Source organism: Bradyrhizobium sp. Ce-3, assembly GCF_022835695.1.
Taxonomy (GTDB): domain Bacteria; phylum Pseudomonadota; class Alphaproteobacteria; order Rhizobiales; family Xanthobacteraceae; genus Bradyrhizobium.
This window is the reverse complement of the sequence record NZ_BQUV01000001.1, coordinates 273166-386416: the sequence shown is the minus strand read 5'-3', so window position 1 is coordinate 386416 and position 113251 is coordinate 273166. Positions and strand designations below refer to the sequence as shown.

Below are 113251 nucleotides of genomic sequence, written 5' to 3'. Positions count from 1 at the left end.
AACGCCGCGTCGCCGCGCTCAAGGGCTCGGGCTTCGATATCGGCTGGATCGAAGGTGATATGGGGCAGGGACCGGCATTCCGCTGCCGCGATCCCGACGGCCACGTCATCGAGCTCTATTACGAGACCGAGTGGTACGAGGCGCCGGTTGGGCTGAAGCCGGCGTTGAAGAACCAGGCGCAGCGTTTTCCGGCGCGCGGCGCCAATGTCCGCCGGCTCGACCATCTCAACTGCCTCGCGGTCGACATCAAGGCCAACCGCCTGTTCTTCGAGAGCTACCTGGGCTGCCGCACCACCGAGCAGATCGTGCTCAACGACGGCACCGAAGCCGCGATGTGGATGACGATGTCGAACAAGAGCTACGACTTCGCCTATACGCGCGACCATTACGGCAAGCAGGGCCGGTTTCACCACGTCACCTACGCGCTCGACAGCCGCGAGGAGATCCTGCGCGCCGCGGACATCTTCCTCGAGCACGGCGTGCATATCGAGACCGGGCCGCACAAGCACGCGATCCAGCAGACCTTCTTCCTTTATGTCTACGAACCCGGCGGCAACCGCGTCGAGGTCGCCAATGCCGGCGCGCGCCTGATCCTGGCGCCGGACTGGAAGCCGATCGTGTGGACCGAGGAGGAGCGCAAGAAAGGCCAGGCCTGGGGGTTGAAGACGATCGAGTCGTTCCACACCCATGGTACGCCGCCGGTGAAAGATTGAGGCGCGGCTTTCGCGTCTCTGTCGCGCGCAGCAGTTGATGCAGCCCTGCGCGCTGGATCATTGCCCCGCCTCGGGCGTTTGGTGTTAGGCTGCATTGCCTAACGTCAGAGGAAAACGTCGATGAGCGAAAACACGACGGACAAGCGCGTGCGAGAGGCGTCTCGCAGGCGATTTCTTCAGGCGGGTGCGGCACTGGCCTCCGGCTCTGCGATCGCAGAGCTGGTTGGTTCTCCCGCGCTCGCCGAACAGGGGAATAATCTTCCGCCCAGCGTGCCGGAGTGGATGAAAGCGCCCGGCGATCCGATGGGAAGCCAGCCCTACGGCACGCCATCGGTTCACGAGAAGGGCGTCGTCAAGAACATCTCGAAGACGCTGCCGCAATATATCTCCGCGTCGGGCCGCACGCCGTTGCAGGAGCTCGACGGCATCATCACCCCGAACGGCTTGTTCTACGAGCGCCACCATGGCGGCGTGCCGACCATCGATCCGGCCGAGCACCGGCTGATGCTGCACGGCATGGTCGATCGCCCGCTGCTGTTCACGATGGAGGACATCCGCCGCTTTCCGTCGCAGTCGCGCATCCACTTCATCGAGTGCTCCGGCAATCCGGTCTACACCAAGCCCTACGGCAAGACCGCCTCCGACCTCGTCGGCCTCTTGAGCTGCGCGGAATGGACCGGCGTGCCGCTCAAGACGGTGCTGGACGAAGCTGGCCTGCAGGCCGGCGCCAAATGGATCGTGGCCGAAGGCGCCGATGCCGCCGCGTTGACGCGCTCGATCCCGATCGAGAAATGCCTCGACGACGCCATGCTGGTCTACAGCCAGAACGGCGAGCGGCTGCGTCCGCAGCAGGGTTATCCGCTGCGCCTGCTGCTGCCGGGCTTCGAAGGCAACATGAACGTGAAATGGCTGCGCCGCCTCAAGGTCACAGCCGAACCGGCCTATTCGCGCGAAGAGACCTCGAAATACACCGACCCGATGCCGGACGGCACGTCGCGCGAATTCACCTTCTACATGGAGGCCAAGTCGATCATCACGCGGCCGTCCGGCGGGCAGAAGCTGACGGCGAAAGGTTTTCACGAGATCACCGGGGTCGCCTGGAGTGGCCACGGCAAGATCAAGAGCGTCGAGGTCTCGCTCGACGAGGGCAAGAGCTGGCAACAGGCTGAGTTGCAGGAGCCGGTGCTGACCCGCGCGCTCACGCGCTTCCGTCTGCCCTGGCACTGGGACGGCAGCCCCGCGATGATCCAGAGCCGCGCCATCGACGAGACCGGCTACATCCAGCCGACGCTGGCGGAATTGGTCGCGGTGCGCGGTCTCAACTCGTTCTACCACAACAACGCAATCTGGCCCTGGCGCATCGATGCGAATGGTGAGGTGACCAATGGCCAGGCTTAGCCTCAAGGCGGCGCTTCTCGTCGGTGCGATCGCGTTGCTCGCCGCTGCGGCGCAGGCGGAGGATCGGTTTGGCATCGGGCGTCCGGCAACGCCTGCCGAGGTTGCGGGCTGGAACATCGACATCGGTCGCGATGGCTCCAACCTGCCGCCCGGCAGTGGCAGTGTCGAACGTGGCCGCACCGTGTTCGCCGAACAGTGCGCGGCGTGCCACGGCGACAGCGGGCAGGGCGCCGTCGGCGATCGTCTGGTCGGCGGGCAGGGCACGCTGGCGAGCCCAAAGCCGATCCGCACCGTCGGCAGTTACTGGCCCTATGCGTCCACCTTGTTCGACTACATCCGTCGCGCGATGCCGCAGAACGCGCCGCAATCGCTGAGCAATGAGGATGTCTACGCGGTGTCCGCCTATATCCTCAGCCTCAACGGCATCGTCCCCGCCAATGCCGTGCTCGACGCCAAGTCGCTCGCCGCCGTCAAGATGCCGAACCGCGACGGCTTCGTCTCCGACCCGCGGCCTGACGTGCGTAATCGGTGAACGCGGGCCGCCTCGCGGCAATGTGACTTCCGTGCCCCTGTGCCGGAGTCTGCTCGTGACCACATCAGTTGCGGGTACAGGGGCGGCGCCGCCGTGCCTGGCAGGCTCGACAACTTTCAATTGATCTATCGGAGAGATCCTATGGCCGGATACAGGGCCGTTGCAGCCGCTGTGCTGCTGGTGGGAATGACGTTCACGCCGGTCTTGGCCCAGATATCGGAGCCGGCACTTTTCGACGCGCAGAATCCAGGGCGCAGTGCGATCAGTGGCGGCGCCCTGACGCCGTGGGGTGAGGCGCAGGAGGCGGCGCGACACAGCGGCAACCCGGCGAACGCCTATGGCGCCATGACCCCGGCGCCGCCATCCTCTTGCGCACGCTACCGTTCCTTCGATCCAGCGTCCGGCACCTACCTTGGCCGCGACGGCCGGCGCCATCCCTGCCAATAAGGCCTCCACCGCGCTTGGCGGTGGATAAGAGCGTCGGCAGTTGCCCGGCGCTCGAACGGTTGGATGTCAAGCGCGCTATAGTCCACCGATCGCATGGGGCCTGATGGGTCCGAGCGGCGGAGGGCAGCGGCGTGACGGACATCCTGGCCGGTTTCTGGGATCGAAAGTCGACCTCCGAACTGTTGCGCGAGGCGGCGCGGGCCGACGGCGACGCCGAGACGCCGGTCTTCAAGCGCTCGCTGTCGGTATTGCAACTGGTCACGCTCGGCATCGGCGGCATCATCGGCGCCGGCATCTTCGTGCTGACGGGCCATGCGGCGGCCGCCAACGCCGGACCCGCCGTCACGCTCTCCTTCATGCTCGGTGCCGTCGCCTGCGCTTTCGCCGGCCTGTGCTACGCCGAAATGGCGTCGACGGTGCCGATCTGCGGCAGCGCCTACACCTATGCCTACGCGACCCTTGGCGAACTGATCGCCTGGATCATCGGCTGGGACCTGATCCTCGAATACGCGGTGGGCGCAATCGCGGTTTCGGTCGGATGGTCCGGCTATTTCGTCAGCTTCATGCGCGATTTCGGCATCAACCTGCCGCCGCAATTCACCTCGGCGCCGCTCGCCTACGACGTCAACGCCGGCACATGGTCGTCGACCGGTGCGGTGATCAACATCCCGGCGATGGCGATCATCGCCTTCGTCACCACGTTGCTGGTGGTCGGGATTCGCGAGTCCGCGCGCTTCACCGGCTTCGTCGTCGTGGTCAAGCTGGTCGTCATCGCATTGTTTCTCGCGGCCGCGGCGTCCTCGGTGTCGTTGGCGAACTGGGTGACGGCGAGCAATCCGGAGGGCGCGCTAATCCCGCCGAATGCAGGTCCCGGCGTGTTCGGCTGGTCCGGCGTGATCCGCGGCGCGGCCGTGGTGTTCTTCGCCTATATCGGCTTCGACGCGGTCTCCACCGCAGCGCAGGAGGCCAAGGTGCCGGAGCGCGACATGCCGATCGGCATACTCGGCTCGCTGGTGATCTGCGCCGCGCTCTATGTCGCGGTCGGCTTCGTGCTGACCGGTATCGTGCCATATGACCGGCTCAGCGTGCCCGATCCGATCGCAGTCGGTATCGATGCGATCGGAATCGGCTGGCTCGGCCCGTTCATCAAGCTCGGCATCCTGTTCGGGCTGACATCGGTGATCCTGATCATGCTGCTGGCGCAGCCCCGGATTTTTCGCGCGATGGCGCATGACGGACTGCTGCCGGGCCTTGCCGCAAAAATCCATCCGCGGTTCCGGACCCCTTACGTCTCGACCATTTTCTCAGGCACTGTCGCTGCGATCCTGGCGGGCCTACTGCCGATCGGGCTGGTCGGCGAACTCGTGTCGATCGGCACGCTGTTCGCATTCACCGTCGTCTCGATCGGCACGCTGGTGCTGCGGGTGCGCGATCCGGACTTGCCGCGGCCGTTCAGGGCGCCGGCGATCTGGCTGGTCGCGCCGGGGGCCGCTGCAACCTCGTTGTTCCTGATGTTCGGCCTGCCGCTCGACACCTGGATCAGGCTCGCGGTTTGGCTCGTGATCGGTCTCGTGATCTATGCGGCCTACGGCCGGCACCACAGCCGGCTGCGGGCGAGGGGTGCGGGGTAGATTAAGCGCAACGAGGATTCGCCTCGTTTGCGATATTGCCTCCGCCAAAAGACTGTCGTCCCTGCTTTCGCAGGGACGACACCGAATATGTTGCGGCATCGAGAGCCAGACGTCTGCGGCGGCGCTCGATCTGTGGTCAAAGGTTTTCGGCTGCGCTCACTCGATCGCGTTCAGCGCACGCCGGATTGCCACGAAGATCGCCTCGATCTGCTCCTCGGTGATGATCAAGGGCGGCGAGATCATCAATGTATCGGCGGCGGCGCGGATCAGGATGCCGTCTTCCTCGTAGCATCGCCTGGCGCATTCGGGGCCGCGCACCGCGGGTGCGCCGTCGCGCGGCTTCAGATCGATCGCGGCCAGCAGGCCGATGTTCCTGATATCGATGACATGGGGCGCGTCTTTCAAGGCATGCGCGGCCGCCTCCCATACCGGGGCGATGCGCTTGGCGCGCTCGAACAGGCCGAGATCCTGATAGACGTCGAGCGCGGCGAGCCCGGCCGCGCAGGCGAGCGGATGCGCCGAGTAGGTGTAGCCGTGGAACAACTCGACGGTGTTCTCCGGGCCGTTCATCAGCGCGGAATAGACCTTGTCGGTAACGATGACGCCGCCCATCGGCACGGCGGCATTGGTCATGCCCTTGGCGCAAGTGATGAGATCGGGCGTCACGCCGAGCGCATTGGCCGCGAACGGCGCGCCGAGCCGGCCGAAGCCTGTGATCACCTCGTCGAAGATCAAGAGGATGCCGTGCTGGTCGCAGGTCTTGCGCAGCCGCTCGAGATAGCCGACCGGCGGCGGGTAGACGCCGCCTGAGCCGGTCACGGGCTCGACGATCACGGCCGCGATGGTCGAGGGATCGTGGATCAGCAGGAGCCTGTCCAACTCGTCGGCGAAATGCGCACCCCATGCCGGCTGCCCGCGCGAGAACGCGGTGTGCTCGGGATCGTGCGGCAGCGACAGATGGTCGACCTCGGGCAGCAGCGGTCCGAAATCGCGGCGGTGACGGGACAGGCCGCTGACCGACAATCCGCCCCAGCCCATGCCGTGATAGGCCTTGATGCGCGAGATGAAACGGATGCGGCTGGCTTCCCCGCGGGCGCGGTGATAGCCGCGCGCGATCTTGAGCGCGGTATCGACCGACTCCGAACCCGAATTGGTGAAGAACACATGGTCGAGACCTTCAGGCGTGATCTCGGTGATGCGCCCGGCAAGCTCGAATGCGGCCGGGTGGCTCATCTGGAACGAGGACACGAAGTCGAGCTTCGCCGCCTGTGCCTGGATCGCCTCCACGATCCGCTTCTGACCGTGGCCTGCGTTGACGCACCAGAGCCCGGCCATGCCGTCGAGAATGCGCCGGCCGTCGTGGGTGATGTAGTGCATGCCCTCGGCGCCGGTGAACAGCCGCGGGTTGGATTTGAACTGGCGATTGGGCGTCATCGGCATCCAGAACGGCTCCATCGCCTCGCGGGTGAGGGGCGTGTTGGTTGCCGCGGCGTGCGGGGAATGCATGGAGACCTCCTGTTACTTGCTGTTGCGGATGCGGACCTCGGCCGCCTTGTCGGTGACGCGTTTGACCCTTGATGCGCCTTCGAGATGGCTGCGCATCAGCGCGGCCGCGGTCTCGCGCTCGCCGGCCTCGAGCCGGTCGAGGATCGCAAGATGCTCGCGGCAGTTCACCAGCACGCGCTCATAGCCGAAGGTCCAGTCGTAGTTCGCAAAGCTGCGCAGCCGGTTCTGCTGCTGCACGGCGACCAGCAGGAAGCGGTTGCCGGAGGCCGCCGCCAGTCCCTCGTGGAACGCGGCGTTCATTTCGAAGAAGGCGATGCTCGCGGTCTCGCTCCAGGTCTGCTTGGTCGCGTCCTGATGACGCCGCCGCATCTCGGCGGCCCAGACCGGGTCGAGCCGAAAGCCAGGCTCCAGCAGGGCGGCCGGCTCGATCAGCATCCGGTAGCGGTAGCTTTCTTCGCGCGCCTTGGCGTCGGCGATGATCGGCTGAAATCGCCAGCCGTGTCCGGGCTTGCGCTGCACCGCCGCGACCTCCGCAAGCTTGGCCAGCACGCGCTGCACCACCGGACGCGAGGCGCCGTAGCGCTGCATCAGGTCGCGTTCGGAGACGTCGACCGGAAGGCGGCCGCTGCGCCGGTCACGCGCGATCGCGACGAACAGCCGGTCGGTATCCGCAGGCGCGGGCTTGCCTGGTGTCTTCGGCGCCGGCGGAACCGTGTCGGTCACGAAGTAGCCGCGGCTCGCGCCGACCCGTACGAGGCGGCGGCCTGCCAATAATTTCAGCGCCGCGCGCACCGGCGTGCGCGACACCTGCAGCCGTTCCGCCAGCGCGACCTCCGCAAGTCGCGTGCCGGGCGCGAGTTTTTCCGCCCGGATCAGTTCCAGGATGCCCGCGGACAGTTCGCGTTGCAGGCGGCTCGGGGCTGCCTTCGCAATGGGCGCAGATTTTTGTTTCATGTACTTACAAAATACATTAGCTTCCGCGGAAACGCAAAAGGAAGTTGGCGCAAACGATGGTCGAACCCTTTCCCCTGATCGAAATCTCCGGCCCGCCGCACGAGCGCGGCAAGCAGTATGGCCGCCAGGCGGCCGATCGTATCCGCAAGGGCACCTCGCACTACTTCGCTCAGCTCAAGGAGCTGTCGCTCGATGCCGCCGGCGTCGCCGAATTGGTGCGCGATTATCTTCCTGTGATCGAGGCGTTCGAGCCGACCTATATCGAAGAGATGCACGGCATTGCCGAGGGCGCCGGCGTTCCGTTCGAGGATATCGTGCTGCTCAATGCCCGCACCGAGATCCTCAAGCTCGCCGAGCCGTCGGTGCGGGCGCGGCTGAAGACGCCCGACGAGCCCGACGGCTGCACCGGCGTCGTCGTGCTGCCGCAGGCGAGCGCGTCGGGGCGGCTGATCCACGCCCAGAACTGGGACTGGAAGCGGGAATGTGCCGAGACGGCGGTGGTGCTCAAGGTGCGCCGCGACGATGGTCCCGATCTCATGACCTTCACCGAAGCCGGCGCGCTCGGCCGCTGCGGTTTCAACGCGGTCGGCATCGCGATCACGGCGAATTATCTGCAGTGCGATCGTGACTATCGTCAGATCGGCGCACCGCTGGCGCTGATCCGGCGCAAGGTGCTGGAGAGCGATCACGTCGCGCTGGCGATGCGCACGGTCTATTGCACCAAGAAGTCCGCCGCCAACAACATGATCGTCAGCCATCGCGACGGCGTCGCGATCGACTTCGAATGCGCGCCGGACGAGACCTTCCAGGTGCATCCCGATCGCGGGCTTTTGGTGCACGCCAACCATTTTGTCAGCCCGGTTGCGCTCGGCAAGCTGAAGGACACCGGCATCGCCAGCACGCCCGACAGTCTCTATCGCGACATCCGGGTCCGCGATTTGTTGCAGCCGCATCTCGGCGCCATCGGCTTCGAGACGGTGAAATCGGCGCTGTTCGACGATTTCGCCTATCCTTGGTCGGTGTGCCGGCCGCCGCGGCGCAACCTCAGCAACAATCTCAGCGCCACCGTCGCGATGATCGTGATGGAGCCGGCCAGCGGGCTGATGGAAGTCGCGCCGCTGCCGGCGCTGAACCGGCAATTCACCTCCTACCGGCTCGACGTCGCGGTCAGCCCGCGCAACGAGGCCGCGCCGTCGGCGACCGCGAGGGCGTCCTGATGCTCCTGTGGCGGCCATCGCGTGCGATGATGGTCGGCCTGCTGGCGCTGTCGGCGATGCTGACAGCGGAGCCGCTGCGCGCGGATGCCGAGACGCTGCTGCGGACGCGGCTCAATGCCGATATCCGTTCCACCGATCCCGGCACCAACCGCGACGCCAACACCGACGGCGTGATGGCGCATATCGTCGAGGGCCTGGTCGCGTTCCGCGACGATACCTCGATCGGGCCGATGCTGGCGGACAGCTGGACCGTTTCGAACGACGGCAGGACCTACACCTTCCACCTCCGGCAAGGCGTCAAGTTCCACAACGGCGCCGCGATGACCGCGGACGACGTCATCTGGTCGCTGAAGCGCTGGCTCGATCCCGCCACCCAATGGCGCTGCCTGTCCGAATTCAGTGTCACCGGCATCGCCCGGATCCAGACCATTGAGGCGCCGGACCCGCAGACCGTCGCGATCACGCTGGACCGGCCGACCGCCTTGTTCCTCTCGACACTGGCGCGGCCCGATTGCGGGCAGACCGCGATCATCCACCGCGACTCGGTCGGGCCCGACGGCAAGTGGATCGCGCCGGTCGGAACCGGACCGTTCAAGCTCGGCGAATGGAAGCGCGGCCAATACGTCGACCTGGTGCGCTTCGACGGTTACGCCGCGCGCAGCGAGCCGCGCACCGGCTATACCGGCGCCAAGATCGCGCAGGTCGATCGCATCAGGTTCAACGTCGTTCCCGACAGTTCGGCGGCCAAGGCGGGCCTGTTGTCCGGTTCGCTCGATGCGATCAGCAACCTTGCGATCCCCGATGTCGAGGATCTCAAGGCACGGCCCGATGTGCGGCTCAACATCACGCCCGCGCTCGGTCTCACCGGCATCCTGTTTCAGACCCGCGATCCCTTGCTCAAGGACGTGCGGATCCGGCGGGCGATCGCGCTCAGCCTCGATACACCGCAGATCATCGACGCGGTCATGGAGGGCATCGCGCGGCCGAACAACTCGGCGCTGCCGATCGGAAGCCCGTTCTACGGTGAGGTCGAGGCCCACGGCTACACCCAGAACGTCGCGGAAGCCAAGAAGCTGCTGGCGCAGGCCGGCTATCACGGCCAGCCGATCAAGATGATCGCCAACAAGCGCTACAGCTATGTGTTCGATTCCGCGGTGCTGGTGCAGGCGATGGCGCAGGCCGTCGGCATCAATATCGAGATCGAGGTGCTGGACTGGGCCGCCCAGCTCGATCGCTACAACCGCGGCGATTACCAGTCGATGGCCTTCGTCTACTCGCCGCGGCTCGACCCGTCGCTCTCTTTCGAGATGCTGATGGGACCGAAGGCGACGCAGCCGCGCAAGGTCTGGGACGATCCGGAGGCGCAGCGGATGCTGCAGGAATCGATGATGATCGACGACAAGGCGAAGCGGCAACAGCTGTTCGACGAACTGCACCGCCGCTTCATCGACGATGTGCCGATGATCGTGCTGTTCAACGGCGCCGAGATCGCCGGCCTGCGCAACAACGTCAAGGGATTTGCCGGCTGGCTGTTCGGACAACCGCGCTACTGGGGCGTGAGCGTGCAGTAGAGGAGGGACCGCGGCGATGCTGAGCTATCTCGCGCGACGGCTGGCCATGACGATCCCGACGCTGCTGCTGGTGGCGGTCGCGGTGTTCACGCTGGTGCGCCTGATCCCGGGGGATCCGGTTCAGGTGATGCTGGGCGACAGCGCCGACGCCGCGCAGGCCGCGCAACTGCGCGCGCAGCTCGGGCTCGATCAGCCGGTGCCGCTGCAATTCCTGTACTGGCTAGGTAAGCTTGCCACCGGCGACCTCGGCCATTCCATCACCAACAACTTGCCGGTGCTGCCGTTGATCCTGGAGCGCTTCCAGGTCTCTGCCGTGATCGTGCTGGTGGCCGTCGGCATTGCCGCCTGCATCGCGGTCGTGGCGGGCCTGATCGCGGCGTGGAAGCAGAACAGCGCGCTCGATCTTGCGATCGTCGGCGGCGCCACGCTGCTGCTGTCGATCCCGAGCTTCTGGCTCGGCCTGTTGCTGCTTCTGCTGTTCGGCCTGAAGCTGAAATGGCTGCCGGTGATCGGCTACGTGCCGTTCTCGGAGAATGTCTGGCAGGCGGCGATGTTCATGGTACTGCCGATCGTGACGCTGACAGCGGTCGAGATCGGCGTGCTGACGCGGATGGCGCGTGCGTCCTCGATCGAGGTGCTGCGGCTCGAATATGTCACGCATGCGCGCGCCAAGGGCGTGCCGGAATGGCTGGTGCTCGGCCGCCACGTGCTGCCCAACGCCTTTGCGCCGACCTGGACGCTGATTGGCCTCTTGCTCGGCCATCTGCTCGGCGGCATCGCCGTGATCGAGACCGTGTTTACGCTGCCGGGGCTCGGCCGGCTGCTGGTCGATTCGATCTTTGCGCGCGACTATCCGGTGGTGCAGGGCTGCCTGCTGTTCACCGCTATGATCTACGTCGTCGTCAATCTGATCGTCGACCTCTGTTATCCGCTGTTCGATCCAAGGGTCGCAGTGGCATGAAAAGGGTGGCCGCTGCATGAAATGGCGCATCAACACCGTGATTGGCGGCGCGCTGATCGTCCTGCTGCTCGGCACCGCGGTAACAGCTGCACTGTGGACGCCGTTCGATCCGCTGCGCATCAACCTGAAGGCGCGGCTGCAGGCGCCGTCCGCGCTGCACTGGTTCGGCACCGATGAATTCGGCCGCGACGTGCTGAGCCGGCTGATGGCGGGCGCGTCCGCCAGCGTGGTGGTGGCGTTCGCCACCGTCCTGATTGCCATCAGCGTCGGTGTGCTGGTCGGCGGCGTCGCAGGCTATCTGCGCGGCTGGACCGACCGCATCATCATGGCCGTCAACGACGCGCTGCTGGCCTTTCCCGGCATCCTGCTGGCGCTGGCGGTGATGATCGTGATCGGCGCCAACAAGTCCGGCCTCGTGCTGGCGCTGGGGCTCGCCTACATCCCCTCGGTCGCGCGGGTGGTGCGCGGCACCGTGCTCTCGATCCGCGAGAAGGAGTATATCGAGGCCTCACGGGTGATCGGCAACTCCGAGACCTATTCGATGCTCCGCCACGTGCTGCCCAATGCGATCGCGCCGGTAGCGGTGCTCGCCACAAGCATGTTCGGCTGGGTGCTGCTGGCCGAGAGCGCGCTGAGCTTCCTCGGCCTCGGTGTGCCGCCGCCGGCGCCGACCTGGGGCAACATGCTGGCGGCGAGCCGGCCCTATATGGAGACCGCGGCCTGGCTCAGCATCGCGCCCGGGCTGTGCATCGCGCTGACGCTGCTCGGTATCAATCTGCTCGGCGATTCACTGCGCGATCGCCTCGATCCCAGGATGGCACACGGATGACCGCGCCGCTGCTCACGGTCGATCACCTGCGCATCGAGGCCGCCAGGACCGGCGCCGTTGTCGTCGACGATGTGTCGTTTGCGATCGAGCGCGGCGAATTCCTCGCCGTGGTCGGCGAGTCCGGCAGCGGCAAGACCGCCGCGGCACGCGCCATTCTCGGCCTGCTGCCGGCGGGCCTGCGGCGGGCCGGCGGCGCGATCCGGCTCGACGGCGAGGATCTCGCCGCGATCACGCCGCAGCGCATGCGCGCGCTGCGCGGCCGCTCGGTCGGCATGGTGTTCCAGGAACCGATGGTGTCGCTCAATCCGGCGATCGGCGTCGGCGCCCAGATGGCCGAAGGCCTTGCGCTGCACGAGAAGCTCACGCGGGGCGAGATCAGGCAGCGCTGCCTGGAGATGCTGGCGCGAGTGCAGATCCGCGATCCCGAGCACACCTTCGATGCCTATCCGCATGAATTCTCCGGCGGCATGCGCCAGCGCATCATGCTGGCCTCGGTGATGCTGCTGAGGCCGAAGCTGCTGCTGGCCGACGAGCCGACCACCGCGCTCGACACGCTGAGCCAGCGCGAGGTGCTCGACCTGATGGTCGAACTGGCGCGTGATCACGGTACCTCGGTGATGCTGATCACCCACAATCTCGGTCTGGTGTCGCGCTATGCGCAGCGCGCGGTCGTGCTGCGGCAAGGCAAGATGGTGGAGGCCGGCAGCGTTCAGCAGATCCTCTCAGCGCCGCGCGAAGCGTACACGCGTCAACTGGTCGATGCGCTGCCGCGGCGGCGCGCCGCGACCGGGCGCCGCGCCGGCGGCGCGCCGCTGATCAGCGTGCGCGGCCTGAAGGTCGCATTCGGCGGGCGGCAGCGCCTGTTCCGCCGGGATGCCGATGTCGCCGCGGTCAATGGCGTCGATCTCGAGATCGGCGCGGGCGAGACCGTCGCCGTGGTCGGCGGCAGCGGCTCGGGCAAGTCCACGCTCGGCCGCGCCATGTTGCGGCTGATCCCGGCGGCCGCAGGCGAGATCCGCTTTCAGGGCAGGGACGTGATCGCATCGCGCGACCGCGCGTTTCGGCTGGCCTCGCAGCTCGTGTTTCAGGATCCCTATTCGTCGCTCGACCCGCGGATGCGGGTCGGCGAGATCGTCGCCGAGCCGCTGTGCCACGTCCCGGAGCTGTCGTCCGGCGAGCGCGACCGGCGTGTTGTCGGCATGCTCGACGAGGTGGGGCTTGCCGGGTTCGCCGAACGCTGGCCGCATGAGCTCTCGGGCGGTCAACGCCAGCGTATCGCGATCGCGCGCGCGATCGTGCGGCATCCGTCCTTCGTGGTCGCCGACGAGCCGGTCTCGGCGCTCGACATGACGATCCAGGCCCAGGTGCTGAGACTGTTCGAGCGGCTGCAGGCGCAATACGGCTTTGCCTGTCTGTTCATCAGCCATGACCTCGCCGCGGTCGAGCAGGTCGCCGACCGCGTGGTGGTGATGCAGGGCGGCCGCATCGTCGAGCAGGGATCGCGCGACGATGTGTTCGACCGCCCGCAGCATGAGTACACGAGGGCGTTGCTCGCGGCGACGCCGGTGCTGGATTTTGCCGGGCAGGCCGCGGCGCGCGCGTCCGGCTGAGGGAAGTCAAGGCTGACGCGGCTATAGTGTGCGGGCACGCAGCCTGCTACACTTGCTCGCTCCGATAGAAGCAACATACGCCGCACCCAAACGGCGGCAATCGGGGGAACTCCAATGAAAAATCCACAAACCGGCGAGCGATGGATGGTCGCGGCCATTGTCGCGATCGGCGTCACAGCGTCAGCTCCTGGCCGCGCCGCGTCGGTGGCGCCGGTCGCCGCCGAGAACGGCATGGTGGTTTCCGCGCAGCATCTCGCGACGCAGGTCGGCGTCGAGGTGCTGAAGCGGGGCGGCAATGCGGTCGATGCGGCGGTTGCGGTCGGTTACGCGCTCGCGGTGGCCTATCCCGCCGCCGGCAATCTCGGCGGCGGCGGGTTCATGACCATCCAGCTCGCCGATGGCCGCAAGACCTTCCTGGATTTCCGCGAGACCGCGCCGAAGGGCGCCACCGCCAACATGTATCTCGACAAGGACGGCAACGTCATACCCGGCCTGTCGACCAAGGGGCATCTCGCGGTCGGCGTGCCGGGCTCGGTCGCCGGCATGGAATATGCGCGCGAGAAATACGGCACGATGAAGCGCGCCGACGTGATCGCGCCGGCGCTGCAACTCGCCGAGGACGGCTTCGTGCTGGATCAGGGCGACGTCAGCATGCTGCAGACCTCGACCAAGGATTTTCAGGAGGATCCGGCCTCGGGCGCGATCTTCCTCAACAACGGCAAGCCGTTCGAGGTCGGCGAGCGGCTGACGCAGCACGAGCTTGCCGAGACGCTGCGCGAGATCAGCAAGCGCGGCACCGACGGCTTCTACAAGGGCTGGGTGGGAGCGGCGATCGTCGCCTCGAGCCAGGCCGGCAAGGGCCTGCTGACCCAGGAGGACCTCGACAATTACAAGGTTCGCGAGCTCGCACCGGTCGAATGCGACTATCGCGGCTATCACGTGGTCTCGGCGCCGCCGCCGAGCTCGGGCGGCGTGGTGATCTGCGAGATGCTGAACATCCTCGAGGGCTATCCGCTGAAGGAGCTCGGCTATCATTCCGCGCAGGCGGTGCATTACCAGATCGAGGCGATGCGCCATGCCTATGTCGATCGCAACAGCTATCTCGGCGATCCTGATTTCGTGAAGAATCCGCTCGAGCGCCTGCTCGACAAGAACTACGCCGCGAAGATCCGCGCCGCGATCGACCCGGCCAAGGCCGGCGTGTCGAAGGACATCAAGCCCGGCGTTCCGCCGCACGAGGGCAGCAACACCACGCACTATTCGATCGCCGACAAGGACGGCAACGCGGTGTCAGTCACCTACACGCTGAACGACTGGTTCGGTGCCAAGGTGACCGCGGCCAAGACCGGCGTGCTGCTCAACGACGAGATGGACGACTTCACCGCCAAGGTCGGCGTGCCGAACCTCTATGGCCTGGTGCAGGGGGAGGCCAATTCGATCGTCCCCGGCAAGCGCCCGCTGTCCTCGATGAGCCCGACCATCGTGACCAAAGACGGCAAGCCGGTCATGGTGGTGGGGACGCCGGGCGGCAGCCGCATCATCACCGCCGTGCTGCTGACGATGATCAACGCCATCGACTACGGCATGAATGCACAGGAGGCCGTCGACATGCCGCGCTTCCACCAGCAATGGCTGCCGGAGGCGACCAACCTCGAGGACTTCACGCTGTCGCCGGACACGCGGAAGATCCTGGAAGGCATGGGGCAAAAGTTCGGTCCGCCGCAGCCGGCCAATCACCTCGCGGTCATCATCATCGGCGCGCCGTCGCTCGGCGGCAAACCGGTCGGCAACAATCGCTTCTATGGTGCCAACGATCCGCGCCGCAATTCGGGGCTTGCCGGCGGCTATTGATTGAGACGGAGCGGTAGCCCGTATGAGCGAAGCGACATGCGGGCTACGAAATCTGCCAATCGGGTGCGCGTCAGGCGACGGCGGTCGACCTGCCGTCCTCATGTCCGCTGGTCAGCAGCAGGCGCCGGCGGATCGCATCCTCGACCAGGGCCAGCGATTGCTTGGCTTCGCGCGCCTCAGCTTCGGCGGCCTGGGCGCGGTACTCGGCCGCATCGAGCTGCTCCTGCTGGGACTCGATGCGGCGCCGGGCTTCCTCGAGCGCTCGCGACGCGTCCCGCAGTTTGCGCTCGGTGGCGGCGATGATTTCGAGCTGCGCCTGTTCGGCGGCCTCGGCGCGGGCTTCGCCGGCGCGGGCCCTGTCCTCGATGCTGCGGAACAAATCCGCCGCCTGATAGACGAGATCCAAGGCCTCGGTGCCCATCGCCGATGTGGGGGGCCTTGGAAATCCAAGGACATTCGGGTCGGCCACAAAGGGCCGTCTAAATCCGCGCAGTGCCATGCCAATCAGCCCGTCGCGAGTCGCGTGTATGACAACAACTTGCGGTAGTTATAGTTAACGGATGGTTAATTCGGCCCGGCCGCCGGCACTGTCCACCGGTTTCTGACGTCGCAGCGGCCGGGACGGCAGCCGGGTAGTGCACGCCGCGCGTCTGCCCTGCGTTTTTCTTTCGTGACGCGGCCTGTGCGCAAGCACGGCGATTGAGGCCAGGCGGGATTCGGCACGCCGTGCTGCGAATCGCGTCGCGCCGTAGCGCAAGCTCGATGCAGCCTCCGGCGGCGGCACCGGGCAGGCGGGGCCGCTGATTTGGCGGTGCGCGCGAGCCGCCCTCTATGGCATAAGTTTGACGCCTGGCTTGCTTAAATTCTCCGGTGTCGAATTGCAGGTCCCAAGGCCGACCGATATACCGGGCGGCCTAAGTGGCACGCAGCGCGCTCAGAACGAGCGACGTACTCGCCACGGAAATCTGGTCGATGAAATTTCTGTTGCGGTTCTTCGGGTTCCTGTTCACCGCAGGAACCATCCTGTTCCTGGCTGGTCTCGCCGCGGTGGCAGGGCTGTTCTGGCATTTTTCCAAGGACCTGCCCGACTATTCGCAGCTCCAGAACTACGAGCCGCCGGTGATGACCCGCGTCCACGCGGCGGACGGCTCGCTGCTCGGTGAGTTCGCCAAGGAGCGCCGGCTCTATCTGCCGATCCAGGCGGTGCCGAAGCTCGTGATCAACGCCTTCCTCGCCGCCGAGGACAAGAATTTCTACGAGCACGGCGGCATCGACTATACCGGCATGGCGCGTGCCGGCGTCTCCTACGTCCAGAACTTCGGTTCCAATCGCCGTCCGCAGGGTGCTTCCACGATCACCCAGCAGGTCGCCAAGAACTTCCTTCTGACCAACGAGGTGTCGTTCACCCGCAAGATCAAGGAAGCCTTGCTGGCGATGCGCATCGAGCGGGCCTATTCCAAGGACAAGATCCTCGAGCTCTATCTCAACGAGATCTATCTCGGCCTCGGCGCCTACGGCATCGCGGCGGCCTCGCTGGTGTATTTCGACAAGTCGGTCAATGAACTGACGGTCGCCGAAGCCGCCTATCTGGCAGCGCTGCCGAAGATGCCGGCGAGCCTGCATCCGGTGCGCAACCGCGCGCGCGCCATCGAGCGGCGCAACTACGTGATCGACCGCCTGCAGGAGAACGGCTGGATCACCGCCGCTGACGCCGACAAGGCGCGCAAGGACCCGCTGGCCGTCACCAACCGCAGCAACGGCGCCCACACCTTCGCCGGCGAATACTTCTCGGAAGAAGTCCGCCGCGACATCTTCGAGCGCTACGGCGAGAAGAAGCTCTATGAGGGCGGCCTGTCGGTGCGCACCACGCTCGACCCGAAGGTCCAGGTGATGGCGCGCAAGGCCATGGTGGCGGGGCTCGTGAACTATGACGAGGCGCAGGGCTATCGCGGCGCGATCCAGAAGCTCGACCTGACCAGCGACTGGGGTGTACCGCTCGCCGAGATCAAGTCGCTGTCCGACATCTCGCCGTGGCGGATGGCGGTGGTGCTGGAGAGCAACGACCAGTCGGCGCGGATCGGTTTCCAGCCGGGCCGCGAGCTCGGCGGCGCCGTCAGCAAGCAGCGCGAGACCGGCATCGTCACGATGGACGGCGTACGCTGGGCCAGGATCAAGGGCAGGGCGCCGACCGCAGTTTCGCAGGTGCTGCAGCCCGGCGACGTGATCTACGCCGATCCGCTCTACAAGGACGGCAAGGCGATCGAAGGCCAGTACCGGCTGCGCCAGATCCCCGAACTGTCGGGCGCGATGGTGGCGATGGATCCGCACACCGGCCGCGTGCTGGCGATGGTCGGCGGCTTCTCGTTCGACCAGAGCCAGTTCAACCGCGCCACTCAGGCCTATCGGCAGCCCGGCTCGACCTTCAAGCCGATCGTCTATTCGACGGCGCTCGACAATGGCTATACCGGCTCGACCGTGATGATCGACGGGCCGATCGAAATCGACCAGGGCCAGGGCAACATCTGGCGTCCGGAGAACTTCTCCACCGGCAAGTATCAGGGCCAGGTCACGCTGCGCAACGCGCTACGGCTGTCGCTCAACACCGTGACGGTGCGGCTGGCGCAGGAGATCGGCATGCCTGTCATCGGCGAGTATGCCAAGCGCTTCGGCGTCTATGACGAGCTGCCGAACTATCTCGCTTACGCGCTCGGCGCCGGCGAGACCACGGTGATGCGGATGGCCACGGCCTATTCGATGATCGCCAATGGCGGTGTCCGCGTGAAGCCGACCTTGATCGACCGCATCCAGGACCGCTACGGCCACACGATTTTCAAGCACGACCAGCGTGAATGCCGCGGCTGCGACGCGCCGGAGGGCTGGAAGAACCAGCCGGAGCCACAACTGATCGACCACCGCGAGCGGGTGCTGGATTCGATGACCGCCTACCAGATCACCTCGCTGATGGAGGGCGTGATCCAGGCCGGCACCGGCACCGCGCTGAAGGAGGTCGGCAAGCCGCTCGCCGGCAAGACCGGCACCTCGAACGAGGCCAAGGACCTCTGGTTCGTCGGCTTCTCGCCGGATCTTGTGGTCGGTCTCTATGTCGGCTACGACAAGCCGCGCTCGCTCGGCCGCAACGCGCAGGCCGGCCACACCGCAGCGCCGATCGCGCGCGACTTCCTGAAGCTCGCGCTGGCCGACAAGCCCGCCACCCCGTTCAAGCAGCCGGTCGGCATCCGCCTGGTGCTGGTCGATGCCAAGACCGGCCTGCGCGCCGCGCAGGGGCAGAACCGGGGCGTAGTGCTCGAAGCCTTCAAGCCGGGCCAGGCGCCGCCGTTCTACGATCCGACCCTGGTCGCCGGCACCGACGTGATCGACGGTACCCAGCAGCAAGGCATCTCGCCGGACGCGGATCGCGCCGTGATGCGGTCAGGGACCGGCGGGCTGTACTAAGCCCAACGGCAGGGCATGCGCGGTTGGGGGTTGGGGTGGTGCGGCGCTTTGTCAGGGCGCATCACGCGGCCGTGGTTGAACGGGCCGCGAGCGGGCATAGACCCAAACTAGAAGTCCTCGACCGAGACCGCTGAGGCGCGACGTTCCTTTCGCGTCGAGGAGGTCGCGCGTGTCGAGCCGTGGATCGCGATGTTCAAGACGCTGGTTCTCGTCATACGGGTCATTTGGACCGTTGTCGTGGTTGGAACGGCAACCGTGATCGGCGCGCTGCTCGGATTTGGGAGCCATGGCTGGATCGGCGCGATCGGGTTCGGCACCGCCGGATTTGGTGTTGGAGCTTTGTTTGCGGCCTGCCCCGAACTGCTGGTGGAAGTACTCGCCGGACTTTGAACCGTGTGGCTCCCCCTGGCGGATCAGTGGCGTACCGGATCCGCGATTTTCACGCCGGTCCCACGCCGACAACGCTTGCCAAGCGTGGGACCAAGCGGGTAGAAGGTCGCTCTCGCGCGGGCGCTGATTTGGCAGGCGAACCCGCTGTACCGAGATGTCCAGTCATCCAGCTAAGCTGTTGATACCACGGACTATTCTTGGGGAATGGTGTAACGGTAGCACAACAGACTCTGACTCTGTTTGTCTTGGTTCGAATCCAGGTTCCCCAGCCAATCCGCCTCGGTGGCGCGATCATCCTCTGAAATCCTGACGAGATTGCCGGGCGCAACCTGCGTGTGACGCGCTGGATGCCATTACGGCGTGAGGGTGGATTAGCCCGGCATAATCCACCATGGTCCCGCCCGTGTGACCCGGGGTGTTGCGACAGAGGTTTAAGTTGATGGACGAAATTCTCTATGCCCGCGAAGCGTCGATCGGCGTCGACGAGTTCATCGAGGTGCTGCGGCAATCGGGCCTCGGCGAGCGGCGGCCGCTTGCGGATACCGATCGGATGGCGCGCATGATCGCCAATGCCAATTTGATCGTGACGGCGCGCAAGGCGAGCAAGCTCGTCGGCGTCTCGCGCGCGCTCACCGATTTCGCCTATTGCTGCTATCTGTCCGACCTCGCGGTCGATCGGGAGTTTCAGGGCCACGGCATCGGCAAGCGCCTGATCGCGGAAACGCGGCGTTACGCCGGGCCTGAATCGATGTGCCTGCTGCTGTCGGCGCCTGACTCGATGAGCTTCTACAAGTCGATCGGCATGCCGCAGCCGGACAACGCGTTTCTCTACAAGCGGGAGCGGTAGCGCGGGCTGCGTGCGCCGAGTTACTTGATCTTGTCGTAGACCGTCGCGAAGTCGGCGAGCGGCATCGGGATCGAGATGGTTTCCTTGCCGAGATTCTGGAACGAGACCTTGAGCTGCTTGCCCGATTTCAGTTGGGCGAGGACATCGGCGGCGATCGGCGCATTGATGTAGCAGCCGCGCGCCTCGCAGGTCTGGATCGGCACGTCGACGGCCTTGCCGTCATCGACCTGCAGCTTGGCGCCGACCGGCAGGTTCAGCCCGAGCGGAAGCTGGATCAACGCCACCGGGGTGCGGGTGTCGCCGGGAACGCGGATGTTGACCAGCACGATCAGCTGGCCGGTCTTGGTGAGCACCGCGGTCTGCTCCATCGCGCATTCGAGCGGCGCGTCGCGGCTCGCGCTGGTGCAGCGCGCGACCCAGCCGGAATTGTTGGGGGCTGCGGCGTCACCTTGAGGCGCGGCGGGAGCAGCGGCCGGAACCGGCGCGTTCCTGCCCTTGGGGGTCTGGGCGTGGCCAGGACCAATGCCAAGACCAATGCCAAGACCAATGCCAGGACCAATGCCGGCCGTGCCGAACACGGTGAACAGGATGACGAGCGACTTTCCGACAATCTTCACGGTACCGGCTCCGAAATGAACATCTTTCGGATGCGCCGGTATGCCGACCAAAGTCAAGTCACTCGGCCGCCTGCTTGACCGATCCGTCCTCGCCGTCGTCAGCGTCGTGGTCGGCGCGCGACGAGCGGCCCCAGTTTGCAAACGCGTTGGAGAGCCGGTCGAGATAGAGATAGACCACGGGCGTCGTGAACAACGTCAGCGCCTGGCTGACGATCAGACCGCCGACCATCGCGTAGCCGAGCGGCTGGCGGATTTCCGAGCCGGTGCCGGTGCCCAACATCAGCGGCACGCCGCCGAGCATCGCGGCCATCGTCGTCATCATGATCGGGCGGAAGCGCAGCAGGGCGGCCTGGCGGATCGCCGCCACCGGCTCCATGTGCTGATCGCGCTCGGCGGCGATCGCGAAGTCGACCATCATGATGCCGTTCTTCTTCACGATGCCGATCAAGAGGATGATCCCGATCAGCGCGATCAGCGAGAAGTCGAAGCCGGCCGCCATCAGGATCGCCAGCGCGCCGACGCCGGCCGAGGGCAGGGTCGACAGAATGGTGATCGGGTGGATGTAGCTCTCGTAGAGAATACCGAGGATCAGATAGACAACCACGAGCGCCGCCAGGATCAGCAGCGGCACGGTCGACAGCGATTGCTGGAACGCCTGCGCGGTGCCCTGGAAGCTCGAGCTCAGGGTCGGCGGCGCGCCGAGGTCGACCATCGCCTTCTGCACCGCCTCCGTGGCCTGGCCGAGCGCGACACCCTGCGCCAGGTTGAAGGAGATCGTGATCGCCGGGAACTGGCCCTGGTGGCTGATTGACAGCGGCCGCACCGGCGCGCTGGTCCATTTCGCGAAGGTCGACAGCGGCACCTGTTCGCCGGTCAGCGGCGACTTGATGTAGATGTTGTTCAGCGTGTCGATCGAGCCCTGCAGTTCAGGCAGCACCTCGAGGATGACGTGGTAGCTGTTGAGCTGGGTGAAGTACTGCGTCACCTGGCGCTGGCCGAAGGCGTCATACAGCGTATCGTCGATCAGCTGCGGCTGAATGCCGTAGCGCGAGGCGGTGTCGCGGTTGATCTTCAGCTCGACCGTGGTGCCGTTGGTCTGCTGGTCGGTCGCGACGTCGCGCAGCTGCGGCAGCGTCTGCATCTTCGAGAGGATCTTCGGCGCCCACTGGTTCAGTTCGGAGAGGTCGGCATCCTGCAGCGTGAACTCGAACTGGGTGCGGGTCGGGCGGCCGCCGAGGCGGACGTCCTGCGCGGCCTGCATGAACAGCCGGGCACCGAGCACTTTCTCCAGCTTCGGCCGCAGCCGGGCGATGATCTGCTGCGCGTTGGCATCGCGCTCGTTCAGCGGCTTGAGCGTGATGAACATGTTGCCGTTGTTGCCGGCCCGGCCGCTGCCGCCGATCGCCATCGCCACCGTCGCCACGCCGGGATCCTGCATGACGATCTTGCTGAGCTCCTCCTGCTTGCCCTTCATCTCAGCGAACGAAATGTCCTGGCTGGCCTCGGAGGTCGCGGTGATCAGGCCGACGTCCTGCTGCGGGAAGAAGCCCTTCGGGATGATGACGAACATGTAGACCGACAGCGCCAGCGTCGCGAAGAAGATCATCAGGGTCGCGAACTTCCAGCGCAGGGCAAGGTCGAGCCCGCTCTGATAGCCGCGCAGCATCGCGTCGAAGCCGCGCTCGCTGAGCTTGTACAGACGACCGTGCCGTTCCTCGTTGTGGGCGCGCAGGAACCGCGAGGCCATCATCGGCGTCAGCGTCAGCGACACGAACATCGAGACGAAGATGGTCATCGCCAGCACGACCGCGAATTCGCGGAACAGGCGGCCGATGATGCCGCCCATCAGCAGCAGCGGGATCAGCACCGCGACCAGCGAGATGCTGATCGAGACGATGGTGAAGCCGATTTCCTTGGAACCCTTGAAGGCGGCGGCCATCGGCCGCTCGCCTTCCTCGATGTAGCGGCTGATGTTCTCCAGCATCACGATGGCGTCGTCGACCACGAAGCCGACCGCGATCGTCAGTGCCATCAGCGACAAATTGTCGAGCGTATAGCCGAAGATCCACATCAGCGCGCAGGCGCCGAGCAACGCGAGCGGCACGGTCACCGCCGGGATGACGGTGGCCCAGAAGCTGCGCAGGAAGGCGAAGATCACCATCACGACCAGGAAGATGGTCAGGAGCAGGGTGAACTGGACGTCCTCCACCGCGGCGCGGATCGTCGTGGTGCGGTCGCTGATGACCTCGATCTTGACCGCCGGCGGAATTGCCGCGACCAGCCGGGGCAGCGCCGCCTTGATCTTGTCGACGGTGTCGATGACGTTGGCGCCAGGCTGCTTGAACACGACGAGGAACACGCCGCGCTTGCCGTTGGCCCAGGCCGCCTGTTTGGCGTCCTCCGGTCCGGTAACGGCCCGGCCGATGTCGCGGATGCGCAGCGGCCCGCCGTTGCGGTAGGCGATGATGACGTCGTTCCACGGATCCGCAGTGAGCAGCTGGTCGTTGGCATAAATGGTGTAGGCGCGGGTGGCGCCGTCGATATTGCCCTTCGGGCTGTCGACGGTTGCGATGTTGATCGCGGCACGGACGTCCTCCAGCGACAGGCCTTTGGCGACCAGCTTGGCCGGGTCGATCTGGACGCGGACCGACGGCTTCTGCTGGCCGCCGATGATGACCTGCGCGACGCCGGAAATCTGGCTGATCTGCTGGGCAAGCTGGGCGTCGACGGAATCGCTGACCGTGGTCAGCGGCAGCGTGTCCGATGTCGCCGACAGCAGCATGATCGGCGCGTCCGCCGGATTGACCTTGCGATAGGTCGGCGGCGAGGGAAGGTTCTTCGGCAACTGGCCGCTGGCGGCGTTGATGGCGGCCTGCACGTCGTTGGCGGCGCCGTCGATCGAGCGGTTGAGGTCGAACTGGATCGTGACCGACGCTGTGCCCAGATAGCTCGTCGAGGTCATCTGGGCGATGCCGGGAATCTGCGCGAACTGGCGCTCCAGCGGCTGGGCGACCGAACTCGCCATGGTCTCGGGGCTGCCGCCCGGCAGCGTCGCGGTGATCTGAATGGTGGGGAAGTCGACCTGCGGCAGCGGCGCGACCGGGAGCAACGGATAGGCGACCAGGCCGACGAACAGGATGCCGGCCATCAGCAGCGAGGTGCCGATGGGGAAGCGAATGAATGGTGCGGAAATCCCGGCGCCGTCGCTCATTCCTGCGTAACCTTCGACTGGGATGGATCCGAGCTCGCCACCGCCGTCGTCACCAGGGTTCCCGGCGAGACCTTGTACTGGCCCGCGGTGATCACCTGCTGGCCCGGCGACAGGCCTTCGTCGATCACCGACCTGCCGTCGATTGACTGGCTGACCTTGAGTTTGCGAAGCTCGGCCTTGTTCTCCTGATTGACTGAATACGCGTAGAGGCCTTCGGTGCCATGCTGCACCGCGTCATCCGGAACGACGGTGGCGTCCTTCAAGGTTCTGACCAGGAGCCGGGTCGAGACCGACTGGCCCGGCCACAGCGCGTGGTCCTTGTTATCAAACACCGCCTTGAGCCGGACAGTCCCGCTGGTGGTATCGACCTGATTGTTGATCAGCGCCAGGGTTCCCGTGGACAGCACCCGCTTGCCGTCGGTGGTCAGGGCAACGGTCTTGGGCGGCGCCATGGCCAGCGCCGCCTTGATATCGGGCAGCTGGTCTTCCGGAGCGGTGAAGATCACCGTGATCGGCTCGATCTGCGTGATCGTCACGATGCCGGTCTGGGCCGAGGCGTTGACGATGTTGCCGGTATCGACGAGCCGCAGGCCGACGATGCCGTCGATCGGGGACTTCACGGTGGTGTAGTCGACCTGGGTCTGGGCGTTGAAGATCGCGGCGTCGTCGGCCGCGATCTGGGCCGTGAGCTGGGCCACGGTGGAGCGCTGGGTGTCGAGCTGCTGGCGCGTGGCGAACTCGCCGAGCTTGGTGTAGCGCTGCAGGTCGAGATTGGCGTTGGCGAGATTGGCTTCGTCCTGGGCCTTCTTGGCCTTGGCCTGGTCGAGCGTCGCCTGGTAGGGCCGCGGATCGATCTCGACCAGCGTGTCGCCGGCCTTGACGAACTGGCCTTCCTTGAAGGCGATCTTGGTGATCTGGCCGTCGACCCGGGTGCGGACCTGGACGGTGTTGAACGCCTGCACGGTGCCGAGACCGGTCAGGTAGACCGGGAAGTCGGCCTTCTCGACCGGTGAGATCTTGACCGGAACCGCCGGGCGCTGGGCCGACCGCTTCTGCGCGGCCGCAACCGCCTGCTGGCTGTCCGTGTATTTCTGCCAGCCGAAATAACCGGCGGCACCAACCGCAGCGATCACTAAAACCCAACCGATGGTGCGTGACTTGGACATGCGGACTCTTGGGTTCAACGTAACAATAAAGGGTGATCGAAACGGTTCACAGAGCTTGCGGATATAATATGCGTGCACTTAATGTGTAAACACACCAAGGCTTGAGAATCCTAAACATTTGGAAAGGTTTAGGTCAGAAACGAGCAGAAACATTCCGGCTGGGAAACGCACCGAGGACCCCTAATGTCGCTCGATCTCAAACGCCAGTTTATCGCGCAACTCGTCGAGAGTTCGAGGCTGCTGCGCAACTATATCGATCATCGCGCCAAGGCGCGAGGCACCACGCGCGCCCAGTGGATCGTGCTGTTCCGTCTGCGCGAGCAGGAGGGCCTGTCCCAGGTCGATCTTGCCGACGTCCTCGAGCTGCAGCCGATCTCGCTGGTGCGGCTGCTTGACCGCCTCGTCGAGCATGGCCTGCTCGAACGCCGTCCCGATCCCAGGGACCGCCGCGCCAATCGCCTGTTCCTGACCAAGAGCGGACGTCGCCTCGTCGACGATCTCGACAGTCTGCGCGATGCGATCGCCGGCGACGTGCTCCGCGACGTCTCGGACAAGCATGTCGAAAGCGGTCTCGCCACGCTTCGTGAGGTCAAGGATCGCATCAAGGCGCTCGGCGAGGGTGCCGAGCACATCGCCGCCAAATAGCGCGCGTCTCGTCGCATCGAGACCGGCTCGCCATCCGTTCATCCGATTGAGCTTGCGCGACGCAGTTGAAACGCCGCGGGATGTCGTCCATATCGCGCACGACGATGCGAGAGGATGAGGGCTGCGATGGACGAGTTGAACGGGCGCATGATGGCATGCCAGATCCTGGTCACCGGATTGATCGCGCGCGTCGCCAACGAGCAGCGCGACCCGCTGCGCTTCCTGAGCGACTTTCGCGACGAGATCAAAGCGGTGGTCAACGGCGTCAATATCGCCGGCCTCGACAACAGCGACCGTGTGCGGCAGGTCGCGCAGCGGACCATCGACGAGCTGTTTTCGCTGATGAAGCCGCCGAGCGCGGAGTGATGCGCCCGGAGCCGCATCAGTTTAGAACGCTTAAAAATTCCAGTTTAGAACGATTTCAAACCACAGATTAGAATCGCTTTGAATTGGGGCGATTCAAGCTGACTGTGGCGCTGATCGCATTGATAAAAAAAGTCACGCTCGATAACCGATGCAGACAGTTCGTCGCACCATGATTTCGCGAGCGAACTGACTTTTCTGGGGGCGTGCAAGACATGAGCAAGGTGAAGGCGCCGAGATCGCTGCGCTTCGATGCAGCGATCGGTTCGGCTGATGATACGGGTTATTCCGCCACGAAGGTCTCCGCGGTCGCGAGCCTGATCGCGGTGGCGTCGTTTTCGGGGGCCGAAGCGCAGCAATCCAACCTGCCGCCGGTGAACGTCGATGCCCCAGTCGCGCGCCCGCGGCCCGTCACCTCGAAGCCCACGTCGGACCAGGTCCGTGCCCGCAACGCGCTGCGCCGCGCCGCGCGCCGCGCCAACCAGCAGGCTCAGCAGGCGCCGGTGCCGTTCCCCAACGCCGGCGGTCTTCCCGCCGATCGCGACCGCTATGCGGATCCGGCCGCGCCTTACAAGGGCGACCGCCTGCAGGCCTCCGGGAAATATCCCGAGCCGATCCTGAACACGCCGAAGTCGGTCACGGTGCTGACCAAGGACGTGCTCGAGGACAAGAACGCCACCTCGCTGAAATCGGCGATCCTGTCGACGGCCGGCGTCACGCTCGGCACGGGCGAGGGCGGCAATGCGTTCGGCGACCGCTTCTTCATCCGCGGCTTCGACGCCCGCAACGACATCTTCATCGACGGCGTGCGCGACGCCGGCGTCAGCGTCCGCGAGAACTTCTTCACCGAGCAGGTCGAGATCCTGCGCGGGCCGGGTTCGTCCTTTGCCGGCCGCGGCACCACCGGCGGCGCGATCAACATCGTCACCAAGCAGGCGACGACGGAGAACAGCTTCTACAACATGGACACCACGTTCGGCACCGATCGCACCAAGCGGGTGACGCTCGATGTCAACCAGGTGATCAGCCCGACGCTGGCGATCCGCGCCGGCGGCCTGTTCCAGGATGCCGGCGTCGCCGGCCGCAGCTACGTCACCGACAACCGCGACGGCGCGTTCGTGGCCGGCACGTGGAAGCCCGTCGACGCGGTGAAGATCACCGGCAACTACATCCACACCGAGCTGACCGGCATCCCGGACTTCGGCGTGCCGTACTACCGGCCGAGCACCGCGACCACGGCCGGCGGCCCGTTCACGGACTTCGGCGTCAACCGCAACAATTTCTACGGCTTCGTCAATCGCGACTTCTTCAGGACCGGACAGGATATCGGCACCATCAACGCGGAGGTGCAGATCACGCCGGACCTCGTGATCAGCAACAAGATCCGGGAATCGCGGTCGACCCAGAACTACATCGGCACGCTGCCGGAATCGCCGGCGCTGACCGATCCGCTCTCGGCCTCGACGCTCAGTCTCAATCCGCAGAGCCGCTACCAGGTCACCGACGTGTTCGCCAACCAGACCGAGGCGACCTACAAGTCGGTCGACGGGCTCGGCTTCAAGCACACGACGACGGCCGGCGTCGAATACGACAACGAGCGGTCGTCGATCGACAGCTACACCGGCCTGGCCTCCGAAGTTACGACCGGTACGTCGTCTTTCACGGGGAGCGGCTCGCTCAAGGGTGTCAGCGTGTTCGATCCGCAGTACACCAATATCCCGTTCCCGATCCCGTCGGGCCTCACCGGGCGGCCGACCAAGATCGGGATCGATACGGTCAGCGGCTACGTCATGGACACTGCCAACTGGAACGACTTCGTCATCCTCAACGGCGGCGTTCGCTACGACGACTACAAGATCAACACGTCGGCATTCGCGACCAACGGTACGCTCGGCACGCAGTCGGCCGAGTTCGGGATGCCGAACTACAACGTCGGTCTCACGTTGAAGCCATTGCCGAACGGCAGCGTCTATGCGGCCTATGCGACCTCGTCCAACCCGGTCGGCGCCGAGTTCGACGGCACCAGCACCGCCTATGGCGGCATCAATCCCAACCTTGCCGGTGGCAACACCCAGATCTTCGGGCCGGAAAAGAACAAGGCCATCGAGGTCGGCACCAAGTGGGAGCTGTTCGACCGTCATCTGCTGGTGACGGCGGCGTTGTTCCAGACCGAGAAGGAGAACGCGCGCGAAGCGCAGAACGTCGGCAGCAGCACTGCTGCAGCCGCGCTTGGCTGTACCTACGTTCCGCCGGCCGGATCGACCACGGTGTCCTGCATCACCGCAGGCGCCGCCTATCGCATCCGCGGCATCGATCTTGGCGTCGGCGGCAAGATCACCGACAAGTGGAGCGTGTTCGGCGGCCTTGTGCTGATGCAGTCGGAGGTGACGAAGTCGCTGGCGCCGCCGGCCAACACCACGCTGTATTCCAGCAATGTCGGACTGCCGCTCGCCAACGTCGCGCATCAGTCGTTCAGCATGCTGACCAAGTACCAGCTCACCGACATGTGGGAGCTTGGCGGGCAGGCGGTGTATCGCTCGAAGGTCTATGGCGGCACGCTGCTCGCGGCCAACCAGGGCACCTCGATCCCGAGCTATTGGCGCTTCGACGCCTTTGCCGAGGCCAAGATCGACAAGCACTGGACCATGAAGCTGTTCGTCAACAACATCTTCGACAAGCGCTACTACGACGCGCTGTACCAGAGCGCGGCGCCGTTCGTGCTCGAAGCACCGGGACGCGCTGCGTATCTGGTTGTGTCTGCGCGTTACTGACGGAGGCCTCGCGGCACACGATGCTGGTCTGTGTTCCCGACGTATTGAGCAAGGCTGATGTGGCGGACTTCCGCCGCATCATGGAGCAAGCCGAATGGGAGGACGGCCGCTCGACCGCGGGTGCCGCATCCGCGATGGTCAAGCGCAACGAGCAGCTGCCGCCCGACAGCGAGGTCGCGCGACAGCTCGGCAACCGGATCCTGTCGGCGCTGTCGGCGAGCCCGCAGTTCATCTCGGCGGCGATCCCACTTAGAATCTTTCCACCCTTGTTCAACCGCTATGCGGCAAGCGACGGCCACCATTTCGGCCTGCACGTCGACAATGCGGTGCGCGGCGACAGACTGACCGGCCTGCGGATCCGCACCGACCTCTCGGTCACGCTGTTTTTATCGGAGCCCGAGGAGTACGATGGCGGCGAGCTGGTCATCGAAGACCTCTACGGATCGCATGAAATCAAGCTGCCGGCAGGCGATCTCGTACTTTATCCTGCGTCCAGCTTGCATCTGGTCACGCCGGTCACGCGAGGAGCGCGGGTAGCGTCTTTTTTCTGGCTGCAGAGCATGGTACGGGATGCTCACGCGCGCAGCCTGATCTTTGATCTCGATACTGCGATCCAGGCTCTGGTGGAGCGGCTGGGGCGCGATGACCCTGAAACGGTCAAATTGACCGGGATTTATCACAACCTGATCCGTCACTGGGCTGAAGTGTAACTGATGAAGACATTCAAGTTCCCCGCTGCATCCGCCATGATCGCCTCGCTGGCGATGCTGATGCTGGCCGCGCCGTCTTCGGCGCAGCAGCAAACGGCGCCTGCCGCGCAGCCCGCTCCCGTGACCCGGCCGCAGCCCGCGGCCCAGGCGCCCGCGGCCCAATCTGCACCGGCGGCCCAGTCTGCGCCGGTGGCCCAGCCTGCGGCACCCGCGGCGCCGCAAGCGCAGTCCGCACCGGCGCCTGCCGCGGCGGCTCCGGCACCGACGGCCCTCGATGCGTCGCCGGCTGCGAGCGGCGACGGCAAGTCGCTGAAGTCGAGCGCCACCGGCCTGCACGAATTGTCGCCGTGGAATATGTTCCTGAACGCCGACATCATCGTGAAGGCGGTGATGCTCGGTCTGGCTTTCGCCTCGCTCGTCACCTGGACGGTGTTCATCGCCAAGATGGTCGAGCTGACGGTGGCGCAGAGCAAGCTGCGCGGCGCGCTCGCCAAGATTGCTGAATCGCGGTCGCTCGCGGAAGCGCAGTTCGCGCTCGGCGCCAAGGGCAGCGTGCTGTCGTCATTCATCGCCGCCGCGATGCGCGAGGGACGTCTGTCGGCCGGTATCTCGAGCGATGCCGGCATCAAGGAGCGCGCGGCATCGAGCTTCGCCGAGATCGTGCGCGCCGAGGCCCGCAAGATCCGCGTCGGCATGGGTCTGCTCGCGACCATCGGCGCGACGTCGCCCTTCGTCGGCCTGTTCGGCACCGTCTGGGGCATCATGAACAGCTTCATCGGCATCTCGAAGTCGCAGACCACGAACCTTGCCGTGGTGGCGCCGGGCATCGCCGAAGCGCTGCTCGCAACCGCGATCGGCCTCGTCGCGGCAATCCCCGCGGTCATCATCTACAACCACTTCTCGCGCGTCACGAAGGTCTATCTCGAGCTCGTCAGTCGCGCCTCGGGCGCGGCCGGACGGCTGTTGTCGCGCGATCTCGACCGCACCCATGGCGGTATTCCCGGCGACGTTCCGCGCAGCGCGCATCCGCGCGCCGCGGCGGCGGAGTAGGCGATGGCAGTCTCGATCTCCGAGAACGATGGCGACGACGATTTCGCGGAATCCCACGAGATCAACGTCACGCCGTTCATCGACGTCATGCTGGTGCTGCTGATCATCTTCATGGTGGCGGCGCCGCTCTCGACCGTCGACCTGCCGATCGATCTGCCGACCTCGAGCGCAACGCCGCAGAAGAAGCCGGACAAGCCGACCTATCTCAGCATCAAGCCGGACCTGACGCTGGCGATCGGCGAGAACGCCGTGAAGCGCGCCGACCTGGTCAGCTCGCTCGACGCGGTGCCCGACATGACCAGGGACAAGTACGTCTTCCTGCGTGCCGATCGGATGGTGCCCTATGGCGAGCTGATGGGTGTGATGGAGCTCTTGCGCTCCGGCGGATACACGCATGTCAAGCTGGTCACGCTCGAGGGCGTTCCGGGCTCGCCCGCTGCTCCGCAGGCCGAGCCGGCCAAACCCTGACGGCGAAGCGCGATGTCCACCAACCCCGATCTTGACTTACGGACGTCGAAGCGGCTCTGGGTGATCGCCGCGGTGACGGCGGTCGCGCTGCATCTCGGCGGCGCGGCGCTGGCGCTGACCAATTTGCGCGGCGATGACGGCGACGAGGGCCTCGGCGCTGCCGGTGCGGAATACGCCGTCGAGCTCGCTTCGCCGGATGTGCCCGATGATGCGGCGCCGCCCGGCGCGCCGGCCGACGAGCAGCAGGCCGTGCAGGAAATGGCGCAGCAGAAGGCGGAGGTGAAGGACACCGACCTGCCTCAGGAAAAGCCTGTCGAGTCCGACGACCCCGACCGCATCGTGACGGAAGACACCGCCAAGAAGCAGAAGGAGGAGGAGGCCAAGGTCGCCAAGGTCGAGACCAGCGCGCAGGAAGCGGTGCAGGCCTCGGAGGCAGCCGCGCCGACCAAGCTGGACGACGCGCGTCAGTCCGAGACCACCAAGGCGCCCAACCCCGGCATCGGCAAGGACAAGCTCGCGCTGACCGCGAAGTGGGGCAAGAAGCTCAGCGCCTATTTCGACTTGCACAAGAAATTCCCGGAGAACAAGTTCAAGGACGCTAAGGTGAAGGTGGCCCTTGTGATCAACCGGGTCGGCAAGATCTTGTCGGTCGCCGTGTTGGAATCGTCAGGTGATGCCGCCTTCGACGAGGCGGCGCTCTCGACCGTGCACCGTTCCGATCCGGTGCCACCGCCCCCGGCCAGTCTGACCGACGATCAGTTCTCCTTCAGCCTCGACTTCAATTTCAACAAGCCGAAGAAGAAGTGAGCCAGGCTCGCTGCGATTGATGGCCGTTGTCATTCCGGGGCGCGACGACGTCGCGAGCCCCGGAACGGCTGCATCTCAGCTCTTCTTCACCAGCGGGCAGACGCTCTTCTCGAGCGGCAGGAAGGCTTCGTCCGCCGGGATGGTGGCGATCAGCTTGTAATAGTCCCACGGATATTTCGACTCCGACGGCTTCTTCACCTCGAACAGATAGGCGGGGTGGATCTTGCGGCCGTCGACGCGGATCGAGCCCTTGCCGAACAGTGGATCGTCGGTCGGCATCTCCTTCATCTTGGCGACGACGGCGCGGCCGTCATGCGAATTGCCGCCGAGCGCCTCCAGCGCCTTGAAATAGTGGATCAGCGACGAATAGACGCCGGCCTGCACCATGGTCGGCGGGTTCTTCTTGAAGCGCTCCATGAAGCGCTTGGTGAAGGCGCGGGTCTGGTCGTTCATGTCCCAGTAGAACGTCTCGGTGAAGTTCAGGCCCTGCGCGACGTTGAGGCCGAGCGCGTTGATGTCGGTGATGAACAGCAGCATGCCGGCCAGCCGCTGGCCGCCCGAGACGATGCCGAATTCGGCCGCCTGCTTGATCGCGTTGGTGGTGTCGCCGCCGGCATTGGCGAGGCCGACGATCTTGGCCTTCGAGCTTTGCGCCTGCAGCAGGAAGGACGAGAAGTCGGCGTTGTTGAGCGGATGCTTGACGCTGCCGAGCACCTTGCCGCCGTTCGCGGTGACCACCGCCGAGGTGTCGCGCTCGAGGGCCTGGCCGAACGCGTAGTCGGCGGTGAGGAAGAACCAGCTGTCGCCGCCGGATTTCACCAGCGCCTTGCCGGTGCCGTTGGCGAGCATGTAGGTGTCGTAGACCCAGTGCACCGTGTTCGGCGAGCACTGCGAACCGGTGAGATCGGACGAGGCCGAGCCCGAGTTGAGGTTGACGACGTTCTTCTCCTTGGCGAGGTTGGCGATCGCGAGCCCGACATTGGAGGCCGCGAGATCGACGAACACGTCGACCTTCTCGACATCGATCCACTGCTTGCCGATGTTGACCGCGACGTCGGGCTTGTTCTGGTGATCGGCCGAGACCAGGTCGATCTTCCAGCCCTTCGCCAGCAACCCGGAATCCTCGATCGCCATCTGCGCCGCCACCGTCGAGCCGGGACCGCCGATATCCTGATAGAGACCGGACTGATCGCCGAGCGCGCCGACCTTGGCGACCTTGTCCATCGTCTGCGCCGATGCGCTGCCGGCGAACACGAGACCAGTGGTCATGATCAGGGCTGCAATGGAACGCTTCATCTTCCCTCCAATATGATTTTGTTTTTTGAGCTCAGCATTATGCCCGGCATCGGGCGCAGCGCCTAGGGCGCCGGCTCGATCGCGTGCGCGCGATATTCCACGCGGCGGCGATTGTGCAGCCGATGACGCGCGACGCGATGCCGCGGCGGCTGTGCAACGATCAGGAAAGTCGAAGAGGTGAAGCGCCGGCGGCGCTATTTCCAGTAATAGCGGATCGCAACGTAGACCACGACGAGGCAGGCGAAGATCAGCGCCACCGGCATCGGGCGCTTGGCGTTCGGATCGGACACGCCAGCCTTCTTGGCAGGCAGGCGGCGGAACGCGGTGACGTTGCCGCTGTCGGCGACCGGTTCGCGCGAGCGGGCCGGGACCTCGGGCGCCTTGCCGGCACCGCCCATCTCCGCATAGTAGGTGCGGTACATCTCCTGGATCGTCGCCTCGCTGGCGTCGGCGTCGCTCATCTGCTCGAGCAGCCTCTTGTAGATCGCCAGGAAATTCTGCGCCTCGGGCGGCAACGCGGAGGCGCCGTTTAGCTTGGCCATCATCTTCCAGGTTGCAAAGTCCGCCCGCGCACGGGTGTCGGCGCGTCGCGCAATCAGCATATCGGCAGCTTTGATCACCATGGCCTCGAAGCGTTCCCGTCCTTGCGCATGACCCGGAAGATCGGGTTCCGCCTTCCGATCGGTTCGCGCGCGAATGAAAGCTATGTGTTTCCGGTAATGAGGAGAAGGGCGTTGATTACATAGCCGGTCAGAGTTCGCAGTATCATTGAAATAACATCAAGATTTAGGCCGACTTGCCTGCCAATCACCGGCAGCAGGATCAGCAGCCCGATCAGGATCAGCATGCCGTAGGGCTCCAGCCGGGCGAGCGGGATCGCCAGCGGCCGCGGCAGCAGCCCGACCGCGACCCGGCCGCCATCCAGCGGCGGGATCGGCATCATGTTGAAGATCGCGAGCACGATGTTGATCAGGAACGCGTTTTTCAGATTGTCCGCGGTCCATTTTGCCGCATCCGCCGGAACGTATGGCAGGGCGTGGAATGCCAGCGCTGCCGCGGTCGCCAAAATGATGTTGGTGACCGGGCCGGCCAGCGCCACCCACACCATGTCGAGCCTGGGATGGTTGAGCTTGCGGAAGTTCACCGGCACCGGCTTGGCGTAGCCGAACAGGAATGGCGAATGCGCGAACAGCAGCAGCCCGGGCAGGAGCAGCGTGCCGAACGGATCGATGTGCTTCAGCGGGTTGAAGCTGACGCGGCCGAGCTGCCAGGCAGTGTCGTCGCCGAGCCGGTGCGCGACGAAGCCGTGCGCCGCCTCGTGGAAGGTGATGGCGATGATGACCGGCAGCACCCAGACGGAGAGGTCATAGAGGGAGATGTTCAATGCCTGCCGCCTCGGGTTCGCTGGGACCTGAGGTCAGGCTAGCACGGATTCGCTCACGGCTTTGCCGGCGAGCGGCCGCGGGTCAGCGTGCATCCGGCGCGACGACGCGGGCCTGGTGGGGCTGGGTGGTCGCGATCCAGATTCCGACGAACACGGTGACGATGCCGGCCATCAAATTCCAGCTCAACGGCTCGCCGAGCAGGGCAGCGCCGACCAGCGATGCCGCGATCGGATTGACGGTGACCGAGATCGCGACCCGGGTCGGCGTCGTCCGCTCCAGCGCGAAGGCCCAGAGGTAGAAGGTGAGGGCCGCGCCGAAGGCGCCGAGATAGGTGACGCCGAACCATTGCGGTGCACCGAACTCCGCAACCGGCGCGAAACTGCCGCGCAACAGCGAGGCGGCAATGAGCACCACGGCGCCTGCGGCCATGGCGAGCGTGGTGAAGGGGATCGGGCCGGAGCGGCGGATATAAGGTTTCGACCAGATGCTGTAGAGCGCCATGCACAGCGCGGCCGCGACCATCAACAGATCGCCGCGCCAGGCGCCCGCCGGCGCCGTGGCGAGGCCGGACAGCAGCGCGATCGAGACCCCCAGGATGGTGACCAGCACGCCGGTGGTCTTTCGCGCGGTCAGCGGCTCGGCACCGAGCGCCGCGCCGACCAGCAAGGTCAGCAGCGGCAGCGTCGAGAGCGCCAGCGCGCCGCGCGCCGCGGTGGTTGATATCAGCGAAGCGTTGAACAGGATCGGAAACGCCGCGAAGAACAGCAGGCCGAGGCCGGCCACGCCGGGCCAGTCGCGCCGCGGCGGCCAGCTCCGGCGCTGCAGCAGGCCCAGCGGCAGCAGCAGCAACACGCCGATGCCGAAGCGGAACGCGCCGATCGCCAGCGGATCGATGGCGCCGACCAGAAACCGCGTTGCCCCGATCGAGGTTCCGCCGAGCGCGCTCGACACGACCGCTGCCAACACCCCCCAAATCTCGCCCATCCGCCCCGATTCCTCTGTCTTGCTTGCGCAATCTAGGAAAGGGCGGATAATCATGGAATGGAATAGATTTGATCAATCAAATCACGGATCGTTATGAGCTCGCCCGTCCTCGACCCGGATCTGCTGCAAGCCTTTGTCGCGGTCGCCGAGCATCGCTCCTTCACCCGCGCGGCTTCGGCGCTGAACCGGACCCAGTCGGCCATCAGCATGCAGGTGAAGCGGCTGGAGGAGCGGCTGCAGGCCGAGCTGTTTCACCGCAGCACGACCAGTGTCGATCTGAGCGCGGCCGGCGAAGGGTTGCTCGGCTACGCCCGCCGCATCCTCAGCCTCAACGCCGAGGCGGTCGGCCGGGTGCGTGCGCACGGCACCGACGGGCGGGTTCGCTTGGGCGTGATGGACGATTACGGGACCTTGATCGTGCCGCCGCTGCTCAAGGATTTCATCGCCAACTATCCGCTGATCCGTGTCGAGATGGAGACCGGGCTGACGTCGGGGATGACCGACCGGCTCGGCGAAGCCTATGACCTCGTGATCGCGATGCATCCCGAAGGGCGCGGCGAGGGCGAGCTGCTGCGCACCGAGCAGGCGGTGTGGGCCGCAAGCGCATCGCATCGAGTCGAGGAGTTCGATCCGTTGCCGGTCGCGCTCTATCCGCAGGGCTGCCTGTTCCGGAGCTGGGCGATGCAGGCGCTGGATCAAGCGAGCCGGCCGTGGCGGCTCGCCTTTGTCAGCCACAGCCTGTCCGCGGTCGAGGCGATCGCAGCGCAGGGGCTCGCCGTGACCGTGGTCAAGTCCGGCACCTTTCCGCCGACCCTGCGGCGCCTGACCGCACGCGACGGCATGCCGCCACTGCCGCGCGCGGAGATCCGCCTGCACCGCGCGCCAAATCTGTCGCACGCGGCGTCACTGCTCGCCGATCATCTCGTCACGGCGCTTCGGCAACCGGCAAGGCGAGGCGCGGCCTAATACGTCGCCCGTCCGCCGGAGATGTCGAACACTGCGCCGGTCGAGAACGCGCAATCCTCCGAGGCCAGCCACGCCACCATCGCAGCGAGCTCCTCGACCTGCACGAAGCGGGCCTTCGGGATCTTCGACAGCATGAAGTCGATGTGCGCTTGCGTCATCTGGTCGAAAATCGCGGTCTTCGCCGCGGCCGGCGTCACCGCGTTGACCAGGATGTCGTGCTGCGCGAGCTCCTTGCCGAGCGATTTGGTCAGCGCGATCAGGCCGGCCTTCGACGACGAATAATGCGCCGCGTTCGGGTTGCCTTCCTTGCCGGCGATCGAGGCGATGTTGACGATGCGGCCGTATTTCTGGCCGATCATGGTCGGCACGATCGCCTTGCAGCAGATGAAGGGACCCTCGAGATTGAGGCGTATCACCCGGCGCCAGTCGTCGAGATCGGTTTCCCACACCGGCTTGTTGGCACCGGTGATGCCGGCGTTGTTGACGAGAACGTCGATCTTGCCGAATGCCCTGAGCGTCTGATCGCGCGCGACGTCGACCGCGTCGGGATCGGTGACGTCGGTCTTGATCGCGATCACGTTCTCGCCGAGCGCCCTGGCGGTCTTCTCGGCCAGCGGCTGGTCGAAATCCCAGATCGCGACCTTGGCGCCGGAGGCGACGAAGCGCTCGGTGATGGCGCGGCCGAAGCCTTGCGCGCCGCCGGTGACGACGGCCGAGCGGCCGTTGAGATCGATCTTGTTCATTGGTGTTATCCTTTGACGTTTCCTCGGTGCGGCCGCACGGACGTTCTGCTCCCTCGCCCCGCACTTGCGGGGTCGAGACGAGCGAAGCTCGCTCTTAGAGGGTTGGGGTGAGGGGTTGTCTCCGCATACTGGTGCGGAAGTATAGTGCCTCACCCCTCACCCGGAAGGTTCGAAGGTCAGAGCATGAAGCCGCCGTCGACGACCATGTCGACGCCGGTGGTGAATGCGGCCTCGTCGCTCGCGAGATAGACCGCCATCGCCGCGATCTCCTCGGCGGTGCCGAGCCGGCCCATCTTCTGGCGGGCGACGAATTTCTCGCGCCCGTCGGGGCCTGCGGCGGCTGCGCGTTCCAGCATCGAGGGCGTCTCGACCGTGCCGGGGCAGATCGCGTTGCAGCGGATACCCTGGTTGATGAAGTCGAGTGCGACCGCACGCGTCAGCAGCGAGACCGCCGCCTTCGAGGCGCTGTAGACATAACGGTTGGCCGGCGGCCGCAACGCCGCGCAGGACGAGATGTTGACGATGCTGCCGCCGCCGCCCGCCAGCATCGCCGGCAGGAACGCCTTGATGGTCCGGTGCATCGATTTGACGTTGAGGTCGAACGAGAAGTCGAAGTCCTCGTCGGAGCACTCCAGGATGGTGCCGTGATGCACGAAGCCCGCCGCATTGAGCAGGATGTCGATCTTGCCGACGCGCTTGGCGAAGCTGTTGACGTCGTTGGTGCTGCGAACGTCGAGCCGCGCGGTCTCGGCGATGCCGTCCTTGCTCAGGGATGCGATGCCGCTCTCATTGATGTCGGTGGCGATCACGGTGGCGCCTTCACGCGCGAAAGCGATCGCGCATGCGCGCCCGATGCCGGCCGCCGCGGCGGTGACGACGGCGCGCTTTCCCTTCAGTCGATTGGACATTGATGCTCATCTCCCATTTTTTGGTCATTCCGGGACGCGCGCGGCGCGGGCCCGGAATCCATACGCCCGATCGTGGTTATGGATTCCGGGCTCGGCCCTGCGGGCCGCCCCGGAATGACGGTGACGGTTAGTCTAGTGATTATCGCGCGCCACGCCGACCTTGCCGGCGATGTCGTGGTAGCGCGTCGCGAGCTCGAGGCAGGCGCCGGTGGCGTGCTGGCCGACGGTCTGGCGATAGAGCTCCTGCCACGGCGTCTGGTTGGCCGGGTGCGGGAAGCCGCCCTTGGCCTTCAGCTCGGCGCGGCGGGTCCGCAGCTCGTCCTCCGAGATCAAGATGTTGGCGCTGCCCTTGTTGAGGTCGATGCGCACCTTGTCGCCGGTCTTCAGGATCGCAAGTCCGCCATCGGCGGCCGCCTCCGGCGAGGCGTTGAGGATCGACGGCGAGCCCGAGGTGCCGGACTGCCGTCCGTCGCCGATGCAGGGCAGGGACAGGATGCCGCGCTTGATCAGCGCCGCCGGCGGCTGCATGTTCACGACCTCGGCGCCGCCGGGATAGCCGATCGGGCCGGTGCCGCGCACGAACAGGACGCAGTGCTCGTCGATGTCGAGCGCGGGGTCCTCGATCCGCGCGTGATAGTCCTCCGGGCCCTCGAACACGATGGCGCGGCCCTCGAAGGCGTTGAGGTCCTTCGGGTTGGACAGATAGCGGTCGCGGAATTCCTTGGAGATCACGCTGGTCTTCATGATCGCGGAATCAAACAGATTGCCGCGCAAGACCAGGAAGCCGGCGTCCTTCACCAGCGGCTTGTCGTAGCCCCAGATCACGTCGCCGTCGGGAGCGGGCGCTTCCTTGCAGTTCTCGCCCATGGTGCGGCCGTTGACGGTGAGGGCGCCCTCATGGATGCGCTTGTGCTTGATCAGCTCGCGCACCACCGAAGGCACGCCGCCGGCGCGGTGATATTCCTCGCCGAGATAGAAGCCGGCCGGCTGCATGTTCACCAGCAGCGGCACGTCGTGGCCGTATTTCTGCCAGTCGTCGATCGACAGCTCGACGCCGACATGGCGCGCCAGCGCATTGATGTGGATCGGCGCATTGGTCGAGCCGCCGATCGCGGAGTTGACCACGACGCAGTTCTCGAACGCCTCGCGGGTCAGGAAGTCCGACGGCTTCAGATCTTCCCAGACCATGTCTACGATGCGCTTGCCGGTCTCGTAGGCGATCTGGCCGCGCTCGCGATAGGGCGCCGGGATCGCCGCGCAGCCCGGCAGCGAGAAGCCGAGCGCTTCCGCCAGCGAGTTCATCGTGGAGGCGGTGCCCATCGTGTTGCAATGGCCGACCGAGGGCGCCGAGGAGGCCACGATCTCGATGAACTGCTCATAGTCGATCTCGCCGGCGGCGAGCCGCTCGCGCGCCTTCCACACCACGGTGCCGGAGCCGGTGCGCTGGCCTTCGTGCCAGCCGTTCAGCATCGGCCCGCCCGACAGCACGATCGCCGGCAGATTGACGGTCGCCGCCGCCATCATGCAGGCCGGCGTGGTCTTGTCGCAGCCAGTGGTCAGCACCACGCCGTCGAGCGGATAGCCGAACAGCACCTCGACGAGGCCGAGATAAGCGAGGTTGCGGTCGAGCGCCGCGGTCGGGCGCTTGCCGGTCTCCTGGATCGGGTGGGTCGGAAACTCCATCGCGATGCCGCCGGCGGCGCGGATGCCCTCACGGACGCGGTGGGCGAGCTCGAGGTGATGCCGGTTGCACGGCGACAGGTCGTTGCCGGTCTGGGCGATGCCGATGATCGGCTTGCCCGACTGCAATTCCTCGCGGGTCAGGCCGTAGTTGAGATAGCGCTCGAGATAGAGCGCGGTCATGCCCGGATTGTGCGGGTTGTCGAACCATTCCTGGGAGCGGAGCCTGCGGCCCTTGCCCTTGCTGGTCTCGCCTGCGGCGCTGTGCCCGTTGGTGTGGGGTTTTGTCATTGGTTTCTCCCGCAATGCAGATTCTTGATGGGCCCGTCCAAGGGCGCTGGTTCAACGCTGTTCTACCTTGCGCCAATCGTCGCGCATTACAAACCCGACCGATCACGCACAGGTGTTTCACTGGATGGATTGGACCTTAGTTGAAGGGACTTGGTTGCGCTATCATTTTGTCATTTTTCTTCCTTGTGACTGGCACGTGTCAGGCGGGTGTCAGCTGCGTCGCGCCGAGCTCTGCCGTTCCATGACGCTGAAGCCCAGATCGACGACGGGGTCGGTGGGCCGGCGGCCTTCCAGCGTCTCGATCACCATCGCGGCGGCGTTCCTGCCCATCTCGTAGCGATTGGTGCGGACGCTGCTCAGCGTCGGCTCGCTCGACGCCATGAATTCGAGGTCGTTGAAGCCGACGATCGCCATCTGCCCGGGCACCGCCATGTGTCGGCGCTTGCATTCGAACAGCGCGCCGAGCGCAAGGTCGTCATTGACGCAGAACACCGCGTCGATGTCCGGCGCCTTGGCGAGCAGGTCGGCAAATAGCGTCCCGCCCAACGTCACCGAGGTCGGAATCGCGGTGGTGACGATGAGCTGCGGGTCGAGCAGGGCGGCGTCCGCCATTGCGGCGCGATAGCCGTCGAGCCGGCGCTGCACCCGCGGATCCATCCGCGCGCCAAGGAAGCCGATCCGGCGGTAACCTTGCGCGAGAAGGTGGCCGATCGCGGCTTTTGCCGCATCAAAATGCGAGAATCCGATCATCATGTCGATCGGAGAGGGGCCGAGCTCCATGATCTGGACGATCGGGCAATCGACGGTCTCCATGATCGCCCGTGAATCGGGGGTCTGATTGATCCCGGTGATAATCAGGCCTGCCGGCTTCTGTGCCAGAAAAAGACGCAACAGGCGCTCTTCCTGCAGGATGCTGTAGCGGGTGTTGGCGAGCTGGATGCTGTAGCGGCTGCCGTCGAGCGCGTCATAGATGCCGCGCAGCACGTCGGAGAACACGTTGTTGGTCAGCGACGGGATCAGGACACCGATCACCTCGGTGCGCTGCGACGCAAGCGCGCGTGCCGCGAGATTGGGCACGTACCCGAGTTCTTTTGCCGCACTCTCGACCCGTGCGCGTTTGCCGGCCGAGAGCGCTTCCGGATTCCTGAAGAAGCGTGAGGCCGTAATCGGGCTGACACCGGCGTGCTTCGCGACTTCGGCGAGCCGGATCTTGCCTGGCGTGATGCGCTTTCGGGCCATTTGCCGCTCATATCACGACCATCGTCGCAGACAAACCGATATTGACAGCGCTACCAAGCGATTGCTAATCGAACGATTGCCAAAACCGGATAAACTGCGGACAATAAGTTGGGTCCGATAGTGCCGCGCACCCAGCGCGGCCGGAACAAAACAGAGCGGTGGCGGCACTCGTCGTACGTCGTCGGGAATTTGAGGAGGGAAGTGGATGTCGTCGGTCCAGATTCGCGACGTGCGGAAGTCGTTCGGCAATTTTGAGGTCCTGCACGGCGTGTCGATCCCGATCGAGGACGGCGAGTTCGTCGTTCTGGTCGGCCCTTCCGGCTGCGGCAAATCGACCTTGCTGCGCATGCTGGCGGGGCTCGAGAACATCACCTCGGGCACGATCTCGATCGGCGACCGCGTCGTCAACAATGTCCAGCCGAAAGAGCGCGACATTGCGATGGTGTTCCAGAACTACGCGCTCTATCCCCACATGACGGTCGCCGACAACATGGGCTTCTCGCTCAAGCTGCGCGGTGCCAAGCCCGAGGAGATCTCGACCGGCGTCAAGCGCGCCGCGGAAATCCTCGCGCTGACGCCGCTGCTCGACCGCTACCCGCGCCAGCTCTCCGGCGGCCAGCGCCAGCGCGTCGCGATGGGCCGCGCCATCGTGCGCGATCCGCAGGTGTTCCTGTTCGACGAGCCGCTGTCGAACCTCGACGCCAAGCTGCGCGTCGCGATGCGCACCGAGATCAAGGAGCTGCACCAGCGGCTGCGCACCACGACGGTCTACGTCACCCACGACCAGATCGAAGCCATGACCATGGCCGACAAGATCGTCGTGATGCATGACGGCATCGTCGAGCAGATGGGCTCGCCGCTCGAGCTCTACGACACGCCGGCGAACCAGTTCGTGGCCGGCTTCATCGGCTCGCCCGCGATGAATTTCCTTAGAGGCGCGGTGAAGGTGAACGGCGCCGCCTATTTCGAAGGGCCGAACGGCGTCAAGCTGCCGCTGAAGTCGGCGCCGGCCAATTCCGATGGCAAGCCCGCCGTCTACGGCGTGCGGCCGGAGCATTTCACCATCGCCGATGACGGTGCCGAGGCCGAGATCGTGGTGGTCGAGCCGACCGGCTCGGAGACCCAGGTGTTCGCCAAGCTCGGCGGCGAGCAGGTCGTCGCCGTGTTCCGCGAACGCCATCTGTTCAACCCGGGCGACAAGGTTCGGCTCAAGCCGGACCCGGCGCTGGTCCATCTGTTCGACGATTCGACGGGGAAGCGATTGAATAGCTGACCGCAGCCCGCACGTCTCGTCAGTGCATCATTTCGACCGGGATTTCGGCCGTCACGCAAACGGCAGGGATCATTTCAAAGCAACAACCAAAAATCGGGAGAGAATTGCCAATGTCCATGTTCAACACTGACCGCCGTTCGCTGCTCAAGGGCGGTGCCACGATGCTGGCCGCCGCGGCAACGATGTCCAGCGATCAGCTGCTCGGTTATGCCAAGGCCTGGGCCCAGACCTCGCAATGGAAGCCGGAGCCGGGCGCCAAGATCAACCTGCTGCGCTGGAAGCGCTTCGTGGAGGCCGAAGACGTCGCCTTCATGAAGATCGTCGATGCCTTCCAGAAGGCCAACAACGTCACCATCAACGTCTCCAACGAATCCTACGACGACATTCAGCCGAAGGCCTCGGTCGCCGCCAATACGGGGCAGGGCCTCGACATGGTGTGGGGCCTCTATTCGCTGCCCTTCCTGTTCCCGAGCAAGTGCGTCGACGTCACCGACGTCGCCGATTACCTCGGCAAGAAGTGCGGTGGCTGGTCGGATTCCGGCAAGGCCTACGGCATGCTGAACGGCAAGTGGATCGGCATTCCGGTCGCCGCCACCGGCGGCCTCGTCAACTACCGCGTCGCCGCCGCCGAGAAGGCCGGCCACAAGGAGTTTCCGAAGGACCTCGGCGGTTTCGCCGATCTCGTGAAGGGCATGAACAAGAACGGCACCCCGGCCGGCATGGCGCTCGGCCACGCCTCGGGCGATGCCAACGGCTGGCTGCATTGGGCGCTGTGGGCGCATGGCGGCAAGCTGATCGACAAGGACAACAAGGTCGTCGTCAACTCGCCGGAGACCGCGAAGTCGCTCGAATACGTCAAGGGCCTGTACGACAATTTCGTGCCGGGCACCGCGTCGTGGAACGACAGCTCCAACAACAAGGCGTTCCTTGCCGGGCAGCTTCATCTCACCGTGAACGGAATTTCGATCTACGTCACGGCGAAGAAGGAAAATCCGCAGATCGCCGAAGACATGAACCATGCCCACCTGCCGGCCGGTCTCGACGGCAAGACGCGAGAGATGCATCTCGGCTTCCCGATCCTGATCTTCAGCTTCTCGAAGTATCCGCAGACCTGCAAGGCGTTCACCGCCTTCATGCTGGAGCCGGATCAGTTCAATCCGTGGATCGAGGCGGCGCAGGGCTACCTGTCGCACTTCCTGCTCGACTACGACAAGAACCCGGTCTGGACCGCGGATCCCAAGACGACGCCGTATCGCAGCGTGGCGCAGACGGCGTCGACCCCGGCCGGCGAAGCGCAGATGAGCGAGAACGCCGCCGCCGCGATCGCCGACTTCGTCGTCGTCGACATGTACGCGAACTACTGCACCGGGCGTGAAGACGTGAAGACCGCGATGGCTTCGGCCGAACGCGCGGCCAAGCGCATCTTCCGCTAGCTGACGGCCGGCGCGGCAAGCCGTGCCGGCTCTGGTCCATGAGCGAACTGAGGTGACGCACGATCCAGACTGGTCGCGCGTCACCATCTGATTCGGAGTTGAGAGCGAATGAGCACTGTCCAGACATCGATGCCGGCGCAGGCTGCCGCGGCAGGCGAGCCGTCATTTTGGTCCCGGCTCAGCGGCAACCGCAACTGGGCCGCGTTCTGGTTCATGCTGCCGACGGCCGCGTTCCTGATCCTGTTCCTGGCCTATCCGCTCGGCCTCGGCGTCTGGATGAGCTTCACCGACGAGCGGATCGGGCGCGCCGGCGCCTTCGTCGGCATCGAGAACTACCAATGGCTGTGGGACGATTCGATCTTCTGGCTGTCGGTGTTCAACACCTTGCTCTACACGCTGATCGCAAGCGCCATCAAATTCGCGATCGGGCTCTATCTCGCGCTGCTGCTGAACCGGCACATGCCGTTCAAGGCGGTGATCCGCTCGATCGTGCTGATCCCGTTCATCGTGCCGACCGTGCTGTCGGCGATCGCGTTCTGGTGGATCTACGATTCGCAGTTCTCGATCATCTCGTGGTCGCTGATCAAGCTCGGCGTGATCCACAGCAACATCAATTTCCTCGGCGACAGTACGTGGGCGAGGGCGAGCGTGATCTTCGCCAATGTCTGGCGCGGCGTTCCGTTCGTGGCGATCACGCTGCTGGCCGGCCTGCAGACCGTGTCGCCGTCGCTCTATGAAGCGGCCACGCTCGACGGCGCCACCAACTGGCAGCGCTTCCGCTTCATCACCTATCCGCTGCTGACGCCGATCATCGCCGTGGTGATGACGTTCTCGGTGCTGTTCACCTTCACCGACTTCCAGCTGATCTGGGCGCTGACCCGCGGCGGCCCGGTCAACGCCACCCATCTGATGGCGACGTTGAGCTATCAGCGCGGCATCATCAGCGGGCGGCTCGGCGAGGGCGCCGCGATCGCCACCGCGATGATTCCCTTCCTGGTGGCGGCGATCGCCATCTCCTGGTTCGGAATGCAGCGCCGCAAGTGGCAGCAAGGATCGAACAATGACTGATTCAACCTTGCAATCGAAAGCCGTGGCCGCCAAGGCCGGTGGTGATGATAGCGAAGGCATGAGCTATCTGGAGTCGCTGCCGCGGCGCCTGGTCACGCTCTATCTGCCGCTGTTCATCATCCTCGTGGTGCTGCTGTTCCCGTTCTACTGGATGGTGCTGACCTCCATCAAGCCGGACGAGCAGCTCATCGACATGGAGAAGTTCAACCCGTTCTGGGTGATTCATCCGACCTTCAAGCACATCAGCAAGCTCTTGTTCGAGACCCAGTATCCGCGCTGGCTCTGGAACACGATGTATGTCGCGGTCGGCGCCACCTTCCTGTCGATCGTCGCCAGCGTGCTGTCGGCCTATGCGATCACGCGGCTGCGCTTCAAGGGCGCGGAAGCGGTCGGCGTGCTGATCTTCTTCGCCTATCTGGTGCCGCCGTCGATCCTGTTCATCCCGCTGGCATCGGTGATCCAGGCCTATGGGCTGTTCGACTCGCCGCTGTCGCTGATCCTGGTCTATCCGACGCTGCTGATCCCGTTCTCGACCTGGCTCTTGATGGGCTATTTCAAGACCATCCCCTATGAGCTCGAGGAGTGCGCGCTGATCGACGGCGCGTCGCGCTGGCAGATCCTGGTCAAGATCATCGTGCCGCTGGCGGTGCCCGGCCTGATCTCCGCCTTTATCTTCTCGTTCACTCTGTGCTGGAACGAGTTCATCTATGCGCTGACGTTCCTGCAGTCGACGCCGAACAAGACGGTGCCGGTTGCGATCGTCAACGAATTCGTCGACGGCGATATCTACAAATGGGGATCGCTGATGGCGGGCGCGCTGGTCGGCTCGCTGCCGCTGGTCATTCTTTACGCCTTCTTCGTTGAGCATTATGTCTCGGCGATGACGGGCGCCGTGAAGGAATGAGCGCGCAGGGCCCGCAGGCGAATTCGCAGAACAAGACAAGAAAAGGAGCACGGTCGTGCACATTCTGATTCTGGGCGCTGCCGGCATGGTCGGCCGCAAGTTGACCGAGCGTTTGCTGCGCGAGGGCCGCCTCGGCAAGCAGGACATCAGCAAGATGACCCTGCAGGACGTGGTCGCGCCGCAGAAGCCCGCGAATGCCTCGATCCCGGTCAATGTCGTCGCGTCCGATTTTGCCGATGCCGGTGCTGCCGCGCCCCTGATCGCGGAGCGTCCGGACGTGATCTTCCACCTCGCCGCGATCGTGTCGGGCGAGGCGGAGGCCGAGTTCGACAAGGGCTACCGGATCAATCTCGACGGCACCCGTCATCTGATCGACGCGATCCGCGCCACAGGCGGCGGCTACAAGCCGCGGCTGGTGTTCACGTCCTCGATCGCGGTGTTCGGCGCGCCGTTCCCCGAGAAGATCGGCGACGAGTTCTTCCATACGCCGCTGACCAGCTACGGCACCCAGAAGTCGATCTGCGAGCTCCTGATCAACGACTACACCCGCAAGGGCCTGCTCGACGGAATCTCGATCCGCCTGCCGACGATCTGCGTGCGTCCGGGCAAGCCGAACAAGGCGGCGTCCGGCTTCTTCTCCAACATCATCCGCGAGCCGCTGGCGGGCGAGGAGGCGATCCTGCCGGTCGCCGAGGACGTGCGGCACTGGCACGCTTCGCCGAAATCGGCGGTCGGCTTCCTGGTCCATGCCGGCACCATGGATCTCAACGCGATGGGACCGCGGCGCAATCTCAGCATGCCCGGGATGTGCGTCAGCGTCGGCGAGCAGATCGCAGCGCTCGAGCGCGTTGCCGGCAAGAACGTCACCGCGCGGATCAAGCGGGTGCCCGATCCGACCATCATCGGCATCGTCTCGGGCTGGCCGCGCGATTTCGCCACCGACCGCGCGCTGAAGCTCGGCTTCACCACGGCCGAGAAGACCTTCGACGACATCATCCAGATCCACATCGAGGACGAGCTCGGCGGCAAGTTCGCCGCCTAAGCTCCGCTCAGGCACACGGGTCTTGCGATGACCAGGGTTGCCAGCATCGGCGAATGCATGATCGAGCTGCGGCAGGCGCCGGGCGGCCAGGTCGGCGGCCTGTATTCGCGCTTCTATGGCGGCGACACGCTCAACACCGCGGTCTATCTGTCGCGGCTCGGCGTCCACATCGACTACATCACGGCGCTCGGCGACGATGCGCTCAGCGATGAGATGATCGCGGGCTGGGCGGCGGAAGGCATCGGCACCAAGCATGTCGCGCGGCTGGCCGGCAAGCTGCCCGGGCTCTATCTGATCCAGACCGACGACAAGGGCGAGCGGCGCTTCTTCCACTGGCGCGACAGCGCCGCCGCGCGCGTGCTGATGGATCTGCCCGAGACCGACGACCTCCTCAATTCGCTCGCGACGTATGACGTCGTCTATCTCTCGGCGATCACGCTCTCGATCCTGCGCGAGGAGGGCCGGGAGCGGTTGATGGCGGCGCTGAAACGCGCGCGGCTGCTCGGCACACGCTTTGCGTTCGACACCAATTTCCGTGCCCGCGGCTGGCCGGACCTCGCCGTCGCGCGAAACGTCTTCAGCGGCGCGTTCGAGGCCGCCGATATCGTGCTGGCCTCGACCGAGGATCTGGCGCCGCTTTATCCCGGCGAGAGCAACACCGCGCTGCTTGCCGGAATCTCGAGCCCCGAGGTGGTGCTGAAGCTCGCCGAGCCCGCCTGCATCGTGCGCTCCGCCGGCGGAACGCACGAGGTGAGGGCGGAGCCGCTGCCGAAGCCCGTGGTCGACACCACGGCCGCCGGCGACAGCTTTGCCGCGGCCTATCTCGCCGCACGGCTCTCTGGCGCCGAGCCCGAGGAGGCGGCACGCGCCGGCCATCGTCTCGCCGGCGTCGTGGTGTGCTATCCGGGTGCGATCATCCCGCGCTACGCCATGCCGCCGAAGAAGGCGCCTCGTCCCCCACCATCACGCAAGGCCTCGCAATGACGACACCATCAAAGCAGGACCAGATCGCCGAGCTGATCCGGCAGGCCACCGTGATCCCGGTGCTGACCATCGAGCGGCTCGAGGACGCGGTGCCGCTTGCCAAAGCGCTGGTCGCCGGCGGCGTGCGCACGCTCGAGGTGACGCTGCGCACGGCGGTCGCAGCCGATGCGGCCAAGGCCATCATATCAGAGGTGCCCGATGCGGTGGTCGGGATCGGCACCATCCTCAATGCCGACGATCTGGCGCGCGCCGAGGCGCTCGGCGCCAAATTCGGCATCAGCCCAGGCGCGACGCCCGAGCTGTCGAAGGCGGTAGCTGCCAGCCGGCTGCCGTTCGCGCCGGGGATCGCGACCGCCTCCGAGCTGATGCAGGCGCTGGCGCATGGCTTCGACGTCGTCAAATTCTTCCCGGCCGAGCAGGCTGGCGGTATCAAAGCACTGCGGGCTCTCGCCGGTCCATTCCCGCATGTCCGGGTCTGCCCGACCGGCGGCATCGGCGAGGCCAATGCGGCGACCTGGCTCGCCGAGCCGAATGTGCTGGCCGTCGGCGGTTCCTGGCTTTGCCCGGCCTCGGACATCCGCGCCGGCAACTGGGCCGGCATAACCGCCATGTGCGCCAAGGCGATGAAAACGCTGAAAGCCGCCTAGAACCGCGCTCCGATGGTATCGGAGCGCGGTTCTAGATTCTGGTTTGACGCGTTTTCTTCACGCGAACCGGTATCCACTTCGCTCGAAAACGCTCTCAAGATACGTTACATAACTCCCTGAACAGGAACCGGGAGAAACGGCCATGACTGCAGCCAGCATTGTGGGTTGGGCGCACACGCCATTCGGAAAATTCGACGCCGAGACCGTCGAGGGTCTCGTGGTCAAGGTCGCCAACGAGGCGCTGGCGGATGCCGGCATTGCCGCCTCCGACGTCGACGAGATCATGCTCGGCCATTTCAACGCCGGTTTCTCGCCGCAGGATTTCACGGCCTCGCTGGTGCTGCAGGCCAACCCGGCGCTGCGCTTCAAGCCGACGACCCGCGTCGAGAACGCCTGCGCCACCGGCTCGGCCGCGGTGCACCAGGGCATCCGCGCCATCGAGGCGGGTGCGGCGAAGATCGTGCTGGTGGTCGGCGTCGAGCAGATGACGAAGACGCCAGGCCCGGAGATCGGCAAGAACCTGTTGAAGGCGTCGTATCTGCCCGAGGACGGCGACACGGTCGGCGGCTTCGCCGGCGTGTTCGGCAAGATCGCGCAGGCCTATTTCCAGAAATACGGCGACCAGTCCGATGCGCTGGCGATGATCGCCGCCAAGAACCACAAGAACGGCGTCGCCAATCCCTATGCGCAGATGCGCAAGGACTTTGGCTTCGAGTTCTGCCGCGCCGAGAGCGACAAGAACCCGTTCGTCGCCGGCCCCTTGAAGCGCACCGATTGCTCGCTGGTGTCGGACGGCGCCGCCGCGCTGGTGCTGACCGGCGCCGAGACCGCCAGGACCATGGGCAAGGCGGTGAACATCCGCGCCACCGCCCATGCGCAGGATTTCCTGCCGATGTCCAAGCGCGACATCCTGCAGTTCGAAGGCTGCACCACCGCCTGGCAGCGCGCGCTGCAGAAGGCCGGGCTGCAGCTCTCCGATCTGTCCTTCGTCGAGACCCATGACTGCTTCACGGTCGCCGAGCTGATCGAATATGAAGCGATGGGCCTGACGCCGAAGGGGCAGGGCGCGCGCGCCATCATGGAAGGCTGGACCCAGAAGGACGGCAAGCTGCCGGTCAATCCGTCCGGCGGCCTCAAGGCCAAGGGCCATCCGATCGGCGCCACCGGCGTCTCGATGCATGTGATGAGCGCGATGCAGCTCGCAGGGCGAGCGCCCGAGGGCATGCAGCTCAAGAGCCCGCAGATCGGCGGCATCTTCAACATGGGTGGTGCGGCGGTCGCCAACTACGTCTCGATCCTCGAGCCGGCCAAGTAACTTGAACATTGCCGAATGGCTGGCAGCGACGGCGCGGGCACGACCCGATGCGCCGGCGCTGCTGACCGGCTTCGACCTCGACGCCGACTACGCAACCTTCGCCCGCCGCGCCGCCTCGATCGGGGCGGCGCTGGCACGCGATCACGGCGTTGTCGCCGGCGACCGCATCGCGCTGTTTGCATCGAACTGCACGCAATATCTCGAATGCCTCTACGGCATCTGGTGGATCGGCGCCGCCGCGATCCCGATCAATGCCAAGCTGCACGGCCGCGAGGCCGCGTGGATCTGCGGCAATGGCGGCGCGAAACTGGCCTTCGTGTCCGATGACACGGTCGGCGCGCTGCTTGAGGCGAAGGACGATTGTCCCGCCGGCATGACCATGCTGTCGGTCGACAGCGGCGCGTTCAAGACGATGCGAAGCGGCGAGGGGCCGCCCGCGCCGCTGCCGCGCGAAACCAACGATCTCGCCTGGCTGTTCTATACATCGGGCACGACCGGCCGTCCCAAGGGCGTGATGCTCAGCCACGGCAATCTGCTGGCGATGTCGCTGTGCTATCTCGCCGACGTCGATCCCGCGACGCCGAACGATGCCTCGCTCTATGCCGCGCCGATCTCGCATGGCGCCGGGCTGTACAATTTCCCGCACGTCCGGATGGGCGGCCGCCACGTGGTTCCTGAAACCGGCGGCTTCGATCCGGACGAGGTGCTCAACCTCGGCCGCCAGCTCGACAATGTCGTGATGTTCGCGGCGCCCACCATGGTGCGCCGGCTGGTCGAGGCAGCCAGGAAGCGCGGCGAGAACGGCGAGGGGCTGCGCACCATCATCTATGGCGGCGGGTCGATGTACACCGCAGATATCATCGATGCGATGGCGACGATGGGCCAGCGTTTCGTGCAGATCTACGGCCAGGGCGAGTCGCCGATGACGATCACGGCGCTGTCGCGCGACTGGCACCGCGCGAGCGATCATCCGCGCTATCTTGAGCGGCTGGCCTCGGTCGGGACCGCGCAGAGCCTCGTCACCGTGCGCATCACCGGAAAGGACGGCACGCCGCTGCCTGCCGGCGAGACCGGCGAGATCGAGGTCAAGGGTGCGACCGTGATGCTCGGCTACTGGAACAATCCGAAGGCCAATGCCGAGACGCTGAAGGACGGCTGGCTGCGCACCGGCGATGTCGGCCGGCTCGATGCCGACGGGTTCCTGACGCTGTCGGATCGTTCCAAGGACGTCATCATCTCCGGCGGTACCAACATCTATCCGCGCGAGGTCGAGGAAGCGCTGCTAACCCATCCCGATGTCAGCGAGGTCTCGGCCATCGGCGTGCCTGATCCGGAATGGGGCGAGGTCGTCGTCGCCTGCGTCGTGCTCGCGGACGGCGCCACCGCCGACGACGGCAAGCTCGACGCGCATTGCCTCGCCTCGATCGCCCGCTTCAAGCGGCCGAAGCGCTATGTCTATCTCGATGCCCTGCCGAAGAACAATTATGGCAAGGTGCTGAAGACCGCGTTGCGGGAAATGATGGCCAAAGGAATAGGCCAAGGAACGGGCTAAGGGACCGGCTAAGGGATAGGCCGCCGCCTTCCGTCGCGCTAAGCTGCCTGCGCCTGTCACCGGGAGAACGGACCATGGGAATCGAGACGTCTCTGTCGCTGTCGGAAGTGAACGATCGCATCGCGATCCTCCGGGACAACATCAGGCAGCTGATCGAGCAGGCCGCGGGCGCTGCGGGCGCCGAAGTCGAGGAGCGCATCGCCGAGCGGCTTGAGCAGCAGAATGCGGAACTGGAGAAGCTGCTGAAGGCGCGTGAGAAGATGACCGGGCAGTAGCCGGCATCGGGCCGGCGCTGGGTAGGCGTCGCGTGCCCGCCCGGCGTTCCGTCGCGCGGAAACGCGCCTCGCCGCCCCCGCGCATACGCCCATACGCCCGGCGCAGCTTGATCTCGGCAAAGACCTCCCGTTACTAGGATTCAATCCAGAACATCCGGGAGCGAACAGCACGATGGGACCACTGCAGGGTATCAAGGTCGTCGACATGACGACCGTGCTGATGGGACCCTATGCCACGCAGATGCTTGGCGACTACGGCGCCGACGTCATCAAGGTGGAATCCCCCGATGGCGACGTGACGCGGCAGATCGGTCCGACGCGGCATCCCGGGATGGGGCCGGTGTTCCTCAACACCAACCGCAGCAAGCGTTCGATCTGTCTCGATCTGAAGAAGCCGGCGGGCCGCGAGGCCGTGCTGCGGCTGATCGCGAAGGCCGACGTGCTGGTCTACAATGTCCGCCCGCAGGCAATGGCGCGGCTGCAACTCGGCTACGACGTCGTCGCCAAGGTCAATCCAAAGCTGATCTATGCCGGCGTGTTCGGCTTCGGCCAGGACGGGCCCTATGCCGCCAAGCCCGCCTATGACGATCTGATCCAGGGCGCGACCGCGCTGCCGGCGCTGATGGCGCAGACCTCGGACGGCGTGCCGCGCTATGTGCCGAATGCGCTGGTCGACCGCATCGTCGGCCTCACCGCGGTCGGCGCGATCTGCGCCAGCCTCGTGCATCGCGACCGCACCGGGCAGGGCCAGCGCGTCGACATTCCGATGTTCGAGACCATGGCCGGCTTCGTCATGGGCGACCACATGGGCGGGCTGACCTACGATCCGCCGCTCGACAAGGGCGGCTATGCGCGGCATCTGTCGCCGGACCGACGGCCGTACAAGACACTGGACGGCTATATCTGCGTGATCGTCTACAACGACAAGCAGTGGGAGAATTTCTTCAAGGCGACCGGCCGCGACGATCTGCGCAGCGATCCGAAATTCGCGACCTTCGCCGGCCGCGCCAACAACATCGACGTCGTCTACGCCGAGCTCGCACGCACCCTGCAGACCAGGACCACGGCCGAGTGGAACGCGATCCTCGAGAAGGCCGACGTGCCCGTGATGCCGATGCACGATCTGGAGAGCCTGCTGCAGGACCCGCACATGGTCGCGACCGGCGTGTTCCCGGTGATCGATCACCCGACCGAAGGCCGGATCCGCAGCATGACGCCGTCGGCGCGCTGGTCGGAGACCAAGGTCGAACCGAGCCGGCTGGCGCCGCGGCTCGGCGAGCACAGCGAGGAAATCCTGCGCGCGGCAGGTTTCTCCACCGACGAGATCGCGGCGATGCTGCGCGACGGCGCCGTCAAAGCGGCGCAGGCATAGGAGCACGACCGATGGATTTCGCACTCTCCGCCAATCAGGAATCGATCCGCGACGCGGTGGCAAAAATCTGCTCGCGCTTTGATGAAGCCTACTGGCTGAAGAAGGACAAGGAGGGCGGCTATCCGGCCGACTTCCACCGCGCGCTGGCCGATGCCGGCTGGCTCGGCATCTGCATCCCCGAGGAATATGGCGGCTCCGGCCTCGGCATCACCGATGCCGCGATCATGATGCGCACGATCTCCGAATCCGGCGCCGGCATGTCCGGCGCGTCGGCCGTGCACATGAACGTGTTCGGCCTCAATCCGGTGGTGGTGTTCGGCACCAAAGAGCAGTGCCGGCGCATGCTGCCGCCGATCATCGACGGCCGCGACAAATCCTGCTTCGCGGTAACCGAACCCAACACCGGCCTCAACACCACGCAGCTCAAGACCCGCGCCGTGCGCCAGGGCGACAAATACATCGTCAACGGCCAGAAGGTGTGGATCTCGACCGCGCAGGTCGCCAACAAGATCCTGCTTCTGGCGCGCACCACGCCGCTGGAGGAGGTGAAGAGCCCGACCCACGGCCTCAGCTTGTTCTATACCGATTTCGACCGCAAGCGCGTCACCGTGCACGAGATCGAGAAGATGGGCCGCAAGCCGGTCGACTCCAACGAGCTGTTCTTCGAGAACTTCGAGATACCGGTCGAGGATCGGATCGGTGAGGAGGGCCGTGGCTTCGAATACATCCTGCACGGCATGAACCCCGAGCGCATCCTGATTGCAGCCGAAGCCGTCGGCCTCGGCCAGATCGCGCTGAAGCGGGCGTCGGACTACGCCAAGGGCCGCATCGTGTTCAACCGTCCGATCGGCATGAACCAGGCGATCCAGCATCCGCTGGCGAAGTGCTGGATGGAGCTCGAAGCCGCCTGGCTGATGGTGCTGCGCGCCGGCTGGCAATACGACCAGGACCTGCCGTGCGGCCCCGCGGCGAACGCGGCGAAATATCTCGCCGCGGAAGCCGGCTTCCACGCCTGCGAGCAGGCGGTGATGACCCATGGCGGCTTCGGCTACGCCAAGGAATATCACGTCGAGCGTTACTTGCGGGAATCCCTGATCCCGCGCATCGCACCGATCAGCCCGCAGCTCATCCTCAGCTTCATCGGCGAGAAGGTGCTCGGCCTTCCGAAGTCGTATTGATGGTGACGGAAAATGTCTCCACCCGTCATTCCGGGGCGGCGCGCAGCGACGAGCCCGGAATCCATAACCACGATCGTGAGTATGGATTCCGGGCTCGCGCTACGCGCGCCCCGGAATGACGAAGAGAGGGATGTAACACCATGAGCTTCGTCACCGGCGTCGGCCTCACGTCCTACGGCAAGCACGAGGGCCTGTCCTCGCTCGACCTGATGAGCAAGGCGGCCGAGCTCGCCATCTCCGATGCCGGGCTGAAGCGTGCCGACATCGATGGCATCCTCTGCGGCTACTCCACGGTCTCGCCGCACATCATGCTGGCCACCGTGTTCGCCGAGCACTTCGGCATTCGCCCGGCCTATGCCCACGCCGTGCAGGTCGGTGGCGCCACCGGACTTGCGATGACCATGCTGGCGCATCACCTCGTCGATGCCGGGGTTGTAAAACACGTGCTGGTGGTCGGCGGCGAGAACCGGCTGACCGGACAGAGCCGCGACGCCTCGATCCAGGCGCTGGCCCAGGTCGGCCACCCCGACTACGAAGTGACGCTGGGCCCGACGATCCCTGCCTATTACGGCCTGGTCGCGACACGCTACATGCACGAGTACGGGCTGACCGAGGTGGACCTCGCCGAGTTCGCGGTGCTGATGCGCAAGCACGCGCTGATGCATCCCGGCGCGCAATTCCACGAGCCGATCACGGTTGCCGACGTGATGGCCTCGAAGCCGGTGGCGATGCCGCTCAAGCTGCTCGACTGCTGCCCGGTGTCCGATGGCGGCGCGGCGTACGTGATCAGCCGTGAGCCGACCGGCGACAAGCGCGTGCGTGTCCGCGGCTGTGCCCAGGCGCACACCCATCAGCACATCACCGCTGCGCCCGCGCTGAGCGAGCTCGGCGCCGAGATCTCGATCGCGAAGGCGAAGCAGGCCGCGGGCGTCGCGATCTCGGACGTGCGCTACGCCGCGGTCTACGACAGCTTCACGATCACGCTCGCGATGCTGCTGGAGGACCTCGGCCTCGCCAGGCGCGGTGAGGCGGCAGCGCGGGTGCGCGCCGGCTATTTCAATCAGGACGGCGAGCTGCCGCTCAACACCCATGGTGGCCTGCTCAGCTATGGGCATTGCGGCGTCGGCGGTGCGATGGCGCATCTGGTCGAGACCCATCTGCAGATGACCGGCCGCGCCGAAAACCGTCAGGTGCGCGACGCCTCGGTCGCGCTGCTGCACGGCGACGGCGGCGTGCTGTCGTCGCATGTCAGCATGTTCCTGGAGCGCGTGCGATGAGCGGACCGATCGCCGACTGGACCAAGGGCAGTGAGGCCATCGTCTATCAGAGCTGCAACGCCTGCGGCGCGCGGCAATATTTCCGCCGCAGCTTCTGCGCCGCCTGCGGCTCGCCTGACCTCGCCGAGCATCGCGCGAGCGGGGCAGGCACGGTGTATGCAACCTCGCTGGTCTGCCGCGCCGCGACGCCGGAGACGAGGGCGCATGTGCCCTACAACATCGTGCTGGTCGATGCCGACGAGGGCTTTCGCATGATGGCCCATGGCGACAACGATCTCGCCATCGGCGACAAGGTGTTGGCAGGCTTCACGCAATTTGCGGGACGGCTGGTTCCGTACTTCGCAAAGGCGAAATGAGGGGCTGAGCGATCAGGTCAGAACGCGCGACCAGGCTGAACCGGTTCGCTCCTGCCCCTCATAGTTTTGCGGATACTAGTGCCAATAAAACACAAAGCTGGCGATGACGAGCATCGCCGTCACCGCCAGCATTTGCGCAAGCGCTTCCGAGGCCGCCCTCCTTGTGGCTTCCTTCATGCGTTTCCCCTCAGACCTGGGCGTGACTCATCGTTGCGCAAATTGCGCGAACGACGGCCAGATTTTGTACTCGGAACACCCCGCGTCGAGCATTCGCTTTTGACGAGTCCCCACTCAGCGAATATCGACTGTGTCAGGGTTGTCTGGGAATGCGGCGGCAATTTGACTCGCGCGTGTTGCTCCTGCGACAGCAGGCGGATACTGTTTCGGAACCGAGAGAAACGACAGCAAGATCAAGGTTAGGAAATGGCCCGCATCGACTACTCCGATCCCGCGAAGGCAAGCCCGCGCACCCGCGAGATCCTCGACAAGAACCGCAACGCCAACATCTTCCGCATGATGGCGCATTCGCCGAGCTACTTCGAACAATATTGCCGGCTCGGCGGCGCGATCCGTCACAAGGGCGAGCTCGATCCCATCGTGCGCGAGCTTGCGATCACGCGCACCGGCATTCTCTGCGAGGCGCCGTACGAAATCGTCGCGCACAAGCGCATCGGCAAGAATGTCGGCGTCACCGACGAGCAGAACGCCGCGCTGGAGAACTGGCAGCAAGCTGCCTGCTTCAACGAGGTGCAGCGTGCGGCGCTGACCTTCACCGACGAGATCGTCAAGCTGAAGAAGCCGACGGATGCGACCTTCAAGGCGATCGCGGCGCTGCTGACACCGGCCGCGCTGATCGAGCTGCAGCTTTCGGTCGGCTTCTACATCATGACGTCGAAGTTTCTCGAGACGTTCGAGATCGACATGCAGCCGGTGACGGAAGTGGTGAGCTAGACGTCGAGCCGCGCGGCTCCTTGCCTCGCCCCGTGAGGGCGGGGTCAAGGGGCGCTCGCACAATTTCGGAATAATGGAAAAATACCCCTGAGTTGCCCGGCGTGTCAAGTGGCCATATCGCACGCTGGCCACCGCCGGCTACTGTGCATGGGGTTGTTTTCGATATTTTGGCCGGGCGCCCTGCGACGGCCGGCCATGGCTAGCCCGACGTCAGCAGATCCACCTTGGCATTTGCCACGATCAGGCGGTCGGCGAGGATCTGCGCCAGGTTGCGCATGATCCGCTCGCCGGCGCGCGGGTGCTGCTCGCGGAAGCGCTCGAAGTCGGCGATCGTCACCTCATAGGCGGCGGCCGACATGTCGGCGAGCACGTCCGCCGAGCGGTTGGGCTCCAGCAGCGCCATCTCGCCGAATGCCATGCCGGCAGTCAGGGTCGCGAGCCGGATGCCGTCGGGCAGGGTGACGTGGACCACGCCGCTGCGCAGGAAGAACAGCGAGGCCGCCGCGCTGCCGGCGGCGATGATCTTCTCGTTCGGCTGGTAGGTCCTGACAGTACAGAGCGCGGTGAGCTCGGCGATCTCTTGCTCGCTCAGTCCGGTGAGCAGCGGCTGCTCGGACAGCTCCGTGGTCTCGAGGAAGTCGATCGAGCCGCCGTAGCGGTAGACGATCTGGTCCTCGGCCCATTCGATCGCGGTGTCGAGTAGATAGAAGTCCCTGATATTGCCGAGCCGGTTGGTCCACTCGCTGATCGTGGTCCATTCGCGCGAGGTCCGCTTGATGCCGGACAGGATCACGGTGACGCCGAGCTCGGCCAGTTCCTGGAACGCCTCCGACACCAATCGCGCGCCGGCACGGGTCGTCGCAGTGACGCGGCGCAGGTCGAAGATCACGAATTCCGGCCGCGGGCTGCCGGCGAGGCGGCGCGAGACGTAGTCGACATTGGAGAGCGACAGCGTGCCGACCAGCTCGATCACGCGCACCTCCTGGAAGTGCTTGGCCAGGATCTCCTGCTCCTGCGGCCGGCGCACCCGCCGCGACGGGTTCTTGCCGATATTGTAGTCGGCGATGATGCTGTGGCGGGCGTCGTCGCTGCGGTTCAGCATGTGCAGGTCGTAATGCGCCGACAGCGCCTCGCAGACCTTGATGCCGCGCACGCTGTTGCCGTGCTTGTCGAGCTTCGGCGAGTAGCTGCCGAGCCCGAGCCGTGCCGGCAGCGCCGCCAGGATGCCGCCGCCGACGCCGCTCTTGGCGGGAATGCCGACGCGGTAGATCCATTCGCCGGCGTAATCGTACATCCCCGACGAGGTCATCACCGACAGCGTGCGGGCGATCGCGTAGGGCGTCACCACCTGCTCGCCGGTCACGGGATTGATGCCGCGGTTGGCCAGCGTCGCGGCCATGACCGCGGTGTCGCGCGCGGTGACCAGGATGGCGCATTGCCGGAAATAGACGTCGAGCACCGCAGGCACGTTCTCGGTGATCACGCTGTTGGTGCGCAGCAGGTAACCGATCGCCCGGTTGCGGTCGCCGGTGGCGCTCTCGGAGGCGTAGACCGCCTCGTCGACATCGAGCTCGCGGCCGGCGAAGCGGCCGAGCGCATGGCGGATATAGTCGAACGCGCTGTCGCCCTTGTCGGCATGCAGCAGGCCGGAGCAGGCGATCGCGCCGGCATTGACCATCGCGTTGAACGGGTGGTTGTCGGCGTTGAGCCGGATCGAATTGAAGGGGTCGCCGGACGGCTCGACGCCGATCACGCTCTCCACCCGCTCGGCGCCCAGCGTGTCCAGCGCCAGCGCGAACACGAACGGCTTTGACATCGACTGGATGGTGAAGGGCGCCCTGGTGTCGCCGACCTCGTAGACGTGGCCGTCGAGCGTCGCCAGGCTGATGCCGAAATGGGCAGGGTCGGCCTTGCCGAGCTCGGGGATGTAATCGGCCACCGCTCCGCCGGCTTCCGGGAGGAAGTCTGCGTAACACGTGTGCAGAAACCGCAGCAGCGGCGGTTTCGAGCTGGACCAGGCCGTGGTGGTGGCGGTGACGGGAGGAGGCGATCGTTTCATCGCCTCCTGTTGTGCAACGCAATCAGGGCGCGCGCAACTGGTTCGGAACCAGCGCCTGGCGGCGGACCAGCATCAGCGCGGTCAGGATGGTCGGGGCCAGGATCGCAAGCCCCAGCAGCGTCACCTGCAATTGCGACAGCGGGTTGATGCCGCCGCCCGGCGTCGCGAGCACGAAGCCGCCGATCACCAGCAGCACCCGCAGCGGCCATTCCAGCGCACCTGCGCCGCGGAGGTCGCCGACGAAGGCCTGATAGCCCTGGATGCCGCCGCAGATGAACAGCGTGCCGCACGCCGCGAGCGCCATCAGGCCGAGGCCGGCGAAATAGGGGCTATCTCCCTGCAGCACCAGCGCCGGGTTCAATACGAAGAAGAACGGGATGAAATAGATGATGCTGCCGACCCACATCGATTCCCATCCGGTCTTCATCGCCGGCGAGCCGGCGATGCCGGCCGCGGCGAACGAGGCGATCGCGACCGGCGGCGTGATCGAGGACAGCATGCCCCAGTAGAAGATGAACATATGCACGGCCATCCGGTTCAACCCGAGCTTCTCCAGCGCGGGCGCAACGAGGATGGCAAGGAAGATGTAGCAGGCGGTCGTGGTCAACCCGAGGCCGAGGATCAGGCTGGTGAAGGCGCACATCAGGAGCAGCAGGAAGGCGTTGTCGCCGGCGAGCGTCAGGAGATCGTTGGCGAGGCTCGAGACCACGCCGGTCATCGAGAATGCGCCGATCAGGAGACCGCAGCCGGCGAGAATGCCGACCAGCTCGACGAAGGTGCGACCGTTGACCTCGAGGAATTTGGCGATGGTCCCGAGCGTCCAGCGGCTGTCTTTGGAGAACATCTGGTTGAGCACCAGCAGCAGCGCGGTTGCGTAGAACGGTGCGTGGCTCTCGCGCTTGAAGTACAGCAGCATCACGACCAACAGCGCGATCACGAAGACGTAGTACCAGCCGTCCCTGATCGTATCCATCACCCGCGGCAGCTCGGCGCGCGGAATGCCCTTCAGCCCGTGACGGGCGGCGTAGGAATCGACCTGCATGAACAGGCCGACGTAATAGAGCGCGGCCGGGATGATCGCGGCGACCGCGACCTCGGCATAGCTGACATTGAGGAACTGGGCGATCACGAACGCGGTTGCGCCCATCACCGGTGGCGCCAGCACCGCGCCGGTCGAGGCGCAGGCCTCGATCGCGCCGGCATAGGAGGCGCGGAAGCCGCTCTTCTTCATGACCGGGATCGTCATGGTGCCGGCGGTCAGCACGTTGGAGACGATCGAGCCCGACATCATGCCGAGCAGGCCGGAGGCGAAGATGCAGACCTTGGCGGCGCCGCCGCGGAACGTGCCGCACAGCGCGAAGGCGAGGTTGATGAAGAATTTTCCGGCGCCGGTCATCATCAGCGCGGTGCCGAACACCAGGAAGCCGATCACGGTATCGGCGAAGGCCTGGATCGGAATGCCGAGCAGGCTTTCACCGGAGAGCACGTGATACGCCGTGGCCTGGTCCAGCGTGAGCTGCGAGCCGCGGAACGGGCCGAGCCAGCCTGCCTCCGCGAACAGCGGATAGACCGTGAAGGGGAAGACGCTGAGCAGCAGGCTCCAGCCGCCGGTCCGGCGCAGCGCCTCCATCAGCATCGCCCACATCACGAGCCCGGCGATGATGACGTTCTGCGGCGCGCCGTCGGACTCCCAGCCATATTGCGCGGCCTTGCGCACGTTGAGCATCAGCCAGATCGAGGCGGCGAAGGTCGCGACGGCGAGGGCGAGGTCATACCACGGGATGCGGTTGAGCGGCGCGCGCTCCGATCCCGGGAAGATCAGGAACGTGAACGGCAGCATCAGCGCGATCAGGAGATAGAAATATTCGGTGTTGAGCTGGGTGTAGTCGATGAAGAAGCGCAGCGAGAATTGCTGGTTGATGCAGAGCAGGATGGTGGCGGCGGTCGCCACCACCAGCGCCCAGCGCCACGGTCCGCCCAGAGTGCGCACGCGCGTGACCTCGGCCTCCTGCAGGTTGTCGAGACCGGCATGCGGATCTTCAAACTCAATTCGTTTCGCAGGCGCAGCCGCGACATTGTCCGCCATCACGCATCCCCAGTCTTGTCGGTTCTGGCCGCAGTCTCGGCAGGTTTCACTCGAAGCCGTTGGGCATGTCGGCCTTGGCGAGCGCTGCGGCGCGCGCCTTCATCCAGCCGTCGAGGAAGGCTTTCTCGTCCGAGGGCGGGCTGGACTTGCCATAGTCCGTCCAGGCGGCGGCGAGCACCTCCTGGCGCTTGTAAAGCGCATTGTTGTGCGTTTCCTGCGCATCGCTCCAGTGGCCGGCCTCCTTGAGCGCCTTCACCGCGCCGGGATGCACGGGGACGACCCAGTTCTTGGTCTGCCGGTCGGCGGCGAGACCGGCGGCACCGGGCGCCGAATCCTTGTAGGCGTCGTAGTTGACGATCATCGCCTTGGTGATCGGATAGATCTGGTCGGCCGGCTGCGCCGCATAGGCGACGAAGATCGGGTACGGGTAATTGCCGAGCTGGATCGGCTTGTCCGGCGAGATGCCGGCGCCGCAGGTCGCGGTTTGCGGGAAGAAGAACGAGCCGACCTTCTTCACCCGCGCCCAGCCTTCCTTGTCGTCGGCGGGCAGCGGCGGCCACATCAATCCGCGCGGCGAGGTCTCGGCTTCCTTGGCGGGGCCGGTGATCGTGGTGCCGAAGGCGGCGTCGGTGTCGTTGTTGACCAGGCCCTTCCACATCGCGCCGTAGCTCGCGAACTCGACGATCTTGACGTCCTTCTGGGTGAGGCCGCCGAAGGCGAGCATCGCGAGCGAGTTCTGGTTCAGCGCCGGCGAGCCGACCACGAAGCCGACGCGCTTGCCGCGCAGATCCTTGATGTCCTTGACCCCGGCATCCGCGGCGACGCCGAGCGCGCCGCAATTGCAGTCGACCGACGACAGCAGCAGTTGCAGCTGCTGCGGTCCCCATTCCTTGGCGCCGAACTCGAACACGCCTTCCTGCGCGAAATAGGTGCCCGATCCCATCGCCGAGGAGATCGCGCGCTTGGCGCGCAGCGGCGCGAGCCGCGCGACGTCATTGCCGGCCGGCAGCACGCGGACGTCGGTGCCGTATTTGTCCTTCATCATCTTGCCGACGCCGACCGCGATGTTGAAGCCGGCAGTGCCGGTGTCGTAGGCGGTCACCGCCATGGTCGGCGGCAGCTTGATGTCCTCGGCCGAGGCGGGCCGGGCAGCGACGATGGAAAAGCCGGCAAGAGCGGCAGGCGCGAGCGCCATCAGCCGAAGAAGCATAATTCCTCCCATTGTTTCGTTGTGCGAAACTTTTCTTGAGAGAAATGATTGCATCACGAACTTGCGATGGCAACGCCACCACGTGCGCAAGCCGGCGATTTATGCCCGTGCATCACCGGACAGATTGTCGCGGGTGAGATTTGAGCGGCGGCCGTCAGGTCTCGACGATCGCGACGGCCTGGCCTTCAGCGATGACATCGTCCATTCTGACCAGAATCGACTTGATTTTGCCTGCTGCCGTCGATGTGACCGGGATCTCCATCTTCATCGCCTCGACGAACGCGATCTCGTCGCCGTCGCCGATGCTGCTGCCGGCTTCAACGGGAAGCGCGCAAACGCGCCCGGCAACTTCGGTCACAACCTTGATCTCTGGCATTCCACTCTCCGATACCGTCTTGCGGAAATTTCGTCCGGCGAACGGCTTTTTGTTGTGGCGGCAGATTGCCTGAGGTAGCTTCTTCTGCAAGTGGAATTTTATTCCGCAGGACGGAATGGAGCCAGACAAATGGGACGGCGCTCGGAACGGCTTAGCAGGCAGGGAATGCTCGCCAGCGAGACAGGCGATGGCGATGTGATCCAGGTTGTGTCGCGCGCCTTCGATGTGTTGCGGTGCTTCGAGGGACACGAGGCGCGGCTCGGCAATCTCGAAATCTCGAACCGCTGCGGCCTGCCGCGTTCGACGGTGTCGCGCTTGACGCACACGCTGACGCGGATGGGACAGCTGGTCTATCTGCCGCGCGATCAGAAATATCGGATCGGCCCGAGCGCGGTCGCGATGAGCACCTCGATGATGAAGGGGCTGCAGCTGCGCAACCTGATCCGGCTGCGACTGCAGGATGTCGCCGATCAGTTGCCCGGCACGGTGGGCTTCGTGATCCCCGACCGCTTTCATCTGGTCTATCTGGAGTTCGCCCGCGCGGCGAACGCGCTCGGCCTGCACGAAGCCACCGGCAGCCGCATCTCGATGGCGACCACCGCCGCCGGCCACGCCTACACCGCCGCGCTCGATCCCGCGGTCGGCGACGCGTTGATCGCGGAGATGGAAGGCGAGTTGCCCGAGGGCGCCAAGATGCTGACGCCGCGTATCGACGCCAACCGCCGGCATTTGCAGGAGCACGGCTATGTCGTCGCCTGCGGCCTGTGGAGCCCGCACATCAACGGGGTCGCGGTGCCGCTGTGGTCGCCGCAATATCAAACCTATGTGGTCACCACGATCGGCCTGCTCTCGGCGATGTATGACGAGCAGCGGCTGCACCGCGAGGTCGCGCCGCAGATGGTCGAACTCGCCGCCGCGCTCGGCAGCCTGCTCGAAGGCGCCGACGGCGACATCTTCAGCAATCGGATCGAGCGCAAGTCGCTGCCGGTGACCACCCATAACAACAACAAAATCATCAAGACGGGAGCAGTGAATGAACTGGAAGCCGGAACTCGACGACCTCGCCCGGCGCGAAGCGTTCGCGCGGGAGATGGGAGGCGTTGACAAGGTCAAGCGGCAACGCGACCAGGGCCGGCTCACGGTTCGTGAGCGCATCGACAAGCTCGTCGACCAGAACAGTTTCCACGAGGTCGGTGCCATCTCCGGCATCGCAGAATACGACGAGAGCAACGAACTCAAGCATCTGACGCCGGCGAACTGCGTGTTCGGCCGCGCCAGGGTCGACGGCCGCACCGTGGTGGTGGTCGGCGACGATTTCACCGTGCGCGGCGGCTCGGCCGATGCATCGATTTCCGCCAAGCCGTTGATGGCGGAGGAGATGGCGCATGACTTCCGGCTGCCGATCGTTCGCGTGATCGAAGGCTCCGGCGGCGGCGGCTCGGTGAAGACGATCGAGACCAGGGGCGCGGCCAATCTGCCAGGTGGTGTCGGCGGCACGCGCTGGTACTGGTACACGACCGCCAATCTGGCGCGCGTGCCGGTGGTCGGCCTCGGGCTCGGCTCGGTCGCGGGCCTTGGCGCCGCGCGGCTGGCGGCCACGCATTACTCGGTCATGACCAAGAGCTCCGCGATGTTCGTCGCCGGCCCGCCGGTGGTGAAGCGGCTCGGTCAGGATCTGACCAAGCAGGAGCTCGGCGGCGCCGACATCCAGACTCGTGCCGGCGCGATCGATCAGGCGGTCGAGACCGAAGAGGAGGCGTTCGACTACGCGCGGCGCTTCCTGTCCTACCTGCCGGCGTCGGTCTACGATCTGCCGCCGACCATTCCCTGCACCGACGATCCGGAACGTGCCGAGGAGTCGCTGCTGAAGGCCGTGCCGCGCAATCGCAAGCAGGTCTACAAGATGCGGCCGATCATCGAGGCCGTGGTCGACAAGGGCTCGTTCTTCGAGGTCGCCAGCAATTTCGGCCGGCCGGTGATCACCGGCCTGGCGCGGATCGAGGGCAGGGCGGTGCTGCTGCTGGCCAGCGATCCCTTCCACTATGGCGGCTCGTGGACCGCGGATGCCTGCGCCAAGGTGGTGCGCTGGGTCGACTTCGCCGAGACCTTCCATCTGCCGGTGGTCTACCTGATGGATTGCCCCGGCTTCATGATCGGGCTCGAGGCGGAGAAGTCGGCGACCATCCGTCACGGCGTGCGGGCGATGGCGGCGGTCAACCAGAGCACAGTGCCGTGGTGCACCATCATCATCCGCAACGCCTTCGGTGTCGCCGGTGTGGTACATCAGCCGGCCAACCGCTTTTCGATGCGCTATGCCTGGCCGTCGGCCTATTGGGGCTCGCTGCCGCTCGAGGGCGGCATCGAGGCGGCCTATCGCGCCGAGATCGATGCGGCGAGTGATCCCGCCGCCAAGCTGCGCGAGATCGAGGACCGCCTCAACAAGCTGCGCTCGCCGTTCCGCTCGGCCGAGAAGTTCTGGGTCGAGGAAGTGATCGACCCGCGCAAGACGCGCGCGCTGCTCTGCGAGTTCGCACGTCTGGCAGAGCCGATCCGCAAGGCCGGCCCGCCGAGCAACATGTCGACGCGGCCGTAAACCGATTCCTCAATCGTCATTGCGAGGAGCCCGCGACAAAGTTGCAAAGCAACTTTGCGCTGAAGCGACGAAGCAATCGACGTCTCCGCAGGCGGCAGCATGGATTGCTTCGCGGAGCCTGTCATCCGGCGGCGCTTCGCGCCGACCGGGTGGCTCGCAATGACGGCGGAACGGGCGAGGCTTTCTACTCCGCTTCGCGATGCACGTCGTGGATCACGATGCCCATGCCGCTTTCGGGCATCTTGATCCATTCGCGCCGCTTCAGCGAGCGCTTGGTGTCCTCGTGTCCGCTGGCCCAGTGCTCGCGCATCGAGGTGCCGGAGAATTCGTGGTCCTTGGCGTCGCCCTCATAGGCCTTCTGCTGATAGATCAGCTGCAGCAGCGTGATCCCGGGCAGCCGGCTGTTCGCCTTCTTGAGCTGGCGCTCCTCGTCCGACAGCTGGTCGTCTGGGATTTTCCCCAGCGCGTTGTGCAGGGCGGTGCGCAGATTGTAGGTCTTGCGGTAGACGTCGGTGTTGTAGCGGGTGCGCGACGAATACATGATGTCCTTGTGGCGGGCCATCACGTCCTGGATATCGCGCGGCAGCACGCCGCGCGCCGAGAACAGGTCGACCTGGAACACCAGCGAGTTGGCGTTGTCCTCCTGGTCGAGCAAATGCTGCAGCGGCGTATTTGACACGATGCCGCCGTCCCAGAAATGGTCGGTGCCGACCTTCACCATCGGCAGCGCCGGCGGCAACGCGCCGCTCGCCATGATGTGCTCGGGGATGATCTCGTCATGGGCATTGTCGAAATAGATGAAGTTGCCGGACAGCACGTTCACCGCGCCGACCGCAAAGCGCATCTTCTTGGAATTGATGCGATCGAAATCGACCAGCTCGAGCAGCGAGTCGCGCAGCGGCGTGGTGTCGTAATAGCTGGTGGCGGTGCGCGCGCCGGCCGGGCTGAGCCACGGATTGGTCTGGTGCGGTGTGAAGAAGCCGGGCTGCCCCAGCGTCGTCGTCAGCCATGAACTGGTGAGATTGCGCGCCTTGCGGAAGATGTCGCCGTCCGGCGTGTAGTGCCAGATCTTGCGGCTGGTGATGCGATCCCAGAACGTATGCAGCCGCTCCAGCCGCTTCGAAGGCGGATTGCCGGCGATGATCGCCGAGTTGATCGCGCCGATCGAGACGCCGCAGACCCAGTCGGGTTCGATATTGGATTCATGCAGCGCCTGATAGACGCCGGCCTGATAGGCGCCGAGCGCGCCGCCGCCCTGCAGGACCAGGGCCACGCGATCGCATCCTTCGGGACGCCAGCCGGGCGTCGCGTGATCGATATCGTCGGAATAATGAGGGGTACGCGCGTCCATATCAGACACTCCAGAAATTCGCGGCGAGAATTCAGGGCGCCGATGACGCCGTGATGACAATTGCGCCGCCCGCGCGCGGTGCATCCGGCATGGCTGCCTGCATGGTTAGCATTGGCCTCACCAGTGAAACGCGGTTCACGCGGCTGAAGGAAATTCCTCATCTCGCTGTCAATTTTGGCCGGTAGCTTCCGCGCAAACTTTTCAAACAGGGGGTTATTGCGATGCGCAGGGAAGATCTGCTCAAGCTTCCGTCCATGCCGGCCGCCGGTCCGAGCTATCCCGCCGGCCCGTACCGCTTCATCGATCGCGAATTCCTCGTCATCACCTATGAGACCGATCCGGAGCTGATCCGCGCCGGCCTGCCTGAGCCGCTGGAGCCGATCGAGCAGGCGATCGTTCACTACGAATGGATCAAGATGCCCGACAGCTCGGGCTTCGGCAGCTACACCGAATCCGGTCTCGTGATCCCGGCGCGGCTGCACGGTGAGGAGGTCAACTTCGTCTGCCAGATGTATCTCGACGATGATCCGCCGATCGCGGCCGGCCGCGAGATCTGGGGCTTCCCGAAGAAGTACGCCCATCCCAAGCTCGAGATCGTCAAGGACACGCTGACCGGTACGCTGGAATATGCCGGCCAACTCGTTGCGATGGGCACGATGGGCTACAAGCACGAGAGCATGGCGGGCAACGGCGACGTCACCCGCGCCACGCTGTCGAAGACCCAGATCAATTTGAAGATGATCCCCGGCGTCGACGGCCATCTCGAGATCTGCCAGCTGGTCGCGATCAATCTGACCGACATCAACGTCAAGGGCTCCTGGATCGGGCCCGGCCGGTTGCACCTGGTGCCGCACGTCAACGCGCCGGTCGCGGACTTCCCGGTCAAGCGCGTCGTCGGCGCGCATCACTACATCGCCGACCTGACCCTGCCGTTCGGCCGCGTCGTGCATGACTACAACAAGGAAGCGGCCGAAGCCGACGCACCGACCGGCCTGGCCGCGGAGTAGGGCTTGGCGCTGACATAAAACTGTAACGGGCGCGTCCTCCAATGTTGTGACGAAGGACGCGCTTGCTCGGTTTTGCGCGTGGGCGAGGGTTTGGGCATGTCATTTCACGCGGTTGCTTTGGAGGCCGGCGATGCTGGCTGATCCGCCTCCCGCTCCGGTTGGGTCGCTGCTGACCCGCGAGGCGGTTCCCGGCCTGGTCTGGGCGTTTCGCCTGCACCATGACGGCCGCGCCGAGGCGCTCCCGATCGATGCGCCGATCGAGCCGAGCCATGACGGACGGCTGTGGCTGCACTTCAACCTGACCGACGTCCGCACCCGGACATGGCTCGCCAACATGCACATCGCGCAGCTCGCGCGGGACCTCTTGCTCTCGAACGACAACTTCCAGCAGATCCACGTGGTCGACAATTGCGTCTACGGCGTGTTCTCCGATCTGGTGCGGGATGTCGAGGCGGCGACCCGCGAGACTGGCTTTCTCCGCTTTGCGATGACCGAACGCCTGCTGGTCAGCGGCCGCCACCAGGCGCTCTGCTCGGCCGATGCGACCCGCCGCGTGCTCGAAGGCGGCCATCGGGTCGGCAGTGTCGCCGCGCTGCTGGAAAAGATCGTCGACGAGATTGCCGACACCATGGACCGCATGGCGGACAAGATCGGCTCCGATATCGATGCGATCGAGGAGCGGGTGCTCGCCGAAGACACCGGACCTGAGCTGCGCAAGAATCTCAGCCGGATGCGTCGCACCTGCGTACGCTTGCATCGCCAGCTCGCGGGCCTGCGCGTGCTGTTCCATCGGCTCGAGCAGAAGAACACCGACGAACTTAACCCGGCACTGCGGCTGCAAGCCGGTAAACTGGCGCAGCGGCTCGACGGCCTCGACCACGATATCGTCGAACTGCACGAGCGCAGTCGCCTGCTTGAGGAGGAACTGCGCTTCAAGCTCGAGGAGGAGAGCAACAAGCATCTGCACGCGCTCTCCGTCGTCACCATGATGCTGCTACCGCCGACGCTCGTCACCGGCATCTTCGGCATGAACACCAAGGGACTGCCGCTGACTGACACTGACAGCGGGTTCCTGGTCGCGGCGGGCCTGCTGATCGGATCGGCGGTGCTGGCCTATCTGCTGATGCGGCGGCTCGGCATCGTCAAATAGCGCGATCGCACCGCGGCGTTCCCATGGGCAGAGCTTTTTCCCGCGCGACACTGCTGGCCGCGGCCCTCGCGCTCGGCGCGCCGGCGGCGCGTGCCGAGGACAAGCCGGTCGCCGACCGGATCGCCGACACCCGCGCGGCGCTGGAGGAAGCCGGCTACCAGTTCAGCCTGACCTATATCGGCGAGGGCTTTGCCAACGTCTCCGGCGGCGTGAGCAACGGCGCGGCCTATACCGGCCGTCTCGATCTCGGCACCACCATCGACCTCGAGAAGGTGACGGGCTGGACCGGCGCGACCTTCCACGCCAACATGTACCAGATTCACGGCGACGGCCTGTCGCGCAGCTATGTCGGCAATCTGTTCCTGGTGTCGGGCGTCGAGTCGCTGCCGGCGACACGGCTGTACGAGTTCTGGATCGAGCAGAAGCTGCTCGACGGCAAGCTCTCGGTGCGGGTCGGCCAGCAGGGCTCGGACGTCGAGTTCATCGACAGCCAGTACGACGACATCTTCATCAATTCGGCGTTGGGCTGGCCCGGCATCGTCGGCACCATTCTGCCGGCCGGCGGACCGTCGCCGCCGCTGGCGGTGCCCGGCATCCGGATCAAGGCCAATCTGTCCGACCGCATCACCGCCTATCTGGCGCTGTTCGATGGCTCGGCCTCGCCGCCGCAAGGGACGGACGACCCGCAGGTCCTGAACTCCCACGGGCTCAATTTCCGCGTCAACGATCCACCGTGGTGGATCGGCCAGCTCAAATACAAGTTCGAGATCGGCGAGAGCAAATTGCCGGCGACCATCACCGGCGGCGCCTGGTATCACATGGGCTCGTTCGCGGATCAGCGCTTCGGGGCCGATGGGCTGTCGCTGTCCGATCCCAACAGCTCCGGCGACACGCGCTGGCTGCGGCGCGACAACGGCATCTTCATGGTCTATGAGCAGCTGCTCGCTCGCGTCGCGCCTGACTCCGACAAGGGCGTCGCATTCTTCATGCGCGCTTCGGTCAGTCCATCCGACCGCAACCTGATCAGCACCTATCTCGACGGCGGCCTGCTGTTCACCGGCCTCAGCGACAAGTACCCGGACGACCGGCTCGGCATCGCCGCGATCTATGCCAAGATCTCCGACGCGGCCCGCGCGCTCGATCGTGACACCCAGATCTTCACCGGCACGCCGTATCCGATCCGCGACTATGAGGCGATCCTCGAGATCACCTACCAGCACGTGGTCAACGCCAATCTGACGCTGCAGCCGATGTTTCAATACATCGCGCATCCCGGTGGCGGCGCCGTTGATCCCAACGATCCGACGCAGACGCGTCGGATCAAGGACAGTGTGGTGTTCGGGATGCGCACCATCCTGTCGTATTGAGCTCAGGCCGCGGCCGGCTTGACCTCCAGTCTCGGCTGCGGCCGCGCGATTGCCAGCGTCAGCGCGGCGGCCATCACGCAGAGCGCGCCGGCGATGAAGAAGGCCGGCAGATAGCTCGCATAGATCGTGCGCGACAGGCCGGCACCGAACGCCGCGGCGCCGGCGCCGAGCTGATGGCCGGCAAAGATCCAGCCGAACACCAGATTGGCGCGCTCGGCGCCGAAGCGCTGCGCGGTCAGGCGCACCGTCGGCGGTACGGTTGCGATCCAGTCGAGCCCGTAGAACATCGCAAACACCGACAGGCCGTAGAACGTGAAGTCGGAGTAAGGCAGATACAGCAGCGACAGGCCGCGCAGGCCGTAATACCAGAACAGCAGATAGCGGTTGTCGTAACGGTCCGACAGCCAGCCCGAAATGATGGTGCCGAAGAAATCGAAGATGCCCATCGCGGCAAGCAGGCTCGCGGCCTGCACCTGCGGGATGCCGTAATCGAGGCACATCGGAATCAGATGGACCTGGACCAGGCCGTTGGTCGAGGCGCCGCAGACGAAGAAGGTCGCGAACAGGATCCAGAACACCGACGATTTCGCGGAGTCGCGCAGCGTGCCGAGCGCGACCGCCATGATCGGCGCATTGGCCGGCGGCGGCGCCGGCAGCGGCGCTGTGCCCTCATCGCCGAACGGACGCAGGCCGAGATCGCTCGGCCGGTCCCGCATCAGCATCAGCACGGCGAAGGCGGCGAGGCCGAGCATCACGCAGACCAGCCCGAGCGCGACGCGCCAGCCATAGCGCTCGGTCAAGGTCGCGAGCAGCGGCAGGAAGGCGAGCTGCCCGGTCGCGACGCTCGCGGTGAGCATCCCGATCACGAGGCCGCGCCGCGCCACGAACCAGCGTGCGGCGATGGTCGCACCGAGTACCAGCGCGGTCATGCCGGTGCCGATTCCGATCACGACGCCCCACAGCAGCACGAGCTGCCAGACCTTGGTCATCGCCAGCGAGGCGACGAGGCCGGAGACCACGATGAGCTGGGCTGCGAGCGTCACGTTGCGCAGGCCGTAGCGGTTCATCAGCGCCGCGGCGAACGGCGCCATCAGCCCGAACAGGATGAAGCGGATCGACAGCGCCGAGGAGATCTCGGCGGTGGACCAGCCGAACTCCTTCTGCAGCGGCACGATGAAGACGCCGGGCGCACCGACGGTGCCGGCCGAGATCAGCGCGGCCAGGAAGGTGACGGCGACCATCACCCAGCCGTAATGGATGTTGCGACGGGCGAGGGCGGAAGCAAGCCAGTTCGAGATCATAGGGCCCCGGATGAAATACGATGAGGGTTCTATTCGTGATGCACAATATGCCACGAGGGAGCTATGGCTAAAATGCCAAAGTTCCCTCGTTTTCGGACTCGGGCGTGAGCCGTCGTCATCGCGCGGAGCCTGTCATCCGGCGGCGCTTTGCGCCGACCGGTGTGCCATCTCAGTGCGTGACCCGCTCGACGGCGATCGCGGTGGCTTCGCCGCCGCCGATGCACAGCGCGGCGACGCCGCGCTTCAGATTCTGCGCCTCCAGCGCATGCAGCAGCGTCACGATCAGCCGTGCGCCGGTGGCGCCGATCGGATGGCCGAGCGCGCAGGCGCCGCCGTTGATGTTGAGCCGGTCTCTGGGAATGCCGAGATCGCGCTGCGCCGCCATCGCGACCACCGCGAACGCCTCGTTGATCTCGAACAAATCGACATCGCCGACGCTCCAGCCGACCTTGTCGAGCAGCTTTCTGATCGCCGGGATCGGCGCGGTGGTGAACCACTGCGGCTCCTGGCTGTGGGTGGCGTGGCCCTTGATCTCGGCCAGAACAGGCAGCCCGTCGCGATCGGCAAGCGAGCGCCGCGCCAGGATCAGCGCGGCGGCGCCGTCGGCATTGGCCGAGGAGGCGGCCGGCGTGATGGTGCCGCCCGCGCGGAACGCCGGCTTCAGGCCGGGGATTTTTGCCGGATCGACCTTCAGCGGGTGCTCGTCATTGGCGACGATGCGGGGACCTGCCTTCTCGGCAAGCGTGATCGGCGCGATCTCGGCCTTGAAGGCGCCGCTCTCGACCGCCTTGCGGGCGCGGCTCAGCGTCTCCATCGCGAACGCGTCCTGGTCGGCGCGGGTGAATTGATAGGCCTCCGCGGTCGCCTCGCCGAAATCGCCCATCGAGCGGCCGGTCTCGTAGGCGTCCTCGAGCCCGTCCATCATCATGTGGTCGATGATGCGGTCGTGGCCGGCGCGATAGCCGCCGCGCGCCTTCTGCAAGAGGTAGGGCGCGTTGCTCATGCTCTCCATGCCGCCGGACAGCACGATCTCGGCCGAGCCGGCCTTGATGATGTCGTGCGCCAGCATGGTCGCCTTCATGCCGGAGCCGCAGACCTTGTTGACGGTGGTGGCGCCGGTGGCATCAGGCAATTTGGCACCGCGCGCGGCCTGGCGGGCAGGGGCCTGGCCCTGACCGGCGGGCAGCACGTTGCCCATGAACACCTCGTCGATGCGCTCGGGCGCGAGCTTTGCGCGCTCCAGCGCCGCGCCGATCACATGCGAGCCGAGCTTGTGGGCCGGGAGCGGCGCAAGTTCGCCCATGAAACGTCCGAGCGGGGTGCGGGCGGCGGAGAGGATGACGACGGGATCGGCGCTGGTTGCCATGGCAGGATTCCCTTCAATGCCGGAGATTTGATTGAATTATTCTCATCATATGATGCGATGCAAAAAATGCAACTCCGCGCGGCATGACAAAATGTCGTGTTCGCATGAGTTAGGGACGGGACAGTTCCGTAGTCACCGCCGTCGTTCTGGCGCACGCGGGGACGATGGTTCTCGATTCAAGCTGCCACACTACGCGGTGTCATCACCCGCGAAAGCGGGTGATCCAGTATTCCAGAGGCGCCTGTGCTTGAACCGAGAGGCCGCGGCGTACTGGATCGCCCGGTCGAGCCGGGCGATGACAGCTCCGCCGCGGCGACGCATTCGAGACTGCCTGCGTGCCGGCCTAGTCCTGCCGCCAGGCCCCGAGCAAGAACCGTCGCTTCGGAGCGGCGCCGGCCTGCTTCTGCACGTCGGGCAGGTCGACGGCGTAACGCTTCATCAGGAGCTTGACGGCGATCCCGATGATCACAAAGGGCGTCACATAGATCGCGAAAACTTCGAAGGCTGTCATGTCGTCCTCCGCGGTCTCTGACAGGCATCGTAGCACAATCTCCCGCAAGGCGGCGCGGCACCGGCGATCCGGCGGCTGCGCGGCGGGTGGGCGGTGCAGCACGCCGCCGCCGATGCCGTCGCGCATGGCGGCATGCGGCGGCTTCAATTGACACCGACCGGCTCGGCGCTAGGCTGCCGAAGCAGGGACGTTTTTCCCAAGAGAATCAATATCCGCAATCGAGACCCAGAAGAACCAAGAAAAGGGCAGGACACGCCGTGACACGCGTCATCGCGTCGTGAGCGGGACCACGCGGACCTCCGCACTCGCGCCATTCCGCATCCGCAGCTATCGCTTTCAATGGCCGTCCGACCTGCTCACCTCCTGGGCGTTTGAGGTCGAGACGCTGGTGCTCGGCTGGTACATCATGGTCGAGACCGGCTCGGTGCTGCTGCTGACCGTGCTCGCCTCGCTGCAATATGTCGGCACGCTGGTCGCGCCCGTGGTCGGCATGATCGGCGACCGGATGGGGCATCGCGATCTCTTGGCCGTGATGCGCTTTGCCTATACGGCGCTGTCGGGGACCATCATGACGCTGGCGCTGACCGGACACCTGGCGCCTTTCAACGTCATGATCATCGTCGCGATCATGGGGGTGATCCGCCCGTCCGACCTCGGCGTACGCGGCGCGCTGCTCGCCGACATCATGCCGCCGGAGCGGCTGGTCGGCGCCATCAGCCTGGCGCGCACGACGCAGGACTCGGCGCGCATCGCCGGCGCGCTGACCGGGGCCGGATTGTTCGCCGCGCTCGGCATCGGCTACGTCTATGTCGGCATCGCCAGCTTCTATTTCATCGCCGCCATCCTGATGCTCTGCATGAGTCGTCCGAAGTCGCACGGCGCGGTGGATCAGGCGGCGATCGACCTGCCGGGCTCAAAACTGCTGCGCGACCTCAAGGAGGGCATCGTCTATGCCTGGAGCGGCCCGGGCATGCGCGCCGCGCTGTGCGTCGCGTTCCTCGCCAACTTAACCGCGTTCCCGCTGACCAACGGCCTGTTGCCTTACGTCGCGCGCGACATCTTCCATACCGACCAGACCGGCCTCGGCTATCTCTCCGCAAGCTTTGCATTTGGCTCGCTGATCGGCTCGATCACGCTGAGCATGGCCGGCGGCGTGCGCATCGCGCGGCTTTTGATCGGCGCGACACTCGCCTGGTATGCGATGCTGCTGGTGTTCGTCGAACTGCGGACCATGCCGGTGGCGATGGCCTGCCTGGTGCTGGCCGGCATCGCGCAGAGCATGTCGATGATCTCGGCCGCGGTGATGCTGATGCGCAACGCCAGCGCGCATCTGCGCGGCCGGGTGATGGGCGTGCGCATGATGGTGATCTACGGCCTGCCGCTCGGCCTGCTCGCGGCCGGCAGCCTGATCGACCTGATCGGCTACACCGCGACCGGCACGCTGCTCGCCGCCGCCGGCTTCATCGCGATGCTGGCGATCGCGCTGCACTGGCGTGCCGATCTGTGGCCGACCCACGCGCCGGCCAATGCAAGGTGAGATTCCCGCAGCCCGGATGAGCGAAGCGATATCCGGGACAGACCTATCCGCGGATGAAGCGTCCCCGGATTTCGCTCCGCTCCATCCGGGCTACGACAGCCGTTACGCCGCTTGGGTCGCCCGCCGAACATGCACCGGCACCGATTTGTACGACGGGGTGCCGCTTTCCTTGTCCTGATAGTCGAGCGGCACCAGGCCGTTGGCTTCGGGATAATAGGCGGCGACCGAGCCGCGGGCGATGTCGTAGACGATGGCCGTGAGCGTGAGGCGGCGCGGCGCGCCCGAGGGCAGCGCGGTCTCGATCTCGACGAGATCGCCATGGGCAAGGCCGCGCGCGGTGAGGTCCGCTTCGTTGGCGAACAGCACGTCGCGACGTCCGAACACGCCGCGATAGCGGTCGTTCAACCCGTAGATCGTGGTGTTGTACTGATCGTGGCTGCGGATCGTCGCGAGCTTGAGGACTGACTTGTCCGTCAGCACCGGATCCTCGTCGAGGCCGTCGAAGATCAGGAATTCGGCCTTGCCCGACGGCGTGGTCCATTTGCGCTCGGTTGGCGGCAGTGGCAGGCGGAAGCCGCCGGGAATCCGGATCCGCGCGTTGTAATCCCTGAAGTCGGGGAACACGCCCTCGATGGCGTCGCGGATGCGGTCGTAATCGGCGATCAGATCGGTCCACGGCACCTTGCTCGCGGGCAAGGTCGCCATTGCCATGCCGGCAACGATCGCCGATTCCGAAAGCAGGTTCTCGGAGGCCGGGGTCAGCTTGCCGCGCGAGGCGTGCACCATCGACATCGAATCCTCGACGGTGACGACCTGCGGCCCGGAGGCCTGGATGTCGCGCTCGGTGCGGCCCAGCACCGGCAGGATGATCGACTGCTTGCCGACCAACAGATGGGAGCGGTTCAACTTGGTGCCGAGATGCACCGCAAGCTCGAGCTTGCGCATCGCGGCCGTGCAACGTTCGGGGTCGGGCAAGGCGATGGCGAAATTGCCGCCGAGGCAGATCAGCACCTTGGATCGTCCGTCGTCGATCGCCTCCATCGCGGCGACCGCGTCATGGCCGTGATGGCGTGGCGGCTTGAAGCCGAAGGTGCGCTCGATGCCCTCGAACATCGGGATGTTGGGCTTCTCGGTGATCCCGACGGTGCGATTGCCCTGCACGTTGGAGTGGCCGCGCAGCGGGCAGATGCCGGCGCCGGGCTTGCCGTAGTTGCCCTTCAAGAGCAGCAGGTTTGCGATCTGCTGCACGTTGTCGGTGCCGCGCATGTGCTGGGTGATGCCCATGCCGTAGGTGACGATGGTGGCGTTGGATTTCGCGTAGGCGGCGGCGACCTCGCCGAGCTGGGCGCGGCTGAAGCCGGAGACCGTCTCGATCGCCTCCCACGCCGTGGTGCGCAGGTCGGCGGCGAACGCCGCAAAGCCGTTGGTGTGCTCGGCGATGAAAGCGTGGTCGAGCACGTCATGGCTCGCGTCGTCCTGCTCGATCAGCGCCTTCATGACGCCCTTCAGCACCGCGGCGTCGGCGCCGACCTTCGGCTGGTAATAGGTCGAGGCGATCCGCGTCGAGCCGAGCGTCGCCATCTCGATCGGGTCCTGCGGATCGGCAAAGCGCTCCAGCGCGCGTTCGCGCAACGGGTTGAACACGATGATCGGCGCGCCGCGGCGCGAGACCTCCCACAGCGTGCCCATCATGCGCGGATGGTTGGTGCCGGGGTTGTGGCCCATCGCGATGATCAGCTCGCAATGGTCGAAATCGTCCAGCGACACCGTGCCCTTGCCGATGCCGATCGATTGCGGCAGCCCGACGCTGGTCGCCTCGTGGCACATGTTGGAGCAATCGGGGAAATTGTTGCTGCCGTATTCGCGCGCGAAGATCTGGAACAGGAAGGCAGCCTCGTTCGAGGCGCGGCCCGAAGTGTAGAACTCGGCCATGTTGGGGTCGGGCAGCGCGCGCAGGCTCTCGCCGATCCGCGCGAAGGCGTTGTCCCAGCTGATCGGCTGGTAGGTGTCGGACACCGCGTCATAGGCGAGGGGATCGGTCAGGCGGCCCTCGTTCTCGAGATGGAAGTCGCTCCAGGTCAGCAACTCGGTGACGGTGTGGCCGGCGAAGAAGTCCGGCGTGACGCGCTTGCTGGTCGCCTCCCAGGTCACGGCCTTGGCGCCGTTCTCGCAGAACTGGAAGGTGGAGGTATGCTCCTTGTCCGGCCAGGCGCAGCCCGGACAATCGAAGCCGTCGGGCTTGTTGGTGCGCAAGAGCGTGATCGGTGCCTCGACCAGATCCATCTGGTCGCGAACCGCTGTCGCGGTGGCCTTGAGGGCACCCCAGCCGCCGGCCGGAGCATTGTAGGGTCGGATACCGGGAACGTCGCGCTTCTGGACCATATGTCCTCCCGCAGCTCTTGAGTTCTGACCTCGTGCGTCTGTCCCGAAAGTGATTGTCTTGTTGGCCGTATGCGGCAACCCGCGCGAGCAGAGTGTTCTGATCGACGTTCTCGATCTGGAACACCCGTCTTGCGATTGAGGTTAGACTAATCTGCTGCGGCTCGCGGTCAACAGTCTGTCAAATACGTAGCCCGGATGAAGCGCAGCGCAATCCGGGGAATTCGATCCGCTGATGACGCGGCCCCGGATTTCGCTACGCTCCATCCGGGCTACAGATCTCATGCGCTTACCGCTTGCGATCCAGAAAACCCTGCAGCAGCCGCTGCGGCTCGCCGGTCTGGAACGATTTGCCGAACACGCCGACGCTGAGGTTGACCGACTCGGTCAGCGGCAGCTCTTCCCATTGCCGCAGCAAATCCTTCTGAATGCGCAGCGCCTCCGGGCCGCATTCCAGGAACGCCTTGACGGTGTGCTCGACCGCCGCGTCGAGGCCGCCGGGCTCTGCCACGGTGTCGACCAGGCCCCAGGCGAGCGCGGTTTGGGCGTCGATGTTCTCCGCGGTCATCATCAGCCAGCGGGCGCGGCCCCAGCCGATCATGCGCGGCAACAGCGCGGCGTGAATCACCGAGGGGATGCCGACGCGCACCTCGGGCATGCCGAACATGGCGTCATGCGCGGCGACCCGGACGTCGCAGGCGGCCGCGACCTCGAGGCCGCCGCCGAGGCACCAGCCGGGCAGGCGGGCGATGACAGGCGCCGGGAATTTGCGCACGGCCTCGCAGAGATCGCGCAGCCGGCTGATGAACGCCTCGGCCGATTTCTGGTCGAGCGTCGCCATCTCCTTGATGTCGGCGCCGCCGATCATGCTGCGCTCGCTTTCGCCGGCGAGGATCACCGCGCGGATGGTGCGGTCGGACGCCAGGTGCTCAAAGCCCTCACGCACGCCATTGGTCACGGCCGAGCTGACGATGTTGAGCTTGCCGGCGTTGCAGATCGTGAGGCGGGCGACGCCCCTGTCGTCGCGGTCGATGCCGCAGTGCGGATTGAGCATGTCCATGGTTTGGTCCCGGCGCAGGAAGTGATGGCGCCATGTCCCGGACAAAGCACGTCTCTGTCAAGGCACGGTCCGGCGGTTGCGCGGCGGGTCGCGGATCTATAGAATTATATAGATCATATAAATGGAGCCGTCATGACCGCCGCCGAGATCACCGACCTGCATTCGCCCGATCTGACGCGCACGCGCGTGGTGGAATGGCAGGCGCCCGGGCCGGTGGCGAAGGCGGCGCTGCCGATGTCCGGCATCGCGGCGATGCGTGCGATCCGTGACGGCCATTTGCCACCGCCGCCGATGGCAAAGCTGATCGGCTTCCGCATGGCCGTGGTCGAGGAGGGGCGCATCGTGATGGAACTCGAGCCGCATGAGAGCCTGGAGAACACCATCGGCCTGCTGCATGGCGCCACCGCCGCGGCGCTGCTCGATACCGCGATGGGCTGCGCGATCTCGACCCTGCTGCCGGCCGGGCAGACCTCGGTGACGCTGGACCTCAAGCTGACCTATCTGCGGCCGCTCTCGGCGCGGTCCGGAACCGTCTCGGCCGAGGGCAAGGTGATCAAGCTCGGCCGGCAGACCAGCTACACCGAGGGCTTGGTTCGCGACGGCAAGGGCAATCTTGCGGTGCACGCGACCGCGACATTTTCCATGCTGGGCGGGGAACCCCAGACATTGAATAAGACGAAATAACTGCAGCATCGGGCCGGCAAATCTGCTATTATATGATTAGAAACATTCCATGAGAGCGGCATGCGCTATTCGAAAGAACACAAGCAGGAGACCCACGCGCGGATCGTCAAGAAGGCCGCGACGCGGCTGCGCGAGAAGGGCGCCCACGGCATCGGCGTCGCCGACCTGATGAAGGATGCCGGCCTGACCCATGGCGGCTTTTACGCGCATTTCGACTCGCGCGAGGCGCTGGTGATCGAGGCCTTCAACTACGCCATGGACCGCGCCAACGAGCGCTGGCGCAAGGTTACGGCGGAGGTGCCGCCGGAGAAGCGGCTGGCAACCATCGTCGATGGCTACCTGTCGGCGGTGCATCGCGACGACCCCGGCCAGGGCTGCGCGGTCCCGGCGCTCGGCGCCGAGATCGCCCGCGAAAGCCCGAAGACCCGCAAGGCCTTTGCGCTCAAGCTCGAGCAGATGATCGACATGATCACCGACCAGATCCAGGACGTGCCGCGCAAGACGGCGCGCAAGCAGGCGATGGCAACGCTCGCGACCATGTTGGGCACCATCGTGATGTCGCGGATCGCGGGCAACGGCGAAATGTCCGACGAAATCCTGTCTGCCGGCCGCGAGGCGGTAATGGGGCGGGCCGCCGCGGCGAAGGCCCCGGCGAAGAAGAAGGTGAATTAGGCCGAGAGGCCGTAGGGTGGGCAAAGGCGCTCACGCCGGCCCATCATTCGCATTCTGCTCGCGATGGTGCGCATGCTCCCTCCAACCTTGATGGCCGAGGCGGCAATCAATACCGACCACCATCGCGCTTTTGTTGCGTGAGCCATTCCGACAGCGTCCTGGTTTTTGATGGTGGATCGCCCGACGACCCTCGTCTGATACTGGTTCCGGAACGAGCCGACCGAAGCTTGGCTGATTCAGTTTCCACGATCGCGTCTGCGGAAGCGGACGATCTCTCGGCAGCTTCTCTTTCGAGGCGCAGCTTCTTCAAGCGCGCCATTTTGTCCCGCTCTGCCTCTGTCTCGGCTCCGTCGGACAACAGCGTCTTGTGGTGAGCAGTCTCTGCTGAACCCCAGACTCCGATGATGGTTGTCTCGCCCAGCGCCTTGCAGGCCTCGAGCCGATGTAACCCCTCGAGCAAAACGAGGCGGCCCTCATCAGGCCGAACCAGAATGGGGACTTGTTGCCCGACTTCCAGAATACTCGCCGCGATTTCCTGAACGAGCTCAGGCCTGAGGGTTTTCCGCTTCTTAACGGGCACGTAAATCTGATCGATTGGAAGACTTTCCGGGTTGGGCACAATGTTACTCCCTACTCAGGATCGGTCCAGAATACGGTTTAAGGATGAAGCGCCAGGCCGCCAAGGCATTTCTGAAAAAGGCACTTCTCACTCTGAGCTCGAGGGCCAGCGCTGGTCAGGTCGCCCCGCCGAACAGCGCGCGCTCGGTTTCCACCGTTTCGTAGATATAGTCCGCCACCGCGCGGATGCGGGCGAGGTCCTTGCTGTCGGCGTGCATCAGCAGCCAGAAGGTGCGCGAGATCCGCACCTCGTCCGGCAGCACCGGCTGCAATTCGGGGTGGGCGGTCGCCATGAAGTGCGGCAGCACGGCGATGCCGAAGCCGGCGATGGTGGCGTTGAGCTGCGCGATCAGATTGGCGCTGCGGAATTTGGCCGAGATCTTCGGCGAGACCTGCGGCAGATAGTCCAGTTCCGGGGTGAACAGCAATTCCTCGATGTAGCCGACGAAGCGGTGCTGCGGCAGGTCGGCGCGTGCGGCGATCTTCGGCGCCTGTGCGAGATAGCCGGGTGCGGCATAAAGCCCAAGCGCGTAGTCGAGCAGCTTGCGGCCGACGATGCGGCCTTCCTTCGGCATGGTCAGGCTGATTGCGATGTCGGCCTCGCGCTTGGAGAGCGAGAACAGCCGCGCGGTAGCGACGAGCTGCAGATCGAGATCGGGATACCGCTCGGTGAACTTGACCAGCCGCGACGCCAAAAAGTGGCTGCCGAAGCCATCGGGCGCGCCGATCCGCACCGTGCCGGTGAGATGGGCGCGCGAGCCGCCGACCGCCTCCTGGTTGGCGACGATGGTGGATTCCATCGCCTCCGCGCTGTCGGCGACGCGCTGGCCAGCCTCGGTGAGCAGGTAGCCGGTCTTGCGCCGATCAAACAGTTTTGCGGAGAGGTGGCGCTCCAGCCGGTCGACACGGCGGATCACTGTGGCATGATCGACCCCGAGCTGCTTGGCGGCAGCCGAAACCGACCCGCCGCGCACGATCGCCAGCACGAAGCGGAAGTCGTCCCAGTCGATTGCGCCGCCGCCTTGATCCAGCATTTCCGCACATCTATGGTGCAATTTATCGGACTTGAATCCTATAAAATGCAGGGTCAATAGGGTTTGTAAAGCGATCTCGCCGCCGGCCGCGGCGGTTCACGTCTCCAAGGGAGGATATTCATGCGCTCGATCGGACATTTCATCGGTGGCAAGGAGGTCAAGGGTACCTCGGGCCGTACGGCTGACGTATTCGAGCCGATGACCGGCGACGTCCAGGCCAAGGTGGCGCTGGCCTCCAAGGCCGAGGTCCGCGCTGCAGTCGAGAACGCCAGGGCGGCGCAGCCCGAGTGGGCCGCCACCAACCCGCAGCGCCGCGCCCGCGTCATGATGAAATTCGTCGAGCTGGTGCAGCGCGACTACGACAAGCTCGCCGAGCTTTTGGCGCGCGAACACGGCAAGACCGTTCCCGACGCCAAGGGCGACATCCAGCGCGGCCTCGAAGTCGCCGAGTTCGCTTGCGGCATCCCGCATCTGATGAAGGGTGAATACACCGAGGGCGCCGGCCCCGGCATCGACATCTACTCGATGCGCCAGCCGCTCGGCGTGGTCGCCGGCATCACGCCGTTCAACTTCCCGGCGATGATCCCGATGTGGAAGTTCGCGCCCGCGATCGCCTGCGGCAACGCCTTCATCCTGAAGCCGTCGGAGCGTGATCCCGGCGTGCCGATGAAGCTTGCCGAGCTGATGATCGAAGCGGGCCTGCCGCCCGGCATCCTCAACGTCGTCAACGGCGACAAGGAGGCGGTCGACGCCATCCTCGATGATCCCGACGTCAAGGCGATCGGTTTCGTCGGCTCGACGCCCATTGCACAATACATTTACGAACGCGCCGCGCAGACCGGCAAGCGTTGCCAGTGCTTCGGCGGTGCCAAGAACCACGCCATCATCATGCCGGACGCCGACATGGACCAGGCGGTCGACGCGCTGATCGGCGCCGGCTACGGCTCGGCCGGCGAGCGCTGCATGGCAGTCTCGGTCGCAGTGCCCGTCGGCAAGACTACCGCCGACCGGCTGATGGACAAGCTGATCCCGCGTGTCGAATCGCTCAAGATCGGCACCTCGGTCGATCCGTCGGCCGATTACGGCCCGCTGGTGACCCGCGAGGCGGTCGAGAAGGTCAAGAGCTACATCGACATCGGCGTCAAGGAAGGCGCCACGCTCGCGGTCGACGGCCGCGGCTTCAAGATGCAGGGCTACGAGAACGGCTTCTATCTCGGCGGTTCGCTGTTCGACAATGTCACCAAGGACATGCGGATCTACAAGGAAGAGATTTTTGGCCCGGTGCTCTCGGTGGTGCGCGCCAAGGACTATCATGAGGCGCTGGCGCTGCCGTCCGACCACGACTACGGCAACGGCGTTGCGATCTTCACCCGCGACGGCGACGCGGCGCGCGACTTCGCGGCCAAGGTCAATGTCGGCATGGTCGGCGTCAACGTGCCGATCCCGGTGCCGATCGCCTATTACACCTTCGGCGGCTGGAAGAAGTCCGGCTTCGGCGATCTCAACCAGCACGGCCCGGACTCGGTGCGCTTCTACACCAAGACCAAGACCGTGACCTCGCGCTGGCCGTCCGGCGTCAAGGACGGCGCGGAGTTCTCGATCCCGACGATGAAGTAAGCCTTCATCGTGGGCGGCGAGATGCAGTTCGCTCTCAATGAGGACCAGATCGCGATTCGCGACATGGCGCGGGCGTTTGCGGCTTCGAGGATCGCGCCGCACGCGCTCGAATGGGACGAGAAGAAGCACTTTCCGGTCGACGTGATGCGCGAGGCCGCCGGCCTCGGCATCGGCGGCATCTACATCAAGGACGATGTCGGCGGCTCGGCGATGACGCGCTTCGATGCCGCGCTGATCTTCGAGGCGCTGGCGACGGGCTGTCCGACCACGTCGGCCTTCATCTCGATCCACAACATGGCGTCCTGGATGATCGATGCCTATGGCAACGACACCCAGCGCCAGCAATGGCTGCCGAAGCTCTGCACCATGGAGCTGATCGCGAGCTATTGCCTGACCGAGCCGGGCGCCGGCTCCGACGCCGCTGCGCTGCGGACCCGTGCGGTGCGCGACGGCGATCATTACGTCCTCAACGGCCAGAAGCAGTTCATCTCGGGCGCCGGCAGCACCGACCTTCTGGTCGCGATGGTGCGCACCGGCGGCGATGGTCCCGGCGGTGTCTCGACGATTGTGGTCGACGGCAAGACGCCGGGCGTCTCGTTCGGCAACAACGAGCGCAAGATGGGCTGGAATGCGCAGCCGACCCGCGCCGTAATGTTCGAGAACGCGCGCGTGCCGGTCGCGAACCGGCTCGGCGAGGAGGGCATCGGTTTCAAGATCGCGATGGCCGGCCTCGACGGCGGCCGCCTCAACATCGCGGCCTGCTCGCTCGGCGGCGCGCAGGCGGCGCTCGACAAGGCGCTGGCCTACATGAAGGACCGCAAGGCGTTCGGAAAACGCCTCGACGAATTCCAGGCGCTGCAGTTCAAGATCGCCGACATGGCGACCGAGCTGGAGGCCGCACGCACCTTCCTGTGGCGCGCGGCCGCCGCGCTCGACCGCAAGGACCCGGACGCCTCGATGCTCTGCGCGATGGCCAAGCGGTTCGGCACCGATGTCGGTTTCGAGGTCGCCAACCAGGCGCTACAGCTGCACGGCGGTTACGGCTATCTCAGCGAATACGGCGTCGAGAAGATCGTGCGCGATCTGCGCGTGCACCAGATCCTCGAAGGCACCAATGAAATCATGCGGCTGATCGTGTCGCGCAAGTTGATCGAGGGCGCGCGATGAATGATGTGGCCGCGGAAGGCGACCTGATCGCGCGCAAGGAAGGCTCTGCCGGCATCATCCGGCTCAACCGGCCGAAGGCGATCAATGCCGTGACGCTGGAGATGTTTCACGACATCGACAAGGCGCTCGACGCGTTCGAAGTCGATCCCGACGTCGCCGTCATCGTGCTGGAAGGCGCCGGCGAGCGCGGCCTATGCGCCGGCGGCGATATCCGCGCACTGTGGGAAAGCTCGAAGGTCAAGGGCGACCTCGGCAAGATCCTGTGGCGCGACGAGTACATTCTCAACGCGCGGATCAAGACATTTCCAAAACCCTACGTCGCCTTCATGGACGGCATCGTGATGGGCGGCGGCGTCGGCCTGTCGGCGCACGCGCGCCATCGCGTCGTGACCGAGCGAACCAAACTCGCGATGCCCGAGGTCGGGCTCGGCTTCTTCCCCGACGTCGGCGGCACCTATCTGCTGTCGCGTTCGCCGGGCGAGGTCGGCACCTATTTCGGCCTCACCGGCACCACGATGAATGGGCCGGACGCGATCTACGCCAAATTCGCCGACGCCGTGGTGCCGAGCGCAAAGCTGCCGGCGCTGCGCGAGGCGCTGACCAAGGTGGCCCCTCGCACCAGCTCGGACGAGATCGACCGGCTGATCGCGGGCTTCGCGACCGGCGAAAAATCCGGCCCGGTCGCCGCGATGCAGGCCAGGATCGACGGCTGGTTTGCGCACGGGCGGATGGAGGACATCGTCGCCGCACTTGAGGCCGACGGATCGGAGCTGGCGCAGGCCACGCTGAAGACGCTCGGTGAGAAATCGCCGCGCGGCATGGTGGTGACGTTGAAGCTGTTGCGGCTGGCGCGGGCGACCGAGACGCTGGAAGAGTGCCTGGTGCGCGAATATCGCGCCGCGCTCGAGGTGTTCGCCAGCGACGATTTCCGTGAGGGCGTGCGCGCCGCCGTGATCGACAAGGACCGCAATCCGAAATGGTCGCCCGCGAGAATCGAGGACGTGACGCCGGAGATGCTGGCGCCTTACTTCGCCGGGGTCGGCGCCGATGAACTGAAATTTCCCGACAGCAAATAGAAACGTCGCAAGCGGAGGACTTACCATGGCAAACGTCGCATTCATCGGGCTCGGCAATATGGGCGGGCCGATGGCGGCCAATCTGGTCAAGGCCGGCCACAAGGTGACCGCGTTCGATCTGGTCGCGGCGTCCCGCGATCAAGCCAAAAGCGACGGTGCCGCGATCGCCGAGAGCGGCGTCGGTGCGGTCAAGGGCGCCGATGTCGTGATCACCATGCTGCCGGCGGGCAAGCATGTGCTCGGCGTCTGGAACGAAGTGCTTCCCGCCATGAGCAAAGGCGCGCTGATCATCGATTGCTCGACCATCGACGTCGAAAGTGCCAAGCAGGCGCATGCGCTGGCTGCCAGGCACGGCATGGCCTCGGTCGATGCGCCGGTTTCCGGCGGCACCGGCGGTGCCAAGGGCGCGACGCTGACCTTCATGTGCGGCGGCGAGCCGAACGCCTTCGCTGCGGCCCAGCCGATGCTGGCGAACATGGGCAAGAAGATCGTGCATTGCGGTGCCGGCGGCGCGGGGCAGGCGGCCAAGATCTGCAACAACATGATCCTCGGCATCTCCATGATCGCGGTCGGCGAGGCCTTCGTGCTCGCCGAAAAGCTCGGCCTGTCGCATCAGGCGCTGTTCGACGTCGCCTCGACCTCGTCGGGGCAGTGCTGGTCGCTGACGACCTATTGCCCGGTTCCAGGCCCGGTGCCGACCTCGCCGGCCAACAACGACTACAAGCCCGGTTTCGCCTCCAACCTGATGGTCAAGGACCTGACGCTGGCCCAGGACGCCGCCAACGCGGCCGGCGCGGTGACGCCGCTCGGCAAGCACGCGCAGGAGCTCTACAAGACCTTCGACGCGTCGGGCCACGGCGGGGTCGACTTTTCCGGAATTATCCAGCACGTTCGCAGTCTCGCTGGGAAGTAGCTGACACTCGTAGCCCGGATGGAGCGCAGCGAAATCCGGAACAGCTCTATCGACTGGCGCGACCGCCCCCGGATTGCGCTTCGCTCCATCCGGGCTACGCTTGACGGTGACGCTGGTTGCCAATCAACGGGCTCGGAAGAAGATGACCACATTTCAGGACGCACGCGCCTTTCTGCTCAGGCACCGCACCGACTACGACACGGCGGTGAGAGATTTCCGCTGGCCGGATCCGGTGCCGTTCAACTGGGCGCTCGACTGGTTTGACGCCGAACTCGCGCACAATGCCGACAGCCGCGATAGGGCGGCGCTGTGGATCGTCGATGCAGCCAGCGGCAATGAGACCAGGCTTTCTTTCGCAGAGCTTTCGCGCCGCTCCAATCAGGTGGCAAACTTCTTGCGCGGGCAGGGGCTGAAGCGCGGCGACCATCTGTTGCTGCTGCTCGGCAATGTCGTGCCGCTGTGGGAGACCATGCTGGCGGCGATGAAGCTCGGGGTGGTCGTGATCCCCGCGACCACACTCTTGACCGCGGATGAATTGCGCGACCGGCTGGACCGCGGCAAGGCCAAGGCGGTGGTCGCGACGCAGGATCAGGTCGCGAAATTCGCCGGCCTCGGCAGTGACAGCCTCGTGCGCATCGTGGTTAGTGCTGCGCAGCCGCAGGATGGCTGGCTGCCGTTCGAGGATGCGGCGAAGCAATCCGACGCCTTCACGCCTGACGGCCCGACCAAGGCCGACGACCCGATGCTGCTCTATTTCACCTCGGGCACCACGGCGAAGCCAAAACTGGTGCGGCACAGCCAGCGCAGCTATCCGGTCGGCCATCTCTCGACCATGTACTGGATCGGCCTGCAGCCCGGCGACATCCATCTCAACATCTCCTCGCCCGGTTGGGCCAAGCATGCCTGGAGCTGCTTCTTCGCGCCGTGGAATGCCGGCGCCACGATCTTCATCGCCAACCAGCCACGCTTCGAGGCGAAAGGGCTGCTCTCGATCATCGGCCGTTGCGGCGTCACCACGCTGTGCGCGCCGCCGACGGTGTGGCGGATGTTCATTCAGGAAGATCTCGCAAGCTTCAAGGTTTCGCTGCGCGAAGTCTGCGGCGCCGGCGAGCCGCTCAATCCCGAGATCATCGATCAGGTTCAATCGGCCTGGGGCCTGACCATCCGCGACGGCTACGGCCAGACCGAGACCACGGCGCTCGCCGGTAACTCGCCGGGGCAGAAGGTAAAGGTCGGCTCGATGGGCCGGCCATTGCCGGGCTATCGGGTCCAGGTCACCGACAATGACGGCCGGGCCGCGAAGGAAGGCGAGGTGACCTTGCTGCTCGGCGCTGACAGGCCAGCCGGCCTGATGCAGGGCTATCAGGGCGACGACGGCCGGCTGATCGGCACCGACGGCGCGATCTACCGCAGCGGCGACGTCGTGTTCACCGATGACGATGGCTATCTGACCTTCGTCGGCCGCACCGACGACGTGTTCAAATCCTCCGACTACCGCATCTCGCCGTTCGAGCTGGAGAGCGTGCTGCTCGAGCATGACGCGGTGGCGGAAGCCGCCGTGGTGCCGAGCCCGGACCCGATCCGGCTGGCGATCCCCAAGGCCTATGTGCTGCTGGTGTCCGGGGTCGAGCGCACGCCGGAGACGGCGCTGTCGATCTTCCAGCACCTGCATGCCCGCCTGGCGCCGTTCAAGCGCATCCGCAAGATCGAGCTGGTCACCGAACTGCCGAAGACGATCTCCGGAAAAATCCGCCGCGTGCAGTTGCGCCGGCTCGAACATGAAGATAATCGCAGCGATGCGTTGCGCGGGGCCGAGTTCCGCGAGGAAGAATTTCCGGAGCTGCAGAAGGTGCGGACCTCCGGTTAGCAGAGGTTAGCCAATGAACGAAGTCTGGAAGAAGCCGCCGGTGTCGCTGGAAACCTACCAGGGCATGGTCGGCAAGGAGATCGGCGTGTCCTCGTGGCACCTGCTGGATCAGGGCCGCATCGACACCTATGCCGACGTGATCGAGGATCACCAGTTCATCCACGTCGATCCCGAGCGGGCGAAGCAGGAAACCGCGTTCGGCACCACGATCGCCCATGGCTTCCTCACGATGTCGCTGCTGTCGATCATGTCCTACGAGGTGATGCCGGTGCTCGAAGGCACCGCAATGGGCGTCAACTACGGCTTCGACAAGCTGCGCTTCATCTCGCCGGTGCGCTCGGGCAAACGCGTGCGCGGCCGCTTCGTGCTGGCGGAAGCTACGCTGCGCAAGCCGAAGGAGCTGCTGTCGCGCACCAACGTCACGGTCGAGATCGAGGGCGAGGAAAAGCCTGCGCTGGTCGCCGACTGGCTCGGCCTGATCTATTTCAGCTGAGCAATGGTTGAGTAGCTCCACCTTTCCCGCACGCAGGAGAGGTGGAGCGAGCCCGGCTAATCCAAGTAGTCCATTGACGGCTCTGATCCCCGGTGTCCATCATGCTGGCCTTAGGCGGTGCGGTCCCGGGAGTGGCAGCCATGGTGCAGAACTTCGTCGCCGGACTTGTCGTAGTCGCTTTGCTCGTGATTGGCTTGATTAGCCACGCCCAGGAACATCACGAGTGCTGGAACGGGCATCTGATCAAGAGCCTGAAGCCATGTGGGTCGATGACCCCTGACGTCTAGCGCCCGGCGGCCGTCATGACCGCTTGTAGCCGGACTTGACCCGGCCACCCATCGCTGCTCAAAAGTCCCCAACCTTTTCATGCCGCTCGGGCGTGCACCCTCTCCCCTTGTGGGAGAGGGCGGCGAAATCGAGCGGAGCGAGATGAAGCCGGGTGAGGGTATCTCTCCACGCGCTCATCTGTGGAGAGAACCCCTCATCCGGCGCGCTTGCGCGCCACCTTCTTCCACAAGGGGGAAGGGAAGAACAGGAATTTACGACATGGCAATCAGGTTTGACGGACGCGTCGCAATCGTCACCGGCGCGGGCAACGGTCTTGGGCGGGCGCATGCGCTGGGGCTGGCCAGCCGTGGCGCCAAGGTCGTGGTCAACGATTTCGGCGGCGCGCGCGACGGCACCGGCGGTTCGCTGTCGCCGGCCGAGACCGTGGTCGAGGAGATCCGCAAGGCCGGCGGCACCGCGATGGCCGACGGCGCTGACGTCTCGAATTTCGAGCAGGTCACCGCGATGGTCGAGCGCGCCACCAAGGAATGGGGCAGCGTCGATCTGCTCTGCGCCAATGCCGGCATCCTGCGCGACAAGTCGTTTGCCAAGATGGAAGTCGCCGACTGGGCCAAGGTGCTCGACGTGCATCTCACCGGCACCTTCTACTGCTGCAAGGCGGTGTGGGCCGGCATGCGCGAGCGCAATTACGGCCGCATTGTGCTGACCACTTCGTCGTCCGGCCTGTTCGGCAATTTCGGCCAGGGCAATTACGGTGCGGCGAAAGCCGGCATGGTCGGCCTGATGAACGTGCTCGCCGAGGAGGGCCGCAAGAACAACATCAAGGTCAACACCATCTCGCCGACGGCTGCGACCCGCATGACCGAGGAGCTGTTGCCGCCGCAGGCGCTGGCCCTGATGAAGCCGGAGGCGATCACGCCGGCGGTCGAATTCCTGCTCTCGGAGGATGCGCCGACCCGCACCATCATGGGTGCCGGCGCCGGCTCGTTCGCGGTGATCCGCGTGCTGGAGACCGAAGGCGTCAACCTGCCGCAGTCGGAATGGACCCCGGATGGCGTTGCCGCGCATTTCAATGCGATCAGCGACATGTCGACCGCGAAGGCGTTGCAGGGCGCGTTCGAGCAGACGCAGAAGTACGTCGCCCAGGCCGCCGCGCGGGCGGGGATCAAGCTTTAAGCCGTCATTCCGGGGCGGCGCGTAGCGACGAGCTTTGGCGTGCAATTGCACGCCAGAGAATCCATAACCACCATCGTGAGCATGGATTCCCCGATGCGCAATCGCGCATCTGTGGTCTGCGCCTTACGGCGCATCCCGGAATGACACCTTTTGTTGTGGCGCCGAGCTGGGCCTACACTCACGCCATGTCATCACCCTCCGCCAGCCACGTCGCCGTCATCGGAGCCGGACCTGCCGGCCTGATGGCGGCCGAAGTGCTCGCGCAGGGTGGCGCTGCCGTCACCGTCTACGACGCGATGCCGTCGGCCGGCCGCAAGTTCCTGATGGCGGGCCGTGGCGGGCTCAATCTGACCCACTCCGAACCGCTGCCGGATTTCCTCGGGCGCTATCGCGAGGCGATGCCGCATCTGGAGGCCGCAGTCGGGTCGTTTCCGCCCGACGCCCTGCGCGCCTGGAGCGCGGCGCTGGGGCAGCCGACCTTCATCGGCACCAGCGGCCGCGTGTTTCCCAAGACATTCAAGGCATCGCCACTGCTGCGCGCCTGGCTGCGGCGGCTCGATGCCGCGGGCGTACGGTTTGCATTCCGGCATCGCTGGATTGGGTGGGACGGCAGCGGCGGGCTGTTGTTTGCGACACCGGATGGTCCGCGCGTGGTCAATGCCGACGCGTCGGTGCTTGCACTTGGCGGCGCAAGCTGGCCGCGGCTCGGCTCCGACGGGGCGTGGACAGTGACCGTCGCGGCGAAGGGCATCGCCATCGCACCGATACGGCCGGCCAATTCCGGCTTTACGGTCGCCTGGTCGAATATCTTTCGCGATCGCTTCGAGGGCCAGCCGCTCAAGGGCGTCGCGCTCACGATGGGCCGGCATACGGTGCGCGGCGAGGCGGTCGTCACCCGGACCGGCATCGAAGGCGGCGCGATCTATGCGCTGTCGGCGGAATTGCGCGAGGCGGTGCTGGGTATCGGGCAGGCGACGCTGACGATCGCGCTGCGTCCGGACCTCGCCGCCGCCGCGCTGACCACCCGCTTGTCCGGGACGCGTGGCAAGCAGTCCTTCGCGAACTTCCTGCGCAAGGCGGCGCAACTCTCTCCCGTCGGGATCGGCCTGATGCAGGAGACAGCGATTGCGTCCGGACGGCCGCTGGCATCGCTCTCGTCGGCAGAGCTCGCACAGCTGATCAATGCGATTCCGGTGCAACTCACGGGCGTCGCGCCGATCGATCGCGCGATCTCAAGCGCCGGCGGGATTGCGTTCAGCGAACTCGATGCGCATTACATGCTGCGCAAATTGCCCGGTGTCTTCGCCGCCGGCGAGATGCTGGACTGGGAATCCCCCACCGGCGGCTATCTGTTGCAGGCCTCGTTTGCGACGGGCGTCGCCGCTGGCAAGGGGGCGTTGAACTGGCTTAATTCGTAGGGTGGAGCGCAGCGATACCCATCAATTTTCTTGTCGCCGCCGCGAGAGGATGGGTATCGCTGCGCTCCACCCATCCTACCAATTCGCGGTGCCTCACTCCGATCCGGTTTTCGTCGCGATGTCGGTAATGAATCCGAGCACACCGAACGTGGCGGCCACCGCACAGACGGCGGGCCAACCACCATAACTCCATGCTGCGGACGCCGCCGCCGCACCGACCGCGCCGCCGATGAAGAACAGCGCGACGAACAGGCCGTTGATCCGGCCGCGTGCCTCCGGCTGCAACAGATTGACGGCGCGGCGGCCGAGCGTCTGGTCGGTGGTGATGCCGAAATCGAGCAACACGGCGCCGACGCCAAGCATCGACAGGGCCGCGACCCGCGATTCGATCGCGCCGGCCCAGGCGCACAGCGCGAGCGCGCCGGCAATGAGAAGGTGCGAGATGATCAGCAACGGCCGCGCAAAACCCCTGTCGCCCCAGCGCCCTGCGATCGGCGTCGCCGCCGCGCCGGCGACACCGATCAGCGCGAACAGCGCGATCCCCTTGGCATCGAGCTTGAACGGCGCATCCGGCAGCCGCAGCGCGATGGCGGCCCAGAACGCGGTGAACGATGCCATCACCAGCGCCGCGGTCCAGGCGCGGACGCGCAGCACCGGCTCCTCGCGCAGCAGCTTTGGGAATGAGCGCAGCAGGGCGCCGTAGCTGACCTTCGCCGTCGGCTGCAGCGTCGGCAGAGTGCGTGCCAGCGCGGCGGCGAGCACCGTCATCAGCACGGCCGAGGTGAGGTAGTAGCCGCGCCAGTTCCAGCTGTCGGCGATCAGGCTCGCCATCGGCCGCGACAGCAGGATGCCAATCATCAGGCCGCTCATGACGTCGCCGATCGCTTGTCCCCGGCGTTCCGGCGGGACCATGGAGGCCACCAGCGGCACCACCATCTGGATCGCGGCGCACGAGGCGCCGAGGATAAAGGTGGCAGCCAGCAGCATCAGCGGTGTCGGTGCCATCGCGGTGCCGATCGCCGCGACGATGGCGCAGGCCAGCGTGCGCAGGATCAGCCGCTTGTTCTCGACGAGGTCGACCAGCGGCACCAGCAACAGCAGCCCGAGCGCGTAGCCGAGCAGGGTCAGCGTCGAGATCAGCCCGGCCTGCAGCGCGGTCATGTCGAGCGAGCGGCCCATCAGGCCGACCAGGATTTGCGGTGCGAACAGGTTGGTGACGACGGTGCCGGTGGTGATGGCGCCGATCCAGATCAGGGGACGGACGGAGACGGGGCGTGCCGGGGAGAGCTTGGTGGCTTCGGAAATCGTCATGGGACCTCGCGAGGGAGTGGCGAGGCGCCCTTTAGGGGATCGGGCTAATATGCTACAATTCAAATAAGATAATGAAGAATATGCGAGATTGTTATGAATACCCATGACCTTGTGGCGTTCGTCGCCGTGGTGGACACCGGATCGATCGTCGCGGCCTCAGTGCGGCTGAACCTGACCCAGCCCGGCGTGACGCGGCGGATCCAGAATCTCGAGGAGATGCTGGGCGCGCAGCTGCTCGACCGGCTCTCGAAGCCGCTGAAACCAACCGCCGCGGGCATCGAGGCTTATGAGCAGGGCCGCCGCCTGCTGCGCATGCTCGACGACCTCAAGTCAGGCGTCGCCAGCGACGGCGTGGTGCGCGGCGAGTTCAGGCTTGGCCTGACGCCGTTTTTGTCGGAGGCCGGGCTCACCGGTCCGCTCGACGCCGTGCGCGGCGAATTTCCCGCGCTCGCGGTGCGCGTCGTGTCGGGTTGGTCGCCGAACCACATGGAGCGGGTCAGCCGCAACGAGCTCGACGCCGCGGCGATCTGCCTGCCCGACGGCACGGCGCCGCCGGACGATCTCGCCGGCGACGATCTCGGCGCGCAGCCGGTGGTGTTCGTCGTCGCACGCGACATGAAGACGCCGAAATTCGTCGACCTCGAATGGCTGTCGCGGACCGGATGGGTGATCAACCAGGACGGCTGCGGCTTCCGCCAGACGCTGAAGCGCCATTTCGATGCGGCGCATTTGCCGTTCAACATCGCGGTCGAGGCGCTCGACAGCGAGCTGCGGCTGTCGCTGGTGGCGCGCGGCCTCGGCATCGGCCTCGTCACGCCGGTGGCGCTGAAGCGAAGCCCGATCCGCAATAGGCTCAAGACGGTGAAGATCGCGGATTTCAATCCCGCAGTGCGCGCCTGGATCGTGCACCGTCCGCCCGCCGGTCGTCTGGCGCGGCCGATCGAGGTGTTTCGCACGGCGCTGGATCAGGAGCTGCAGGCGCTGATCCGGGGGTAGCTTCGTGGGGTGAGCGGAGCGCGGCCCGCCGTCGCATTTCGAGGCCTCCGCTGCGCTACGGCACCTCCAGCGACAACGGCTTCGCCGTTGCGCGGGTGTGACGGCTTCGAGAGAGCGTCATCCCGAGGTGCGAGCCTTGCGGCGCAATTGCGCCGCTGGGCGAGCCTCGAAGGATGCGCGGGCGTTCAGATCAGCGCAGCTTGCCCCGCGCCGTCACCGGCAACGCGCCGATGATCTCGTCGCCGCGCACCATCACGACCTCGTCCATCATGTTGACGACGACGCAGACGTGATTGGGCACGATCCGCACGACGTCGCCGACATTCGGCCGGGTGTTGCTGCGCGCGAGATCGAGGAAACCGTGCTCCTCGGCGAAGCGCGCGATCCTGGCCTCGGGATGTTCGAGGATCAGGCCGTGGCCTTCGAGGCCGCCGGTGTCCGAGGTCAGCGTCTTGGAGCCGGCATCGAGGATGCCGCGTTCGGGGCCGGCGCGGCTGACCACGGTGGAATAGATATGCAGCGCGCAATCGTCCCAGCTCGCGACGCCGGCGGCGACCTGCATGCGATCGTTGTAGATGTAGGTGCCGAAGCGGTGCTCGGTGCCGCCCTTCAGTTTGCCGAGATTGATCAGGTTCGGCGTGCCGCCGGTCGAGACGATGGCCGCATCGAGGCCGTGGGCGCGCACACCGGCCAGGGCCTCGTCGTAGAATTTCTGCGCATCCGCCCAGCCGGTCTCGGTCGGGTACAGCATGAAGCCCGCGAAGCTCAGGCCCTTCGAGGCCGCGATCTCGCGTGCCAGCGCGATCGCCTCGGCCGGGGTCTCGACGCCGGCGCGCTTGCGGCCCGTATCGCATTCGACCACCACCGAAAGCGGGCGGCCGGAGGCGGCCGCGGCCTTCGGCAGGTCGCCGACCACGACGGAATTGTCGGCCGCGACGGTGACATTGGCCTTGCCTTGCAGGGCGCCGAGCCGCGCCATCTTCTCGTCGCCGAGCAGATTGTAGCTGATCAGGATGTCGTCGATGCCGCTATCGGCCATGATCTCGGCCTCGCCGAGCTTCTGGCAGGTGATGCCCCGGGCGCCGGCCTTGATTTGCAGCTGCGCCAGCATCGGATTCTTGTGCGTCTTGATGTGCGGCCGGCTGGCGACGCCGGCCTCGTCGCAGGCCTTCTGGATGCGCGCGATGTTGCGCTCGACCCGGTCCATGTCGATCACGGCGCAGGGCGTGCCGTATTCCTTGGCGATCTTGGCGGCGAGGGGCGTGGTCATCGGGGCGGCTCCAGTTCAGTCTCTTATGCCTGCTCAATCTCTTCGCGCAGCACCTCTAGTTCGAGCCAGCGGTCTTCCGCGGCGGCGAGCTCGTCCTGCGCCTTGGCGATCGCGGCCGAGGCGGCGTCGAACTTCTTGCGATCCTTCGCATAGAGGTCGGGATCGTCGAGCAGCTTCTGCTGCTTGGCGATCTCGGCGTGCAGTTTGTCGATCGTCTTCGGCAGCGTCTCCAGCGCGTGCTTCTCGTTGAAGCTCAGCCGGCGCCTGGGTGCGGCTTCGGGTGCGGTGGCCCTGGCTTCCTTTTTCTCCTCGACCTGGGCTTCCGCCTTCACGGTCTCGCGCTTCACGTCGGCGCCGCGCTGCGCCAGCATGTCGGAATAGCCGCCGGCATATTCGATCCAGCGGCCCTGGCCTTCGGGCACCACCACCGACGTCACCACGCGATCGAGGAAGTCGCGATCATGGCTGATCAGGATCACGGTGCCCTCGTAATCGCCGAGCATGTCCTCGAGCACGTCGAGGGTTTCGAGATCGAGATCGTTGGTCGGCTCGTCCAGGATCAGGAGGTTCGACGGCTTGGCCAGCGCGCGCGCCAGCATCAGGCGGCCGCGCTCGCCGCCGGACAGCGCCTCCAGCGGCGTGCCGCGCTGCTCCTGCGCGAACAGGAAGTCCTTCATATAGCCGATCACGTGCTTCGACTTGTCGCCGACCATGACGTGATCGCCGCGACCGCCGGTGAGCGCCTCGGCCAAGGTCAGCTTCGGATCGAGGCTCTCGCGATGCTGGTCGAGGGTTGCCATTTCGATATTGGCCCCGAGCCGCACCGAGCCGGAGTCGGGCGGATCGTTGCCGATCAGCAGATGCACCAGCGTGGTCTTGCCGGCGCCGTTGGGGCCGACGATGCCGACGCGGTCGCCGCGCTGGATCCGGGTCGAGAAGCCGTCGACGATCTTTCGCTCGCCAAAAGCCTTGGCGATGGTCTTGGCTTCGATCACCAGGCGGCCGGATTTCTCGGCCTCGGCGGCGGCGAGCGTGGCGTTGCCGGTGGCGCCGCGATAGTCGCGGCGCTGGTCGCGCAGCGCGAAGAGATTGCCGAGCCGCTTGACGTTGCGCTTGCGGCGGCCGGAGACGCCGTAGCGCAGCCAGTGCTCCTCGTTGACGATCTTGCGGTCGAGCTTGTGCTGCTCGCGCTCTTCCTCCGCCAGCACCTCGTCGCGCCATTCCTCGAACGCGCCGAAGCCGCGGTCGATCTGCCGGATCTGGCCGCGGTCGAGCCAGGCTGTGCTGCGAGACAGATTGGTGAGGAAGCGGCGGTCGTGGCTGATCAGCACCAGCGCGCAGCGCCGGCTTTCCAACTCGCCCTCGAGCCATTCGATGGTCGGCAGATCGAGATGGTTGGTCGGCTCGTCCAGCAGCAAAATATCGGGCGAGGGCGCCAGCACTCGCGCCAACGCGGCGCGGCGCGCCTCGCCGCCGGAGACATGCGCGGGATCTTCCTCGCCGCTGAGCCCGAGCTGTTCGAGCAGATAGCGCGCCTGGTAGTGGTCGTCGCCGGGGCCAAGGCCCGCCTCGACATAGGCCAGCGTCGTCTTGTGCTCGCCGAAGTCAGGCTCCTGCGGCAGATAGCGGATGGTAGCGCCGGGCTGCACGAAACGGCTGCCTCCATCCGGCTCGACCAGCCCAGCCGCGATCCGCAACAGCGTCGATTTGCCGGAGCCGTTGCGGCCGATCAGGCAGACGCGTTCGCCCGCGGAGACCGACAGTTCGACGCCTGACAGCAGCGGCGTGCCGCCGAACGTGAGGCTGATGTCCTTGAGCTGGATGAGAGGAGGCGGAGCCATCGCGCTAATTCCCGTTGGCCGGCGCCTGCTCGGCGCGGCGGCGCTGGATGCGGCGGATGGTCTGGTCGAGCGTCGAGAGGAAATTCGAGCGGTCGCGCGGCGAATAGGATTTCGGCCCGCCGGTGATCTCACCGGACGAGCGCAGATCGGTCATCAGATTGCGCACCGCCAGTGTCATGCCGATCGATTGTTCCGTGAACGGCTTGCCGTTCGGCGCGATCACCTCGGCGCCGGCCTTGACGCAGCGGCTCGCCAGCGGAATGTCCGCGGTGATCACGACGTCGCCCGCATGCGCGCGCTCCGCGATCCAGTCGTCGGCCGCATCCATGCCGGAACCTGCGGCGATGCGCTCGATCAAGGGATCCTGCGGCACGCGGATGAAACTGCCCGCGACCACGCTGACGGGCACGCCGAGCCGGATCGCGACGCGATAGATTTCGTCCTTCACCGGGCAGGCGTCGGCGTCGACATAGATGCGGGTGGAAGCAGGGGTTTCAGTCATCGATCTGGTGGTTGGCAGGCGCGGCCTGCGTGTACTCCATCGGGCGGAAAATTGCGAGCAAAACGAGAGGCTTGCCACGACGTTCGGTTCGACTACGATTGTCTGAGAAAAACAACCGAAATAAGGGGAAACCCCATGGATTCGAAGGCGCCTTCGCTGACCTACCGCGTCTCGGCCTACAACACCTCAAAGCTCTCGGAGAACAAGATCCACGACGACACGGTGGCGCGGAAGTTCGGCTTTTCCGGCGGTCTCGTGCCCGGCGTCGATGTGATGGCCTACATGATGCACCTGCCGGTCGAGAAATGGGGGCGCGCTTTCCTGGAACGCGGTCTTATCGAGGCACGCTTCGTCAGGCCGGTCTATGACGGCGAGATCGCGGAATTGACCGGCCGGGAGACCGGCAATGGGCTGACGATCGAGCTGCACAGCCGCGGCGAGCTCTGCGCCACCGGCACCGCGTCGCTGCCGGCGTCAGCGCCGACATTCGTGCTCGACGACTACAAGCAGGTCGCTGCCGTTGCCGAGCGCAAGCCGGTGAGCGCCTCGTCCTATGAAGAGGGCAAGTGGCTCGGCGTGATCCCACGCGACTGGTCGGGCGACGCCGCGAAGGACTATCTCGCCGACATCAGGGAGACCGATCCGATCTATCTGCGCGAAGGTCTCGGCCATCCCGGCCTGCTGCCGCGGGTAATGAACAAGGTCCTGGTCGACAATGCGGTCCTTGGGCCCTGGATCCATGTCGGCACCCGCATGCAGCTGCTGTCGGCCGGCAAGATCGGCGACGAGCTGACCGCGCGCGCCAAGGTGACCGGCAATTACGACAAGAAGGGGCATCGATTCGTCGAGCTCGACGCGCTGGTGCTCGGCAACGGCGTGCCGCTGGCGCATTGCTGGCACATCGCGATCACCCAGCCGCGCGAGCAGGCGGCGGCGTAACCCGACGACGCTGCCGGCAATAACCGGGCAATCCACCGACGCGCGCAACTGTCATCCCCCGCGAAAGCGGGGGATCCAGTACGCCGCGGCTTCTCGGTTTGATCGCTGACGTCTCTGGAATACTGGATCGCCCGCTTTCGCGGGCGATGACACCTGTGTGATTACGGCAATACGCCCCTACGCCGGGTTCGTCTTGGCCTCCTGGATTGCGCGCCAGACGCGCTCGGGCGTCAGCGGCATGTTGATGTGCTTGATGCCGTATTCCGACAGCGCGTCCACCACGGCGTTGACGATGCAGACCAGGCTGCCGGCGCAGCCGGCTTCGCCGCAGCCCTTGGTGCCGAGCGGATTGGATTTCGCCGGCGAGGGATGATCGCCGACCTGCATCGACGGCACGTCGCCGGCGCGCGGCAGCGCGTAGTCCATGAACGAGCCGGTGATCGGCTGACCCGAGCTGTCGTAGCTGACTTCCTCCATCAGCGCCTGGCCGATGCCCTGCGCGACGCCGCCATGCAATTGGCCGGCGACGATCATCGGATTGACCACGGTGCCGAAATCGTTGACCGCGGAGTAGCGCACGATCCGCGTCACGCCGGTGTCGGGATCGATCTCGACCTCGGCGACATGGCAGCCGTTCGGGAAGGTCGACGCCGTCTCCTTGGTGGCGTGATCGACGTCGAGCGTCTCAGGCGTGCCCTCGGGCATCTTGCTGTCGCGCATCCGCTCGGCGAGCTCCATGATCCCGATCGAGCGGTCGGTGCCGGCGATGGTGAAGCGGCCCTGGCCGAATTCGATGTCGGTTTCAGAAGCCTCCAGCATGTGCGCGGCGGCCTTCTTGCCCTTCTCGACGACCAGCGCAGCGGCCTCGACGATCGCCTGGCCGGTCGCCGTGATTGAGCGCGAGCCGCCGGTGCCGTTGCCGAACCGCACCAGATCGCTGTCGCCCTGTTCGAGCGTGATCTTCTCGAAGGGAACGCCGAGCTGGTCGGACAGCACCTGGGCGAACGGCGTGGCGTGGCCCTGGCCGTAGTCCAGCGTGCCGGTGGTCAGCTTCACCGAGCCGTCGGGCTCGAAGGTGATCTTGCCGAGCTCGCCGGACGGCGGCGCGGTGACCTCGAGATAGGAGCCGACGGCGATGCCACGCAGCTTGCCGCTCTTTTTGCTCTCCTTCTTGCGCTTGGCGAAGTTGTCGTAGTCGGAGATCTCCAGCGCCTTCTGGAACACGCCGGCGAAATCGCCGCTGTCATAGGTCACGCCGGAGGCGGCCGGGAACGGCAGCTGCGACGGCTTGATGAAGTTGCGCTTGCGCAAGGTGAAGCGGTTGATGCCCATCTCGTCGGCCGCGGCGTCGATCAGCCGCTCCATGTAGTAATTCGCCTCGGGCCGGCCGGCACCGCGATAGGCGCCCATCAGCGTGGTGTTGGTCAGGACGGTCTTGATGTCGACGCCGAGCAGGGGCGTGCGATAGACGCTGGCGAGGTTCTTGCCGGTGTTGAGCGAAAGCGGGCCCGGCGCGACGCCGGTGATGTAGGCGCCGAGATTGCCGTAGCCTGACAGCCGCACCGCGAGGAACTTGCCGTCGGCATCGAGTGCGAGCTCGGCATGGATGAGCTGTGCGCGGCCCTGGCTGTCGGACAGGAAGCTGGTCGAGCGCTCGTCGAGCCACTTCACCGGACGGCCGAGCTCGCGCGCCGCATGCGCGATGCAGGTGTACTCGGGATAGTTGAGGTTCTTCATCCCGAACGAGCCGCCGACATTGCCGGTGAGGATGCGGACCTTGTCGGCGGGCACGTTGAGCAGGCGCGCCAGGATCGCCTTGTTGCCGGAGACGCCCTGGGTCGGCACCTGCAGCGTGAAGCGTTCGGTCTTCTTGTCGTAATGCGCGAGCGCAACGCGCGGCTCCATCGAGACCACGGCGACCCGGGTGTTGACGATGTCGAGTTTGGTGACGTGCGCGGCGGCGGCGAACGCGGCCTCGATCTTGGCGGCGTCGCCGTAATGATAGTCGAGCGCGACATTGTCGGGGATGTCGTCATAGAGCTGCGGCGCGCCCGGCTTGGCGGCCTCGGCCGCATCGGTCACGGCCGGTAACGGCTCGATGTCGACCTCGACGGCCTCGGCCGCGTCACGCGCCTGCGCTGCGGTCTCGGCCACCACGAAGGCCACGGGATCGCCGACGAAGCGCACCTTGTCGGTGACGAGCGCGGGCCGGTTGGTCTGCTTCAGCGGGGAGCCGTCGCGGTTCTTCAGCGGCAGGCCGCAGGTGAAGGGGTTGTAGCCGGCGGCGGCGAGGTCGGCGCCGGTCCAGACCCCGAGCACGCCCGGCATCGCCTTGGCGGCCGTCGTATCGATCCCCTTGATGAGTCCGTGGGCATGGGAGGAGCGGACCATCCAGCAAATGGCCTGGCCGGGCAGGGAGAAATCGTCGGTGTATTTGCCCTTGCCGCGCACCAGGGTGTCGTCCTCCTTTCGTCGAACAGGCTGTCCGACACCGTATTTTTGCAGTGCGATAGCGTTCTCGAGGGAGGCGGGCTGCGTATGATCTTGCATCGAAAATGACCTGAAATGCCCGGATTTGGCGGAGTTTGGGGGTGCTGAGGAGATAACGCACACCCCCCTTAACGACAACGCCCGATTGGGCATGGACCCAATGTGAACGGAGTTTGCGTAGGGCTTTGACGCTGCTAAAGTTTCCGTGAACGACAATTATTCGGCGGGCCGTTGGATTCCCCTTCGGCCCTGCGGAAAGACAGTTTTGATGAATGACCATGTGCGGCTTTGCGACGGCCCTCCGGCCGGCGAAGCCCCGTCAGGGTTGGTTGCGGCAGCCGCGGATACTGGCGTCTACGCCGCACTCGATCTTGGCACCAACAATTGCCGGCTGTTGATCGCCTGTCCCACCGGCGACGGGTTCCGCGTGGTCGATTCGTTCTCGCGGATCATCCGGCTCGGCGAAGGCATCGCCGCGACCGGCTCGATCAGCGAGGCGGCGATCGAGCGCGCGATCGCCGCGCTTGCCATTTGCAGCGACAAGATCCGCTATCGCAAGGCCCGCCGGCTGCGGCTGATCGCCACCGAGGCCTGCCGCGCTGCCGGCAACGCCGAGAGCTTTCGCGCGCGCGTCGCGGCGGAGACCGGCATCGAGCTCGAGGTGATCGATCGCGAGACCGAGGCGACGCTGGCCGTGATCGGCTGCTCGCCGCTGCTCGATCCGAAGGGGCGGGGCGCCATCCTGTTCGACATCGGCGGCGGCTCGACCGAGCTGGTGCGGATCGAGCGCGATCCCGACGCGCCCGATGCGCCGCCGCGGATCAAGGCGTGGATGTCGATCCCGCTCGGCGTCGTGACGCTGGCCGAACATTTCGGCGGCAGGAACGTCAGCAGGGATTTGTATGCGCAGATGATCGATGAGGTCGCCCGCCACGTCGCGCCGTTCGCGGCCGAGCACGGCGCGGATCTGCGCGACATGCACATGCTCGGCACTTCGGGCACCGTGACAACGCTCGCCGGCGTGTTCCTCAATCTGTCGCGCTACGATCGCCGCCGCATCGACGGCATCTGGATGAACGACCGCGACGTGTCAGCGACGATCCAGAAGCTGCTCGGCATGAACTACGAGGCGCGCGTCAACAACAATTGCATCAGCGTCGAACGGGCCGACCTCGTGCTCGCCGGCTGCGCGATCCTCGATGCGATCCGCAACGCCTTCCCGATGCCGCGGCTTCGGGTCGCCGATCGCGGCCTGCGCGAGGGCATGCTGGTCGAGATGATGCGCGAGGACGGCGCGCTGCGAGCGTGCTAGAGCTTCTCTTGCCTCGCCCCGCTTGCGGGGAGAGGCATAGGCCGCCTTTGGCGGCCGTTCTCAAGACGGACGCCGAAGCGGAGCTTCGGCTATGTTGCATGTCAATGCAATCCGGGTGAGGGGGACGCTCCACGAGCGCATCTCTCACCTTCATCGCGGAAACAGCCCCTCACCCCAACCCTCCCCCCGCAAGAGCGGGGCGAGGGAGTAGAGAAGCAGTATGGCGAAAGACACCACCGGGCGGCTGCACGTCACGGTCAAGAGCGGCGGCAAGCGCAAATTGTCGTCAAAACTCTGGCTCGAGCGCCAGCTTAACGATCCCTACGTCGCCAAGGCCAAGGCGATGGGATATCGCTCGCGCGCGGCGTTCAAGCTGCTCGAGATCGACGACAAATACCGCCTGCTCAAGCCGGGCCTGACCGTGGTCGACCTCGGCGCGGCGCCCGGCGGCTGGAGCCAGATCGCGGCCAAGCGTACCGGCGCTGCCGACGGCAAGGGCAAGGTGGTCGCGATCGATCTCCTGGAGATGGGCGAGATCCCCGGCGTCACCTTTGCGCAACTCGACTTCCTCGACCATGACGCGCCGGAAAAGCTGATCGCAATGATGGGCGGCCGCGCCGATTTCGTGATGTCGGACATGGCTGCCAACACCACCGGCCATCGCAAGACCGATCAGCTGCGCATCATCGGCCTGGTCGAGACCGCCGCGCATTTCGCCGGCGAGGTGCTCAATCCCGGCGGAACGTTCCTGGCAAAAGTGTTCCAGAGCGGCGCCGATGCCGAGCTGGTGGCGCAGCTGAAGCGCGATTTCGCCAGCGTGCGGCACGTCAAGCCGTCCGCCAGCCGGCAGGATTCATCGGAGCGCTACGTGCTCGCGACGGGATTCAGAGGCCAACCACAGCCGTCATCGCGAGGCGCGTAGCGACGAAGCAATCCATCCATCCGAATGCGCGGAGGCATGGATTGCTTCGCTTTGCTCGCAATGACGGGGAGAGAGTCTCGCGGGCACCCCACTATGCCGCCGTTCGGGAAACGGACGGATGCGATCCCGCGCGCTGCGGCAGCACCAGCACGCAGGCGATGATGAAGATCGCGAGCACCGCCGACGCGATCGGGCGGCTCAGCGCCAGGCCGCCGTCGCTGACCGGCTTGTCGAGGAAATCGCCGACCGTGGCGCCCAGCGGCCGCGACAGGATGAAAGCCAGCCAGAACAGCGTCACGCGCGAGATCGAGGTCCAGTAATAGGCTGCAGCAATCGCGGCCAGTGCTGCGCCGAACACCAGCGCGCCGCCCTCGTAGCCGAGCCCGGTGGAATCGGCGATCCAGTCGCCGAGCGCGGTGCCGAGCGTCTGCGAGAACGTGATCGCGGTCCAGTACAGCGCCTCGACCCGCGGCGTGCTCACAGTGTTGACCGAGATCGAGCCGAGCGACCAGTACCAGAGGCCGAGCGTGAGCAGCAGCAGGCAGAGCAGCAGCGCCGAGCCGCCGGTGTAGCCGATGCCGAGCGAGCGATCGGCAAAATCGGCCATGGTGGTGCCGAACGTCGTCGAGGCGACGATCGTGGCCCAGTACAGCACCGGCTGAAACGCCTTCGCGGCGATCTGTGCCGCGACCAGGGCCGCGAGCACGAACAGGAACAACATGGTCCCGGCCAGGTAGCCCCAGTTCAGCGTCATCGTGACGGTGTCGCCACCGGTCTCGCCGAGCGTGGTCGCGGCGATCTTGATGATCCAGAACACCAGCGTGACCTCGGGAACCTTGCTCTTGGTGTATTCGATCGAGTTCATCGGGCGCGCTCCTGCGGGATCACGCGGCTTTACCCGGCAAAGCCGACATGGTTTCGACGGCCCCATTCAACAAAGCTTGAGCGGGCCGGGCTCTACGTGCTGGCGACTGGGTTTCGCGGAAGGTGAAGGAGCGGTCATGCAACCTCGGCGCAACGTGTCCCGTCACCCTGGGGAGGCCGCGTAGCGGCCGTCTCGAAGGGTCGACGGCCCGGTTGGTGGCCGTGCATCCTTCGAGATGCGGCTTCGCCGCTCCTCAGTATGACGGTGATAAATCGAGCTGAACCTACCCCAGCCGCTGATCCCGCGCGTTCTGGGTATCCTCGGTCGCGGCCTTGACGGCATCGACGGCGGCGCGTTTCTCGGCGCCCTTGCGGCTCGAGATGTCGATCGCCTTGCGGCCGGCGATCTCGTTGCCGGCGTCGGCCGGCATCTGCCAGAAGAACCAGGCTGAGGCCGCCGAGATCAGCGAGACCACGATGAAGGCCGGCGCGAACACGTCGGCGGACAGTTCGGTCGCGTGGTGCAATGCCAGGGTGGTTTCAACCGAGAACGCGCCGACCGCAACGCCGGCGGACACCGCGAGCTGCTGGTTGACGCTGACGAGCGTGGTGGCGCGGCTCATCTGCGGCGCCTCGACCTCGGCATAGGCCACGGTGTTGATGGCGGTGAATTGCAGCGATCGGAAGAACCCGCCGACCACCAGGATGGTGAAGATCAGCATCAGCGGCGTCGAGATCGTGAACAGCGCGCAGGCGGCGAGGAAGGCCGAGCTGACCACCGCATTGACCGTCATCATGTTGCGGAAGCCGAAGGCCTTGATGATGCGCGCGGCCAGCGTCTTCATGCCCATGGCGCCGACCGCGGAGGCGAAGGTGACGAGGCCGGACTGGAACGGCGACAGGCCGAAGCCGACCTGCATCAGCAGCGGCAGCAGGAACGGCAGCGCGCCGATGCCGAGCCGGAACATGAAGCCGCCGACGATCGAGGCGCGCATCGTCGGCAGCCGCAGCAGGCCGAAATCGAGCACCGGCGAGCCGGTGCGCCGGGCGTGCAGGACGTAGAGCGTCATCGAGATCGTGCCGACCCCGACCAGCGCGGCGACGATCGGCCACGGCAACAGATTGAGGCCCGCGACCGACAGTCCGAAGGCGATGCCGGCAAGGCCGATGCCGGCCAGCACCAGTCCTATCAGGTCGAAGCGTTCGGGGTCCTCGCTCTTGATCGGGTCGATGTATTTCAGCGCCAGGAAGATGCCGAGTAGCCCGATCGGGATGTTGATCAGGAAGATCCAATGCCAGGAGAAATAAGTGGTGATGAAGCCGCCGAGCGGCGGCCCGATCACCGGGCCGATCAGCGCCGGCACCGTGACCCAGGCCATCGCGTTGACCAGCGCGCTCTTGTCGACCGAGCGTAACAGCACCAGCCGCCCGACCGGGGTCATCATCGCCCCGCCGAGGCCCTGCAGGATGCGGGCGAACACGAAGTCGGTCACCGAGCCCGACAGCGCGCAGCCGATCGAGCCCAGCATGAACACGGCGACCGCGCCGGCAAACACGATGCGGGCGCCGAAGCGGTCCGCGGTCCAGCCGCTGGCCGGGATGAACACCGCGAGCGACAGCAAATAGGAGGTGATCGCGAGCTTCAGCGTCAGGGGGCTGGTGCCGATATCGGCGGCGATCGCCGGCAGCGAGGTCGCAATCACCGTGGAGTCCATGTTTTCCATGAACAGGGCGGTGGCCACGATGAGCGGGATCAGGCGTTGTTTGTTCATCAAAACAGGACAGCTGTGCTGAAAAAGGCGGGCGAGGGGGCCATATCATCCTGCCCGCGGCCACGCTATTGCGGAACCGGCCAAACGCCCTAAATCCTCCGTGACGCTGGTATGCATCCGCCCGCGTTAGAGGTGCCCGCCGTGATCTACGTCCTAGCCGCTCTCTTGCCGCCGATCGGGCTGCTCCTGAACGGACAGCCGTTTTCGGCCATCTTCAATCTGGTCCTGATCGTGTTTTGTGCGATTTTCGGGCTGTTTTTCCACATCTTGCTGCTGGTGCCGTCGGCCCATGCGGTGATCGCGGTCCACATGAAGCGGGAAGACCGCCGGCACCGCGAGATGGTCGAGGCGATCCGCCGCCACGGGCCGCCGCCGGGTTACAGGGTCCCCTGAAGCGGCCCGTAAAAAGGCCTGTGCATGGCTGGCAAACGCTTTGATTCGTCATGCCGCCATGCTATCGACCAGCGTCAACCCCACCGATGGGCGCCGATTCGACGGTGACGCAGCAGCGTCGCCGCAGGCGGCGTTCATCCGTAAGACCATCGCGGCTGGGCCGCAGATAAGGAGTTGGCAATGGCCACGGGATTTCCGGCTATCCGAGAAGCCTTCACGTTCGACGATGTGCTTCTGAAGCCCGGTCTGTCCGACGTCCTTCCCTCGGAAGTCGATATCCGCTCGCGCGTCACCCGCGCGATCCAGCTCAACATCCCGATCATGGCGTCCGCGATGGACACCGTCACCGAAGCGCGCATGGCGATCGCGATGGCGCAGGCCGGTGGCCTCGGCGTCATTCACCGCAACTTCGATCCCGAGGGCCAGGCCGCGCAGGTGCGGCAGGTGAAGAAGTTCGAATCCGGCATGGTGGTCAATCCGCTGACCATCGGCCCCGACGCCACGCTGGCCGATGCGCTGACCCTGATGAAGGAAAACGGCATCTCCGGCATTCCGGTGGTCACCGGTAGCGCCAAGAACGTGCCGGGCAAGCTGGTCGGCATCCTGACCAACCGCGACGTGCGCTTCGCCAGCGATCCCAGGCAGAAGGTCTCGGAGCTGATGACGCATGAGAACCTCGTCACGGTGCGCGAGGGCGTCAGCCAGGACGAGGCGAAGCGGATGCTGCACCAGCATCGCATCGAGAAGCTGCTGGTGGTCGACGAGCAATATCGCTGCGTCGGCCTGATCACCGTGAAGGACATCGAGAAGGCGGTCGCCCATCCGCTGGCCTGCAAGGACGCGCAGGGCCGGCTTCGCGTCGCCGCTGCCACGACGGTCGGCGAGACCGGCTATGAGCGCACCGAACGACTGATCGATGCCGGCGTCGACGTCGTCGTGGTCGACACCGCGCACGGCCACTCGCAGCACGTGCTCAATGCCGTCAACCGGATCAAGCGGCTCTCCAACGCGGTCCAGGTCGTGGCGGGTAACGTCGCGACCGAAGGCGGCGCGCAGGCGCTGATCGATGCCGGCGCCGACTGTATCAAGGTCGGCATCGGTCCGGGCTCGATCTGCACCACGCGCATCGTCGCCGGCGTCGGCGTGCCGCAGCTCACCGCGATCATGGATGCGGTGGCGGCGGCGAAGAAGGCCGACATCCCCGTGATCGCCGATGGCGGCATCAAATATTCCGGCGACCTCGCCAAGGCGCTCGCCGCCGGTGCCGACATCGCGATGGTCGGCTCGCTGCTCGCCGGCACCGACGAGACTCCAGGCGAAGTGTTTCTGTGGCAGGGTCGCTCCTACAAGGCCTATCGCGGTATGGGCTCGGTCGGCGCGATGGCGCGCGGCTCGGCCGACCGCTACTTCCAGCAGGACATCAAGGACACGCTGAAGCTCGTGCCCGAGGGCATTGAGGGCCAGGTGCCCTACAAGGGCCCGGTCGGCAACGTCATGCACCAACTCGCCGGCGGCCTCCGCGCCGCGATGGGCTATGTCGGCGCCAAGGACATCAAGGATTTCCACGGCAAGGCCGAGTTCGTCCGTATCACCGGCGCCGGCCTGCGCGAGAGCCACGTCCACGACGTGACCATCACGCGGGAAGCCCCGAACTATCCGGGCGGGGTGTAACTGTCATTCCGGGGCTCGCGAAGCGAGAGCCCGGAATCCATCGAGCCTCATCGGTGGTGGATGAATGGATTCCGGGCTCGTGCTTCGCACGCCCCGGAATGACGATGGTCGTATTTGCGCGACGTCGTTCGGCATGACGCCCGTCATTTCAAACAACGTTTCAAACAGTTCGACGCGAAAGAGCAAATCCATCTCCCTTGCGGGGAACTGGATTGCATGACTACGTGTGCGCCACGAAACAATCACCGCAAGAGGAAACCCCTATGTCCCAAGGAAAGCGCATCGTTCTGGCCTCGCGCCCGCATGGCGAGCCCACGCCGGCCAATTTCAGGCTCGAGGACTACACGCCGCCGGCGCCCGGCGCGGGCGAGGTGCTGCTGCGCACCATCTGGCTGTCGCTTGATCCCTATATGCGCGGCCGCATGGCCGACGGTCCGTCCTATGCCGCGCCGGTGCCGGTCGGCGGCGTGATGGAAGGCGGTACGGTGAGCGAGGTGATCGCCTCCAACAATCCCGGCTTTGCCAAGGGCGACATCGTGCTGTCGCGCGCGGGCTGGCAGACGCATGCGCTGTCCGACGGCAAGGGCCTCGCCAAGATCGATCCGAAGCTCGCACCGATCTCGACCGCGGTCGGTGTGCTCGGCATGCCCGGCATGACCGCCTATACCGGCCTGCTCGAGATCGGCAAGCCGCAGGCGGGCGAGACGGTGGTGGTCGCGGCCGCGTCCGGCGCGGTCGGCTCGGCGGTCGGCCAGATCGCCAAGATCAAGGGCGCGCGGGCGATCGGCATCGCCGGCGGCAAGGACAAATGCGCCTACGTCAAGAATGAGCTCGGCTTCGACGAGTGCCTCGACCATCGCGATCCCAACCTCGCGGCGAAGCTCAAGGAAGCCTGTCCGAAGGGCATCGACGTCTATTTCGAGAATGTCGGCGGCGCGGTGTTCGACGCGGTGTTTCCGCTGCTCAACGCGTTCGCGCGCATTCCGGTGTGCGGCCTGATCGCGCATTACAACGACACCGAGGCGCACGCCCCGAAATGGGCCGGCGCGATGATGCGCAACATCCTGACCAAGCGGCTGACCTTCCGCGGCTTCATCGTCAGCGACTTCGCCGCCATGCATGGCGACTTCCTCCGCGACATGTCGCAGTGGGTGCGCGAGGGCAAGGTCAAGTACAAGGAGTTCGTGACCGAGGGCCTGGACAGCGCGCCGGAGGCCTTCATGGGCCTGCTCAAGGGCGCCAATTTCGGCAAGCAGCTGGTCCGGATCGGGCCCGACAAGGCGTGAAGCGAGGGCCTACCAAACCGTTTTCGAGCGAAGCGGGTACCGGTTCGCGTGAAGAAAACGCGTCAAAATAGGAATCTGGAGCCCCGTTCCACGGGGCTCTAGCTCCCATTCCGCGCAACAAAGTATCAAAAACGCCACAATGGCGGGTTTTTGGGGGCTTTTCGGCCCCCATTTGCTTGACGGAGACCGGCGGCAGTTGATTCAATATGGCTATATTTCAGGTGTAGTCATGATTTTTGAACTGATTGTTTCCGGGGTCATTCTCCTCGCCGTCGGCTATTGGGCGACAATGTTCGTCATGGGCCGCCGCGACGACGTCTTGCATGGAAAATTCGTCGCGGAGGAGCCGGACACGGAGCCGGTCCGTGTCATGCCGCAAGTGACGCGCGTGCGGCCGGCGCCGGCCGCGCCGCAACCGAACAAGGACTCGTTGCAGGCCCTGCTCACCGTCATCAAGCGCGACCTGAACGACGCGGCGCGCAGTTGACGCCGCTCAAGCGGCGGGCTGCTTGCCGAGCAGCATGTCCAGGTCGACATCGACCTGGCCTTTGGCCCTGATGTGGCGCACTTCAAAGCTGTCGGGCTGGAAGCGATATTCGACCAGACCAACTTCCTTGATGCCGATCACTTCCTGCCGCGCGTCTGAAATGATGAAGCCGGCCGAGGGCGCCCAGATGTGCCGGACATGCTCGAACGTGTAGTCGCGGCGCTGATGCACATGGCCGCTGCCGACCAGGCGCCAATCGACCTTGCCGAACATCTCGATCAGGCGGCGCCGCGCCGGTTGCGGCACGAAACGGATCGCGGTCTCGACGCGCTCGGCATCGTAGGGCAGGTCGAGATAGAGCGGCTTGTGCAGGAACAGTGCGACCGGTCTGCCGACGGCCTTGTCGAGCGTGCCCGCGAGCCAGTCGAACTGCGCGGCCTCGCTGTCGAGGCCGGTGTTCATGATCAGCGAATTCAGTCCGATGAAGCACCAGCCGGCGGCGTCGAAATGCCAGCGGTCCTCGCCGAGCACCGAGGTGAAGGCGCGGCGCGTGTCCTCGGTCGGCAGCTGCGAAGGCGTGGGACCGACCGCGGTCGGATTGTCGCCGATGTCGTGATTGCCCGGCAGATACAGGCAATCGACCGGCAGCGCGTTGTGCAATTGTTTGGCGAATACCAGATCGTCGCGGCTGGTCGGCCCGTCGAACGAGACGTCGCCGGAGTTGAGCACCAGATCCGGCCGCGTCGCATCGATGTGCTCGCTGACGCGATGAAAATTGTCGACGAGCGGCTTGAAGCGGCGCGCGAGGTGAGTGTCGGAGATTTGGGTCAGGCGAAACTGGGGCATGCATCGATCCCTTTCACGCGGAGCATAGGTCGGCGCGAAGTCGGAACGATGACGATTTCGCCGTCTTATTCGACGCGTTGTTTGATAGGTTGTTTGATCACTTGTTTGAACGCGCGGCGCGGAGCCTAGATCGCCAGCTGCCGCATCGCGGACGTCGACGCCGCGGGCGGCCTGGCGCGGCCTCCGAGCAGTCCCGTATCGGGCAGATTGGTTCCCGTGGCGGCCGGCGGCGCGTCGAGCCCGAAATAGGCCAGCGCGTCGCGCCTGACGTCGTAGGCCGCGAAACCGAGCAGGGCGAGCACCAGCGTCGTGACCAGCGCATCCCTGACGATGTCGCGCGTCGAGCGATAGCCGCTGCGGAAATAGACCGAGAGCAGGATCGCAACCAGCAGCGCCGTGGCGACGCCGGCCAGCCCCGCCATCACCATGCCGAGCCCGCCATCGGCTGCGTCGTCGAACCAGCCGGTGCCGGGATCGATCGCCTTCAGCAGGGGCGTGAGGAGATCGCCGAGAGCCGCGGCCGCCCCGGCCGCGCCGTCGAGGATCGGGGTGATGATGCTCATTGCGCCAAACGTGAGGGCTGAAACCGCCATTGGTCCTGGGAGTTGGTCACCCGGGCTCGGGTGATGGTTCAACGGGCTGCCTAGGCGCCTTACTGGAAGGCTTCATTGTGTTGGGCGGCAGTGGCGGCTAAGAGGGCGGCCGGGCGCCCGTGGCTGAGGGAGATTCTTGATGTCGGTTCAAATGGTTCTATTGCCGGTCTTCATCCAGATTGGGCTCACCTTCGCGCTCTTGTTCGGGATGGCGACGCTGCGCACGCGGACGCTGGCGAGCGGTGAGACCAAGATGCGCGACATCGCGCTGCGCCAGCCGAACTGGCCGGAGCGCGCCACCCAGCTCGGCAACTGTTTTGCCAACCAGTTCGAGCTGCCGGTACTGTTCTATGTCCTGATCGCCATTGCGCTGCCGATCCGCCATGCCGATCTGTTCATCGTGCTGATGTCCTGGGTGTTCGTGGTGACACGGTTCGCCCATGCCGGCGTCTTCGTCACCTCCAACGACGTGCGGCCGCGCTCGCTCGCCTGGTTCGCCGGCGTGCTGGTGCTGGCGGCGATGTGGCTGTATTTCGCGCTCAAGATCCTGCTGCTGATCTGATGCGCCCAACCGAAAGAGTTCAATGACCCCCGCTGCCCGGCTCTCCGCCGCGATCGAGCTGATCGCCACCATCGACGCCCAGCGCATTCCTGCGGCGAAAGCGCTGAAGGAATGGGGCACCGCGCACCGCTATGCCGGCTCCGGCGATCGCGCCGCGATCTCCGGCCTGATCTGGGACGTGCTGCGCCGGCAATCCTCCGCGGCCTATTTGATGGACGATGCCAGCGCCCGCTCGCGGGTGCTCGGCATGCTCAAGCTCGAGCGCGGCATGGATGTCCCGACGATCTCGGCGCTGTGCGATGGCGGCCGGTTCGCGCCGGAACAGCTGACTGCGGCTGAAGAGGCCGCACTGACCTCGCGTTCCCTCAAGGAGGCGCCGGCGCATGTCGCAGGTGATTATCCGGACTGGCTCGACCCGCATCTGGCCAAGGTGTTCGGCGACGACCGTGCCGCGGAAGCGACCGCGATGGCGAGCCGGGCGCCGCTCGATCTGCGCGTCAACACGCTGCGCGGCAAGCGCGAGAAGCTGCTGCCGCGGCTGTCGCATCTGGGTGCTTCGGAAACGCCGTGGTCGCCACTTGGGCTGCGCATCGAGCTCGGCGCCGATGCGCGCAATCCCGGCATCCATGCCGAGGAGGATTTCATCAAGGGCGCCATCGAGGTACAGGACGAGGGCTCGCAGCTCGCCGCTTTGTTCTCGGCCGCCAAGCCCGGCGAGCAGGTGATCGATCTCTGCGCCGGCGCCGGTGGCAAGACGCTGGCGATTGCGGCGATGATGCAAGGCAAGGGCCGGCTGATCGCGACCGACAGCGACAAGCGCCAGCTCGTGCCGATCCATGAGCGGCTGTCGCGCGCCGGCGTGCACAATTGCGATGTGCGCACGCCGCGCGGCGAGGAGGAGGTGCTGTCCGACATCAAGGCTTCCGCCGATCTGGTCTTGATCGACGCGCCGTGCACCGGCACCGGCACCTGGCGCCGCAATCCCGACGCCAAATGGCGGATGCGCCCGGGCGCGCTCGAGGTGCGGCTGAAGGACCAGGCCGAGGTGCTGGCGCGCGCCGCGCCGCTGGTGAAGTCCGGCGGCCGGATCGCCTACATCACCTGCTCGGTGCTGGCGGAGGAGAACGGCGAGCAGGTCAAGGCGTTCATCGCGCGGCATCCGGAATTCTCGGTGCAGCCGCCGGAGCAGACCGCATCGGTGCTGTGGGACAAGGCCGAAGCGTTCGCGGAGGCCGCGCTGCTGTCGCCGGAAGGCCTGCTGATGACGCCGCGCCGCACCGGCACGGATGGATTCTTCGTCTCGATGCTGAAGAAGGGGTGAGGTTTTTTTCGCCGTCATTGCGAGGAGCGCAGCGACGAAGCAATCCATTTTTCCGCCTGCGGCACGATGGATTGCTTCGCTTCGCTCGCAATGACGGGCGAGTCCACTACGCTTCGGAGCACACGCCCGCCGGCATCGGCGTCTTGCTCACCACGATGACCCAGTACAGCAACGCGATGGCGCTGATCGCAGCCCCCAGCACGCAGACGCCGAGCCAGCCCGCGGCCGCATAGGCCATCGTCGAGGCGATCGCGCCGAGCCCGCTGCCGATCGAATAGAACACCATGTAGACGCCGATCAGGCGGCTCGAAGCCTCCGGGCGGGCGGCGACGATCAGGCTCTGGTTGGTGACATGGACGGCCTGCACCGCGAAGTCGATCATCACGACGCCGGCGAGCACCAGCCACAGCGAAGCATGCAGGCAGGCGATCGGGGCCCAGCCGGCGAGCATCAGCAGCAGCGACAATCCGGTGGTGCGCTGGCCCCAGCCGCGATCGGCGAGGCGGCCCGAATTGCGCGCCGCCAGCGCGCCGGCGAGGCCGGCAATGCCGAGCATGCCGATCGCGGTGTGCGACAGCGACAGCGGCGGCGCTGAAAGCGGCAGCACCACCGCGCTCCAGAACGCGCTGAAGCTCGCGAACACCAGCAGCGCGAGCACCG

Annotated in this window: 99 protein-coding genes and 1 tRNA gene (2 of these 100 running past the window's edge); 64 read left to right on the top strand and 36 right to left on the bottom strand. The window is 65.7% G+C overall.

Features of this window, described 5'->3' with window-relative positions; all coding sequences use genetic code 11:
* The 5 genes from BRSPCE3_RS01945 to BRSPCE3_RS01925 form a co-directional block, all read left to right on the top strand.
* Nucleotides 1-713, top strand: the 3' portion of a protein-coding gene (locus BRSPCE3_RS01945) for a catechol 2,3-dioxygenase (protein ID WP_244063889.1). 244 nt of this gene lie to the left of the window's left edge; the window shows 713 of its 957 coding nt (coding positions 245-957); its start codon lies beyond the left edge, outside the window; the stop codon is at nucleotides 711-713.
* Nucleotides 714-833: 120 nt separating this feature from the next.
* The gene (soxC, locus tag BRSPCE3_RS01940; RefSeq protein WP_244063888.1) at nucleotides 834-2111 is read left to right on the top strand and encodes a sulfite dehydrogenase; all 1278 of its coding nucleotides are present in this window, start codon (nucleotides 834-836) and stop codon (nucleotides 2109-2111) included.
* Complete coding sequence (locus BRSPCE3_RS01935; protein WP_244063887.1) at nucleotides 2098-2643, top strand: c-type cytochrome; 546 nt, start codon at nucleotides 2098-2100, stop codon at nucleotides 2641-2643. The genes soxC and BRSPCE3_RS01935 overlap by 14 nt, the downstream gene beginning before the upstream one ends.
* Before the next feature lie 141 nt (nucleotides 2644-2784).
* Complete coding sequence (locus BRSPCE3_RS01930) at nucleotides 2785-3090, top strand: BA14K family protein (RefSeq protein ID WP_244063886.1); 306 nt, start codon at nucleotides 2785-2787, stop codon at nucleotides 3088-3090.
* 143 nt (nucleotides 3091-3233) lie between these two features.
* The gene (locus tag BRSPCE3_RS01925; protein ID WP_375709865.1) at nucleotides 3234-4721 is read left to right on the top strand and encodes an amino acid permease; all 1488 of its coding nucleotides are present in this window, start codon (nucleotides 3234-3236) and stop codon (nucleotides 4719-4721) included.
* Between the two features lie 156 nt (nucleotides 4722-4877).
* Here BRSPCE3_RS01925 and BRSPCE3_RS01920 read toward each other — a convergent pair whose 3' ends face one another.
* Both BRSPCE3_RS01920 and BRSPCE3_RS01915 read right to left on the bottom strand, forming a co-directional pair.
* Entirely contained in the window at nucleotides 4878-6227 is a 1350-nt protein-coding gene (locus BRSPCE3_RS01920) for an aspartate aminotransferase family protein (RefSeq protein ID WP_244063884.1), read from the bottom strand.
* 12 nt (nucleotides 6228-6239) lie between these two features.
* Nucleotides 6240-7181 carry a GntR family transcriptional regulator gene (locus BRSPCE3_RS01915; protein WP_244063883.1) on the bottom strand — a complete coding sequence of 314 codons (942 nt, stop codon included), beginning with the start codon at nucleotides 7179-7181 and terminating at the stop codon, nucleotides 6240-6242.
* Nucleotides 7182-7237: 56 nt separating this feature from the next.
* Here BRSPCE3_RS01915 and BRSPCE3_RS01910 point away from each other — a divergent pair, with 56 nt between their 5' ends.
* From BRSPCE3_RS01910 to ggt, 6 genes are all read left to right on the top strand, one after another.
* Nucleotides 7238-8398, top strand: a complete 1161-nt coding sequence (locus BRSPCE3_RS01910; RefSeq protein ID WP_244063882.1) for a C45 family peptidase — start codon at nucleotides 7238-7240, stop codon at nucleotides 8396-8398.
* A 29-nt stretch (nucleotides 8399-8427) separates the two neighbouring features.
* Complete coding sequence (locus BRSPCE3_RS01905) at nucleotides 8428-9969, top strand: ABC transporter substrate-binding protein (protein WP_375709864.1); 1542 nt, start codon at nucleotides 8428-8430, stop codon at nucleotides 9967-9969.
* 16 nt (nucleotides 9970-9985) lie between these two features.
* Nucleotides 9986-10930, top strand: coding sequence for an ABC transporter permease (locus BRSPCE3_RS01900; protein WP_244063880.1), 945 nt, complete (start codon nucleotides 9986-9988; stop codon nucleotides 10928-10930).
* Nucleotides 10931-10946: 16 nt separating this feature from the next.
* Complete coding sequence (locus BRSPCE3_RS01895) at nucleotides 10947-11759, top strand: ABC transporter permease (RefSeq protein WP_244063879.1); 813 nt, start codon at nucleotides 10947-10949, stop codon at nucleotides 11757-11759.
* Nucleotides 11756-13369: an ABC transporter ATP-binding protein gene (locus BRSPCE3_RS01890; RefSeq protein ID WP_244063878.1), complete on the top strand. Its 1614-nt coding sequence runs from the start codon at nucleotides 11756-11758 to the stop codon at nucleotides 13367-13369. Before BRSPCE3_RS01895 ends, BRSPCE3_RS01890 begins: the two co-directional genes overlap by 4 nt.
* 114 nt (nucleotides 13370-13483) lie before the next feature.
* Nucleotides 13484-15220, top strand: a complete 1737-nt coding sequence (gene ggt, locus BRSPCE3_RS01885) for a gamma-glutamyltransferase (protein WP_244063877.1) — start codon at nucleotides 13484-13486, stop codon at nucleotides 15218-15220.
* A 70-nt stretch (nucleotides 15221-15290) separates the two neighbouring features.
* Here the strand turns inward: ggt and BRSPCE3_RS01880 are convergent, their stop codons facing one another.
* On the bottom strand, nucleotides 15291-15641 hold the full coding sequence (locus BRSPCE3_RS01880; RefSeq protein WP_244063876.1) for a hypothetical protein: 351 nt from the start codon (nucleotides 15639-15641) through the stop codon (nucleotides 15291-15293).
* Between the two features lie 551 nt (nucleotides 15642-16192).
* Here BRSPCE3_RS01880 and BRSPCE3_RS01875 point away from each other — a divergent pair.
* The 4 genes from BRSPCE3_RS01875 (at nucleotide 16193) to BRSPCE3_RS01860 (ending at nucleotide 19910) form a co-directional block, all read left to right on the top strand.
* Nucleotides 16193-18673, top strand: coding sequence for a penicillin-binding protein 1A (locus BRSPCE3_RS01875; RefSeq protein ID WP_244063875.1), 2481 nt, complete (start codon nucleotides 16193-16195; stop codon nucleotides 18671-18673).
* A gap of 189 nt (nucleotides 18674-18862) precedes the next feature.
* The gene (locus BRSPCE3_RS01870; protein WP_244063874.1) at nucleotides 18863-19063 is read left to right on the top strand and encodes a hypothetical protein; all 201 of its coding nucleotides are present in this window, start codon (nucleotides 18863-18865) and stop codon (nucleotides 19061-19063) included.
* Between the two features lie 198 nt (nucleotides 19064-19261).
* Nucleotides 19262-19335, top strand: a tRNA-Gln gene (locus tag BRSPCE3_RS01865).
* Nucleotides 19336-19502: 167 nt separating this feature from the next.
* The gene (locus BRSPCE3_RS01860; protein WP_244063873.1) at nucleotides 19503-19910 is read left to right on the top strand and encodes a GNAT family N-acetyltransferase; all 408 of its coding nucleotides are present in this window, start codon (nucleotides 19503-19505) and stop codon (nucleotides 19908-19910) included.
* A 20-nt stretch (nucleotides 19911-19930) separates the two neighbouring features.
* Here the strand turns inward: BRSPCE3_RS01860 and BRSPCE3_RS01855 are convergent, their stop codons facing one another.
* From BRSPCE3_RS01855 to BRSPCE3_RS01845, 3 genes are all read right to left on the bottom strand, one after another.
* Nucleotides 19931-20446 carry an invasion associated locus B family protein gene (locus tag BRSPCE3_RS01855; RefSeq protein ID WP_375709863.1) on the bottom strand — a complete coding sequence of 172 codons (516 nt, stop codon included), beginning with the start codon at nucleotides 20444-20446 and terminating at the stop codon, nucleotides 19931-19933.
* Between the two features lie 139 nt (nucleotides 20447-20585).
* Nucleotides 20586-23738, bottom strand: coding sequence for a multidrug efflux RND transporter permease subunit (locus BRSPCE3_RS01850; protein ID WP_244063871.1), 3153 nt, complete (start codon nucleotides 23736-23738; stop codon nucleotides 20586-20588).
* The gene (locus tag BRSPCE3_RS01845) at nucleotides 23735-24904 is read right to left on the bottom strand and encodes an efflux RND transporter periplasmic adaptor subunit (RefSeq protein ID WP_244063870.1); all 1170 of its coding nucleotides are present in this window, start codon (nucleotides 24902-24904) and stop codon (nucleotides 23735-23737) included. The genes BRSPCE3_RS01850 and BRSPCE3_RS01845 overlap by 4 nt, the downstream gene beginning before the upstream one ends.
* A 183-nt stretch (nucleotides 24905-25087) precedes the next feature.
* Between BRSPCE3_RS01845 and BRSPCE3_RS01840 the strand changes: the two genes are divergently transcribed.
* From BRSPCE3_RS01840 to BRSPCE3_RS01810, 7 genes are all read left to right on the top strand, one after another.
* Nucleotides 25088-25549 (top strand): MarR family winged helix-turn-helix transcriptional regulator, encoded by a 462-nt coding sequence (locus BRSPCE3_RS01840; RefSeq protein ID WP_244063869.1) that lies wholly within the window; start codon nucleotides 25088-25090, stop codon nucleotides 25547-25549.
* 126 nt (nucleotides 25550-25675) lie between these two features.
* A complete protein-coding gene (locus tag BRSPCE3_RS01835) occupies nucleotides 25676-25915 on the top strand; it encodes a hypothetical protein (protein WP_244063868.1) in 240 nt (79 codons plus the stop codon).
* A 212-nt stretch (nucleotides 25916-26127) separates the two neighbouring features.
* Nucleotides 26128-28683, top strand: a complete 2556-nt coding sequence (locus BRSPCE3_RS01830; protein WP_244063866.1) for a TonB-dependent siderophore receptor — start codon at nucleotides 26128-26130, stop codon at nucleotides 28681-28683.
* A 20-nt stretch (nucleotides 28684-28703) separates the two neighbouring features.
* Nucleotides 28704-29393: a Fe2+-dependent dioxygenase gene (locus BRSPCE3_RS01825; RefSeq protein ID WP_244063864.1), complete on the top strand. Its 690-nt coding sequence runs from the start codon at nucleotides 28704-28706 to the stop codon at nucleotides 29391-29393.
* A gap of 3 nt (nucleotides 29394-29396) precedes the next feature.
* The gene (gene exbB, locus BRSPCE3_RS01820) at nucleotides 29397-30443 is read left to right on the top strand and encodes a tonB-system energizer ExbB (RefSeq protein WP_244063863.1); all 1047 of its coding nucleotides are present in this window, start codon (nucleotides 29397-29399) and stop codon (nucleotides 30441-30443) included.
* Between the two features lie 3 nt (nucleotides 30444-30446).
* Entirely contained in the window at nucleotides 30447-30911 is a 465-nt protein-coding gene (gene exbD, locus BRSPCE3_RS01815; protein ID WP_244063861.1) for a TonB system transport protein ExbD, read from the top strand.
* Between the two features lie 12 nt (nucleotides 30912-30923).
* Nucleotides 30924-31718: a TonB family protein gene (locus tag BRSPCE3_RS01810; RefSeq protein WP_244063859.1), complete on the top strand. Its 795-nt coding sequence runs from the start codon at nucleotides 30924-30926 to the stop codon at nucleotides 31716-31718.
* Between the two features lie 75 nt (nucleotides 31719-31793).
* Here the strand turns inward: BRSPCE3_RS01810 and BRSPCE3_RS01805 are convergent, their stop codons facing one another.
* From BRSPCE3_RS01805 to BRSPCE3_RS01790, 4 genes are all read right to left on the bottom strand, one after another.
* Nucleotides 31794-33014: an ABC transporter substrate-binding protein gene (locus BRSPCE3_RS01805; RefSeq protein ID WP_244063857.1), complete on the bottom strand. Its 1221-nt coding sequence runs from the start codon at nucleotides 33012-33014 to the stop codon at nucleotides 31794-31796.
* 194 nt (nucleotides 33015-33208) lie between these two features.
* Nucleotides 33209-33616: a hypothetical protein gene (locus tag BRSPCE3_RS01800; protein ID WP_244064935.1), complete on the bottom strand. Its 408-nt coding sequence runs from the start codon at nucleotides 33614-33616 to the stop codon at nucleotides 33209-33211.
* 101 nt (nucleotides 33617-33717) lie between these two features.
* Nucleotides 33718-34398 (bottom strand): site-2 protease family protein, encoded by a 681-nt coding sequence (locus BRSPCE3_RS01795; RefSeq protein ID WP_244063855.1) that lies wholly within the window; start codon nucleotides 34396-34398, stop codon nucleotides 33718-33720.
* An 82-nt stretch (nucleotides 34399-34480) separates the two neighbouring features.
* On the bottom strand, nucleotides 34481-35383 hold the full coding sequence (locus BRSPCE3_RS01790) for a DMT family transporter (RefSeq protein WP_244063854.1): 903 nt from the start codon (nucleotides 35381-35383) through the stop codon (nucleotides 34481-34483).
* 93 nt (nucleotides 35384-35476) lie between these two features.
* Between BRSPCE3_RS01790 and BRSPCE3_RS01785 the strand changes: the two genes are divergently transcribed.
* Entirely contained in the window at nucleotides 35477-36349 is an 873-nt protein-coding gene (locus BRSPCE3_RS01785; RefSeq protein WP_244063852.1) for a LysR substrate-binding domain-containing protein, read from the top strand.
* Here BRSPCE3_RS01785 and BRSPCE3_RS01780 read toward each other — a convergent pair.
* From BRSPCE3_RS01780 to BRSPCE3_RS01765, 4 genes are all read right to left on the bottom strand, one after another.
* The gene (locus tag BRSPCE3_RS01780; RefSeq protein ID WP_244063851.1) at nucleotides 36346-37092 is read right to left on the bottom strand and encodes an SDR family NAD(P)-dependent oxidoreductase; all 747 of its coding nucleotides are present in this window, start codon (nucleotides 37090-37092) and stop codon (nucleotides 36346-36348) included. The genes BRSPCE3_RS01785 and BRSPCE3_RS01780 overlap by 4 nt on opposite strands.
* 176 nt (nucleotides 37093-37268) lie before the next feature.
* Nucleotides 37269-38000: an SDR family oxidoreductase gene (locus tag BRSPCE3_RS01775; protein ID WP_244063850.1), complete on the bottom strand. Its 732-nt coding sequence runs from the start codon at nucleotides 37998-38000 to the stop codon at nucleotides 37269-37271.
* Nucleotides 38001-38132: 132 nt separating this feature from the next.
* A complete protein-coding gene (locus BRSPCE3_RS01770; protein ID WP_244063848.1) occupies nucleotides 38133-39971 on the bottom strand; it encodes an IlvD/Edd family dehydratase in 1839 nt (612 codons plus the stop codon).
* 210 nt (nucleotides 39972-40181) lie between these two features.
* A complete protein-coding gene (locus tag BRSPCE3_RS01765; protein WP_244063847.1) occupies nucleotides 40182-41210 on the bottom strand; it encodes a LacI family DNA-binding transcriptional regulator in 1029 nt (342 codons plus the stop codon).
* Nucleotides 41211-41415: 205 nt separating this feature from the next.
* Between BRSPCE3_RS01765 and BRSPCE3_RS01760 the strand changes: the two genes are divergently transcribed.
* From BRSPCE3_RS01760 to BRSPCE3_RS01690, 15 genes are all read left to right on the top strand, one after another.
* On the top strand, nucleotides 41416-42483 hold the full coding sequence (locus BRSPCE3_RS01760) for an ABC transporter ATP-binding protein (RefSeq protein ID WP_244063846.1): 1068 nt from the start codon (nucleotides 41416-41418) through the stop codon (nucleotides 42481-42483).
* 110 nt (nucleotides 42484-42593) lie between these two features.
* A complete protein-coding gene (locus tag BRSPCE3_RS01755; RefSeq protein ID WP_244063845.1) occupies nucleotides 42594-43916 on the top strand; it encodes an ABC transporter substrate-binding protein in 1323 nt (440 codons plus the stop codon).
* A gap of 108 nt (nucleotides 43917-44024) precedes the next feature.
* Nucleotides 44025-44984: a carbohydrate ABC transporter permease gene (locus tag BRSPCE3_RS01750; RefSeq protein ID WP_244063843.1), complete on the top strand. Its 960-nt coding sequence runs from the start codon at nucleotides 44025-44027 to the stop codon at nucleotides 44982-44984.
* Complete coding sequence (locus BRSPCE3_RS01745; protein WP_244063842.1) at nucleotides 44977-45888, top strand: carbohydrate ABC transporter permease; 912 nt, start codon at nucleotides 44977-44979, stop codon at nucleotides 45886-45888. The genes BRSPCE3_RS01750 and BRSPCE3_RS01745 overlap by 8 nt, the downstream gene beginning before the upstream one ends.
* A gap of 55 nt (nucleotides 45889-45943) precedes the next feature.
* Entirely contained in the window at nucleotides 45944-46930 is a 987-nt protein-coding gene (gene denD, locus BRSPCE3_RS01740; RefSeq protein WP_244063841.1) for a D-erythronate dehydrogenase, read from the top strand.
* A 27-nt stretch (nucleotides 46931-46957) separates the two neighbouring features.
* Nucleotides 46958-47914, top strand: a complete 957-nt coding sequence (locus BRSPCE3_RS01735; protein WP_244063839.1) for a sugar kinase — start codon at nucleotides 46958-46960, stop codon at nucleotides 47912-47914.
* The gene (gene eda, locus BRSPCE3_RS01730; protein WP_244063837.1) at nucleotides 47911-48561 is read left to right on the top strand and encodes a bifunctional 4-hydroxy-2-oxoglutarate aldolase/2-dehydro-3-deoxy-phosphogluconate aldolase; all 651 of its coding nucleotides are present in this window, start codon (nucleotides 47911-47913) and stop codon (nucleotides 48559-48561) included. Before BRSPCE3_RS01735 ends, eda begins: the two co-directional genes overlap by 4 nt.
* Before the next feature lie 142 nt (nucleotides 48562-48703).
* Nucleotides 48704-49876 carry an acetyl-CoA acetyltransferase gene (locus BRSPCE3_RS01725; RefSeq protein WP_244063836.1) on the top strand — a complete coding sequence of 391 codons (1173 nt, stop codon included), beginning with the start codon at nucleotides 48704-48706 and terminating at the stop codon, nucleotides 49874-49876.
* A gap of 1 nt (nucleotide 49877) precedes the next feature.
* Complete coding sequence (locus BRSPCE3_RS01720; protein ID WP_244063835.1) at nucleotides 49878-51428, top strand: class I adenylate-forming enzyme family protein; 1551 nt, start codon at nucleotides 49878-49880, stop codon at nucleotides 51426-51428.
* A 74-nt stretch (nucleotides 51429-51502) separates the two neighbouring features.
* Nucleotides 51503-51703, top strand: coding sequence for a hypothetical protein (locus tag BRSPCE3_RS01715; RefSeq protein ID WP_244063832.1), 201 nt, complete (start codon nucleotides 51503-51505; stop codon nucleotides 51701-51703).
* 172 nt (nucleotides 51704-51875) lie between these two features.
* Complete coding sequence (locus tag BRSPCE3_RS01710) at nucleotides 51876-53075, top strand: CaiB/BaiF CoA-transferase family protein (RefSeq protein ID WP_244063830.1); 1200 nt, start codon at nucleotides 51876-51878, stop codon at nucleotides 53073-53075.
* An 11-nt stretch (nucleotides 53076-53086) separates the two neighbouring features.
* On the top strand, nucleotides 53087-54253 hold the full coding sequence (locus BRSPCE3_RS01705; RefSeq protein WP_244063828.1) for an acyl-CoA dehydrogenase family protein: 1167 nt from the start codon (nucleotides 53087-53089) through the stop codon (nucleotides 54251-54253).
* A 140-nt stretch (nucleotides 54254-54393) separates the two neighbouring features.
* Complete coding sequence (locus BRSPCE3_RS01700) at nucleotides 54394-55530, top strand: thiolase family protein (protein WP_244063826.1); 1137 nt, start codon at nucleotides 54394-54396, stop codon at nucleotides 55528-55530.
* The gene (locus BRSPCE3_RS01695) at nucleotides 55527-55886 is read left to right on the top strand and encodes a Zn-ribbon domain-containing OB-fold protein (RefSeq protein ID WP_244063824.1); all 360 of its coding nucleotides are present in this window, start codon (nucleotides 55527-55529) and stop codon (nucleotides 55884-55886) included. Before BRSPCE3_RS01700 ends, BRSPCE3_RS01695 begins: the two co-directional genes overlap by 4 nt.
* Before the next feature lie 423 nt (nucleotides 55887-56309).
* Nucleotides 56310-56837, top strand: a complete 528-nt coding sequence (locus BRSPCE3_RS01690) for a carboxymuconolactone decarboxylase family protein (RefSeq protein ID WP_194454885.1) — start codon at nucleotides 56310-56312, stop codon at nucleotides 56835-56837.
* Between the two features lie 199 nt (nucleotides 56838-57036).
* Here BRSPCE3_RS01690 and glsA read toward each other — a convergent pair whose 3' ends face one another.
* From glsA to BRSPCE3_RS01670, 4 genes are all read right to left on the bottom strand, one after another.
* A complete protein-coding gene (gene glsA / locus BRSPCE3_RS01685) occupies nucleotides 57037-58896 on the bottom strand; it encodes a glutaminase A (protein WP_244063822.1) in 1860 nt (619 codons plus the stop codon).
* Nucleotides 58897-58918: 22 nt separating this feature from the next.
* Nucleotides 58919-60982 (bottom strand): TRAP transporter permease, encoded by a 2064-nt coding sequence (locus BRSPCE3_RS01680; protein ID WP_244063820.1) that lies wholly within the window; start codon nucleotides 60980-60982, stop codon nucleotides 58919-58921.
* Between the two features lie 46 nt (nucleotides 60983-61028).
* Nucleotides 61029-62192, bottom strand: a complete 1164-nt coding sequence (locus BRSPCE3_RS01675; protein WP_244063818.1) for a TAXI family TRAP transporter solute-binding subunit — start codon at nucleotides 62190-62192, stop codon at nucleotides 61029-61031.
* 154 nt (nucleotides 62193-62346) lie between these two features.
* Nucleotides 62347-62568 (bottom strand): acetyl-CoA carboxylase biotin carboxyl carrier protein subunit, encoded by a 222-nt coding sequence (locus BRSPCE3_RS01670; protein WP_244063816.1) that lies wholly within the window; start codon nucleotides 62566-62568, stop codon nucleotides 62347-62349.
* 129 nt (nucleotides 62569-62697) lie between these two features.
* Here BRSPCE3_RS01670 and BRSPCE3_RS01665 point away from each other — a divergent pair, with 129 nt between their 5' ends.
* Nucleotides 62698-63672: an IclR family transcriptional regulator gene (locus BRSPCE3_RS01665; protein WP_244063814.1), complete on the top strand. Its 975-nt coding sequence runs from the start codon at nucleotides 62698-62700 to the stop codon at nucleotides 63670-63672.
* The gene (locus BRSPCE3_RS01660; protein WP_244063812.1) at nucleotides 63602-65161 is read left to right on the top strand and encodes an acyl-CoA carboxylase subunit beta; all 1560 of its coding nucleotides are present in this window, start codon (nucleotides 63602-63604) and stop codon (nucleotides 65159-65161) included. The genes BRSPCE3_RS01665 and BRSPCE3_RS01660 overlap by 71 nt, the downstream gene beginning before the upstream one ends.
* A 184-nt stretch (nucleotides 65162-65345) precedes the next feature.
* Here the strand turns inward: BRSPCE3_RS01660 and BRSPCE3_RS01655 are convergent, their stop codons facing one another.
* Nucleotides 65346-66512 carry a patatin-like phospholipase family protein gene (locus tag BRSPCE3_RS01655; protein WP_244063809.1) on the bottom strand — a complete coding sequence of 389 codons (1167 nt, stop codon included), beginning with the start codon at nucleotides 66510-66512 and terminating at the stop codon, nucleotides 65346-65348.
* A gap of 221 nt (nucleotides 66513-66733) precedes the next feature.
* Between BRSPCE3_RS01655 and BRSPCE3_RS01650 the strand changes: the two genes are divergently transcribed.
* From BRSPCE3_RS01650 to BRSPCE3_RS01640, 3 genes are all read left to right on the top strand, one after another.
* Complete coding sequence (locus BRSPCE3_RS01650) at nucleotides 66734-67519, top strand: acetoacetate decarboxylase (RefSeq protein WP_244063807.1); 786 nt, start codon at nucleotides 66734-66736, stop codon at nucleotides 67517-67519.
* Between the two features lie 130 nt (nucleotides 67520-67649).
* A complete protein-coding gene (locus tag BRSPCE3_RS01645; RefSeq protein WP_244063806.1) occupies nucleotides 67650-68669 on the top strand; it encodes a transporter in 1020 nt (339 codons plus the stop codon).
* 23 nt (nucleotides 68670-68692) lie between these two features.
* Nucleotides 68693-70036: a carbohydrate porin gene (locus BRSPCE3_RS01640; RefSeq protein WP_244063804.1), complete on the top strand. Its 1344-nt coding sequence runs from the start codon at nucleotides 68693-68695 to the stop codon at nucleotides 70034-70036.
* A 2-nt stretch (nucleotides 70037-70038) separates the two neighbouring features.
* On the opposite strand, the gene BRSPCE3_RS01635 is transcribed toward BRSPCE3_RS01640, so the two are convergent.
* The 3 genes from BRSPCE3_RS01635 to BRSPCE3_RS01625 form a co-directional block, all read right to left on the bottom strand.
* On the bottom strand, nucleotides 70039-71337 hold the full coding sequence (locus BRSPCE3_RS01635; RefSeq protein WP_244063802.1) for an MFS transporter: 1299 nt from the start codon (nucleotides 71335-71337) through the stop codon (nucleotides 70039-70041).
* A gap of 169 nt (nucleotides 71338-71506) precedes the next feature.
* Nucleotides 71507-72703, bottom strand: a complete 1197-nt coding sequence (locus BRSPCE3_RS01630; protein WP_244063800.1) for an acetyl-CoA C-acyltransferase — start codon at nucleotides 72701-72703, stop codon at nucleotides 71507-71509.
* A 343-nt stretch (nucleotides 72704-73046) separates the two neighbouring features.
* Nucleotides 73047-73340: a hypothetical protein gene (locus BRSPCE3_RS01625; RefSeq protein ID WP_244063799.1), complete on the bottom strand. Its 294-nt coding sequence runs from the start codon at nucleotides 73338-73340 to the stop codon at nucleotides 73047-73049.
* A 151-nt stretch (nucleotides 73341-73491) separates the two neighbouring features.
* Here BRSPCE3_RS01625 and BRSPCE3_RS01620 point away from each other — a divergent pair, with 151 nt between their 5' ends.
* The gene (locus BRSPCE3_RS01620) at nucleotides 73492-74751 is read left to right on the top strand and encodes an MFS transporter (RefSeq protein ID WP_244063798.1); all 1260 of its coding nucleotides are present in this window, start codon (nucleotides 73492-73494) and stop codon (nucleotides 74749-74751) included.
* 102 nt (nucleotides 74752-74853) lie between these two features.
* Here the strand turns inward: BRSPCE3_RS01620 and BRSPCE3_RS01615 are convergent, their stop codons facing one another.
* Both BRSPCE3_RS01615 and BRSPCE3_RS01610 read right to left on the bottom strand, forming a co-directional pair.
* The gene (locus BRSPCE3_RS01615) at nucleotides 74854-77133 is read right to left on the bottom strand and encodes an FdhF/YdeP family oxidoreductase (RefSeq protein ID WP_244063796.1); all 2280 of its coding nucleotides are present in this window, start codon (nucleotides 77131-77133) and stop codon (nucleotides 74854-74856) included.
* Between the two features lie 286 nt (nucleotides 77134-77419).
* A complete protein-coding gene (locus tag BRSPCE3_RS01610) occupies nucleotides 77420-78190 on the bottom strand; it encodes an enoyl-CoA hydratase (protein WP_244063794.1) in 771 nt (256 codons plus the stop codon).
* Between the two features lie 132 nt (nucleotides 78191-78322).
* On the opposite strand from BRSPCE3_RS01610, the gene BRSPCE3_RS01605 reads away from it, so the two are divergent.
* Entirely contained in the window at nucleotides 78323-78874 is a 552-nt protein-coding gene (locus tag BRSPCE3_RS01605) for a PaaI family thioesterase (protein WP_244063793.1), read from the top strand.
* A gap of 60 nt (nucleotides 78875-78934) precedes the next feature.
* Nucleotides 78935-79546, top strand: a complete 612-nt coding sequence (locus BRSPCE3_RS01600; RefSeq protein WP_244063791.1) for a TetR/AcrR family transcriptional regulator — start codon at nucleotides 78935-78937, stop codon at nucleotides 79544-79546.
* 106 nt (nucleotides 79547-79652) lie between these two features.
* Here the strand turns inward: BRSPCE3_RS01600 and BRSPCE3_RS01595 are convergent, their stop codons facing one another.
* Together BRSPCE3_RS01595 and BRSPCE3_RS01590 are read right to left on the bottom strand one after the other, a co-directional pair.
* The gene (locus BRSPCE3_RS01595; RefSeq protein WP_244063789.1) at nucleotides 79653-80165 is read right to left on the bottom strand and encodes a ParB N-terminal domain-containing protein; all 513 of its coding nucleotides are present in this window, start codon (nucleotides 80163-80165) and stop codon (nucleotides 79653-79655) included.
* A 115-nt stretch (nucleotides 80166-80280) separates the two neighbouring features.
* Nucleotides 80281-81198, bottom strand: a complete 918-nt coding sequence (locus BRSPCE3_RS01590) for a LysR family transcriptional regulator (RefSeq protein ID WP_244063787.1) — start codon at nucleotides 81196-81198, stop codon at nucleotides 80281-80283.
* Nucleotides 81199-81318: 120 nt separating this feature from the next.
* Between BRSPCE3_RS01590 and BRSPCE3_RS01585 the strand changes: the two genes are divergently transcribed.
* The 8 genes from BRSPCE3_RS01585 to BRSPCE3_RS01550 all read left to right on the top strand — a co-directional run bounded on the left by BRSPCE3_RS01585 (nucleotide 81319) and on the right by BRSPCE3_RS01550 (nucleotide 91213).
* A complete protein-coding gene (locus BRSPCE3_RS01585) occupies nucleotides 81319-82815 on the top strand; it encodes a CoA-acylating methylmalonate-semialdehyde dehydrogenase (RefSeq protein ID WP_244063785.1) in 1497 nt (498 codons plus the stop codon).
* Nucleotides 82816-82836: 21 nt separating this feature from the next.
* The gene (locus tag BRSPCE3_RS01580) at nucleotides 82837-83982 is read left to right on the top strand and encodes an isobutyryl-CoA dehydrogenase (RefSeq protein WP_244063782.1); all 1146 of its coding nucleotides are present in this window, start codon (nucleotides 82837-82839) and stop codon (nucleotides 83980-83982) included.
* Nucleotides 83979-85058, top strand: a complete 1080-nt coding sequence (locus BRSPCE3_RS01575; protein ID WP_244063780.1) for an enoyl-CoA hydratase/isomerase family protein — start codon at nucleotides 83979-83981, stop codon at nucleotides 85056-85058. Before BRSPCE3_RS01580 ends, BRSPCE3_RS01575 begins: the two co-directional genes overlap by 4 nt.
* Nucleotides 85059-85083: 25 nt before the next feature.
* Complete coding sequence (gene mmsB / locus BRSPCE3_RS01570) at nucleotides 85084-85971, top strand: 3-hydroxyisobutyrate dehydrogenase (protein ID WP_244063778.1); 888 nt, start codon at nucleotides 85084-85086, stop codon at nucleotides 85969-85971.
* Between the two features lie 142 nt (nucleotides 85972-86113).
* A complete protein-coding gene (locus BRSPCE3_RS01565; RefSeq protein ID WP_244063776.1) occupies nucleotides 86114-87838 on the top strand; it encodes an AMP-binding protein in 1725 nt (574 codons plus the stop codon).
* Between the two features lie 13 nt (nucleotides 87839-87851).
* A complete protein-coding gene (locus BRSPCE3_RS01560) occupies nucleotides 87852-88331 on the top strand; it encodes a MaoC family dehydratase (RefSeq protein ID WP_244063774.1) in 480 nt (159 codons plus the stop codon).
* A 546-nt stretch (nucleotides 88332-88877) separates the two neighbouring features.
* Nucleotides 88878-89795: an SDR family NAD(P)-dependent oxidoreductase gene (locus tag BRSPCE3_RS01555; RefSeq protein ID WP_244063773.1), complete on the top strand. Its 918-nt coding sequence runs from the start codon at nucleotides 88878-88880 to the stop codon at nucleotides 89793-89795.
* Between the two features lie 185 nt (nucleotides 89796-89980).
* A complete protein-coding gene (locus BRSPCE3_RS01550; RefSeq protein ID WP_283843085.1) occupies nucleotides 89981-91213 on the top strand; it encodes a TIGR03862 family flavoprotein in 1233 nt (410 codons plus the stop codon).
* A gap of 93 nt (nucleotides 91214-91306) precedes the next feature.
* Here BRSPCE3_RS01550 and BRSPCE3_RS01545 read toward each other — a convergent pair whose 3' ends face one another.
* On the bottom strand, nucleotides 91307-92524 hold the full coding sequence (locus BRSPCE3_RS01545; protein WP_244063771.1) for an MFS transporter: 1218 nt from the start codon (nucleotides 92522-92524) through the stop codon (nucleotides 91307-91309).
* Between the two features lie 93 nt (nucleotides 92525-92617).
* On the opposite strand from BRSPCE3_RS01545, the gene BRSPCE3_RS01540 reads away from it, so the two are divergent.
* The gene (locus tag BRSPCE3_RS01540; protein WP_244063769.1) at nucleotides 92618-93520 is read left to right on the top strand and encodes a LysR family transcriptional regulator; all 903 of its coding nucleotides are present in this window, start codon (nucleotides 92618-92620) and stop codon (nucleotides 93518-93520) included.
* 190 nt (nucleotides 93521-93710) lie between these two features.
* On the opposite strand, the gene BRSPCE3_RS01535 is transcribed toward BRSPCE3_RS01540, so the two are convergent.
* The 3 genes from BRSPCE3_RS01535 to BRSPCE3_RS01525 are packed head-to-tail and all read right to left on the bottom strand — an operon-like array spanning nucleotide 93711 to nucleotide 97133.
* Nucleotides 93711-94790: a D-TA family PLP-dependent enzyme gene (locus BRSPCE3_RS01535; protein ID WP_244063768.1), complete on the bottom strand. Its 1080-nt coding sequence runs from the start codon at nucleotides 94788-94790 to the stop codon at nucleotides 93711-93713.
* A gap of 23 nt (nucleotides 94791-94813) precedes the next feature.
* Entirely contained in the window at nucleotides 94814-96631 is a 1818-nt protein-coding gene (locus tag BRSPCE3_RS01530; RefSeq protein ID WP_244063765.1) for an ABC-F family ATP-binding cassette domain-containing protein, read from the bottom strand.
* A gap of 4 nt (nucleotides 96632-96635) precedes the next feature.
* Nucleotides 96636-97133: a YaiI/YqxD family protein gene (locus BRSPCE3_RS01525; protein WP_244063763.1), complete on the bottom strand. Its 498-nt coding sequence runs from the start codon at nucleotides 97131-97133 to the stop codon at nucleotides 96636-96638.
* A gap of 135 nt (nucleotides 97134-97268) precedes the next feature.
* On the opposite strand from BRSPCE3_RS01525, the gene BRSPCE3_RS01520 reads away from it, so the two are divergent.
* Complete coding sequence (locus BRSPCE3_RS01520; protein WP_244063761.1) at nucleotides 97269-98072, top strand: hypothetical protein; 804 nt, start codon at nucleotides 97269-97271, stop codon at nucleotides 98070-98072.
* Between the two features lie 177 nt (nucleotides 98073-98249).
* On the opposite strand, the gene BRSPCE3_RS01515 is transcribed toward BRSPCE3_RS01520, so the two are convergent.
* Complete coding sequence (locus tag BRSPCE3_RS01515) at nucleotides 98250-100622, bottom strand: xanthine dehydrogenase family protein molybdopterin-binding subunit (RefSeq protein ID WP_244063759.1); 2373 nt, start codon at nucleotides 100620-100622, stop codon at nucleotides 98250-98252.
* Nucleotides 100623-100830: 208 nt separating this feature from the next.
* Between BRSPCE3_RS01515 and BRSPCE3_RS01510 the strand changes: the two genes are divergently transcribed.
* Together BRSPCE3_RS01510 and BRSPCE3_RS01505 are read left to right on the top strand one after the other, a co-directional pair.
* Nucleotides 100831-101874, top strand: coding sequence for a Ppx/GppA phosphatase family protein (locus BRSPCE3_RS01510; RefSeq protein WP_244063757.1), 1044 nt, complete (start codon nucleotides 100831-100833; stop codon nucleotides 101872-101874).
* A 220-nt stretch (nucleotides 101875-102094) separates the two neighbouring features.
* Entirely contained in the window at nucleotides 102095-102796 is a 702-nt protein-coding gene (locus tag BRSPCE3_RS01505; protein ID WP_244063755.1) for an RlmE family RNA methyltransferase, read from the top strand.
* Nucleotides 102797-102887: 91 nt separating this feature from the next.
* Here BRSPCE3_RS01505 and BRSPCE3_RS01500 read toward each other — a convergent pair whose 3' ends face one another.
* Together BRSPCE3_RS01500 and BRSPCE3_RS01495 are read right to left on the bottom strand one after the other, a co-directional pair.
* The gene (locus BRSPCE3_RS01500; protein WP_244063753.1) at nucleotides 102888-103661 is read right to left on the bottom strand and encodes a hypothetical protein; all 774 of its coding nucleotides are present in this window, start codon (nucleotides 103659-103661) and stop codon (nucleotides 102888-102890) included.
* Between the two features lie 283 nt (nucleotides 103662-103944).
* Complete coding sequence (locus BRSPCE3_RS01495; RefSeq protein WP_244063751.1) at nucleotides 103945-105432, bottom strand: MFS transporter; 1488 nt, start codon at nucleotides 105430-105432, stop codon at nucleotides 103945-103947.
* Between the two features lie 141 nt (nucleotides 105433-105573).
* On the opposite strand from BRSPCE3_RS01495, the gene BRSPCE3_RS01490 reads away from it, so the two are divergent.
* From BRSPCE3_RS01490 to BRSPCE3_RS01475, 4 genes are all read left to right on the top strand, one after another.
* Nucleotides 105574-105825 carry a hypothetical protein gene (locus BRSPCE3_RS01490; protein ID WP_244064933.1) on the top strand — a complete coding sequence of 84 codons (252 nt, stop codon included), beginning with the start codon at nucleotides 105574-105576 and terminating at the stop codon, nucleotides 105823-105825.
* Nucleotides 105826-106005: 180 nt separating this feature from the next.
* Nucleotides 106006-107496 (top strand): IMP dehydrogenase, encoded by a 1491-nt coding sequence (gene guaB, locus BRSPCE3_RS01485; protein ID WP_244063748.1) that lies wholly within the window; start codon nucleotides 106006-106008, stop codon nucleotides 107494-107496.
* Between the two features lie 263 nt (nucleotides 107497-107759).
* Nucleotides 107760-108782, top strand: coding sequence for an NADP-dependent oxidoreductase (locus BRSPCE3_RS01480; protein ID WP_244063746.1), 1023 nt, complete (start codon nucleotides 107760-107762; stop codon nucleotides 108780-108782).
* A 139-nt stretch (nucleotides 108783-108921) separates the two neighbouring features.
* Entirely contained in the window at nucleotides 108922-109269 is a 348-nt protein-coding gene (locus tag BRSPCE3_RS01475) for a hypothetical protein (protein ID WP_375709849.1), read from the top strand.
* 6 nt (nucleotides 109270-109275) lie between these two features.
* On the opposite strand, the gene BRSPCE3_RS01470 is transcribed toward BRSPCE3_RS01475, so the two are convergent.
* Together BRSPCE3_RS01470 and BRSPCE3_RS01465 are read right to left on the bottom strand one after the other, a co-directional pair.
* The gene (locus tag BRSPCE3_RS01470; RefSeq protein ID WP_244063743.1) at nucleotides 109276-110115 is read right to left on the bottom strand and encodes a metallophosphoesterase; all 840 of its coding nucleotides are present in this window, start codon (nucleotides 110113-110115) and stop codon (nucleotides 109276-109278) included.
* A 125-nt stretch (nucleotides 110116-110240) separates the two neighbouring features.
* A complete protein-coding gene (locus BRSPCE3_RS01465; RefSeq protein ID WP_244063741.1) occupies nucleotides 110241-110678 on the bottom strand; it encodes a hypothetical protein in 438 nt (145 codons plus the stop codon).
* 169 nt (nucleotides 110679-110847) lie between these two features.
* Here BRSPCE3_RS01465 and BRSPCE3_RS01460 point away from each other — a divergent pair, with 169 nt between their 5' ends.
* A complete protein-coding gene (locus BRSPCE3_RS01460) occupies nucleotides 110848-111270 on the top strand; it encodes an MAPEG family protein (RefSeq protein ID WP_244063739.1) in 423 nt (140 codons plus the stop codon).
* Nucleotides 111271-111292: 22 nt separating this feature from the next.
* Nucleotides 111293-112591, top strand: a complete 1299-nt coding sequence (locus tag BRSPCE3_RS01455; RefSeq protein ID WP_244063737.1) for an RsmB/NOP family class I SAM-dependent RNA methyltransferase — start codon at nucleotides 111293-111295, stop codon at nucleotides 112589-112591.
* A 106-nt stretch (nucleotides 112592-112697) separates the two neighbouring features.
* Here BRSPCE3_RS01455 and BRSPCE3_RS01450 read toward each other — a convergent pair whose 3' ends face one another.
* Nucleotides 112698-113251: the 3' portion of an MFS transporter gene (locus tag BRSPCE3_RS01450; protein ID WP_244063735.1), read on the bottom strand. 697 nt of this gene lie beyond the right edge of the window; the window shows 554 of its 1251 coding nt (coding positions 698-1251); its start codon lies off the right edge, out of view — the gene reads right to left on this strand; the stop codon is at nucleotides 112698-112700.

What these genes read in the sequence shown, in the direction of transcription:
- BRSPCE3_RS01870 (WP_244063874.1), top strand. Translation starts at nt 18,863, where the DNA reads ATGTTCAAGACGCTGGTTCTCGTCATACGGGTCATTTGGACCGTTGTC.
- BRSPCE3_RS01810 (WP_244063859.1), top strand. Translation starts at nt 30,924, where the DNA reads ATGTCCACCAACCCCGATCTTGACTTACGGACGTCGAAGCGGCTCTGG.
- BRSPCE3_RS01890 (WP_244063878.1), top strand. Translation starts at nt 11,756, where the DNA reads ATGACCGCGCCGCTGCTCACGGTCGATCACCTGCGCATCGAGGCCGCC.
- BRSPCE3_RS01575 (WP_244063780.1), top strand. Translation starts at nt 83,979, where the DNA reads ATGAATGATGTGGCCGCGGAAGGCGACCTGATCGCGCGCAAGGAAGGC.
- BRSPCE3_RS01665 (WP_244063814.1), top strand. Translation starts at nt 62,698, where the DNA reads ATGGGACGGCGCTCGGAACGGCTTAGCAGGCAGGGAATGCTCGCCAGC.
- BRSPCE3_RS01675 (WP_244063818.1), bottom strand. Translation starts at nt 62,192, where the DNA reads ATGCTTCTTCGGCTGATGGCGCTCGCGCCTGCCGCTCTTGCCGGCTTT.
- BRSPCE3_RS01835 (WP_244063868.1), top strand. Translation starts at nt 25,676, where the DNA reads ATGGACGAGTTGAACGGGCGCATGATGGCATGCCAGATCCTGGTCACC.
- mmsB (WP_244063778.1), top strand. Translation starts at nt 85,084, where the DNA reads ATGGCAAACGTCGCATTCATCGGGCTCGGCAATATGGGCGGGCCGATG.
- BRSPCE3_RS01605 (WP_244063793.1), top strand. Translation starts at nt 78,323, where the DNA reads ATGACCGCCGCCGAGATCACCGACCTGCATTCGCCCGATCTGACGCGC.
- BRSPCE3_RS01515 (WP_244063759.1), bottom strand. Translation starts at nt 100,622, where the DNA reads ATGCAAGATCATACGCAGCCCGCCTCCCTCGAGAACGCTATCGCACTG.
- BRSPCE3_RS01535 (WP_244063768.1), bottom strand. Translation starts at nt 94,790, where the DNA reads ATGACCACGCCCCTCGCCGCCAAGATCGCCAAGGAATACGGCACGCCC.
- BRSPCE3_RS01630 (WP_244063800.1), bottom strand. Translation starts at nt 72,703, where the DNA reads ATGGCAACCAGCGCCGATCCCGTCGTCATCCTCTCCGCCGCCCGCACC.
- BRSPCE3_RS01645 (WP_244063806.1), top strand. Translation starts at nt 67,650, where the DNA reads ATGCTGGCTGATCCGCCTCCCGCTCCGGTTGGGTCGCTGCTGACCCGC.
- BRSPCE3_RS01895 (WP_244063879.1), top strand. Translation starts at nt 10,947, where the DNA reads ATGAAATGGCGCATCAACACCGTGATTGGCGGCGCGCTGATCGTCCTG.
- BRSPCE3_RS01545 (WP_244063771.1), bottom strand. Translation starts at nt 92,524, where the DNA reads ATGACGATTTCCGAAGCCACCAAGCTCTCCCCGGCACGCCCCGTCTCC.
- BRSPCE3_RS01615 (WP_244063796.1), bottom strand. Translation starts at nt 77,133, where the DNA reads ATGGTCCAGAAGCGCGACGTTCCCGGTATCCGACCCTACAATGCTCCG.
- BRSPCE3_RS01690 (WP_194454885.1), top strand. Translation starts at nt 56,310, where the DNA reads ATGGCCCGCATCGACTACTCCGATCCCGCGAAGGCAAGCCCGCGCACC.
- BRSPCE3_RS01780 (WP_244063851.1), bottom strand. Translation starts at nt 37,092, where the DNA reads ATGAACAAGATCGATCTCAACGGCCGCTCGGCCGTCGTCACCGGCGGC.
- BRSPCE3_RS01775 (WP_244063850.1), bottom strand. Translation starts at nt 38,000, where the DNA reads ATGTCCAATCGACTGAAGGGAAAGCGCGCCGTCGTCACCGCCGCGGCG.
- BRSPCE3_RS01920 (WP_244063884.1), bottom strand. Translation starts at nt 6,227, where the DNA reads ATGCATTCCCCGCACGCCGCGGCAACCAACACGCCCCTCACCCGCGAG.
- BRSPCE3_RS01745 (WP_244063842.1), top strand. Translation starts at nt 44,977, where the DNA reads ATGACTGATTCAACCTTGCAATCGAAAGCCGTGGCCGCCAAGGCCGGT.
- BRSPCE3_RS01910 (WP_244063882.1), top strand. Translation starts at nt 7,238, where the DNA reads ATGGTCGAACCCTTTCCCCTGATCGAAATCTCCGGCCCGCCGCACGAG.
- soxC (WP_244063888.1), top strand. Translation starts at nt 834, where the DNA reads ATGAGCGAAAACACGACGGACAAGCGCGTGCGAGAGGCGTCTCGCAGG.
- BRSPCE3_RS01880 (WP_244063876.1), bottom strand. Translation starts at nt 15,641, where the DNA reads ATGGGCACCGAGGCCTTGGATCTCGTCTATCAGGCGGCGGATTTGTTC.
- BRSPCE3_RS01785 (WP_244063852.1), top strand. Translation starts at nt 35,477, where the DNA reads ATGAGCTCGCCCGTCCTCGACCCGGATCTGCTGCAAGCCTTTGTCGCG.
- BRSPCE3_RS01565 (WP_244063776.1), top strand. Translation starts at nt 86,114, where the DNA reads ATGACCACATTTCAGGACGCACGCGCCTTTCTGCTCAGGCACCGCACC.
- BRSPCE3_RS01650 (WP_244063807.1), top strand. Translation starts at nt 66,734, where the DNA reads ATGCGCAGGGAAGATCTGCTCAAGCTTCCGTCCATGCCGGCCGCCGGT.
- BRSPCE3_RS01750 (WP_244063843.1), top strand. Translation starts at nt 44,025, where the DNA reads ATGAGCACTGTCCAGACATCGATGCCGGCGCAGGCTGCCGCGGCAGGC.
- glsA (WP_244063822.1), bottom strand. Translation starts at nt 58,896, where the DNA reads ATGAAACGATCGCCTCCTCCCGTCACCGCCACCACCACGGCCTGGTCC.
- guaB (WP_244063748.1), top strand. Translation starts at nt 106,006, where the DNA reads ATGGCCACGGGATTTCCGGCTATCCGAGAAGCCTTCACGTTCGACGAT.
- BRSPCE3_RS01700 (WP_244063826.1), top strand. Translation starts at nt 54,394, where the DNA reads ATGAGCTTCGTCACCGGCGTCGGCCTCACGTCCTACGGCAAGCACGAG.
- BRSPCE3_RS01640 (WP_244063804.1), top strand. Translation starts at nt 68,693, where the DNA reads ATGGGCAGAGCTTTTTCCCGCGCGACACTGCTGGCCGCGGCCCTCGCG.
- BRSPCE3_RS01830 (WP_244063866.1), top strand. Translation starts at nt 26,128, where the DNA reads ATGAGCAAGGTGAAGGCGCCGAGATCGCTGCGCTTCGATGCAGCGATC.
- BRSPCE3_RS01585 (WP_244063785.1), top strand. Translation starts at nt 81,319, where the DNA reads ATGCGCTCGATCGGACATTTCATCGGTGGCAAGGAGGTCAAGGGTACC.
- BRSPCE3_RS01530 (WP_244063765.1), bottom strand. Translation starts at nt 96,631, where the DNA reads ATGGCTCCGCCTCCTCTCATCCAGCTCAAGGACATCAGCCTCACGTTC.
- BRSPCE3_RS01710 (WP_244063830.1), top strand. Translation starts at nt 51,876, where the DNA reads ATGGGACCACTGCAGGGTATCAAGGTCGTCGACATGACGACCGTGCTG.
- BRSPCE3_RS01525 (WP_244063763.1), bottom strand. Translation starts at nt 97,133, where the DNA reads ATGACTGAAACCCCTGCTTCCACCCGCATCTATGTCGACGCCGACGCC.
- BRSPCE3_RS01680 (WP_244063820.1), bottom strand. Translation starts at nt 60,982, where the DNA reads ATGGCGGACAATGTCGCGGCTGCGCCTGCGAAACGAATTGAGTTTGAA.
- BRSPCE3_RS01660 (WP_244063812.1), top strand. Translation starts at nt 63,602, where the DNA reads ATGAACTGGAAGCCGGAACTCGACGACCTCGCCCGGCGCGAAGCGTTC.
- BRSPCE3_RS01555 (WP_244063773.1), top strand. Translation starts at nt 88,878, where the DNA reads ATGGCAATCAGGTTTGACGGACGCGTCGCAATCGTCACCGGCGCGGGC.
- BRSPCE3_RS01790 (WP_244063854.1), bottom strand. Translation starts at nt 35,383, where the DNA reads ATGGGCGAGATTTGGGGGGTGTTGGCAGCGGTCGTGTCGAGCGCGCTC.
- BRSPCE3_RS01695 (WP_244063824.1), top strand. Translation starts at nt 55,527, where the DNA reads ATGAGCGGACCGATCGCCGACTGGACCAAGGGCAGTGAGGCCATCGTC.
- BRSPCE3_RS01755 (WP_244063845.1), top strand. Translation starts at nt 42,594, where the DNA reads ATGTCCATGTTCAACACTGACCGCCGTTCGCTGCTCAAGGGCGGTGCC.
- BRSPCE3_RS01705 (WP_244063828.1), top strand. Translation starts at nt 53,087, where the DNA reads ATGGATTTCGCACTCTCCGCCAATCAGGAATCGATCCGCGACGCGGTG.
- BRSPCE3_RS01560 (WP_244063774.1), top strand. Translation starts at nt 87,852, where the DNA reads ATGAACGAAGTCTGGAAGAAGCCGCCGGTGTCGCTGGAAACCTACCAG.
- BRSPCE3_RS01655 (WP_244063809.1), bottom strand. Translation starts at nt 66,512, where the DNA reads ATGGACGCGCGTACCCCTCATTATTCCGACGATATCGATCACGCGACG.
- BRSPCE3_RS01915 (WP_244063883.1), bottom strand. Translation starts at nt 7,181, where the DNA reads ATGAAACAAAAATCTGCGCCCATTGCGAAGGCAGCCCCGAGCCGCCTG.
- BRSPCE3_RS01550 (WP_283843085.1), top strand. Translation starts at nt 89,981, where the DNA reads ATGTCATCACCCTCCGCCAGCCACGTCGCCGTCATCGGAGCCGGACCT.
- BRSPCE3_RS01635 (WP_244063802.1), bottom strand. Translation starts at nt 71,337, where the DNA reads ATGATCTCGAACTGGCTTGCTTCCGCCCTCGCCCGTCGCAACATCCAT.
- BRSPCE3_RS01460 (WP_244063739.1), top strand. Translation starts at nt 110,848, where the DNA reads ATGTCGGTTCAAATGGTTCTATTGCCGGTCTTCATCCAGATTGGGCTC.
- exbD (WP_244063861.1), top strand. Translation starts at nt 30,447, where the DNA reads ATGGCAGTCTCGATCTCCGAGAACGATGGCGACGACGATTTCGCGGAA.
- BRSPCE3_RS01465 (WP_244063741.1), bottom strand. Translation starts at nt 110,678, where the DNA reads ATGAGCATCATCACCCCGATCCTCGACGGCGCGGCCGGGGCGGCCGCG.
- BRSPCE3_RS01670 (WP_244063816.1), bottom strand. Translation starts at nt 62,568, where the DNA reads ATGCCAGAGATCAAGGTTGTGACCGAAGTTGCCGGGCGCGTTTGCGCG.
- BRSPCE3_RS01470 (WP_244063743.1), bottom strand. Translation starts at nt 110,115, where the DNA reads ATGCCCCAGTTTCGCCTGACCCAAATCTCCGACACTCACCTCGCGCGC.
- BRSPCE3_RS01800 (WP_244064935.1), bottom strand. Translation starts at nt 33,616, where the DNA reads ATGCTGATTGCGCGACGCGCCGACACCCGTGCGCGGGCGGACTTTGCA.
- BRSPCE3_RS01455 (WP_244063737.1), top strand. Translation starts at nt 111,293, where the DNA reads ATGACCCCCGCTGCCCGGCTCTCCGCCGCGATCGAGCTGATCGCCACC.
- BRSPCE3_RS01850 (WP_244063871.1), bottom strand. Translation starts at nt 23,738, where the DNA reads ATGAGCGACGGCGCCGGGATTTCCGCACCATTCATTCGCTTCCCCATC.
- BRSPCE3_RS01900 (WP_244063880.1), top strand. Translation starts at nt 9,986, where the DNA reads ATGCTGAGCTATCTCGCGCGACGGCTGGCCATGACGATCCCGACGCTG.
- BRSPCE3_RS01520 (WP_244063761.1), top strand. Translation starts at nt 97,269, where the DNA reads ATGGATTCGAAGGCGCCTTCGCTGACCTACCGCGTCTCGGCCTACAAC.
- BRSPCE3_RS01805 (WP_244063857.1), bottom strand. Translation starts at nt 33,014, where the DNA reads ATGAAGCGTTCCATTGCAGCCCTGATCATGACCACTGGTCTCGTGTTC.
- BRSPCE3_RS01540 (WP_244063769.1), top strand. Translation starts at nt 92,618, where the DNA reads ATGAATACCCATGACCTTGTGGCGTTCGTCGCCGTGGTGGACACCGGA.
- BRSPCE3_RS01905 (WP_375709864.1), top strand. Translation starts at nt 8,428, where the DNA reads ATGGTCGGCCTGCTGGCGCTGTCGGCGATGCTGACAGCGGAGCCGCTG.
- BRSPCE3_RS01590 (WP_244063787.1), bottom strand. Translation starts at nt 81,198, where the DNA reads ATGCTGGATCAAGGCGGCGGCGCAATCGACTGGGACGACTTCCGCTTC.
- BRSPCE3_RS01825 (WP_244063864.1), top strand. Translation starts at nt 28,704, where the DNA reads ATGCTGGTCTGTGTTCCCGACGTATTGAGCAAGGCTGATGTGGCGGAC.
- BRSPCE3_RS01845 (WP_244063870.1), bottom strand. Translation starts at nt 24,904, where the DNA reads ATGTCCAAGTCACGCACCATCGGTTGGGTTTTAGTGATCGCTGCGGTT.
- BRSPCE3_RS01500 (WP_244063753.1), bottom strand. Translation starts at nt 103,661, where the DNA reads ATGAACTCGATCGAATACACCAAGAGCAAGGTTCCCGAGGTCACGCTG.
- BRSPCE3_RS01935 (WP_244063887.1), top strand. Translation starts at nt 2,098, where the DNA reads ATGGCCAGGCTTAGCCTCAAGGCGGCGCTTCTCGTCGGTGCGATCGCG.
- BRSPCE3_RS01475 (WP_375709849.1), top strand. Translation starts at nt 108,922, where the DNA reads ATGGCGGGTTTTTGGGGGCTTTTCGGCCCCCATTTGCTTGACGGAGAC.
- BRSPCE3_RS01930 (WP_244063886.1), top strand. Translation starts at nt 2,785, where the DNA reads ATGGCCGGATACAGGGCCGTTGCAGCCGCTGTGCTGCTGGTGGGAATG.
- ggt (WP_244063877.1), top strand. Translation starts at nt 13,484, where the DNA reads ATGAAAAATCCACAAACCGGCGAGCGATGGATGGTCGCGGCCATTGTC.
- exbB (WP_244063863.1), top strand. Translation starts at nt 29,397, where the DNA reads ATGAAGACATTCAAGTTCCCCGCTGCATCCGCCATGATCGCCTCGCTG.
- BRSPCE3_RS01600 (WP_244063791.1), top strand. Translation starts at nt 78,935, where the DNA reads ATGCGCTATTCGAAAGAACACAAGCAGGAGACCCACGCGCGGATCGTC.
- BRSPCE3_RS01610 (WP_244063794.1), bottom strand. Translation starts at nt 78,190, where the DNA reads ATGGACATGCTCAATCCGCACTGCGGCATCGACCGCGACGACAGGGGC.
- BRSPCE3_RS01480 (WP_244063746.1), top strand. Translation starts at nt 107,760, where the DNA reads ATGTCCCAAGGAAAGCGCATCGTTCTGGCCTCGCGCCCGCATGGCGAG.
- BRSPCE3_RS01580 (WP_244063782.1), top strand. Translation starts at nt 82,837, where the DNA reads ATGCAGTTCGCTCTCAATGAGGACCAGATCGCGATTCGCGACATGGCG.
- BRSPCE3_RS01875 (WP_244063875.1), top strand. Translation starts at nt 16,193, where the DNA reads ATGAAATTTCTGTTGCGGTTCTTCGGGTTCCTGTTCACCGCAGGAACC.
- BRSPCE3_RS01495 (WP_244063751.1), bottom strand. Translation starts at nt 105,432, where the DNA reads ATGAACAAACAACGCCTGATCCCGCTCATCGTGGCCACCGCCCTGTTC.
- BRSPCE3_RS01735 (WP_244063839.1), top strand. Translation starts at nt 46,958, where the DNA reads ATGACCAGGGTTGCCAGCATCGGCGAATGCATGATCGAGCTGCGGCAG.
- BRSPCE3_RS01770 (WP_244063848.1), bottom strand. Translation starts at nt 39,971, where the DNA reads ATGACAAAACCCCACACCAACGGGCACAGCGCCGCAGGCGAGACCAGC.
- BRSPCE3_RS01760 (WP_244063846.1), top strand. Translation starts at nt 41,416, where the DNA reads ATGTCGTCGGTCCAGATTCGCGACGTGCGGAAGTCGTTCGGCAATTTT.
- BRSPCE3_RS01860 (WP_244063873.1), top strand. Translation starts at nt 19,503, where the DNA reads ATGGACGAAATTCTCTATGCCCGCGAAGCGTCGATCGGCGTCGACGAG.
- BRSPCE3_RS01625 (WP_244063799.1), bottom strand. Translation starts at nt 73,340, where the DNA reads ATGCGCGACGGCATCGGCGGCGGCGTGCTGCACCGCCCACCCGCCGCG.
- eda (WP_244063837.1), top strand. Translation starts at nt 47,911, where the DNA reads ATGACGACACCATCAAAGCAGGACCAGATCGCCGAGCTGATCCGGCAG.
- BRSPCE3_RS01840 (WP_244063869.1), top strand. Translation starts at nt 25,088, where the DNA reads ATGTCGCTCGATCTCAAACGCCAGTTTATCGCGCAACTCGTCGAGAGT.
- BRSPCE3_RS01505 (WP_244063755.1), top strand. Translation starts at nt 102,095, where the DNA reads ATGGCGAAAGACACCACCGGGCGGCTGCACGTCACGGTCAAGAGCGGC.
- BRSPCE3_RS01765 (WP_244063847.1), bottom strand. Translation starts at nt 41,210, where the DNA reads ATGGCCCGAAAGCGCATCACGCCAGGCAAGATCCGGCTCGCCGAAGTC.
- BRSPCE3_RS01725 (WP_244063836.1), top strand. Translation starts at nt 48,704, where the DNA reads ATGACTGCAGCCAGCATTGTGGGTTGGGCGCACACGCCATTCGGAAAA.
- BRSPCE3_RS01510 (WP_244063757.1), top strand. Translation starts at nt 100,831, where the DNA reads ATGAATGACCATGTGCGGCTTTGCGACGGCCCTCCGGCCGGCGAAGCC.
- BRSPCE3_RS01715 (WP_244063832.1), top strand. Translation starts at nt 51,503, where the DNA reads ATGGGAATCGAGACGTCTCTGTCGCTGTCGGAAGTGAACGATCGCATC.